This is a genomic window from Candidatus Nitrosacidococcus tergens, assembly GCF_902810445.1.
Classification (GTDB): Bacteria; Pseudomonadota; Gammaproteobacteria; order Nitrosococcales; family Nitrosococcaceae; genus Nitrosacidococcus; species Nitrosacidococcus tergens.
This window is the reverse complement of record NZ_LR778175.1, coordinates 1,711,186-1,811,369: the sequence shown is the minus strand read 5'-3', so window position 1 is coordinate 1,811,369 and position 100,184 is coordinate 1,711,186. Positions and strand designations below refer to the sequence as shown.

103 protein-coding genes and 3 tRNA genes (1 of these 106 running past the window's edge) are annotated in these 100,184 nt (G+C 37.0%); 72 read left to right on the top strand and 34 right to left on the bottom strand.

From position 1 onward, the window contains the following. Nucleotides 1-3: 3 nt before the first annotated feature. The 25 genes from rpmH to gcvT all read left to right on the top strand — a co-directional run bounded on the left by rpmH (nt 4) and on the right by gcvT (nt 27,526). On the top strand, nt 4-138 hold the full coding sequence (rpmH, locus tag NSCAC_RS08760; protein ID WP_197744415.1) for a 50S ribosomal protein L34: 135 nt from the start codon (nt 4-6) through the stop codon (nt 136-138). Nucleotides 139-153: 15 nt separating this feature from the next. Beyond that, a complete protein-coding gene (gene rnpA / locus NSCAC_RS08755) occupies nt 154-513 on the top strand; it encodes a ribonuclease P protein component (protein WP_197744414.1) in 360 nt (119 codons plus the stop codon). Nucleotides 514-535: 22 nt separating this feature from the next. Further along, entirely contained in the window at nt 536-2,182 is a 1,647-nt protein-coding gene (gene yidC / locus NSCAC_RS08750) for a membrane protein insertase YidC (RefSeq protein ID WP_197744413.1), read from the top strand. Next, a complete protein-coding gene (gene mnmE / locus NSCAC_RS08745) occupies nt 2,146-3,522 on the top strand; it encodes a tRNA uridine-5-carboxymethylaminomethyl(34) synthesis GTPase MnmE (protein WP_197744412.1) in 1,377 nt (458 codons plus the stop codon). Before yidC ends, mnmE begins: the two co-directional genes overlap by 37 nt. Nucleotides 3,523-3,557: 35 nt before the next feature. Beyond that, complete coding sequence (gene mnmG / locus NSCAC_RS08740; RefSeq protein WP_197744411.1) at nt 3,558-5,450, top strand: tRNA uridine-5-carboxymethylaminomethyl(34) synthesis enzyme MnmG; 1,893 nt, start codon at nt 3,558-3,560, stop codon at nt 5,448-5,450. Nucleotides 5,451-5,456: 6 nt separating this feature from the next. Next, on the top strand, nt 5,457-6,095 hold the full coding sequence (rsmG, locus tag NSCAC_RS08735; RefSeq protein ID WP_197744410.1) for a 16S rRNA (guanine(527)-N(7))-methyltransferase RsmG: 639 nt from the start codon (nt 5,457-5,459) through the stop codon (nt 6,093-6,095). Between the two features lie 14 nt (nt 6,096-6,109). After that, entirely contained in the window at nt 6,110-6,889 is a 780-nt protein-coding gene (locus NSCAC_RS08730; RefSeq protein ID WP_197744409.1) for a ParA family protein, read from the top strand. Between the two features lie 4 nt (nt 6,890-6,893). Beyond that, nucleotides 6,894-7,763, top strand: coding sequence for a ParB/RepB/Spo0J family partition protein (locus NSCAC_RS08725; protein ID WP_197744408.1), 870 nt, complete (start codon nt 6,894-6,896; stop codon nt 7,761-7,763). 173 nt (nt 7,764-7,936) lie between these two features. After that, on the top strand, nt 7,937-8,317 hold the full coding sequence (locus NSCAC_RS08720) for an ATP synthase subunit I (protein WP_197744407.1): 381 nt from the start codon (nt 7,937-7,939) through the stop codon (nt 8,315-8,317). 59 nt (nt 8,318-8,376) lie between these two features. After that, complete coding sequence (gene atpB / locus NSCAC_RS08715) at nt 8,377-9,174, top strand: F0F1 ATP synthase subunit A (RefSeq protein WP_197744406.1); 798 nt, start codon at nt 8,377-8,379, stop codon at nt 9,172-9,174. A 45-nt stretch (nt 9,175-9,219) separates the two neighbouring features. Continuing rightward, nucleotides 9,220-9,504: a F0F1 ATP synthase subunit C gene (gene atpE / locus NSCAC_RS08710; protein WP_197744405.1), complete on the top strand. Its 285-nt coding sequence runs from the start codon at nt 9,220-9,222 to the stop codon at nt 9,502-9,504. Between the two features lie 55 nt (nt 9,505-9,559). Further along, the gene (locus NSCAC_RS08705; RefSeq protein ID WP_197744404.1) at nt 9,560-10,030 is read left to right on the top strand and encodes a F0F1 ATP synthase subunit B; all 471 of its coding nucleotides are present in this window, start codon (nt 9,560-9,562) and stop codon (nt 10,028-10,030) included. A gap of 15 nt (nt 10,031-10,045) precedes the next feature. Next, nucleotides 10,046-10,591: a F0F1 ATP synthase subunit delta gene (locus tag NSCAC_RS08700; protein WP_197744403.1), complete on the top strand. Its 546-nt coding sequence runs from the start codon at nt 10,046-10,048 to the stop codon at nt 10,589-10,591. A 34-nt stretch (nt 10,592-10,625) separates the two neighbouring features. After that, entirely contained in the window at nt 10,626-12,173 is a 1,548-nt protein-coding gene (gene atpA / locus NSCAC_RS08695) for a F0F1 ATP synthase subunit alpha (protein WP_197744402.1), read from the top strand. Between the two features lie 11 nt (nt 12,174-12,184). Beyond that, the gene (gene atpG / locus NSCAC_RS08690) at nt 12,185-13,051 is read left to right on the top strand and encodes a F0F1 ATP synthase subunit gamma (protein ID WP_197744401.1); all 867 of its coding nucleotides are present in this window, start codon (nt 12,185-12,187) and stop codon (nt 13,049-13,051) included. Between the two features lie 59 nt (nt 13,052-13,110). Continuing rightward, complete coding sequence (gene atpD / locus NSCAC_RS08685; RefSeq protein ID WP_197744400.1) at nt 13,111-14,487, top strand: F0F1 ATP synthase subunit beta; 1,377 nt, start codon at nt 13,111-13,113, stop codon at nt 14,485-14,487. 23 nt (nt 14,488-14,510) lie between these two features. Continuing rightward, nucleotides 14,511-14,933, top strand: a complete 423-nt coding sequence (locus tag NSCAC_RS08680; RefSeq protein ID WP_197744399.1) for a F0F1 ATP synthase subunit epsilon — start codon at nt 14,511-14,513, stop codon at nt 14,931-14,933. A gap of 125 nt (nt 14,934-15,058) precedes the next feature. Further along, entirely contained in the window at nt 15,059-16,429 is a 1,371-nt protein-coding gene (glmU, locus tag NSCAC_RS08675; protein WP_197744398.1) for a bifunctional UDP-N-acetylglucosamine diphosphorylase/glucosamine-1-phosphate N-acetyltransferase GlmU, read from the top strand. A 50-nt stretch (nt 16,430-16,479) separates the two neighbouring features. Further along, nucleotides 16,480-18,312, top strand: coding sequence for a glutamine--fructose-6-phosphate transaminase (isomerizing) (glmS, locus tag NSCAC_RS08670; RefSeq protein ID WP_197744397.1), 1,833 nt, complete (start codon nt 16,480-16,482; stop codon nt 18,310-18,312). Between the two features lie 175 nt (nt 18,313-18,487). Further along, on the top strand, nt 18,488-18,787 hold the full coding sequence (locus NSCAC_RS08975; protein ID WP_456298406.1) for a PDDEXK family nuclease: 300 nt from the start codon (nt 18,488-18,490) through the stop codon (nt 18,785-18,787). A gap of 748 nt (nt 18,788-19,535) precedes the next feature. Next, a complete protein-coding gene (locus NSCAC_RS08850) occupies nt 19,536-19,823 on the top strand; it encodes a hypothetical protein (protein WP_232085930.1) in 288 nt (95 codons plus the stop codon). A 196-nt stretch (nt 19,824-20,019) separates the two neighbouring features. Beyond that, the gene (locus tag NSCAC_RS08845) at nt 20,020-20,709 is read left to right on the top strand and encodes a hypothetical protein (protein WP_232085929.1); all 690 of its coding nucleotides are present in this window, start codon (nt 20,020-20,022) and stop codon (nt 20,707-20,709) included. 221 nt (nt 20,710-20,930) lie between these two features. Continuing rightward, nucleotides 20,931-25,457, top strand: coding sequence for an NACHT domain-containing protein (locus tag NSCAC_RS08655; protein ID WP_197744396.1), 4,527 nt, complete (start codon nt 20,931-20,933; stop codon nt 25,455-25,457). A 503-nt stretch (nt 25,458-25,960) separates the two neighbouring features. Further along, entirely contained in the window at nt 25,961-26,377 is a 417-nt protein-coding gene (locus NSCAC_RS08650; protein ID WP_232085928.1) for an acyl-CoA thioesterase, read from the top strand. Nucleotides 26,378-26,428: 51 nt separating this feature from the next. Further along, entirely contained in the window at nt 26,429-27,526 is a 1,098-nt protein-coding gene (gcvT, locus tag NSCAC_RS08645; RefSeq protein ID WP_197744395.1) for a glycine cleavage system aminomethyltransferase GcvT, read from the top strand. Here the strand turns inward: gcvT and argH are convergent. Then, the gene (gene argH, locus NSCAC_RS08640; protein ID WP_197744394.1) at nt 27,513-28,925 is read right to left on the bottom strand and encodes an argininosuccinate lyase; all 1,413 of its coding nucleotides are present in this window, start codon (nt 28,923-28,925) and stop codon (nt 27,513-27,515) included. The two genes, gcvT and argH, sit on opposite strands and share 14 nt — an antisense overlap. A 194-nt stretch (nt 28,926-29,119) precedes the next feature. On the opposite strand from argH, the gene hemC reads away from it, so the two are divergent. Genes hemC through NSCAC_RS08620 form a run of 4 tightly spaced genes read left to right on the top strand, consistent with a single transcriptional unit; the run spans nt 29,120 to nt 33,559 of the window. Then, the gene (gene hemC / locus NSCAC_RS08635; protein WP_197744393.1) at nt 29,120-30,052 is read left to right on the top strand and encodes a hydroxymethylbilane synthase; all 933 of its coding nucleotides are present in this window, start codon (nt 29,120-29,122) and stop codon (nt 30,050-30,052) included. Then, the gene (locus NSCAC_RS08630) at nt 30,042-30,824 is read left to right on the top strand and encodes a uroporphyrinogen-III synthase (protein WP_197744392.1); all 783 of its coding nucleotides are present in this window, start codon (nt 30,042-30,044) and stop codon (nt 30,822-30,824) included. The genes hemC and NSCAC_RS08630 overlap by 11 nt, the downstream gene beginning before the upstream one ends. 3 nt (nt 30,825-30,827) lie before the next feature. Further along, nucleotides 30,828-32,273, top strand: a complete 1,446-nt coding sequence (locus NSCAC_RS08625; RefSeq protein WP_197744391.1) for a uroporphyrinogen-III C-methyltransferase — start codon at nt 30,828-30,830, stop codon at nt 32,271-32,273. After that, nucleotides 32,270-33,559 carry a heme biosynthesis HemY N-terminal domain-containing protein gene (locus NSCAC_RS08620; RefSeq protein ID WP_197744390.1) on the top strand — a complete coding sequence of 430 codons (1,290 nt, stop codon included), beginning with the start codon at nt 32,270-32,272 and terminating at the stop codon, nt 33,557-33,559. The genes NSCAC_RS08625 and NSCAC_RS08620 overlap by 4 nt, the downstream gene beginning before the upstream one ends. Nucleotides 33,560-33,575: 16 nt before the next feature. Here NSCAC_RS08620 and minE read toward each other — a convergent pair whose 3' ends face one another. The 5 genes from minE to hemA form a co-directional block, all read right to left on the bottom strand. Further along, the gene (gene minE / locus NSCAC_RS08615) at nt 33,576-33,851 is read right to left on the bottom strand and encodes a cell division topological specificity factor MinE (RefSeq protein WP_197744389.1); all 276 of its coding nucleotides are present in this window, start codon (nt 33,849-33,851) and stop codon (nt 33,576-33,578) included. 4 nt (nt 33,852-33,855) lie between these two features. Then, complete coding sequence (gene minD / locus NSCAC_RS08610; RefSeq protein ID WP_197744388.1) at nt 33,856-34,662, bottom strand: septum site-determining protein MinD; 807 nt, start codon at nt 34,660-34,662, stop codon at nt 33,856-33,858. Between the two features lie 28 nt (nt 34,663-34,690). Continuing rightward, nucleotides 34,691-35,413 (bottom strand): septum site-determining protein MinC, encoded by a 723-nt coding sequence (gene minC, locus NSCAC_RS08605; protein WP_197744387.1) that lies wholly within the window; start codon nt 35,411-35,413, stop codon nt 34,691-34,693. A 110-nt stretch (nt 35,414-35,523) separates the two neighbouring features. Beyond that, nucleotides 35,524-36,606 carry a peptide chain release factor 1 gene (gene prfA / locus NSCAC_RS08600; RefSeq protein ID WP_197744386.1) on the bottom strand — a complete coding sequence of 361 codons (1,083 nt, stop codon included), beginning with the start codon at nt 36,604-36,606 and terminating at the stop codon, nt 35,524-35,526. A 24-nt stretch (nt 36,607-36,630) separates the two neighbouring features. After that, a complete protein-coding gene (hemA, locus tag NSCAC_RS08595; protein ID WP_197745370.1) occupies nt 36,631-37,890 on the bottom strand; it encodes a glutamyl-tRNA reductase in 1,260 nt (419 codons plus the stop codon). Nucleotides 37,891-38,036: 146 nt separating this feature from the next. On the opposite strand from hemA, the gene NSCAC_RS08590 reads away from it, so the two are divergent. The 10 genes from NSCAC_RS08590 to NSCAC_RS08545 all read left to right on the top strand — a co-directional run bounded on the left by NSCAC_RS08590 (nt 38,037) and on the right by NSCAC_RS08545 (nt 45,391). Continuing rightward, nucleotides 38,037-39,779: a tetratricopeptide repeat protein gene (locus tag NSCAC_RS08590; protein ID WP_197744385.1), complete on the top strand. Its 1,743-nt coding sequence runs from the start codon at nt 38,037-38,039 to the stop codon at nt 39,777-39,779. Nucleotides 39,780-39,814: 35 nt separating this feature from the next. Further along, entirely contained in the window at nt 39,815-40,393 is a 579-nt protein-coding gene (gene lolB / locus NSCAC_RS08585; protein WP_197744384.1) for a lipoprotein insertase outer membrane protein LolB, read from the top strand. 7 nt (nt 40,394-40,400) lie between these two features. Further along, nucleotides 40,401-41,255 carry a 4-(cytidine 5'-diphospho)-2-C-methyl-D-erythritol kinase gene (gene ispE, locus NSCAC_RS08580; protein ID WP_197744383.1) on the top strand — a complete coding sequence of 285 codons (855 nt, stop codon included), beginning with the start codon at nt 40,401-40,403 and terminating at the stop codon, nt 41,253-41,255. 20 nt (nt 41,256-41,275) lie between these two features. Beyond that, nucleotides 41,276-41,350, top strand: a tRNA-Gln gene (locus NSCAC_RS08575). Between the two features lie 142 nt (nt 41,351-41,492). Then, nucleotides 41,493-42,428 carry a ribose-phosphate pyrophosphokinase gene (locus NSCAC_RS08570; RefSeq protein ID WP_197745369.1) on the top strand — a complete coding sequence of 312 codons (936 nt, stop codon included), beginning with the start codon at nt 41,493-41,495 and terminating at the stop codon, nt 42,426-42,428. A 71-nt stretch (nt 42,429-42,499) separates the two neighbouring features. Beyond that, nucleotides 42,500-43,123 (top strand): 50S ribosomal protein L25/general stress protein Ctc, encoded by a 624-nt coding sequence (locus tag NSCAC_RS08565; RefSeq protein ID WP_197744382.1) that lies wholly within the window; start codon nt 42,500-42,502, stop codon nt 43,121-43,123. 9 nt (nt 43,124-43,132) lie between these two features. Further along, the gene (gene pth / locus NSCAC_RS08560; RefSeq protein WP_197744381.1) at nt 43,133-43,714 is read left to right on the top strand and encodes an aminoacyl-tRNA hydrolase; all 582 of its coding nucleotides are present in this window, start codon (nt 43,133-43,135) and stop codon (nt 43,712-43,714) included. Between the two features lie 28 nt (nt 43,715-43,742). Next, nucleotides 43,743-44,834 carry a redox-regulated ATPase YchF gene (ychF, locus tag NSCAC_RS08555; RefSeq protein WP_197744380.1) on the top strand — a complete coding sequence of 364 codons (1,092 nt, stop codon included), beginning with the start codon at nt 43,743-43,745 and terminating at the stop codon, nt 44,832-44,834. A gap of 42 nt (nt 44,835-44,876) precedes the next feature. Further along, nucleotides 44,877-45,197 (top strand): cupin domain-containing protein, encoded by a 321-nt coding sequence (locus NSCAC_RS08550; RefSeq protein WP_197744379.1) that lies wholly within the window; start codon nt 44,877-44,879, stop codon nt 45,195-45,197. A gap of 117 nt (nt 45,198-45,314) precedes the next feature. Next, nucleotides 45,315-45,391: transfer RNA gene (locus NSCAC_RS08545), tRNA-Met, on the top strand. Nucleotides 45,392-45,438: 47 nt separating this feature from the next. Here NSCAC_RS08545 and NSCAC_RS08540 read toward each other — a convergent pair. The 13 genes from NSCAC_RS08540 to hisB form a co-directional block, all read right to left on the bottom strand. Continuing rightward, nucleotides 45,439-47,145, bottom strand: a complete 1,707-nt coding sequence (locus NSCAC_RS08540; RefSeq protein ID WP_197744378.1) for a cation:proton antiporter — start codon at nt 47,143-47,145, stop codon at nt 45,439-45,441. A gap of 35 nt (nt 47,146-47,180) precedes the next feature. After that, on the bottom strand, nt 47,181-48,563 hold the full coding sequence (locus NSCAC_RS08535) for an amino acid permease (RefSeq protein WP_197744377.1): 1,383 nt from the start codon (nt 48,561-48,563) through the stop codon (nt 47,181-47,183). 42 nt (nt 48,564-48,605) lie between these two features. Then, a complete protein-coding gene (locus NSCAC_RS08530) occupies nt 48,606-50,153 on the bottom strand; it encodes a cation:proton antiporter domain-containing protein (RefSeq protein WP_197744376.1) in 1,548 nt (515 codons plus the stop codon). Between the two features lie 114 nt (nt 50,154-50,267). Then, a complete protein-coding gene (gene tatC / locus NSCAC_RS08525) occupies nt 50,268-51,017 on the bottom strand; it encodes a twin-arginine translocase subunit TatC (protein ID WP_332087674.1) in 750 nt (249 codons plus the stop codon). Then, a complete protein-coding gene (gene tatB / locus NSCAC_RS08520; RefSeq protein ID WP_197744375.1) occupies nt 51,017-51,301 on the bottom strand; it encodes a Sec-independent protein translocase protein TatB in 285 nt (94 codons plus the stop codon). The genes tatC and tatB overlap by 1 nt, the downstream gene beginning before the upstream one ends. Nucleotides 51,302-51,337: 36 nt before the next feature. After that, nucleotides 51,338-51,619, bottom strand: coding sequence for a twin-arginine translocase TatA/TatE family subunit (tatA, locus tag NSCAC_RS08970; protein ID WP_197744374.1), 282 nt, complete (start codon nt 51,617-51,619; stop codon nt 51,338-51,340). Between the two features lie 16 nt (nt 51,620-51,635). Beyond that, a complete protein-coding gene (locus tag NSCAC_RS08510) occupies nt 51,636-51,971 on the bottom strand; it encodes a histidine triad nucleotide-binding protein (protein WP_197744373.1) in 336 nt (111 codons plus the stop codon). Between the two features lie 2 nt (nt 51,972-51,973). Further along, nucleotides 51,974-52,294, bottom strand: a complete 321-nt coding sequence (locus tag NSCAC_RS08505; RefSeq protein ID WP_197744372.1) for a phosphoribosyl-ATP diphosphatase — start codon at nt 52,292-52,294, stop codon at nt 51,974-51,976. After that, nucleotides 52,295-52,684: a phosphoribosyl-AMP cyclohydrolase gene (gene hisI, locus NSCAC_RS08500; protein ID WP_408609558.1), complete on the bottom strand. Its 390-nt coding sequence runs from the start codon at nt 52,682-52,684 to the stop codon at nt 52,295-52,297. Continuing rightward, nucleotides 52,684-53,457 (bottom strand): imidazole glycerol phosphate synthase subunit HisF, encoded by a 774-nt coding sequence (gene hisF / locus NSCAC_RS08495; protein ID WP_197744371.1) that lies wholly within the window; start codon nt 53,455-53,457, stop codon nt 52,684-52,686. Before hisF ends, hisI begins: the two co-directional genes overlap by 1 nt. A gap of 34 nt (nt 53,458-53,491) precedes the next feature. After that, on the bottom strand, nt 53,492-54,223 hold the full coding sequence (gene hisA, locus NSCAC_RS08490; protein WP_197744370.1) for a 1-(5-phosphoribosyl)-5-[(5-phosphoribosylamino)methylideneamino]imidazole-4-carboxamide isomerase: 732 nt from the start codon (nt 54,221-54,223) through the stop codon (nt 53,492-53,494). Between the two features lie 45 nt (nt 54,224-54,268). Further along, nucleotides 54,269-54,904: an imidazole glycerol phosphate synthase subunit HisH gene (gene hisH / locus NSCAC_RS08485; RefSeq protein ID WP_197744369.1), complete on the bottom strand. Its 636-nt coding sequence runs from the start codon at nt 54,902-54,904 to the stop codon at nt 54,269-54,271. 41 nt (nt 54,905-54,945) lie between these two features. Then, nucleotides 54,946-55,539 carry an imidazoleglycerol-phosphate dehydratase HisB gene (gene hisB / locus NSCAC_RS08480; protein WP_197745366.1) on the bottom strand — a complete coding sequence of 198 codons (594 nt, stop codon included), beginning with the start codon at nt 55,537-55,539 and terminating at the stop codon, nt 54,946-54,948. Nucleotides 55,540-55,923: 384 nt separating this feature from the next. Between hisB and NSCAC_RS08475 the strand changes: the two genes are divergently transcribed. The 8 genes from NSCAC_RS08475 to NSCAC_RS08440 all read left to right on the top strand — a co-directional run bounded on the left by NSCAC_RS08475 (nt 55,924) and on the right by NSCAC_RS08440 (nt 61,464). Continuing rightward, nucleotides 55,924-56,253 (top strand): c-type cytochrome, encoded by a 330-nt coding sequence (locus tag NSCAC_RS08475; RefSeq protein WP_197744368.1) that lies wholly within the window; start codon nt 55,924-55,926, stop codon nt 56,251-56,253. A 43-nt stretch (nt 56,254-56,296) separates the two neighbouring features. After that, nucleotides 56,297-56,641, top strand: coding sequence for a c-type cytochrome (locus NSCAC_RS08470; RefSeq protein ID WP_197744367.1), 345 nt, complete (start codon nt 56,297-56,299; stop codon nt 56,639-56,641). Between the two features lie 42 nt (nt 56,642-56,683). Then, the gene (locus tag NSCAC_RS08465) at nt 56,684-57,187 is read left to right on the top strand and encodes a DUF2244 domain-containing protein (RefSeq protein ID WP_197744366.1); all 504 of its coding nucleotides are present in this window, start codon (nt 56,684-56,686) and stop codon (nt 57,185-57,187) included. Between the two features lie 113 nt (nt 57,188-57,300). Further along, nucleotides 57,301-58,146 carry a cytochrome c oxidase subunit II gene (coxB, locus tag NSCAC_RS08460; protein ID WP_197744365.1) on the top strand — a complete coding sequence of 282 codons (846 nt, stop codon included), beginning with the start codon at nt 57,301-57,303 and terminating at the stop codon, nt 58,144-58,146. A 58-nt stretch (nt 58,147-58,204) separates the two neighbouring features. Then, nucleotides 58,205-59,779, top strand: a complete 1,575-nt coding sequence (gene ctaD / locus NSCAC_RS08455) for a cytochrome c oxidase subunit I (RefSeq protein ID WP_197744364.1) — start codon at nt 58,205-58,207, stop codon at nt 59,777-59,779. 14 nt (nt 59,780-59,793) lie between these two features. Next, complete coding sequence (locus tag NSCAC_RS08450) at nt 59,794-59,961, top strand: hypothetical protein (RefSeq protein WP_197744363.1); 168 nt, start codon at nt 59,794-59,796, stop codon at nt 59,959-59,961. Nucleotides 59,962-59,964: 3 nt separating this feature from the next. After that, a complete protein-coding gene (locus NSCAC_RS08445; protein WP_197744362.1) occupies nt 59,965-60,525 on the top strand; it encodes a cytochrome c oxidase assembly protein in 561 nt (186 codons plus the stop codon). Between the two features lie 72 nt (nt 60,526-60,597). Beyond that, entirely contained in the window at nt 60,598-61,464 is an 867-nt protein-coding gene (locus NSCAC_RS08440) for a cytochrome c oxidase subunit 3 (protein ID WP_197744361.1), read from the top strand. Between the two features lie 87 nt (nt 61,465-61,551). On the opposite strand, the gene NSCAC_RS08435 is transcribed toward NSCAC_RS08440, so the two are convergent. After that, the gene (locus tag NSCAC_RS08435) at nt 61,552-61,818 is read right to left on the bottom strand and encodes a DUF2909 domain-containing protein (protein WP_197744360.1); all 267 of its coding nucleotides are present in this window, start codon (nt 61,816-61,818) and stop codon (nt 61,552-61,554) included. Nucleotides 61,819-62,042: 224 nt separating this feature from the next. Here NSCAC_RS08435 and NSCAC_RS08430 point away from each other — a divergent pair, with 224 nt between their 5' ends. The 4 genes from NSCAC_RS08430 to cyoE are packed head-to-tail and all read left to right on the top strand — an operon-like array spanning nt 62,043 to nt 65,368. Continuing rightward, a complete protein-coding gene (locus tag NSCAC_RS08430; protein WP_197744359.1) occupies nt 62,043-62,729 on the top strand; it encodes an SURF1 family protein in 687 nt (228 codons plus the stop codon). 18 nt (nt 62,730-62,747) lie between these two features. Continuing rightward, nucleotides 62,748-63,425: an SCO family protein gene (locus tag NSCAC_RS08425; protein WP_197744358.1), complete on the top strand. Its 678-nt coding sequence runs from the start codon at nt 62,748-62,750 to the stop codon at nt 63,423-63,425. A gap of 12 nt (nt 63,426-63,437) precedes the next feature. Beyond that, entirely contained in the window at nt 63,438-64,472 is a 1,035-nt protein-coding gene (locus tag NSCAC_RS08420) for a COX15/CtaA family protein (RefSeq protein ID WP_197744357.1), read from the top strand. Next, nucleotides 64,469-65,368 carry a heme o synthase gene (gene cyoE, locus NSCAC_RS08415; RefSeq protein ID WP_197744356.1) on the top strand — a complete coding sequence of 300 codons (900 nt, stop codon included), beginning with the start codon at nt 64,469-64,471 and terminating at the stop codon, nt 65,366-65,368. The genes NSCAC_RS08420 and cyoE overlap by 4 nt, the downstream gene beginning before the upstream one ends. A gap of 52 nt (nt 65,369-65,420) precedes the next feature. Here the strand turns inward: cyoE and murJ are convergent, their stop codons facing one another. Next, the gene (murJ, locus tag NSCAC_RS08410; protein WP_197744355.1) at nt 65,421-66,977 is read right to left on the bottom strand and encodes a murein biosynthesis integral membrane protein MurJ; all 1,557 of its coding nucleotides are present in this window, start codon (nt 66,975-66,977) and stop codon (nt 65,421-65,423) included. A gap of 100 nt (nt 66,978-67,077) precedes the next feature. Here murJ and rpsT point away from each other — a divergent pair, with 100 nt between their 5' ends. Next, nucleotides 67,078-67,341: a 30S ribosomal protein S20 gene (gene rpsT, locus NSCAC_RS08405; protein WP_197744354.1), complete on the top strand. Its 264-nt coding sequence runs from the start codon at nt 67,078-67,080 to the stop codon at nt 67,339-67,341. A gap of 24 nt (nt 67,342-67,365) precedes the next feature. Here rpsT and proB read toward each other — a convergent pair whose 3' ends face one another. From proB to rplU, 4 genes are all read right to left on the bottom strand, one after another. Next, nucleotides 67,366-68,490 carry a glutamate 5-kinase gene (gene proB / locus NSCAC_RS08400; RefSeq protein ID WP_197744353.1) on the bottom strand — a complete coding sequence of 375 codons (1,125 nt, stop codon included), beginning with the start codon at nt 68,488-68,490 and terminating at the stop codon, nt 67,366-67,368. A gap of 2 nt (nt 68,491-68,492) precedes the next feature. Next, the gene (cgtA, locus tag NSCAC_RS08395; RefSeq protein WP_197744352.1) at nt 68,493-69,509 is read right to left on the bottom strand and encodes an Obg family GTPase CgtA; all 1,017 of its coding nucleotides are present in this window, start codon (nt 69,507-69,509) and stop codon (nt 68,493-68,495) included. 92 nt (nt 69,510-69,601) lie between these two features. Beyond that, nucleotides 69,602-69,859: a 50S ribosomal protein L27 gene (rpmA, locus tag NSCAC_RS08390; RefSeq protein WP_197744351.1), complete on the bottom strand. Its 258-nt coding sequence runs from the start codon at nt 69,857-69,859 to the stop codon at nt 69,602-69,604. An 18-nt stretch (nt 69,860-69,877) separates the two neighbouring features. After that, nucleotides 69,878-70,192, bottom strand: coding sequence for a 50S ribosomal protein L21 (gene rplU / locus NSCAC_RS08385; RefSeq protein WP_197744350.1), 315 nt, complete (start codon nt 70,190-70,192; stop codon nt 69,878-69,880). A 231-nt stretch (nt 70,193-70,423) separates the two neighbouring features. On the opposite strand from rplU, the gene ispB reads away from it, so the two are divergent. The 4 genes from ispB (at nt 70,424) to NSCAC_RS08365 (ending at nt 75,839) form a co-directional block, all read left to right on the top strand. Further along, a complete protein-coding gene (gene ispB / locus NSCAC_RS08380) occupies nt 70,424-71,392 on the top strand; it encodes an octaprenyl diphosphate synthase (RefSeq protein ID WP_197744349.1) in 969 nt (322 codons plus the stop codon). Between the two features lie 5 nt (nt 71,393-71,397). Continuing rightward, nucleotides 71,398-71,471: transfer RNA gene (locus NSCAC_RS08375), tRNA-Pro, on the top strand. A 220-nt stretch (nt 71,472-71,691) separates the two neighbouring features. Beyond that, the gene (locus NSCAC_RS08370; RefSeq protein ID WP_197744348.1) at nt 71,692-72,786 is read left to right on the top strand and encodes an efflux RND transporter periplasmic adaptor subunit; all 1,095 of its coding nucleotides are present in this window, start codon (nt 71,692-71,694) and stop codon (nt 72,784-72,786) included. Beyond that, nucleotides 72,783-75,839 carry an efflux RND transporter permease subunit gene (locus tag NSCAC_RS08365; protein WP_197744347.1) on the top strand — a complete coding sequence of 1,019 codons (3,057 nt, stop codon included), beginning with the start codon at nt 72,783-72,785 and terminating at the stop codon, nt 75,837-75,839. The genes NSCAC_RS08370 and NSCAC_RS08365 overlap by 4 nt, the downstream gene beginning before the upstream one ends. Before the next feature lie 54 nt (nt 75,840-75,893). On the opposite strand, the gene NSCAC_RS08360 is transcribed toward NSCAC_RS08365, so the two are convergent. Next, nucleotides 75,894-77,150 (bottom strand): NAD(P)/FAD-dependent oxidoreductase, encoded by a 1,257-nt coding sequence (locus NSCAC_RS08360; RefSeq protein ID WP_197744346.1) that lies wholly within the window; start codon nt 77,148-77,150, stop codon nt 75,894-75,896. 256 nt (nt 77,151-77,406) lie between these two features. Between NSCAC_RS08360 and NSCAC_RS08355 the strand changes: the two genes are divergently transcribed. From NSCAC_RS08355 to argB, 5 genes are read left to right on the top strand one after another with little or no spacing between them, the layout of a single operon-like run. Next, entirely contained in the window at nt 77,407-78,063 is a 657-nt protein-coding gene (locus NSCAC_RS08355; protein WP_197744345.1) for a hypothetical protein, read from the top strand. Nucleotides 78,064-78,085: 22 nt separating this feature from the next. Further along, nucleotides 78,086-79,291, top strand: a complete 1,206-nt coding sequence (coaBC, locus tag NSCAC_RS08350) for a bifunctional phosphopantothenoylcysteine decarboxylase/phosphopantothenate--cysteine ligase CoaBC (RefSeq protein WP_197744344.1) — start codon at nt 78,086-78,088, stop codon at nt 79,289-79,291. Next, nucleotides 79,272-79,727, top strand: coding sequence for a dUTP diphosphatase (gene dut, locus NSCAC_RS08345; protein ID WP_332087661.1), 456 nt, complete (start codon nt 79,272-79,274; stop codon nt 79,725-79,727). Before coaBC ends, dut begins: the two co-directional genes overlap by 20 nt. A gap of 47 nt (nt 79,728-79,774) precedes the next feature. After that, nucleotides 79,775-81,181, top strand: coding sequence for a phosphomannomutase/phosphoglucomutase (locus NSCAC_RS08340; RefSeq protein WP_232085926.1), 1,407 nt, complete (start codon nt 79,775-79,777; stop codon nt 81,179-81,181). A 5-nt stretch (nt 81,182-81,186) separates the two neighbouring features. Further along, nucleotides 81,187-82,095, top strand: a complete 909-nt coding sequence (gene argB / locus NSCAC_RS08335) for an acetylglutamate kinase (protein WP_197744343.1) — start codon at nt 81,187-81,189, stop codon at nt 82,093-82,095. Between the two features lie 32 nt (nt 82,096-82,127). Here the strand turns inward: argB and pyrE are convergent, their stop codons facing one another. Next, a complete protein-coding gene (pyrE, locus tag NSCAC_RS08330; RefSeq protein WP_197744342.1) occupies nt 82,128-82,775 on the bottom strand; it encodes an orotate phosphoribosyltransferase in 648 nt (215 codons plus the stop codon). Between the two features lie 19 nt (nt 82,776-82,794). On the opposite strand from pyrE, the gene NSCAC_RS08325 reads away from it, so the two are divergent. Continuing rightward, nucleotides 82,795-84,042, top strand: coding sequence for an AmpG family muropeptide MFS transporter (locus NSCAC_RS08325; RefSeq protein WP_232085925.1), 1,248 nt, complete (start codon nt 82,795-82,797; stop codon nt 84,040-84,042). On the opposite strand, the gene NSCAC_RS08320 is transcribed toward NSCAC_RS08325, so the two are convergent. Genes NSCAC_RS08320 through NSCAC_RS08305 form a run of 4 tightly spaced genes read right to left on the bottom strand, consistent with a single transcriptional unit; the run spans nt 84,031 to nt 86,445 of the window. After that, the gene (locus NSCAC_RS08320) at nt 84,031-84,333 is read right to left on the bottom strand and encodes a DUF167 family protein (RefSeq protein ID WP_197744341.1); all 303 of its coding nucleotides are present in this window, start codon (nt 84,331-84,333) and stop codon (nt 84,031-84,033) included. The genes NSCAC_RS08325 and NSCAC_RS08320 overlap by 12 nt on opposite strands. After that, entirely contained in the window at nt 84,330-84,896 is a 567-nt protein-coding gene (locus NSCAC_RS08315; protein WP_232085924.1) for a YggT family protein, read from the bottom strand. Before NSCAC_RS08315 ends, NSCAC_RS08320 begins: the two co-directional genes overlap by 4 nt. Then, nucleotides 84,886-85,731, bottom strand: coding sequence for a pyrroline-5-carboxylate reductase (gene proC, locus NSCAC_RS08310; RefSeq protein WP_197744340.1), 846 nt, complete (start codon nt 85,729-85,731; stop codon nt 84,886-84,888). The genes NSCAC_RS08315 and proC overlap by 11 nt, the downstream gene beginning before the upstream one ends. Before the next feature lie 18 nt (nt 85,732-85,749). Further along, nucleotides 85,750-86,445 (bottom strand): YggS family pyridoxal phosphate-dependent enzyme, encoded by a 696-nt coding sequence (locus tag NSCAC_RS08305; protein WP_197744339.1) that lies wholly within the window; start codon nt 86,443-86,445, stop codon nt 85,750-85,752. Between the two features lie 102 nt (nt 86,446-86,547). Here NSCAC_RS08305 and NSCAC_RS08300 point away from each other — a divergent pair, with 102 nt between their 5' ends. From NSCAC_RS08300 to NSCAC_RS08290, 3 genes are all read left to right on the top strand, one after another. Further along, nucleotides 86,548-87,585: a type IV pilus twitching motility protein PilT gene (locus NSCAC_RS08300; protein WP_197744338.1), complete on the top strand. Its 1,038-nt coding sequence runs from the start codon at nt 86,548-86,550 to the stop codon at nt 87,583-87,585. A 155-nt stretch (nt 87,586-87,740) separates the two neighbouring features. Beyond that, nucleotides 87,741-88,352: a hypothetical protein gene (locus tag NSCAC_RS08295; protein ID WP_197744337.1), complete on the top strand. Its 612-nt coding sequence runs from the start codon at nt 87,741-87,743 to the stop codon at nt 88,350-88,352. Nucleotides 88,353-88,379: 27 nt separating this feature from the next. Further along, the gene (locus NSCAC_RS08290; RefSeq protein ID WP_197744336.1) at nt 88,380-89,039 is read left to right on the top strand and encodes a hypothetical protein; all 660 of its coding nucleotides are present in this window, start codon (nt 88,380-88,382) and stop codon (nt 89,037-89,039) included. Between the two features lie 4 nt (nt 89,040-89,043). Here the strand turns inward: NSCAC_RS08290 and NSCAC_RS08285 are convergent, their stop codons facing one another. The 3 genes from NSCAC_RS08285 to NSCAC_RS08275 all read right to left on the bottom strand — a co-directional run bounded on the left by NSCAC_RS08285 (nt 89,044) and on the right by NSCAC_RS08275 (nt 93,217). After that, nucleotides 89,044-89,910, bottom strand: coding sequence for a DMT family transporter (locus NSCAC_RS08285; RefSeq protein ID WP_197744335.1), 867 nt, complete (start codon nt 89,908-89,910; stop codon nt 89,044-89,046). Nucleotides 89,911-90,516: 606 nt separating this feature from the next. Beyond that, a complete protein-coding gene (locus NSCAC_RS08280) occupies nt 90,517-90,723 on the bottom strand; it encodes a heavy-metal-associated domain-containing protein (RefSeq protein ID WP_197744334.1) in 207 nt (68 codons plus the stop codon). A 37-nt stretch (nt 90,724-90,760) separates the two neighbouring features. Beyond that, nucleotides 90,761-93,217: a heavy metal translocating P-type ATPase gene (locus NSCAC_RS08275; RefSeq protein ID WP_197744333.1), complete on the bottom strand. Its 2,457-nt coding sequence runs from the start codon at nt 93,215-93,217 to the stop codon at nt 90,761-90,763. Nucleotides 93,218-93,317: 100 nt separating this feature from the next. Between NSCAC_RS08275 and glnE the strand changes: the two genes are divergently transcribed. The 7 genes in view from glnE to ybgC are tightly spaced (at most 50 nt apart) and all read left to right on the top strand, a layout consistent with a single transcriptional unit that may run on beyond the window. Further along, nucleotides 93,318-96,212 (top strand): bifunctional [glutamate--ammonia ligase]-adenylyl-L-tyrosine phosphorylase/[glutamate--ammonia-ligase] adenylyltransferase, encoded by a 2,895-nt coding sequence (glnE, locus tag NSCAC_RS08270; protein ID WP_197745361.1) that lies wholly within the window; start codon nt 93,318-93,320, stop codon nt 96,210-96,212. Nucleotides 96,213-96,262: 50 nt separating this feature from the next. Further along, nucleotides 96,263-97,195 carry a branched-chain amino acid transaminase gene (locus NSCAC_RS08265; RefSeq protein WP_197744332.1) on the top strand — a complete coding sequence of 311 codons (933 nt, stop codon included), beginning with the start codon at nt 96,263-96,265 and terminating at the stop codon, nt 97,193-97,195. Nucleotides 97,196-97,218: 23 nt separating this feature from the next. Further along, a complete protein-coding gene (locus tag NSCAC_RS08260; RefSeq protein WP_197744331.1) occupies nt 97,219-97,962 on the top strand; it encodes a YebC/PmpR family DNA-binding transcriptional regulator in 744 nt (247 codons plus the stop codon). 40 nt (nt 97,963-98,002) lie between these two features. Then, nucleotides 98,003-98,542, top strand: a complete 540-nt coding sequence (ruvC, locus tag NSCAC_RS08255) for a crossover junction endodeoxyribonuclease RuvC (RefSeq protein WP_197744330.1) — start codon at nt 98,003-98,005, stop codon at nt 98,540-98,542. Next, nucleotides 98,539-99,135, top strand: coding sequence for a Holliday junction branch migration protein RuvA (ruvA, locus tag NSCAC_RS08250; RefSeq protein ID WP_197744329.1), 597 nt, complete (start codon nt 98,539-98,541; stop codon nt 99,133-99,135). The genes ruvC and ruvA overlap by 4 nt, the downstream gene beginning before the upstream one ends. Next, the gene (gene ruvB / locus NSCAC_RS08245; protein ID WP_197744328.1) at nt 99,132-100,133 is read left to right on the top strand and encodes a Holliday junction branch migration DNA helicase RuvB; all 1,002 of its coding nucleotides are present in this window, start codon (nt 99,132-99,134) and stop codon (nt 100,131-100,133) included. The genes ruvA and ruvB overlap by 4 nt, the downstream gene beginning before the upstream one ends. 21 nt (nt 100,134-100,154) lie before the next feature. Next, nucleotides 100,155-100,184: the 5' end (the start) of a tol-pal system-associated acyl-CoA thioesterase gene (ybgC, locus tag NSCAC_RS08240; RefSeq protein ID WP_197744327.1), read on the top strand. Its footprint extends 372 nt past the window's final position; the window shows 30 of its 402 coding nt (coding positions 1-30); its start codon is at nt 100,155-100,157; the stop codon falls past the right edge of the window.

The window sequence follows — 100,184 nt, the reverse complement described above, 5'->3', positions numbered from 1 at the left end:
GCTATGAAACGTACTTTTCAGCCTAAGAACATAAAACGCAAACGTAACCATGGTTTTCGTGCTCGAATGAAAACTAAATCTGGAAGAGCAATAATTAATAGACGTCGAGCAAAAGGTAGACATAGACTCTCTGCTTAGATTCTATTAATAGAGATGAAACAACTTAGTTTTACTCGATTAATGCGACTTCATAGGCCAATCGAGTTTAAGCAAGTATTCACTACTGAAAAAAAAGTACAAAGTAAAATATTTACGATATTTTATCGACTAAATGAATTAAGCTATCCCCGTTTGGGGATGGTTATTCCACGTAGGCACCTGTCTCGAGCATTTGATAGAAACCAAATTAAGCGATTAGTTAGAGAAGGGTTTCGGCATCGCCAAAAATGGCTAGATGGATATGATTTAATTATATTATCTAAAAAATGCATTAGTAGGTCTACCTATTCGGAGTTAGCTTCCACCTTGGATTATCAGTGGGAATATCTAATTAAAGATTTTAATATCGAATAAGTTAAGACTGTAAATAAGTTGTATGGAAAATTACCGGTTATTTTTAATCTATGCGCTTTTTCTAGTGCTATTTTTTATGTGGAACGCTTGGCAAACTGATTACGGAGTATCACCTCTTTCATCATTTTCAACAGCGTTAATACCAGATGAAGTAATAGAGACTGCAAAACAAGCAGAAAATAAGGCATCTGCTGTAAATATGCCTTCATCTCATGAACCGGTAACAACTAGCAATTCTGCCATAAATAGTAAATTTGTAGAAGTAATAACTGATCTTCTCAAAGTTAAAATCTCATTATCAGATGCTAATTTATTTGAGGCTCAATTATTAGATTATCCAATCTCTCTAAAAGAGCCAAATGAGCTAGTACATCTACTACATCCTGCAGATCCAGATCTTTTCATCGCCCAATCTGGAGTATATACAGCAGCAGGTACTTCAATTATCCCTAAAGATGCTGAGTTTTCTGTGCCTAGCACGAATTATCATTTAACTGGAGCTCAAGATTCTTTAAGCGTCCCACTTACTTGGAAAGAGAGTGATGACATCATCATCACAAAAACCTATATTTTCAAGAGGGGTAGCTACCAAGTTGATATAGCCCTTAAAGTTGAGAATGGAACTAGTAATTCTTGGGCTGGGCAAGCATATACCCAGTTTAGTCGCACTCCACCAGAATCTGAAGGGTTTTATTCTAATCGATTTTATACAGGTGCTGTATTTTCCACTGAGGATCATGATTATAAAAAAATTACATTTAAAGATTTAGATTCTGATACTTTTGAAAGTCATAGCTTAAACGGATGGGTAGCTATGCTTCAGCATTATTTTGTTGCAGCTTGGATACCTAGAGACGAAGGAAAAAATTACTATTATGGTCGCCACTCTCAAAATAACACTTATATTACTGGTGTAGTTTCCCCACAACAAATGTTAAATAGTGGAGAAAGTGGGATATTTGATTTTACCCTTTTTATTGGGCCCAAAGTTTTAGATCAGCTAGCAGCTGCAGCACCAAAATTACAACTTACTATTGATTATGGAAAGTTAACTGTTATCGCTGAACCTTTATTTTGGCTACTCCACTGGTTTTATAAACATGTGGGGAATTGGGGATGGGCAATAGTATTACTCACTATAGTAATTAAAGCTGCTTTTTTTAAATTATCTCAAACTAGTTATCGCTCGATGGCAAAACTACGTAAACTTCATCCACAGCTTACGGCAATTAAAGAGCGATTCGGTAACGATCGACAGAAAGTAGGTCAAGCGATGATAGAGCTATACAAAAAAGAGAAAGTAAACCCAATGGGAGGGTGCTTTCCTATCTTAGTGCAGATCCCTGTATTTATTGCTCTATATTGGATGCTACAAGAATCAGTTGAGCTGAGGCAAGCTCCTTTTATCCTGTGGATGAATGACCTAACATCAAAAGATCCTTATTATGTTTTACCTCTCATTATGGGGGTAACTATGATTATCCAGCAAAAACTTAGCCCAACTCCTACAGATCCTCTTCAAGCTAAAGTAATGATGCTGATGCCTATTACGTTTACTTTCTTTTTTGCACTATTTCCAGCAGGTTTAGTATTGTATTGGGTAGTCAATAATATCCTTTCTATTACTCAGCAATGGTATATCACACGTCAAATAGAAAAGGAGCATTAAGTGATACTATAGCGGCAATAGCAACACCAGCTGGCCGAGGAGGTATTAGTATTGTTCGTGTTTCAGGATCATTATGCTTTCAAATAGCAAAACAGGTTACTAAACAGAATCTGAAACCACGTTATGCTAATTTTTGTAGCTTCTATAGCCATAATAGAAAAAATATAGATCAAGGAATTGCTCTATATTTTCCAGCACCACAATCCTTCACAGGAGAGGATATATTAGAGTTTCACACTCATGGTTCGCCAGTAGTTACTGATCATCTACTTAATTCTTTGTTTCATTTTGGTGCTCGACTTGCACGTCCTGGAGAATTCAGCGAGCGCGCATTTTTAAATAATAAAATCGATTTATCTCAAGCAGAGGCTATTGCAGATCTTATTGAAAGCACTTCTTTACAAGCAGCCCGTAATGCATTGTCTTCTTTACAAGGAGAATTTTCAAAGAGAATTAACCTGCTAAGAGAGCAATTGATTCAAATAAGATGTTTGGTAGAGTCCTCCATTGATTTTAGTGATGAAGATATTAGTATCGTAGAGCCAAAATCTATCTTAAATAAATTACAAGATATTCAAAATACAATAAAAATAATTTATAGTAGTGCTCAACAGGGTGCTTTACTTCAAGAGGGGATAAAGGTTGCCTTAATTGGTCGTCCTAATGTGGGTAAATCTAGTTTATATAATAAACTAATAGGAAAGGATGCAGCTATTGTTACTAAGATACCCGGTACTACTCGAGATATACTATGCACAGATATTGTTATAGACGGGTTAGCTATATCTCTTGTAGATACTGCAGGACTGCATGAATCTATAGATCTTATTGAGCTAGAAGGAATACGGCGTACTCGAAAAGAATTAGATTATGTAGATCACATATTATTAGTTTCTAGCAACCAAGATGGCTTAACTAAAGAAGAATATGAATTATTTAATGAACTACCTAATGGAATTCAAGTTACGCTAATTTTCAATAAAATAGATTTGGATCTTACGCCAGCTTGTATCGAGCAAAGCAATTTAGGGAAAATAATACGAGTATCCGCTCTTACAGGTGAAGGAATTGATTTATTAATACAGCATCTGAGAGAAACAGCTGGATTTAATATAAAAGAAGAGAGTGAATTTTCTGCGCGTCGCCGCCATTTAAATGCACTACAAAAAACTGAAGCTGCGGTTGAATTGACTAAAGCAGCCCTTACTAAAGGGGAATCTGAAGAAATTATTGCAGAAGAGCTGCGTCAGGCTCAAAATTATTTAGGAGAAATTACCGGAAAATATTATACAGATGATCTATTAGGAGAGATTTTTTCTACTTTTTGTATTGGTAAGTAGTATTTACAGTTATCAAAATAATCCCTGAGTTATTTATGGATAATACATCACAGTATGATGTCATCGTAATTGGCGGTGGGCATGCAGGAACCGAAGCTGCACTAGCGGCAGCTCGACAAGGTGTGCGTACTCTACTGTTAACTCACAATATTGAAACTTTAGGGCAAATGAGCTGCAATCCAGCAATAGGGGGGATTGGTAAAGGCCATCTTACTAAGGAAATTGATGCTTTAGGCGGAGCTATGGCTTTAGCTGCAGATCAAGCAGGGATCCATGTTCGGATTTTAAACGCAAGTAAAGGCCCTGCAGTAAGAGCCACTCGTGCTCAAGCTGATCGTACTTTATATAAGAAAGCAATTCGGAAAATTTTAGAACAACAACCTAATTTATTTATTTTTCAACAGGAAGCTACTGATCTACTAATTAAAGATCATAAAGTTTATGGAGTTAAAACTCTACTAGGATTATTTTTCTATGCACCTGCAGTGATTTTGACAGTAGGTACTTTTTTAGGAGGTAAAATCCATGTTGGATTAACAAATTACCAAGGCGGTAGGGCTGGTGATCCTCCAGCTAATACATTAGCCAATCGCTTAAGAGAATTACCATTTAAAGTGAATCGGCTTAAGACAGGTACACCTCCTAGAATTAATAGTCGTACTATTGATTATAGTAAACTTAAAGAGCAACTAGGTGATAAACCAATCCCTAGATTTTCCTTTTTAAGCCCAGTAAATTGCCATCCAAAACAGGTTTCATGCCATATTACTAGAACAAACTTAAAAACCCATGAAATTATCCTAGCTAATTTAGATCAATCTCCTATTTATAGTGGCAATATTGAGGGCATTGGTCCTCGCTATTGTCCTTCAATTGAGGATAAAGTTATTCGTTTTTCAGATAAAAATTCTCACCAAATTTTTATTGAACCAGAAGGATTAGATACTTTTGAAATTTATCCTAATGGTATCTCTACTAGCCTTCCTTATCATGTGCAGGAGCAGGTAGTTCATTCTATTCAAGGATTTGAGCAAGCACATATCACCCGACCTGGCTATGCCATAGAGTATGATTTTTTTGATCCTAGAGATCTTAAACCAACTTTAGAAACTAAATATATACAGGGGCTATATTTTGCAGGGCAGATTAATGGCACAACAGGGTATGAAGAGGCTGCTGCTCAGGGATTAGTGGCTGGGCTTAATGCAGGGCTTCAAGTACGTGGCGAATCTTCTTGGTACCCTAAGAGAAATGAAGCCTACATAGGAGTAATGATTGATGACTTGATTACTCGTGGCACTATAGAGCCTTATAGAATGTTTACAAGTAGAGCAGAATATCGGCTTCTATTAAGAGAAGATAATGCTGATCTACGTCTAACCCCTAAAGGAAGAGAGTTAAAATTAGTCAATGATACTCGATGGGAGCATTTCAATATAAAATGGGAAACTATTGAAAAAGAAAGACAGTGGCTTACTCAACAGCGAATTCGCCCTCATCAAATTACAGAAAAAGAAGCTATCTTTTTATTTGGCGAATCTATTCACCGGGAATATTCTTTAATGGAATTACTACGTCGCCCTCATGTTACCTACGAAAATCTCATGAATTTAATTGGAAAATTAGTAATGATTGACTCTACTGTCGCTGAACAAATTGGGATTGAAGTAAAGTATGCAGGATATATTGAGCGACAGCAGCAGGAAATTAATCGCCAACTACACTATGAAAATTTATGCTTACCGTTTAATTTAGATTATAGCCAAATAAAAGGGTTTTCTACTGAAGTACAGGAAAAATTCACTCAGATTCGTCCTACTACTTTAGGGCAGGCTGCAAGAATTCCAGGCATTACTCCAGCGGCTATTTCAGCCTTGTTAATTTATTTAAAACGTACAAACTATAACCACCAGCTACTAAATAGTTAACCTAATTTGGCTAAGGATTCTAACTTTACAAATAAAAGATTATTAATAGAATTAGGCATTTATTCTCTTGGTCTAAAATTGAGAGAAAAGCAAATTGATCAACTATTAACTTACTTAGAGTTGTTAAATAAGTGGAATCAACGCTATAATCTCACAGCAATTAAAGAACCTAAAAAAGTAATTTTAAAACACTTATTAGATAGCTTAAGTGTTGTTACTTATTTAAAAAGCCATCGAATCTTGGATGTAGGCAGTGGTGCTGGGTTACCAGGTGTTCCTCTAGCAATAGCTTGTTCTAATGACGAAATTACACTACTTGATAGCTGCACTAAAAAAACAAGGTTTTTGATGCAAGTAGTTATTGAATTAGAATTAATAAATGTTTCTATCGTAAATAAACGAATTGAGCATTATCAACCAAACTATTTATTTGATACTATAATCAGCTGGGCCTTTTCAAATTTAATAGACTTTACTCAATTAGCATCAAGATTACGTGATCCATCGGGGAAATTGCTTGCGATGAAAGGTATTTATCCAAAAGAAGAAATTGAATCGCTGCCTGTAACTTATAAAGTACGAAATATATATCCACTATCTATTCCAGGGCTTGAGGCACAGCGTCATTTAATAGAACTTCAATAGAATGGGAAATTAGTATGGGGCGTATCATAGCAATCACTAATCAGAAGGGAGGGGTTGGAAAGACAACTACAAGTGTTAATTTAGCTGCCTCCCTTGCTGCATCTAAAAGGCGCGTCCTTCTTATAGATATGGATCCTCAAGGAAATGCGACTACTGGAAGTGGAATAGATAAATCCTCCTTAATTGCAACCACCTATCAAGTATTACTTGAGAACAGTGTCATTGAAAATGCAATAATAAACATTGATAAAGCTGGTTATGCTGTATTACCTGCAAATAGTGATTTAACTGCAGCTGAGGTTGAATTACTTTCAGTTACAAATAGAGAGAATAGACTACGGCTAGCGCTTCAAATCATTAATCATGACTATGATGAAATCCTTATAGATTGCCCACCTGCACTCAATATGCTTACTATTAATTCATTAGCCGCTGCCGGTGAAGTAATCATCCCTGTTCAGTGCGAATATTATGCTTTAGAAGGGTTATCTGCCCTATTAGGCACGATTGAAGGAATCAAGCAACACCTTAATCCCAAATTACAAATTGCAGGGTTATTACGTACAATGTTTGATCCAAGAAATAACCTTGCTAATGAAGTATCTAATCAACTTATAACTCACTTTGGAAAGCAAGTATACAATACAATTATTCCACGTAATGTTCGTTTAGCTGAAGCACCTAGCTATGGACAACCAATTATTATGCATGATCGCACCTCTCGTGGAAGTGTTGCTTATTTAATATTGGCAAAGGAAGTGCTGATGCAAGAATCAAAAGATAAATTAATCTAACTGTATGGGTTTAAAAAAAAAAGGTTTAGGTCGTGGATTAGATTCTCTACTAGGCACAATTAATACACCCATCCATATTGGAGAATCTAAACCTAAAGAGGAATTGAGATCTCTATCATTAGAACAGATTCAATGCGGGAAATATCAACCACGGGTTGAGATCTCTTCTGAAGCTCTAGCAGAGTTAGCAGACTCCATTCGTGCTCAGGGTGTTATCCAACCTATTATTGTACGCTCTGAGCAAAATGGTATTTTTGAGCTCATTGCAGGTGAGCGACGGTGGAGAGCTGCTCAGATTGTAGGTCTTAGGGAGATACCTGCTTTAGTTAAAAATGTATCTGATCAAGCCGCTGCTGCAATAGCATTAATTGAGAATATTCAAAGAGAAGATCTTAATGCTATTGAGCAAGCAACTGCTTATCAAAAGTTAATAAACGAATTCAATATGACTCATCAAGAAATTGCACAAGCAGTAGGTTGTTCTCGTGCATCAATTTCTAATTTACTACGCCTTCTTACTCTGAATGGAGAAATCAAATCTCATGTAGAAAAAGGAGATTTAGAGATGGGGCATGCAAGGGCACTACTTTCGTTAGATGATGCTATACAACGTAAAATTGCTAGTAAAATTATTCAAGAAAGGTTATCGGTACGGGATACAGAAAATTTAGTACGACGTATGCAGCAGGAATCTATACCTAAATTTAAGCAAAATTTGTTGAGTGATCCAGATATTCGTAAACTAGAGGAAGAGCTAGCAGAACGCTTAGGTACTATAGTTCAGCTCCAACACCTGTCAGGAGGGAAAGGTAGGATCTTAATTCGCTATCATAGTATGGATGAGCTTGACGGGATTCTTACTCACATAAAGTAAAAAACTTACAAATTATATTTAACAGTAGGTTTTTTTATAAGAATTGTGATAAAATGCAAAGAATTTTTGGAAATTAAATAGGTAGAGCCTATTACTTAAAGGTAGTTAGTACTACCAAGCCTTAGCAAGGATGCACTAATCCCAAGTATGTTAATTTCTCATAAATAAGTTTTATGGGCTATGGAGAAGAAGTGCTCTATGTAGCACTACGAAAGTTGTTAGTAGCTCAGCTATCCCTACTAGTATTAGTAGTATCACTATTTCTAGTAATTAAGGGAATCAGTTATTCATTAGCTGCTGGGTATGGTGGGGTAATTGCCTTAATAAATTCCATAATAATGGCTTGGCGAGTAGAAAAGATGAGTAAGAAGACTAGATCAGAAAATTTTTCTTACCAAGGAAGTGGATCTAGTTTCTTAAGTACGCTTATTTTAATGGGAGTAGGTATGGGATTGTTAAAATTAGATCCATTATCGCTTCTCTTTGGATTTGGTATCACCTACTTAGGATACATTTATTTGGGTTATCAGCTTAATCGTCATATAACTAAATGATATTTATACTTAGTATATTTTTAATATAAAAATTTATATTAAATTAAGGTAGAAAAAAATTGAGTACTGAAAATAATTCCGGTGCGTATATTAGCCACCATCTCGTTAATTTCCAAGTAGGTCAATGTGATGGGTTTTGGTGTTTTAAATTAGATACTATTTTTATCAGTTTATTCTTAGCTGGATTGCTTATTTATGCGGGATATCGTATAGGAAAGACTCTTAGTTTTTCAAAACCAAGCGGTATACAGAATGTGCTTGAAATGGTAGTTGAATTTGTAGATCAACAAGTCAAAGATATTTTTCCAGGGAAAAATCGCCTTATAGGTCCACTTGCACTTACCATTTTTATATGGGTCTTCCTAATGAATGCAATGGACTTATTTCCAGTAGATTTATTTCCAAAACTATTTAGTTTTATTGGTATTCATAATCTAAGGATAGTACCTACTGCAGAGATCGATACCACGTTTGCTTTAGCATTAACTGTGTTTGCGCTTACTATTTTTTACAATATAAAAATTAAAGGCCCTATAGGCTACATTAAGCAGTTTTTATTTCATCCCTTTGGTAAATATTTAATACCTATAAACGTCATTATGACTGCCATTGAAGAAATTGCTAAACCTGTATCTCTAGGGCTACGCTTATTCGGTAATATGTTTGCTGGAGAATTAATTTTTTTATTAATGGCTTTGCTATCTTTAGCAGGATTTGGGGCTGCTTGGCTACCTCAAGTTATCTTAGATACTCTTTGGGCTATTTTCCATATTTTGATTATAACAATTCAAGCATTTATTTTCATGCTGCTTACAATAGTGTATCTAGGGATGGCTCATACTAAAGAAGAGCATTAGAATTTTATATTAAATAGATTTATTATCATTTTGCGGAGATTTTGAATGAATCCAGAGTTACTTGTTTCTATTTATTCATCTACTGCTATTGGCGTAGGTATTATTTTGGCTGCTGCAGGTTTAGGATCAGCAGTTGGGTGGGGATTAATCTGTTCTAAGTATATTGAAGGGATAGCACGCCAACCAGAGATGCGCCCCCAGCTTATGGGTCAAATGTTATTTACTGGGGGTTTAATGGAAGCATTCCCAATGATTATCCTTGGTATGTCTATGTGGTTTATTTTTGCTAACCCGTTTATTAATGCTATTAAGACTGCAGCAGGTGGGTAGTAAAAATTATTTTTGATCATATTAACTTATAACAGGAATAGTAAAGGACGCTATTATGAATGTTACTGCTACCCTTATTGGGCAAATGGTAGCCTTTGGGATTCTTATTTGGTTTGTTAATCATTTTCTTTGGGATCCTTTAACCAATTTAATGGAGGAAAGGAAAAAAAGGATTGCTGATGGTTTAGCTGCTGCTGAGCAAGGTAAACATGCTCAAGAACGGGCAAGAAAAGAATCAGAAGAGATGTTAAACCAAGCGAAGGAAAGTGCGGCAGAAATAATAGCTCTAGCACAAAAACGAGCTCAAGAAATAATTGAGCAAGCTAAAGAAGCTGCTCAAATTGAAGGGGATAGGATTAAGGCATCCGCTGATGCCAGTATCCAACAAGAAGTAAGTCGTGCTCGTGAAAATCTGCGTGGAAAAGTAGTATCACTTGCTACTGCTGGAGCTAGCAGAATTCTTAAGCGAGAAATTGATGAGAAAGCAAATGAGTCCTTATTAAAAGAGTTGATAAGTGAAATCTAAGGTTTTATTAAATTAATGGCTGAAAAAATAACTATTGCTCGACCGTATGCTAATGCTCTATTCGAGCTAGCAAAGGATCAGAGCAGCTATAATGAATGGTCAGGAATGTTAAAAGTGTTTGCGGATCTTGTAAAGGATTCTAAGACACGAGCTTTAATAGGCAGTCCGTTTTATAATACTGCACAAATTATAGATCTTTTTACTGAAATAAAAGATTACCCCATTGATAGTACAGTTAAAAATTTAATTAAAATCTTAGCAGAGAGTGGTAGATTATCTGTACTTCCTGAAATTTCATCATTATTTGATCAAATGAAAGATGAAATGGAAGGAGTATTAGGAGCCGAAGTGGTTTTAGCTAAACCCCTATCAGATTCGAATAAAGATCAACTAGATAACATTGCAGCTGCTCTTGAACGTCGATTAGGGCGTAAAATTACTCTTTCCTATAAAGTTGATGAATCTCTATTGGGTGGTGCAGTTATTCGAGCTGGTGACATGGTTATTGATGGGTCAGCTATTGGTAGGCTTAACCAGTTAGCCGCAGAATTACTTCATTAAGTAATATTTAGACTGAATAAGAGGATTATAATCTATGCAACTGCAACTAAACGCTGCAGAGATTAGCGAGCTTATAAAAAAGCGTATTGAAGGATTTGAGGCAAAAACGGAAGCTCGCACAGAGGGGACGGTTATTAGCCTAACAGATGGTATCGCACGTATTCACGGTCTCACTGATGTAATGTTCGGTGAGATGGTTGAGTTTCCCGGTAATACATATGGTTTAGCTATGAATCTAGAAAGAGATTCAGTAGGTGCTGTAGTATTAGGTGCGTATCAACATATTTCTGAAGGAGATAGAGTAAAGTGTACTGGACGAATTTTAGAAGTTCCAGTAGGTGAAAATCTTTTAGGCAGAGTTGTTAACTCGCTAGGAGTTCCTATTGATGGAAAAGGGACTATTGAAGAAAGAATCACTTTACCTATTGAAAAGGTAGCACCTGGTATCATTGCTCGCCAATCAGTTTCTCAAGCCATGCAAACCGGTCTAAAATCCATTGACTCCATGGTACCTATCGGTCGAGGACAGCGAGAGCTCATTATTGGGGATCGACAAACAGGTAAAACTGCAGTTGCGATTGATGCAATTATCAATCAAAAAGGTACTGGTGTTAAGTGTATTTATGTAGCCATTGGGCAGAAGGCCTCTTCAGTTGCTAGTGTTGTTCGTAAACTTGAAGAGCATGGTGCCCTTGCTCATACTATTGTGGTTTCAGCTAGTGCTTCAGATTCTGCTGCACTACAATTTATCGCACCTTATGCAGGATGCACTATGGGTGAGTACTTTCGAGATAGGGGAGAGGATGCTTTAATTATTTACGATGATCTTACTAAGCAGGCATGGGCTTACCGCCAAATTTCTTTACTGCTTAGGCGTCCGCCAGGTCGTGAAGCATTCCCAGGAGATGTGTTTTACCTTCACTCTCGCTTATTAGAACGTGCTGCACGTGTTAATGCAGAACATATTGAGCAAGTTACAAAAGGAGAAGTAAAAGGTAAAACAGGATCTCTAACTGCATTACCTATTATTGAAACACAAGCAGGCGATGTATCTGCCTTTATTCCAACAAACGTAATCTCTATCACTGATGGTCAAATTTTTTTAGAGACAGATTTATTCAATTCAGGTATTCGACCTGCAATTAATGCAGGTCTCTCAGTATCTCGGGTAGGTGGAGCTGCACAAACAAAAATTATTAAAAAATTAGGCGGAGGTATTCGTTTAAATCTTGCTCAGTATCGTGAGTTAGCAGCTTTTGCACAGTTTGCATCTGATCTTGATGAAACCACAAGAAGTCAGTTAGAGCGTGGGCAAAGAGTAACAGAATTAATGAAGCAATTGCAGTATTCTCCTATGAGTGTAGGTCAGATGGCAGTTTCTTTATATGCAGCTAACGAAGGGTTTTTAGATGATGTTGAATTAGATAAAATTCAAGATTTTGAAGCAGCATTACAAGATTATATGAAGTCTAACTATGGAGATTTTATAAATAAAATCACTGAAACAGGTGATTATAATGATGAAATTTCAGCGGAAATAAAATCTGTTATTGAGAAATTTAAAGCGACAAGTACTTGGTAGCGGAGTAACCTATGCCTAGCGGTAAAGAGATACGTGGTAAGATTTCTAGCGTTAAGAATACACAAAAAATCACTGGTGCAATGGAAATGGTAGCAGCTAGTAAGATGCGCAAGGCTCAAGATCGTATGAAATCATCACGACCTTATGCGGATAAAGTATCTAATGTTATTCATCATTTAGCGCAAGCTCATCCAGAGCACAAGCATCCTTATTTAGTAAACCGAGACCCTAATAAGGGGGTTGGATTTATTATTATCTCCAGCGATCGGGGCTTATGCGGTGGTCTAAATACTAACTTATTTAGACCATTATTACGATCAATGCAGGAATGGGATAAAAAAAGTATACCAATTAGTATGTGTACAATTGGTCAAAAAGCAAGTGTTTTTTTTCGTAGGTTCGGTGGAAAAATTATTGCACAAACAACTCATATTGGAGATAGTCCTAACATTGGGGATTTAATTGGTTCTATTAAAGTAATGCTAGATAGCTATCAAAAGGGGAATATAGATCGCTTATATTTAGTATTTAATAGATTTGTTAATACGATGACACAACAGCCAGTTATAGAGCAATTATTGCCTATTACTACACCTAAGTTTGATGAAAAATTAGATCATCGCTGGGATTATCTTTATGAGCCTGAAGCAAGTCGAGTACTCAACCAATTATTAGTACGATATATAGAGTCTTTAGTTTACCAGGGAGTTGTTGAAAATGTTGCTTGTGAGCAAGCGGCTAGAATGGTTGCTATGAAAGCGGCATCAGATAATGCAGGTAATCTTATTGATGATTTACAGCTTGCTTATAATAAAGCAAGACAAGCAATGATTACACAAGAACTCTCGGAAATTGTGGGTGGCGCTGCTGCTCTTTAGATTTATCTCAAATAAAGTTATTAACGTGTAGATTATTATTTTAAGAGGGAATATAAGTTATGAGCAGTGGAAAAACTGTGCAAGTAATTGGCGCAGTCGTTGATGTGGAGTTTCCACGTGATTCAATTCCAAAAATATATGATGCTTTAACTATTAATGAAGCAGGGTTAACTCTAGAAGTTCAGCAGCAACTTGGTGATGGGGTAGTGCGCACTATTGCTATGGGAAGTTCTGATGGTTTACGCCGAGGAATGGAGGTAACTAATACTAATGCACCAATATCTGTACCTGTTGGTAGTAAGACCTTAGGGAGGATTATGGACGTATTAGGAAAGCCCGTAGACGAAGCTGGTCCTATTGGAGAAGAAACACGGTGGTCAATTCACAGAAAGGCTCCTGCCTATGAGGAATTGGCTCCTGCTACTGAGCTATTAGAAACTGGTATTAAAGTTATTGATCTTATATGTCCTTTTGCAAAGGGGGGTAAAGTAGGACTCTTTGGAGGTGCTGGAGTAGGTAAAACCGTTAACATGATGGAGCTTATCCGCAATATCGCTACTGAGCACTCAGGATATTCAGTGTTTGCAGGGGTAGGAGAACGTACTCGAGAGGGTAATGATTTTTACCACGAGATGAAGGAATCTCAGGTTATAGATAAAGTTTCTCTTGTTTATGGGCAAATGAACGAACCTCCAGGAAATAGATTAAGAGTTGCACTTACTGGTCTTACGATGGCAGAATTTTTTAGAGAAGAAGGACGAGATGTATTGTTATTTGTTGATAATATTTATCGTTACACTCTTGCTGGAACAGAAGTGTCTGCACTGTTAGGCCGTATGCCGTCTGCGGTGGGCTATCAGCCTACTCTTGCTGAAGAAATGGGCGTTTTACAAGAACGTATTACTTCTACCAAGACAGGATCCATCACCTCAATTCAAGCAGTTTATGTGCCTGCAGATGACTTAACCGATCCTTCACCAGCGACTACTTTTGCTCACTTAGATGCTACCGTAGTACTATCTCGCCAGATTGCAGAACTTGGAATCTATCCTGCTGTAGATCCTTTAGATTCTACTAGCCGCCAATTAGATCCACTTATTGTAGGTCAAGAGCACTATCAAGTTGCACGATCGGTACAAGGTAACTTACAGAGATACAAGGAACTAAAGGATATTATTGCTATTTTAGGTATGGATGAACTTTCCGAAGAAGATAAACTTGTTGTTGCAAGAGCACGGAAAATTCAAAGATTCCTCTCTCAGCCTTTCTTTGTAGCTGAAGTGTTTACAGGAAGTCCAGGTAAATACGTACCCCTTAAAGACACTATTCAAGGATTTAAAGGTATTGTTGAGGGTGAATACGATCATTTGCCAGAACAAGCGTTTTATATGGTAGGTACTATCGACGAAGCCGTAGAAAAAGCGAAAAAACTTTAATACTACAGAATAATAGTTAAACTATGTCAATACATATTGATATTGTAAGTGCTGAGCAGGAAATTTTCTCAGGTACTGCGACTATGGTAATTGCCCCTGCAGAAATGGGGGAAGTTGGTATCATGCCGCAGCATACACCTATGCTTACTCGTCTTAAACCTGGTTCTGTAAGAGTTCAAAAGGAAGATGGCAAGGAGGAGTCTTTCTATGTATCAGGAGGATTACTTGAAGTTCAGCCTCATGTTATTACAATATTAGCGGATACTGCTCAAAGAGCAGATGATATTGATGAGGCTGCTGCATTAGAAGCCAAAGAGCGAGCAGAGGATACGCTTAAGAATCAGAAAGACAAAATTGATTATGCTCGAGCACAAGCTGAGTTGGCAGAAGCAATTGCTCAGATTAGAACAATTGAAAATCTTCGCAAAAAACTAGGTCGAAGATAAATCTTTCTATATATTCTTAAAAAAAGGCCACTTAACAGATGGCCTTTTTTTATTCCTGCAATAATACTTTTACTTTTAAAATAACACTACAATAATCTTGTAATAGTATGAAGGAGAAACTATTTATGTCTGTTAGCGTAATTATTCTTGCAGCAGGGCAAGGAAAACGAATGCGATCGCAGTTACCTAAAGTACTGCACAAATTAGCAGGCCAGCCACTGCTTAGTCATATAGTAACAAAAGTACGCCAGCTTACCCCTAAACAAATTATTATTGTTTATGGTCACGGTGGAGCATTAGTTTCTAATGCGATAAAGGCAGACGATATTACTTGGGTTCAGCAAAAAGAACAGCTAGGTACTGGCCATGCAGTACTTCAAGCTCTACCCTATCTTCAAGATAATACAACTACCTTGATTCTTGTTGGGGACGTACCTCTTATAAACACAGTAACGCTGAGGGAGTTACTTTCTACTACAACTAATAATCCATTAGGATTAATAACTGCTAATTTAGATAACCCTACAGGCTTAGGAAGGATTATTCGGAACAGCACTGGGTCAATTTCTGCTATTGTAGAAGAGGCTGATGCTAATTCTGATCAATTGAAAATAAAAGAAATTAACACTGGAATTATAGCAATTCAAACAAAGCATTTAAAAAAAGTCTTACCTCATGTAAAAAATTACAATGCACAAAAAGAGTACTATCTTACTGATATAGTGAGCCATACTATTAATGGCGGGGATACTATCGCCACAGTATTAGCAGCAGATCCGATAGAAGTGATAGGTATTAATGATCGTAAACAATTATCGTATTTAGAGCGTGCCTACCAAATCAGAGAGGCCGATCGTTTAATGGAACAAGGTGTAAGCTTCTGTGATCCAAATCGTTTTGATTTACGAGGTACGATTAAAATTGGGCAAGATGTCTATATTGATGCTAATGTAATTTTGGAGGGAGAAATAACTCTTGGGGATAATGTAATAATTGGACCTAACTGTTATATTCGTGATACGTACATCAGTTCAGGCGTTCAAATATTTGCTAATTGTGTTATAGAAGAAGCTATAATTGATTCCCAATCAAAAATTGGACCATTTGCTCGGATTCGACCTGAATCAAAATTAGGAAAACAAGTACATATCGGGAATTTTGTAGAAATTAAAAAATCCAACATCGCTGATAGATCGAAAATTAATCACTTAAGTTATATTGGTGATACATTGATTGGTAAAAACGTAAATGTGGGTGCAGGTACTATTACCTGTAATTATGATGGTGTGAATAAGTATCAAACTATTATTGAAGATAATGTTTTCATTGGTTCAGATACTCAGCTAATCGCTCCAGTTACTATAGGAGCTGGAGCAACCATTGGTGCGGGTACTACAATAACTAAAGATGCTCCTCCGGATAAATTAACCTTAAGTAGGGTACCACAAAAAACACATTTAACTTGGAAACGCTCTATCAAAAATCCTAATAAATAATAATTGAAAAAACTTTTGATCCAGCTTACTTTATTTTAAAGGAGAGAAACATGTGTGGTATTGTTGGAGCAGTAGCACAAAGAGATGTTGTTCCTATTTTATTAGAAGGCTTACGGCGACTAGAATACCGTGGCTACGATTCAGCAGGGATGGCTGTAGTTGATAGTGAGGCTACCTTACAACGAGTACGGCGAACAGGTAAAGTTGCAAAGCTCGAACAAGGACTTTTAGATACTGGTCTTACAGGATCTATAGGCATTGCTCATACCCGTTGGGCAACCCATGGGAAACCTAGTGAAGCTAATGCCCATCCTCACATTTGTCGTCAAAAAATAGCGATTGTCCATAATGGAATTATTGAAAATTATGAAGAACTAAAAGTTCGGCAACAGGAATTGGGTTTTGAATTTACCTCTCAAACAGATACAGAAGTAATTGTCCATCAGATTTATCACTATTTGGAAAAAGATAGTGATTTATTAATTGCTGTAAAACATACTCTTAAAGATCTCAAAGGGGCTTATTCTTTGGGTGTTATTTCTACCCAAGATCCTAATTATTTGATTGCTGCACGCCAAGGTAGCCCTCTTGTAGTAGGGATTGGTATTGGAGAACATTTTATTGCTTCTGATGTAGCTGCACTACTTCCAGTTACTCAGCGATTTATTTTTTTAGAAGAGGGAGATGTAGTAGAACTTAGTAGAGGACGAATTAGAATCTATGATATTACAGATCAGGTTATTGATCGTCCTATACGGGAAAGTGAATTACAAGTAGATGTGGCAGAAAAAGGGCAATTTCGCCACTATATGCTTAAAGAAATTTTTGAGCAACCCAGAGCTATTTCAGAGACTTTAGAAGGTCGTATTAATGGGCACCAAGTACTAGATGAATCTTTTGGCGTGGATGCTAAAGAGGTACTCAATCAAACTCAATCAGTACTCATTCTTGCTTGTGGTACAAGCTACCATGCCGGTATGACAGCACGTTATTGGTTAGAATCTATTGCTCATATTCCTTGCCAAGTAGAAATTGCTAGTGAATTCCGTTATCGCTCCCCAGTGGTCACACCAAATACTCTAGTGGTTGCTCTCTCTCAATCAGGAGAAACCGCTGATACTATTGCAGCACTTAAAGAAGCAAAAAGACTTGGTTTTCGTTTTAGTTTAAGTATTTGCAATGTACTTGAAAGTTCATTAGTCCGTGAATCAGATTTAGCACTTATGACTCGGGCAGGCCCTGAGATTGGGGTAGCCTCTACTAAAGCGTTTACTGCACAATTAGTAGCTCTCTTATTACTAGTAATTGTGTTAGGTCGTCGACGTCAACTTACATCAGAAAAAGAAGCAAATCTTGTATCTCAGCTCATTGCATTGCCTGCTAACATAGAGCAGGCGTTACAATTGAATTCTGCCATCCAAACCCTCTCTGAGCAATTTGCAGAAATTCGTAATGTACTCTTTTTAGGGCGAGGAGTTCATTACCCTATTGCAATGGAGGGAGCACTAAAGCTTAAAGAAATTTCTTACATTCATGCTGAATCCTATCCAGCAGGAGAATTAAAGCATGGACCGCTTGCCCTAGTAGATACAGACACGCCAGTAATAGCAGTAGCACCTAACGATCAGTTATTAGAAAAGCTAAAATCTAATTTACAGGAAGTTCGAGCACGAGGTGGACAGCTTTATATCTTTGCTGATCATGGTGCACAAGTAAGCCCAGGACCTGGAATGCAGGTTTTAGAAATGTTACCTATTGAAAATGAAACTGCTCCAATTGTTCATACTATTCCTTTACAGTTACTTGCTTATCATGTAGCTATTATTAAGGGTACTGATGTGGATCAACCTCGTAATTTAGCTAAATCAGTTACAGTTGAGTAACTTTATTATAGTAAGAAGCTATGTGTGTGGGCGGACAAAATAGTTGAGAACTGTAACAATAAAGATGAGAACTTTTAGAGGTCCAGTAATGCTGTGAAAAAACATACTGGACTTTCGTTATAGCTAAAGTCTTCATTTTCTGAAGCACAAATTGCCCGTCGCATTAAAGAGGGGCGTGGCCAAGGAAGGGAATGGTAAGGACTATATTCCATGGTTAACAGTACAAGAAATCCTTTCCTCAAGTCAATCAAACCGTATTTGCTTTCATAAAACGGGACGAATTCATCATTTACTGTCTGATTTAGAGCTTGCTATTTTTCTCAGCCTTGAATGGGAAAACAGCATGCTAGATATACGCGAACAGTTTCCTTTATTACCTAGTGACACTAAGCAGATTGCATTGGATAGTGGAATTAAGCATCCTGCTATTCGGGGTGTGGATCAGGTTATGCTCACTGATTTTTTAGTGGACTGACGGTCCTTTCCAGCAGTTTGCTATTCAAGTCAAACCTGCTGAGGCCTTACAGGACAGGACTAGTGCACCCTAGAAAAACTAGAACTAGAGCGACATTATTGGCAGTAAAAGCAAATCCCTTAGTTTATTTTTACTGATAAAGAAATAAATCCCGTTGTAAAAGAAAATATTGAATGGCTTTACTCAGTTAAAGTTGAAAACGCATCGCTATACGATGGCTGCTAATAAAAATAAAGCATCTAGATAGCAGTCTTAAATTATCCAAGAGCAATATCGAGTTGGTCACTAAAGTAAATTTCTAATGGAACTTCGCTTGCTAAAAATTTGCAGAAGCTTCCTTTGATAGCGCTCTGCTTAAGGCGTTACTCCGAGAGTGTAGAAGACTATCAAATTAGACGGATTTGCCAAATCTTTATTACGTTTAAGGAGGAAGATGTTGAGCCTAGCCATTAGCGGCTATTATGAAGTGTGACACTGCCTAAAGAGCGGATAACAGAGGGTGCACAAAGAGCTTTTAGATATGATCTGTAAGGAGGATTGAGTAGTTAAGTTAGCTAGTTTTGATGACGATGTGCAGGTTATACATATTGGTCATTTATTCCGTAACTTGGGCCATAAAGTGTGGTGTGTTTTTGTTTGACTTAATTCAATGCAAGAATAAAATTATTATATATTTAATAGCTTACCTTTTTTAAGCAGAGGCAAAACTCTTAACCGTACAACTCAACAAAGTAATACGTCAGATCGTGTGATTGAGTTTGGGGTATCGGGCCTGCAGCAAGCTAAATTGATAGATTTTCCTAACCTTTCTTCCTTTACTTCCGTACGCAACAAGGATGGCGTGCAGAATTCATTTATCTACGAGGATGAAACATTCTATAGTAAGATTCGTTATCACATTCCCCAATTAGAGCTAGCTCGGTCATTATTTTCAATTAGCCTCTATTTTTGTCGAAGCTGCTTGAGCAGTACAGCTTTACAGCAAGAGTTTGACGTTCAGTATGAGGTGGAGCGAGATCATTTAGATATAACCTAGTTCTTCGTTTCCTAAAGAGGCATTAGAGCAGTCGGCTGTAGAGCAGCTTTTAGTTTGGTTATTTTTAGATAAAGATGTTATGAATTCCTATGAAAGCATTTTTAAGCACTATCAAAAAAGTAGATAAATTACGAAGAATGGTGAGCAGTGGTGCTTTAGTTTTGACCCACCACCCATGCAGGGATGGAAACTCCATGTGAAAGGACGTTTCTCTAATGAAGGTAGGGATTATTTAGTTGAGAAAATAGTTGGTTTAGAAGTCAGTGCGAGGCTTCCTAGAACAACACGGATCACCCATGTATTCTTTCAGGAAAAGAAGGAGGGTGAAGGCAGTACACAACACATAGCAGTCCCGATAGAGTCAGTCGTTGATGATGAGGATCTACAGTTAGATGACGAAGCGACAGCCAATATAGATATAGATACACGGGTGATAGAGACTGATCCGACTTGGGTGAGTTTTAGCAGACCTAGTCAAATTGAGAAATCATATAAGGCAAGGAAAAGTAGCCAAATTATTATAGAAAAAGAAGAAACGGCTACAGGTGGAAATAGTAATTTGTTTAGTACTGATGACGAATCACACTTAGGCGGTGTATTAGCGGCAGCAGATGTAAGCGGAAAGCAAGATGCAACAAATTACAACTATATTTTCGCTAATCACTTTGCGGCCTTTAATGAGTTAATTGTAATTCCAAAAACTAAATTTGGATACCATGTAATTTTTGAAGAAATACTGGTTTTGCCTAAAATTGGGCGTAGTAGACTACATCTGTGTAAAGATGGCTCACCAACTACTAAAGCCTTGACTGGTGTTGATCGAGAAACATGGCAGAGTGATTTTGAAAGAATTCGGTGTGAGGTGGTGAAAGGTTCGTTAAATTAGCGAAATGGCTTATTTGATCAGCTGTATGGGAGAGACGGGCATAGAGGGGTGAATTATCCGAAGAGATTAGGGGAATTGGAAGTGTTGAGAGAGGATATGGAGGGATGGGCTAAGAGAGCTGCCTGGATGAGGAGAGTCGATCAGGATTTACCCAACAATTAATTTAAAACTCAGTTTACTAAGCAAGTAATAAATATTTAGTTATTTAAGGTTCATCATATATGGAAATTGATTTTTCTAAAATTAGAGCACATGAAGGTAGTAAAAACTCAGGCTTTGAAGAGTTGATTTGCCAAATTGCTCACCTTCAAAAACCAGCTTCTGGAAAGCGTTTTGTAAGGAAGGATGGGGCAGGTGGTGATGCTGGCGTTGAGTGCTATTGGATTCTAGAGGATGGTTCTGAAATATGCTGGCAAGCCAAATATTTTTTAGGTGAAATGAACCCCTCCCACTGGCAGCAATTAGACAAATCATTTACTACAGCCTTAGAGAATCATCCCAGATTAACGCATTATGTTGTTTGCTTGCCTTTAGATAAAGCTGATAGCAGAAAGATAGGGAAAGGAGGGAAGCAAGTAGTTTCTGTTGAAGATGAATGGTTAGAGAGAATTGAAAAGTGGGAAGGTCAAGCAAAGACTGTTGGTCGTAAAATAACGTTCTCATATTGGGGTAAGCATGAGATTACTAATTTTCTTACGATTGATGATCCCCTTTACTCTGGCAGAGCTTTGTATTGGTTTAACGAACCATTTCTCGGAATAGAAGTATTCAGAAAGATCGTAAAAAGATCGCAAGATAGCTTGGGAGAGAGGTATACCCCAGAGTTTCATGTTGAACTTCCCATCGCAAAGAGTTTCGATGGTCTGTCTTTAAATCCTTCATGGTGGAATCTTCTTAAAGAGAGGAGAAGAAAGCTCAAAAAAGCTGGTTTAGATGCTGTTTCTTGCTTAAAGAAAGAGGATAAAAATGGAGATATATCGTTAAACGGTGAAAGCATAAATAGCTTAGATGAGCGACTTGATAATCTACTAGATGAGTTTGAGAAAGGGATTGCCTGCAAAGATTTTCATAATCGACTACCAAGCATAAGCAATTTATTAGAGGAGCTATCTAATTTATATGCTGAGATTTATAAGGATGTGTATGATAAAACCGATCGGTTCAAAAAAACAGATAACATTAGAAGTGTTCTATATGGATTATCCAGCGAACTAGACAAATTAGCATTTTTCATAAAACAAAAAAAAGCCATCTCATCCCAGACGAAAGCTTTACTCCTTTATGGTGAAGCTGGAATAGGTAAATCACACCTCCTATGTGACTTAAGCGTACATAGAATCAATGAGAAATTGCCTACATTATTTTTATTGGGGGCTCAGTACCAAGGTGGGAACCCCATCGATTTCATAAAAAAATCATTAGACTTACAAAGCTGTAGAAACTATCAAGTCTTAGGGGCTATAGATGCAGCGGGAGAAGCATCGGATTCGAGAGCACTTATTGTAATAGATGCAATCAACGAAGGCAAACACAAAGAGGACTGGTATAACCAAATAACAGGGTTTTTGTCCGACTTATCACGGTTTCCATATATTGCTGTTCTGTTCAGTTGTCGCAGTACATATCTAAACATTCTTCTAGATAGTGCGAGTGATAGCCTCCTGCCACGTTTAGAGCATTATGGGTTTAGAGGGCATGAGCATAGAGCAGCGGAGAAATTTCTTTCCCTGCAAGGCATATCTAAACCAAGTGCACCAATATTAGCCCCAGAATTTACTAACCCACTGTTTTTGAAAACTTGCTGTAAAGCGCTTAAACAAAAAGAACAAAGCTCATTTCCAAAAGGACTGAATTCTATTACCTCGTTATTTGATTTTTATGTCAAAAGCATTGAAAGCGCTGTGGCAAGAAAGAAGAAATTCAATCCACAAGAAAATATCGTTAAGTCAACACTTATGGATATAGCTTCAAAATTATTACCAGACCATCTTGAAGGGATTCCGATACAATATGCTAGAAAAATGATTAATTCTTTCGACCCGAACCCTTATTCTGGGGATAAGCTTTTTGATATATTAATTGATGAAGGTATTATTTCTGAAGATGTTTCTTACGAAAATAAGGATGGTGTGAATCTCATAATAAGATTTACATATGAACGATTCAGTGATTATTTTATTGCTCTAAAATTGGTAAATCAGATAGAAGACATTGAAGCGGCCTTTTCAGATGGAGGATCTATAGGGAAATTACTCAAAGAACATAGTTACTATCGATTTTCTGGAATATTTGAATCTCTGGCAATTATTATTGCTGAGCGCTTTAATAGGGAATTGGAGGATTTGCTTCCTGATGATATTGAAGTCGAAAAGTGGCAGCTAGATGAGACTTTTCAGAATACTGTTTTATGGAGGAGCCCAAGCTCCTTTTCTGAAAGGACTCTGGATATTTTAAATAATTTAGATGAACATTCCTACAATCATCCAGCACTGGATATTTTGTTGCAACTGTCAACAGAGTCCAAGCATCCATGGAATGCTGAGTTTCTTCATCAAAACCTTGCGAAGAAAGTAATTGCTCAAAGAGACCGCTTTTGGTCTATCCACATAGCGTATGGTGATAGTTCTGAGGAAGATAATGAATACGAGTCCATTGTTAGAACGATTATTGAATGGTCATATTCTGGCGAATTAGAGTCTGTCGAAGAAGAAAGAATTAGGCTCTGCGCTATCACCCTTATTTGGTTTTTGACCACCCCGAACAGGCGAATAAGGGATCGATCTACAAAATCTTTGGTCAGAATTCTTTCATCTTACCCCCATCTGGTTGAAGGTTTATTAAACAAATTTTCGACTATAAATGATACGTACTTAACTGAGAGGATTTATGCTGTTGCGTATGGTGTCGTTTGCAATACTAACAAAGAAGATATTATTAGAGGTATAGCGATCACTACATTTGAATTGATCTTTAGAGATGGTGAACCAATCCCGCACATTCTTCTTAGAGACTATGCACGAGGAATTTTAGAGTACGCCTTTCATATTGGAGTGCTTTCGGAAGAAATAAATACGGAAAAATTCAAGCCTCCTTATAAGAGCAGCCCAGAAATTGATAATCCATCCTCAAAAGAAATAGAGCGCATAATAGGAGATGAATTTCCATCAAGAATAAAAAGTTCTTTAATGGGTTTTCCGGGTGATTTTGGAAACTATACTATGAGCTGTGTTCATAATTGGTCTTCAACACTTATAGCCTTACCAAAGATTGAGAATGGTTTTGAGATCAAGCAGCGATTTGCCCATGAGCTATTAACTGGCGATGTCCAAGAAGGATATTTGGCAAGTCTAGAACAAGCACCAAGAAGTTGCATTTTACCTTCATCAGAAGAGTTATTAAAGGCTCTTGGAGGAGTTGAGTATGATTTCGAAGACTATATGTGCGAATTTGAGGATAAAAGAGAAGAGCAAGAAAAACTTGATAGTAGGATAAACGCACAACTTAATGACGATCAGCAAGAGTGTTATCGTTGGCTTTCTGGGATAAATAATAAGCAGCCTGCTACCTTTAGTAGGAAATGGGCACAAAGATGGGTTTGTAAACGGATCCATGAGTTTGGATGGACAGAGAAGCTATTTGCTGATTTTGAAATGATGTGTTCGCATGGAAGGAGCGGCGGTCCAAGTGGTGGAGAAATGGAGCGTGTTGGCAAAAAATATCAATGGATGGCTTTCCATGAGTTTTTGGCAAGACTTTCTGATAACTACCATTGGATTAATCGAGATTATAGCGATGTTCCCGATGATGATAATTATGAAGGACCTTGGCAAATCAATAAACGTGATATTGATCCTACTATTTGGGCAAGACAATATGGAGAATACCAAACCTATCACAACAAGCAGTGTACTTGGTGGCAACCTTATAGCTTCCCATTCCCAGATAAAAATGATCCTGTGGCCAAGACTAATTTCTTATGGGATGAAGAGATTTTGCCTCAATTCTCAGAGCTACTACAAAGAACAATGCCTGCTGACAATTCTAGATGGCTAGTTTTGCATGGCTTTTGGTCTGAAAATAGGAAGTATTCAGAGGATGATATCCAGAGTCCTTATCTGGATGGATGGTTCAGGATCAACTCTATAATCATTCGCAAAGAAGATTATGATTTATTAGCAAAAGGGGTTGAGGGAAAAACACTTTGTGATCCCAGTATAGTCACTGGATCATCAACCCAACATCAAGGTTTTTTAGGGGAATATCCCTGGCACACAATATATCGCCATCTTTCTGGGTGGAGGGAGCCAGAAGAAGTTCATAGGGGACTGATTGCAGTCCGACACTTTATCCCATTTGCTAAATATGAATGGGAGGACAGTGGTAAAGATTACTCTATTAATAGTTCACTTTACTTTCATGTGCCAGCCAAGGAATTGATTCAGGAGATGGATTTGGCGAGGTTCACGGGGAAACGGGGGCAATGGGAGAGTAAGGGGAAACTTATGTTTTTGGATCCAAGTCTAGAAGAGTACGGTCCTTCATATGGATTAATATGTGCTGAACGGTTACAAAAATGGCTTGATGATAATGATATGGAAATAGTTTGGTTAATCGGTGGGGAAAAACAAATGTTTTCTTCTGGAGTAAGCCAATTTTTTGGTCGTTTAGTTTATAGTGGCTTGTTTAAATATGAAGATGGTAAGCCTATAGGAAATATGTGGTTTGACAGAGAGGAGCCACCAAATTGAGTAAGCAAACGTAGTCTTTGTATTTAGGTTTTTACTATCTAGGAGGGCTAGAGAGAGAGTTAAATGGATAAAAATAGGTTAATCGGAGCAGATATCATAATGAAGTTCATGTTGCCAGGTGTAACAGAGACAGGCTGAGATAGCATGACCCAGATCAAGGAAGAGGTGAAGCTGAGTGATGGTAGGTAAAGTGATTGTCTGTGCTTAAGGGGAATTACCGTTCCAAACTATTTTGTCCGTCCACAAACTTAGTATTACTTGGAGAAAATATCGTACTACTATGTTGATACCAGATTATATCGACCTATGCATTTTGTTATTGAGTTATAGTGTATAATCGTAGGATTAGTAATTAACGGTCAACTTTACATAAGTTTCCGATTTTACTCTTTAGATAGCTCCCGCATGTTCAACACTTCAATAAATTAAGACTTGGTTTATTTCTAGCTTAATTTGTATATCATAAGCACTACTAATAATATAAGTTCAATTACCATTAACGTATGTCTGATACTGTTACTATACAACCACCTACTATGCCTACTGGTAGTGTTTGCGATGTTTCTATCCAAACCATTGCCATGCCTAGAGATGCTAATTGGAATGGAGATATTTTTGGTGGCTGGATCGTCTCCCAAATGGATTTAGCAGGAGCTGCTTGTGCTCGTCGCCGTGCAAAAGGCAGGGTAACTACCGTTGCAATTAACAGCATGGTTTTTTTACACCCTGTACCTGTTGGTTCTATGGTGAGTTGTTATACCTGTTTAATAGGTGAGGGGCAAACTTCTATGAAAATCCATATTGAAGTTTGGATTCAAAATGATCAATTAAAGTATACCAAAGTAACAGAAGGATTATTTATTTTTGTAGCTATTGATGATGAGGGTAAAAAACGTTTATTGCCTCCCTTGGATAGCTAATAAAGATTTTATAAATACCTATACCAATAAATTTAATATCAAGGGTTAATTATGGAAAAGCGTACCGCACTCTATGATTTACATAAGGTCTTAGATGCTCATATTGTAGATTTCGCAGGCTGGGAAATGCCACTGCATTATGGCTCTCAAGTGGCAGAACACCACCAAGTGCGTCGAAAAGCAGGAATATTTGATGTTTCTCATATGGCAATTACGGATCTAAAAGGAGAAAAAGTACGCTCTTTTTTACGCTATTTACTCGCTAATAATATCGATCGTTTAAATACTCCGGGAGCGGCACTTTATAGCTGTATGCTCAATGAGCATGGGGGGGTTATTGACGATATTATTGCTTACTTCATTTCAGAGAAAGAATTCCGCATTGTTTCTAATGCAGGTACTCGAGATAAGGATTTGGCTTGGATTAAATCTCATAGCCAATCCTTTGGAGTATCTGTAATAGAACGGTTAGATCTAGCAATGATTGCTATCCAAGGGCCAGAAGCACGAGATAAGGTGCATGATCAGCTAAACGAGTCTATACAAGAGAGAGTAATAAACTTAAAGCGATTTCATGGAACCTGGGAGGGAGATTTCTTCATAGCCCGTACAGGATACACGGGAGAAGATGGTTATGAATTATTGCTTCCAATAGTAGATGCTCAAAGCTGGTGGCAAAAAATGATAGATCATGGAGTAGCTCCTTGTGGGTTAGGTGCTAGAGACACTCTAAGGTTAGAGGCAGGTATGTGCCTTTATGGAACTGACATGGATGAAAGTACTACCCCTTTTGAATCTGGACTAGGTTGGACTGTAGTGCTAAAACCTACAGATCGAGATTTTATTGGTAGAAAAACATTAGAACAAAAGATAGCTAATACCCAACAAGTAGGCTTACTCCTTTTAGGAAAGGGATTATTACGAAATAGACAGCCTATCACGACTGATTTAGGAGAAGGAATGATTACTAGTGGTGGATTTTCCCCTACTTTAAATCGATCTATTGCCCTTGCTAATGTGCCTATTGGTGCTAGCCACTGTGAAGTAGATATTCGTGGCAAAAAGCTTATTGCTGAGATTGTAAAGCCCCCTTTTGTACGTCAAGGAAAATCTTGCTTTAGTGATGAGTTGTTAGCTAAATCAAATTAAGCAATTGAGGATGGATAGGTTTTAACTTCCTCCTTGCTCGCTCTATTGCAGCCTTTACCTGATTAGGAGCAGTACCTCCTAGATGATCTCTTGCTTGCACAGATCCTTCCAATGTAAGAATCTTGAAAATATCTTGCTCAATACAAGAGCTGAATTTTTGTAACTCCTCTAAACTTAAATTAGATAAATCCTTATTTTGCTCAATTGCTAACGCAACTACTTTCCCTACAATTTCATGTGCATCACGGAAAGATACTCCTTTCCGCACTAAGTAGTCTGCAAGATCAGTGGCAGTAGCATAGCCCTGCATAGCGGCTTGTCGCATTTTATCTGGATGAGTTTTAATAGAAGGAATCATATCAGCAAAAGCCCTTAAACATCCAAGTACAGTATCCACTGTATCGAATAAAGGCTCTTTATCTTCTTGGTTATCTTTATTATAGGCAAGGGGCTGTGCTTTCATTAAGGTAAGTAAACTAACTAAATGCCCGTTGACTCGTCCTGTCTTTCCTCTTACTAATTCTGGTACATCTGGATTTTTCTTCTGTGGCATAATAGAAGAGCCAGTGCAAAACCGATCAGGTAGTTGAATAAAGTTAAATTGGGCAGAAGACCATAAAATTAATTCTTCTGAAAAACGAGATAAATGAGTCATTAACAGTGCACTTGCTGCGGCAAATTCAATTGCAAAATCCCTATCAGAAACTGCATCTAAAGAATTTTCCGCAATAGTTTCGAAACCTAATAATTTTGCAGTATAGGATCTATCGATGGGGAAGGTTGTACCTGCAAGGGCTGCAGATCCTAAAGGCATAGTACTTACCCTACGGCGACAATCAATAAAACGAGCCAAATCTCTTACAAGCATTTCAAACCAAGCCATAAGATGATGACCAAATGTAACGGGCTGGGCTGTTTGTAAATGAGTAAATCCCGGCATAATAGTTTTATATTCTCTCTCAGCCAAAGTAAGTAAAGCAATTTGTAGATTTTGTAGTTGTATACAAAGAGTATCAATTGAATCTCTTAAATATAAACGTATATCTGTAGCAACTTGATCATTTCTTGATCGACCTGTATGAAGCTTTTTACCTACAGATCCTATTCTTTGGATAAGTGCTGCTTCAATATTCATATGCACATCTTCAAGCTGTTCAGACCAAGTAAAATTACCCTGAGTAATATCTTGAGCAATACTTTTTAAGCCTTCTACGATAAGCGTACACTCATCAGCTGAAAGTACACCAACTTTAGCTAGCATACGTGCATGAGCGATGGATCCTTGTATGTCTTGTACATATAAACGATAGTCAAAATTTATAGATGCAGTAAACTTTTCAACGAAAGAATCTGTCGGTTCTGTAAAACGTCCTGACCAAGGTTTACTATAAACAGTCATAGAGGTGTTATATACTCCATTTAAGCTAAAGTTGATAAAAATTTTGCTATGATTTGAGGATATCTGCAGTTTAATTCTATTATAGAGAGTGAATAATTATATTCTTTCTATTTTAGTGGCATATTTATTACTGATTTGAGATAAATGTATCTGCTTTAATCCAAATTAAAACCAATAATAATGATTTTTTCTTTATGATGAAAACTTCTCTTCGCATCGCTACCCGTAAAAGCCAGCTTGCCCTATGGCAAGCAAGACATGTAGCTAACACTTTACAATATCTATATCCTAAATTGCAGGTAGAATTTATTATGATGACTACTCAAGGAGATAAAATTCTTGATTCTCCTTTAGCAAAAATAGGAGGAAAAGGATTATTCGTAAAAGAGCTAGAGCAGGGAATCTTAAATAACGAGGCAGATATTGCCGTTCACTCAATGAAAGATGTGCCCGTGGAATTACCTGATGGACTCCATATTGCTGCTATTTGCCAAAGGGAAGATCCTAGAGATGCTTTTGTCTCTAACCATTGGCAAAAACTAAGCGATCTTCCTCAAGGTGCTAGAGTAGGCACATCCAGTCTACGGCGACAAACTCAAATTTGTGAATACCGGAGTGATTTTCAAATTTTGGACTTAAGAGGTAATGTAAATACTCGTCTGACCAAACTAGATAACAATGAATTTGATGCTATCATTCTAGCTACAGCAGGATTAAAACGTCTTACACTAGAAGAGCGAATTAAGGAAACGCTTACACCTGAAATCAGTCTTCCTGCTATTGGCCAAGGTGCAATTGGCATTGAGTGCCGAAAAGGCGATACAGTAACTGAGCAATTACTTAAATCACTTGAACATGTGCCAACTAGGATTACTGTGATTGCAGAACGTGCATTAAATGAGCGGCTTGCTGGAGGATGCCAAGTTCCTATCGGAGGTTACGCTGAACTTATTGATGATAATCAAGTTTGGTTACGAGCTTTGGTGGGTCGCCCTGATGGTAGTGAAGTTATTCGAGGAGAAATAAAAGGATTATTAACCGAAGCAGAAAATATAGGAACCTCTCTTGCTGAGGATTTATTAAATCGAGGAGCAGATAAAATCTTGGCTGAGATTTATGGTAGCTAGCAGTGATCAGAGACTCGCAGGACAACGTATTTTAGTAACTCGCCCAATGGGACAAGCTGAGAATTTATGCCGGCTTATTGAAAAAGAGGGAGGATGCTCACTGCATTTTCCTATGATTAGGATTATTAAATCGGAAAGTTACCCCGAAGTAAATGAAATTATTCAATCCCTAGATACTTTCCATTGGGCTATATTTGTTAGTGTAAATGCAGTTAAATATGGAATTCCTCTTATTTTAGAACAAAGAAATTTCCCAAAAAACTTAAAAATTGCGGTAGTTGGAAGAGGAACAGCAAAGACATTAGCAGCATTTAATTTGTTTATAAGTCTTTGCCCTAGTACCGGTTATAATAGTGAAGCATTACTTGCTATGGATGAATTTCAAGACATGGTAGGAAAAAAAATTATAATTTTTCGTGGAAATGGGGGAAGAAATTTACTTGCTAAAACATTAGCAGATCGAGGTGCACAAGTAAGTTTTGGAGAAGTTTATCGTAGGTGTTTACCCCTACCTACAGTATTAAAAACTCTTCATCAAACCTTAATAAGTAATCCTGCAGATATCATTGTCACTACTAGCCAAGAGATTTTAGAGAACCTATGTACTGTTGTTGCAACTTCTCTACTAGAAAAGCTCTATACTACCCCCTTAGTAGTTATTGGCATACGGCAAGCTCAAAGAGCAAAAGAGCTAGGATTCACTAAGATCTACCCAGTAGACAAACCTGAAGATAATGCCCTTATTACAGCAATGATTAGATGCAGGGCTTAATTTATGAGTAAAAAAAGAAAAGATCAACACCAACATGAGCCATTCTCAGATCTACACAAAAACAAAGATAGCCTAAAAAACATGTCGCTGGAAGAGAGTAGAGAATCTACTTTAGTAGATTCCACAGAGAAAAGAGAAAAATCCTCTACATCTGAGGTAGGGGATTCGACAGTAAAAAAAGCCACAAAAAAAGTATCTCCTGCAAATTTTTCTCGAGTAAGGTATACACAGCAGCCTGTCGTTAGCAGGGTATCTTCTGGTAGAAAGAATTTTTATTTATGGGTAATACCTTCCCTATTTGGGATTATTATAATTTCGCTAGTTGCAGCAGGCATATTTTATGGTAAATCCCTTATTGAAAGGGAACAACAAGCCAGAGAAATCCTTAGGGAAGAATTTATTCATAAATTTAATAATCAAAATTCTAGCAATGTTATTACTACAGAAACAATAGAAAGCTTGCTTACAAATCAATTAGTGCCCATACAAGAAGCCATTTCAGATTTACAAAACAAGGTACATGAACGAGTTACTCAAATTGGTACTATACAAGCAGAACTGGCCTTACTAAAAGAACAACCTAAAACAGAAGGGGATAATTTTCCCCAAATTCAAGAAAATATCGCATATTTAAAAAATCAAATAAGAGTAATTAATGCTACTTTAGGAGAAGAAAAACGGACATCAACTTCAACAGAAACGTGGAGTGTAATTGAGGCTACTTACTTCTTACGTATAGCAAATGAGCAATTACGCTTAAACTATGATATTAACTCAGCACTGACGGCTTTACAGTTAGCCAAAGAAGCAATTAGCTATAATTCAAGATCTGAATTTTCCCCTATAGAAAATCAACTAGAAAAAGAGATTAATTTACTAAAATCAGTTGCGATACCAGACATTAATCAAATGGCTATGTCTCTTAGTTATCAAATTAAAAAAGTAAATAATCTAGAATTAAAGGGAGATTCTCAAAAAGAGTTATCTCATCAAGGAAAGAATTTGCAAGAAGATAAAAAACAGGATACAGAAGTTAAAAATAAACTTCCTAATTTAGTCCAAATTAAAGAAGCATTGCTAAATATTAGAGGTGAACTTCAGCATTTAGTTATTTTCAACCATCGAGAGAGTGGAGGGAATAACTTATCTAAGTTTATACCAGAGGAGCGCTATCTTATCTATCAAAACTTACAGCTCAAATTGGAAGTGGCTCGTTTAAGTTTAATACAAAGAAATGAAGAGAATTTTCAAGAGGCTATTAAGGAAGCTAAAACATGGTTAGATACTTACTTTCAGGGTACTCAGACTGTAGTTATGCAGGATACACTAGCACAACTTGAGAAAACTGTGATTAAACCACCTTTACCTGACATTTTTCAATCTCTAAAAATGCTCAATGAGTTAATTCGGCGGCAATCTGTTGAAAGTTCTGAGGGAGGTAATCCATGAAAATAATAATTTTTATCTTAATTACACTTATTTTGGGTGTAGGCTTAGGATTACTTACTAAAGATGATCCAGGATACATTACTATCGGCTATGATCAATGGTCTGTTGAAACTACTTTAGTATTAGGTATTGTTACCTTAGCTGCCATTGTCGTAGCTGGATATTTTATTATTCGTGTTTTTGCACATACTTATAATATCCCCAAAAAATTTGGGGAATTACAAAAAAAATACCAAATCTCCCATGCTAATAAATTATTTACCGAGGGGTTAATTGATTTAGAAGAGGGAAATTGGCCTAGAGCCGAACATAGCCTAGTTAAAGAGATAAAACATAGCAGTGCTCCTCTATTTAATTATCTCTCTGCAGCGTCTGCCGCCCAAAATCAAGGAGCCTACGATCGGCGAGATGCTTATCTTAGGCTAGCCAGTGAAACTACTCCTGCAGCTAGCTTTGCGATAGGCCTTGCTCAAGCTGAATTTCAGCTTAATAGTGATCAGTATGGTGATGCACTTACTACTTTAAATCAATTGAGAGGTATTGATCCAAAACACCCTCAACCATTGAAATTATTAAAAAATCTATATTTACAGCAAAAAGATTGGAATCAGCTATTAGGGTTACTGCCTGACTTACAACGCCAAAAGCTAATTAATAAAGAGGAACAAGAATCATTAGAAACTATTGCCTATACTGAGCTACTACTTGTTGCATCTCAGAGAGGAAGCACATACCTTATTGAAGAATGGAGGGCTGTTCCTACTAGCTTACAGCAGAATTCACGAGTTATCACTACTTATGCTTATATGCTTTTAAATCAGGGAAAACAAGATGAAGCAGAACAACTCATTCAAAATTCCTTGAAGAAGAAATGGGCTGATGAACTCATCCATTTATATGGAATAATACAATCTTCTAACAAAGAGTCTCAATTACTATGGGCTGAAACTTGGCTTAACCAGTATGGAGAAAACCCTTGGTTACTTTTAACGCTAGGTCGTTTATCTAAAAATAATCATCTATGGGAGAAAGCAAAACAATACTTAGAGAAAAGTATTTCCTATGCACCTAATGCAGAATCTTATGAGGAGCTTGGAGAAGTATGTAAAGAACTAGGGAAATTAGAGTCCGCTTTAGAGTATTATTGTAAAGGGTTATCAATGGTTATAGATAGTAGTAGTAATGAGATCAAGTTTAGTCATCCTCAAAACCTTAACCAAAACTTGGTAAGTGATAATAGTAATGGAGCCCCCCGATTAATGATAGGCTCCTCTACAACAAATTAATTTAATGTAGATTAATCTAAACTTCTGACTCTGACAACTCCTCGCTTAGATAAACATTTAGAGCAAGTATATCCGTATCTCCATCCTGTTCTATATGGATTTTAACATGCTCATCGTCTACAGTAACATATTTTCTAATTACTTCCAGCATATCTCTTCTTAATTGAGGTAAGTAAGATGGTCCATGTCTATCTACTCGTTCATGAGCAATTACAATCTGCAGGCGTTCTTTTGCAGTAAGAGCAGAGTTTTTGCGATCAGAGTCAGTGCGAAAGAATTTTATCCAATTCATCTTATTATCCAAATAGTCGTTTAAAAAATGGTTTTCTTTCAGAATGAATAAACCTATGAGGAAGATCTTCTCCCAGAAAGCGACACACTACATCCCAATAAGCTTGACCAGCATCTGTAGTCTCATCCATAATCACAGGTATTCCGGCATTAGAGGCTTGAAGCACTGCTTTAGATTCAGGAATAATTCCAAGCATTGGGATTGCAAGGATATCAAGAATATCATCTACACCTAACATATCCCCTTTCTTTACTAACTCAGCACTATAGCGACTTATTATTAAGTGCTCTTTTATAGGCTCTCCTTTGTTCTCTGCCCTCTGAGATTTACTTTGAATAAGACCAAGAATTCGATCAGAATCTCGTACAGAAGAAACTTCAGGATTAGTCACAATCAATGCTTCATCTGCGAAATAAAGTGCTGTGAGTGCACCATGTTCTATACCTGCTGGCGAATCACAAACCACATAATCAAATTCAAGAGTACGTAATTCATTTAAAATTTCTTTGACCCCTTCTCTAGTTAAAGCATCCTTATTTCTAGTTTGAGATGCAGGAAGAATATATAAGCCTTCTATCCGCTTATCTTTGATTAAAGCCTGGTTAAGCTGTGCCTCATGATGAATTACATTAATTAAATCATAGACTACACGTCTTTCGCATCCCATAGTAAGATCTAGATTTCGTAATCCTATATCAAAATCAATTACAGCTGTTTTGTAACCCTGCATTGCAAGACCAGTAGAAAATGCAGCACTGGTAGTTGTTTTACCTACCCCCCCCTTGCCAGAGGTAACAACGATAACTCTCACATTTATTCTCCCTAATCTAAACTATAATCTATAATAATGAAACTATTAGATGTTCTTCCTGTAAATAGATTTGGGTAGACCGACCTCTGAATGTAGACCCAATATCATTTATCAATTTATAATTTCCTGCGACTGCAATTAACTCTGCTTCTAAGCTCTGACAAAATATTCTTGCTTGCCTATCTCCGTGGATACCTGCTAGTGCACGCCCTCGGAGAGATCCATAAATATGAATATTTCCATCTGCTAATAATTCCGATCCGGGACTCGTGTGGGAAAGTACAATTAAATCACATTTTTTAGCATAAATCTGCTGCCCGGAACGTACAGGTTTCGTAATAGTTAGTGCTTTACAAGATAAATCTTCATAGTGAGAAGATTTTATATCTTGATTATTACTATTTCTATCTTCAGGTAAAGTGTATTCAATAGGTTCATCTCTTAGCAATGCTAACCCTATTTCAAGGGCCATTTCCTGATCTCTTTTTTTAGCATTACGTACCCCGATAGGTATTAAACCATATCTAGCTAGCGTGGACTTTAAAGCATCAAAATCTAGTGGAATAGAATTATTTGCTAAATAGCCGAGATCAATGATAATAGGTGTATTTGAAAAAAAACCTGGAACTGCTTTGATCTTAGTAGCAAGATCATGGTTAATTTTTTCTATATTGGTATCTCGTAGCTTCAAAACACTTAAAGCAGATAACTCTCCTTTGAGCTCAAAGGAATCTCTCAAATTGAAAGTCATAAATATAAATGAATATGTAAAATAGCGAACTATAGATTTAGGCTAAAATAATTTTCTACAGTAAAAATTATTAAAAATCAAGGTGCAAAAAATAGATTCTAATATTATTTTTAGTACCCAATATGAGAAAGTTGATCTGTTTGATGTTCTGTAATTAAAGGATCAATAATTATATCTATGTAACCTTCCAAAATTTCATTGAGCTTGTATAGAGTTAAATTAATTCGATGATCAGTAACGCGGCCTTGGGGGAAATTATAGGTTCGAATCCGCTCTGATCGATCGCCACTACCTACTAAATTCCGACGAGTTTGTGCTTCTTCTACTGCAAGTTTAGTTTCTTCCACTGCTTTTATTTTAGCCTGAAGTAAAGACATTGCACGAGCTCTATTCTTATGCTGAGAGCGCTCATCTTGGCACTCTACAACTATTCCAGTAGGAATATGAGTGATTCGAATTGCAGAATCTGTTTTATTCACGTGTTGACCTCCTGCTCCCGAGGCACGGAATGTATCTACACGCAAATCTGCAGAATTGAGTTCAATATCATCAATTTCTTCAGCCTCAGGCATGATAGCAACTGTGCATGCAGATGTGTGAATTCTCCCTTGAGATTCTGTTTGAGGGATTCTCTGGACACGATGAGCCCCAGACTCAAATTTTAAGCGAGAATATACACCACTACCGATAATACGTACAATGATTTCTTTATAACCCCCATGCTCTCCTGAACTATTACTTACAATCTCTGTTTTCCAGCCTTTTTGCTCTGCATAGCGTAAATACATACGTAACAGATCCCCTGTAAATAGAGCAGCCTCATCCCCTCCTGTACCTGCGCGAATTTCTAAGAAAACATTTCTCCCATCATTAATATCCTTAGGGAGTAATAGAATTTGTAATTCTTGATTCAGTTGTTCAATCCTATTTTCTGCAATTGTAATTTCATCCCGAGCGAGATCCTTTAGCTCAGTGTCCTTCTCAGATAGCATTGCTGTAGCTTCTATTAATATATTTTTCGTTTTTTCAAAATCTTGAAAACAATTAATAACTGGCTGGTTTTGTGCATATTCTTGAGATAATTCACGAAATTTATTTTGATCGCCTGCAATTTCAGGATCGGCAAGCAAAACAGAGAGCTCTTGTTGTCGCTCAGATAATATTCTGAGTTTATTTTGAATAGATTCTTTCATAGGTAAATAGCAATAAATTAGATTTTAATCTTGTTGATGAATATCAAATATCTTTATTGCTGCCTCTAAAATAGATTTATCTCCTGTAGCACTCAAAATTTGTATCTGTCGACTAGGAATATGTAAAAATTTATTAGTAATATTATGACTCAGCATAGCAAGCACTTCACTAGGATCTTGGCCATTGGCAATACGCTTTTGTGCTTTTTCTAAAACTTCTCTGCATAACTGCTCTGTTTCTTTACGGATTGCCCGAATAATAGGGGTGGCATTTTGTCCATGCACCCATTCCATAAAATTTTCTACTTGAATATCAATAATCTCCTCAGCTTGTTTTGCTGCTGCTTGGCGAGATTGAAGATTTTCCTGAATAACTTCTTGCAGATCATCTACATTGTAGAGATAAACATCCTGTAATTCTCCTACTTCAGGTTCAATATCCCTCGGCACAGCGATATCCACCATAAATATAGGTCGGTGCTTCCGGATACGTAAAGCACGTTCAATTGCACCTTTTCCTAAAATAGGTAGTTGGCTTGCTGTAGAAGAAATTACAATATCCGCCTTAGGAAGATATTCTGGAATTTGAGCAATTGATATAGCATTACTATTAAACTGATTAGCTAACTGCTGTGCTTTTTCAATACTACGATTAGCAATAATTATTTGCCCGATATGATTTGAAAATAAGTGTCGAGTTGCAAGTTCAATTGTTTCGCCTGCACCAATTAAGAGAGCTGTTTTAGATTCTAAATCCCTAAATATCTGTTTTGCAAGACTAACTGCAGAAAATGCAACTGATATAGGGCTTGCTCCAATCGAAGTATCTGTACGTACTTGCTTTGCTACATGAAAAGTGTGTTGAAACAAGCGACTAAGTAGGCGACCAATTGTGCCTGCCTCAACTGCATGTTGATATGCTGTTTTAATTTGCCCTAATATTTGGGGCTCACCTAGTATCATAGAGTCTAAACCACTAGCCACTCGCAATAGATGGCGTACAGCAGACTTATTTGGGTGAGTATATAGGCAGGGCTTTAAACTTTGGAGTTCCATATGATGGTATTGTCGTAACCACTCAATAGCAGCATTTTCTTTTCCTGAAGTATAGCCACAATAAAGCTCGGTACGATTGCAGGTAGATAAAATCGCTGCTTCATTAATACCGTCATATTTCACAAGTTCTGTAAGTGCTGAGGGTAGCCGATCTGGAGCGAAAGTAAGCTGTTCTCGCACAGCCACCGGTGCAGTTTTATGGTTAACGCCAAAAGCAAGTAATTGCATCATAAAAATGTAAACATCAAAACAAATACTCCGTGTATTTTAGCTCAAAAATCACTAAATTTTCATTAAATTCGGTATAATTGAGCTTATATGTGAGTTGCTTTTTTGAGTTAGAAAATTTTTTGAGGAGTAATGGAGATACTTTAATGAAACAAACTCCTTTCCCACTAGTTTTTCAATTAACTTTATCTTTACTGCTAGTTAGTTGTACCCTATCTAAGACTAACTTAGCTGCTGAAAAAATAGATAAAAATACACTACAGTACACAGAAAAGGAAAATAAGAGTAGCTATTCATATGGTTCTTTAACCCCTAAATTGTTATACCAATTGATTTCTGCCGAAATTGCGGGACAACAGGGGCAAATAGCTTATGCTATGGAAAATTACCTGCTGGCAGCAGAATCTACTCAAGATATTCGTCTTGCTGAAAGAGCAACCCGTATTGCCCTTTTTGCACGAAATATTAGCTATGCTACACGTGCATCTAAGCTTTGGGTACAAATAGATCCTAAAAATGAGGATGCAAGACAAGTATTGATCGCAATGCTCTTGCAACAAGAAAAGTATAATGAAGTTAAGAACCATTTAACACAGCTAGTTATCTATAATACCAAATCAAAGGAAGAAATTTTCTTACAGATTGCTATATTACTCATTAAAGCACCAGATTCAAAAGCAGCTACCTCTCTCATGAGGGGACTAGATGCATTTCAAAGGAAAGATCCAGATGCTCTATATGGGTATGCTTATCTCACATTAGAATTAAATCAGTTTGAAGAATCCTTACAGGCAATTAGTCAGATTAGTAAGCAATTCTCAAATTCAGATAAAATAATAGCAATGGAAGCTAATATTCTTGAGAAACAAGGTAAGGAAGATGAATCTGTTCAGATATTAAGAGCAGCCGTAAAAAATAATAAAAAAGCTTCTTTTTTCTTACGCCTTGCTTATGGGCAGACTCTGATGAGAGTAGGTTCTGATTTAGAAGCTCATAAGATCTTTAATCAATTGGAGAAAGAACAGCCTGAAAATCCAGATGTACTTCTAGGCCAAGGTGCTTTAGCTATAGATCAGCGAGAGTATAAACAAGCGGAAGATTATTTTCGGCAGTTATTAAAGATAGACCCAAGCACTACTCAGGCACGATTTTATCTAGGTAGACTTGCAGAATTACAAAATCGCCCTGAAATTGCTATGAATTGGTACTCTTCTATTACTCAGGGATCTCTCATAATAGATGCTCAAATTCGACAAGCAATTTTGCTTGCTAAGCAGCACTATACAGAAGAAGCACGAAATCATTTACACCTATTAAGCCAAAAATTTCCAGAACAAAAAGTACGGTTTCAGCTTGCAGAAGGAGAAATACTTACTAACGCTGACCGCTATGAGGAGGCACTCTCCTACTATAGCAAAGCTCTAGAAAATCAACCAGAGGAGATTGAGCTACTTTATGCAAGAGCAATGGTTGCAGAAAATCTAAATAAATTAGATATTGTAGAAAATGATCTCCATCATATTTTAACGGCAAGCCCAGATAACGCAGAAGCCCTAAATGCTTTAGGTTATACTTTAGTAGTGCAAACTCATCGATTTAATGAAGCGTTAGAATATGTCTCAAAAGCAATGAAATTAAAGCCTAATAATGCATTTATTCTAGATAGTATGGGATGGATTCATTACCGCTTAGGAGATTATGATAAAGCAGCACATTATTTACTTAAGGCTATAGAGATTCGAAAAGATCCTGAAATTGCTGCCCATCTTGGGGAAGTGTTATGGTCAAAGGGGGATGAGTCTGGTGCTCGCAAAGTTTGGGAGCACGCTCTTGAAGATAACCAAAATAGTAAAGTACTCTTAGAGGTAATGCAGCGTTTTCAAAAATGATATGGAGCAAAATGAGATGCTCAACTATTTTCATAGTGTTGATAATTCTATTTATTACAAGTTGTGCAAGACACCGACCTATACCAGCAGATCCTCAAAAAGTATGGTATGATCATCAGCTTACTCTTCAAAACATAAAAAATTGGGATCTAAAAGGGCGTTTAAGCATCCAAGCTATTAAGGAAAAAAAATCAGGATCAGGCACCCTATATTGGTCTCAGAAAAATGGTATATACGATATTTCTTGGATATTTCCTTTTGGGCAAGGAAAGGTAGTACTTCATGGCGATTGTAATTTAGTCACCTTGCAATTACCAAAAGAAAAACCAGTGACTGCAACTTCTCCTGATCACCTACTTCGATCAAGACTTGGGTGGTCCTTACCTATAGATAGTCTAAATTACTGGGTGTTAGGATTGCCTACTCCTAAATTAGCTACAAAAAAGCTACTTTTGGATTCTTGGGGGTATTTAGAGAATTTGCACCAAGGAAATTGGCATATTCACTATCAAAAGTATAAAAAAATTAAACAGCAATATTTACCTGAAAAGATATTTTTAAATAGCCCACAGCTTAAAGTTCGCTTAGTTATCCAACAGTGGAATTTCAGCTAATTAAATTATGTTTTTCGTCTATCCCGCACCTGCTAAGTTAAATTTATTTCTTCATATTACAGGGCGTAGATCAGATGGTTATCATTTACTCCAAACCGCTTTCCAATTTATCGGCTATTATGACTGGCTTACATTTAAATTATCCCTTAATAGGAATATTGTATATACACCTCTCTCCAATATCCCTAAAGAAAGAGATCTAGTATATAGAGCTGCACAGCTCCTACAAAAAGAAACAGGGTATAGTCAAGGCGTTGAGCTTTCACTTTATAAAAATCTTCCTATGGGGGGAGGACTAGGTGGGGGAAGCTCAGATGCAGCAACTGTATTAGTCGCTTTAAATGATCTATGGAAAACTAACCTTTCTGTAGTAGAACTCAGCGAATTAGGATTGCGTTTGGGTGCTGATGTTCCTATTTTTATTTATGGCCATGCAGCATGGGCTGAAGGTGTAGGAGAAAAGTTAGTATCGATTAATCCCAAAGAAGCTTGGTATCTTGTAGTTATGCCTCCAGTACAAGTTTCTACTGAGGAGATATTTTCAGCTGATGAATTGAAAAGAGATTGTAGATCTATTACTATAGCAGATTATATTGAGGGTAAGGGAGAGAATGTACTTGAGCCAATAGTATGCCGGAAATACCCCATAATAGGAGAGGTGATCTATTGGTTATCTCAGTTTACTTTAACCAGAATGACAGGAACAGGAAGTAGTGTTTTTGGGTTATTTGATACAAAACAAAAGGCACTAGAAGTGTTAAAAAAAATGCCTACTCCCTGGAAAGGAATCATTACAAAGGGGTATAATGAATCTCCATTACAGGACTACCTATCTAAATCTAAGGATAAAATCTTAAAATAGATATTCATTACTATGATTATTGGGGTGTCGCCAAGAGGTAAGGCACGGGGTTTTGATCCCCGCATTCCCAGGTTCGAATCCTGGCACCCCAGCCATTAATTTAACTATTTCAATAACTAAAATATCAATATATTCTCTTAATTTGAAGTAAATTCATTGGCTACATTTGAGAAAAAAATCCATACCTATTCTCAGAGAGATGTAAGCGCTATATCCGAGTCCCTATGCCGGATGCGGATGCTAATTCTAAGTGGAAATGCTCACCCACAGCTTGCTAGAGATATCGCATCTTATCTAGGTCTTCCTCTAACTAAGGTGCTTGTTGGTCAGTTTAGTGATGGGGAAATTATGGTGGAGCTCATGGAGAGTGTACGAGGTAAGGATGTTTTTATTATTCAGCCAACCTGTGCACCTACTAACGATAATTTAATGGAATTATTAATATTAGTAGATGCAGTTCGTCGCTCCTCAGCTAAAAGAATAACTGCAGTCATCCCTTATTTTGGTTATTCTAGGCAAGATCGAAGGCCTAGATCAGCAAGAGTACCGATTAGTGCCAGAGTAGTTGCCAACATGATTACAGTTGCTGGTATTGATAGAGTGCTTATGGTAGATCTTCACTCTGAACAAATCCAAGGCTTTTTTAATCTACCTGTAGATAATGTCTATGCTTCACCAATTTTACTAAGTGATATTTGGAAGCATGAATATCCTAATCTAATGGTAGTTTCTCCAGATGTAGGTGGCGTAGTTAGGGCACGGGCACTTGCAAAGCAGTTGGAAGTAGAATTAGCAATTATTGATAAACGCCGACCTCGTCCTAATCAAGCTAAAATAATGCATATTATTGGAGATGTAAAAAATCGTACCTGTGTACTAGTTGATGATCTTGTTGATACGGCAGGTACTCTATGTGAAGCAGCACGGGCTCTTAAACAAAATGGAGCAGAGCGAGTAATCGCTTATTGTACTCATCCTGTGCTTTCAGGATTGGCAATTCATAATATTGAGCAATCTATGTTAGATGAATTAGTAGTTACAGATACTATTCCTTTGCATAAGGAAGCTTTCAATTGTAAGAAAATTCGCCAGCTTAGTGTTGCTGAAATTTTAGCTGAAACCATATACCGAATAAATACTGAAGAATCTGTGAGTTCCATATTTGTAGAATAGTAGTTTCATTTTAGATCATTAATTATATTAGTAATAGCATATTGACTTGCTAGCAGGAGAGTAATAAAGAAATGGAGAATATATTTCAATTAAGTGCGAATATTCGTAATACACAAGGTAAAGGGGAAAGTCGCCGCCTTCGTCGTGCAGGCAAAGTTCCTGCTGTTCTATATGGTGCTGAAAAACCATCTATTTCACTAGTTTTTGATCATAATGTATTGACTCAACATCTAGAGCATGAGGCATTTTATTCTCATATACTCACGATTGATATAAATGGAAAAAAAGAAAATGTGGTACTTAAAGCTTTACAGAGAGTGCCTCAAAACCCTAATAAATTAGTTCATATAGATTTACTAAGGGTAAGTGCTACCCATAAATTATCTATGCATGTTCCTCTACACTTTATCGGCCATGATACTGCTCCAGCAGTAAAACGAGATGGAGGTATCGTATCTCACCAACTAAATGAAGTAGAAATTAGCTGTTATGCAAAAGATTTACCTGAATATATTCAAGTAGATATCACTGATTTAGAAGTAGGTAAATCATTACATTTAGCTGATTTAAAATTACCTACAGGAGTAGACATTCCATCCCTAAAATTAGGGGAAGATCATAATCAGCCTGTAGTGACCATTCATAAACAAAAAACAGTTGCTAGCGACTCTAATGGAGAAGAGTCTGCTGAGTAATTTTCTGTTATGGGTTTAACCCCCTGGGCACTCATTGGATTAGGTAATCCTGGGGAGAAATATACTTATACTCGTCACAATGTAGGGTTTTGGTGGCTAGATTTTTTGGCAAAAAATCTAGCTACTTATTTTAAAATAGAATCCAAATTTTTTGGAGAATATGCCCATACTAACTGGCATGGACATAATTTGCTATTGCTTAAGCCTACAACTTTTATGAACCATAGTGGGCAAGCAGTATCCACTCTTTTAAATTACTATAAAGTTCCTCTCAACCAATTACTTATCATCCATGATGAGTTGGATTTACCCCCAGGAATAGCCCGCATTAAGCGAGAGGGTGGACATGGTGGGCATAATGGTTTAAGAGATATTATTAATTATCTTAATCAAAGAGCTTTTCTCCGCTTACGCTTAGGTATAGGCCATCCTAAGGTAAAACAAAATGTAGTGAATTATGTATTAAATCCGCCATCATTATTAGATCAACAGGCTATTGAAGGGGCTATAGGCAGGAGTGTAGAAGTTATTCCTACACTCTTAGCTGGAGAGATAGAAAAAGCTATGCACCAATTACATAGCGCTAATTAAAGCAAATTACAAAGGTATTTATCAAGCTATGGGATTTAAATGTGGGATCGTAGGGCTACCTAATGTAGGTAAATCTACCTTATTTAATGCACTCACTCAGGCAGGAATAGATGCTCAAAATTATCCTTTCTGCACTATAGATCCAAATGTAGGTGTAGTACCTGTACCTGACCCAAGACTTAACAGTATCGCTATAATCGTAAACCCTCAACAAATACTTCCTGCTACCATGACCTTTGTGGATATAGCAGGATTAGTGGCTGGTGCTTCTCAAGGTGAAGGGTTAGGGAATCAGTTTCTCGCTCATATTCGAGAAACTGATGCAATCGCTCAGGTAGTACGCTGCTTTGATGATCCTAACATTATCCATGTAGCTGGAAAGATAGATCCCTTAAGAGATATAGAAGTCATTAATACGGAACTTGCTTTAGCAGATTTAGAGACTGTGGAGAAATCTTTAGCTCGAACGATTAAAGTAGCACGATCTCAAGATAAAGAAGCTCTATCTTTAAAGATGACCCTAGAAAAAGTACAAGACTATCTTAACCAAGGAATTCTTATAAGAACACTTAATCTTACCGAGGAAGAACAAAACCAACTTCAACACCTACATTTACTTACTATTAAACCTGCACTCTATATTGCAAATATAGCAGAAGATGGATTGAAAAATAATCCATGGCTAGAACAAGTGCAAAATCTTGCTTCTGCAGAAGGCTCTAAAGTAGTCCCAGTTTGTGCGGCAATAGAAACTGAACTGGCTACATTGGAAGAGGAAGAAAAAATAGAATTTTTGGCTGAATTAGGAATTACAGAACCAGGACTCAATCGGGTAATTCGGGCAGGTTATCAATTACTTGGACTGCAAACTTTCTTTACTGCAGGACCTAAAGAAGTCCGCGCTTGGACAACATTGATGAATGCCACAGCACCCCAATCTGCAGGGGTAATACACACTGATTTTGAAAAAGGGTTTATTCGTGCTGAGGTTATCAGTTATGAAGATTTTATCACTTATCGTGGAGAGCAAGGAACAAAAGAAGCCGGTAAATGGCGACTTGAAGGAAAAGACTACATCGTGCAGGATGGGGATATCATGCATTTTCGCTTTAATGTGTAGTGAATAATAAAACAACTATAAATTAACTATATAGCTAGCTTTTTGAAGCTATCTAATATCTTGGATTCATTGCCAGAAAATTTAGAGAAAGAAGTTTTTGAAACTATTTTATCCTTTCAAAATATTAAGATTGAACGGATTATATCTAAAGGTCATGTTACACCTGATTCTCAATGGTACGATCAAAACGAGCATGAGTGGGTAATAATTATTGAAGGAAAAGCATCCTTAATGCTAGAAGATGGCTCAGAGTATATCTTATCAAAAGGCAGTTATCTTAATATTCCAGCCCACACTAAACATAGAGTTACTTGGACAGACCCGAATAATTTAACTATTTGGTTAGCAATTTTTTATAAATGAGTATTATTTAGCTAGATACCATTTAATTGGTAGATGTTTTTAGCATAAAACTTTTCATGTATAATAGTGCTTTCTGTAATCCAGAAATAAATTGCTTTTTTCTACTTAATCTATTTAGGCTATGTGGCTCAGTTGGTTAGAGCGCGGCACTCATAATGCTGAGGTCGGTGGTTCAAGTCCACCCATAGCCACCATTCTTAATTAAGGCTAGCAGAGTGCTTTACTAGCCTTTTTTATTATTTTATGTGCTTTGGTTTTCTTCTTTCGGTTCGATCTGATTGAGAATATAGTTAATCATACTTGCCGCAAGCTCACTTTCTCCAAAAAACACTTTACCCACACCTTCTTGCTCTAAAAGGTTTAATTCTTCTTCGCTATGAGTACGAATAATAATTTTAATCTGAGGATTTAAGGTGCGAGCAGTGGTAATCATTTTACGTGTACTTAGGATATCTGGGATAGCAATGATAAGCATACCTGCTCGAGCAATATGTGCTTGAATAAGTACTGATGAATCTCCAGCATCACCTGAAACGGAGGGAATCCCCTTTTCTCTTAATTTTTCTACAACCTCTCTATTCTCTTCTACCACTACGTAAGGAGTATTAGTGTGAGCAAGAGCCTCTCCAATACGATGACCTACTCGACCATAACCAATTAAAACTATTTGGTTGGCAAGAAATTTTCTTTCAGTAGACATAGGAAGCTTTGCTAGAGGATCGTCTGGGCGTTCTACAATTCTAGCTAAAGCAGATTTAGAGCGTATCCACATCTGCATAGGCTTAACTGCTCTAAATATTAAGGGATTAACAGCGATAGAAATAAGAGCAGCTGCTAATACTAGGCTTTGAGCATCAGTAGAGAGCAACCCAAGTTGGATACCTACATTAGTTAAAATAAAAGAGAACTCACCAATTTGGGAGAGACTTGCCCAAATAACTAATACAGTATTTAATGGATAGCGAAGGCTGAGTACTATTAATGCAGAAACTAGCGGAGTACCAATCATAATCACCGCAACTACCCCTAATACTTTTAAAGGTTGTTCCATAAGTACTTGAGGATTAAATAGCATTCCTACAGAAACAAAAAACAGTACGGCAAAAGCATCCCTAAGAGGGAGGGATTCTGTAGCTGCTCGGTGACTAAGCTTGGATTCTCTAAGTACCATTCCAGCAAAAAATGCTCCTAATGCAATAGATACTCCGAAGAGCATAGAAGCTCCATAAGTAATACTAATAGCTACCGCAACAACAGAAAGAGTAAATAATTCATGAGATCCAGTTCCTGCTATTTTCCATAGAATCCAAGGAAATAAACGACGACCTACAATAAGCATTAAAGCAATAAATAAAGCAACCTTACCTAAAGTAAGTGCAAGCTCTAAGCCAAGACTAATTTCTGTTTCGCTAGAAGGGGCATTACCTCCTAGCCATCCTGCTAGAGGAGGTAGTAATACAAGAACTAATACAGTAAGTATATCTTGTACGACAAACCAGCCAATAGTAATTTTTCCATTGATAGATCCGAAAAGTCCGTGCATTTCAAGAGATCTTAGTAAAACTACAGTACTGCCTATTGAAATTGATAAACCAAAAGCTATCGAATAACCCCATTCCCATCCCCAAGAGTGAGCTAGAATAGTACCGAGAGTTGTTGATGCGGTAACTTGTAATGCTGCTCCTGGTAAGACAATTTTTCTAACTGAGAGTATATCCTCTAAAGATAGGTGTAATCCTACCCCAAACATCAGCAGCATAATGCCTATTTGGGAGAATTGCTGAGCTATTTCCATATCAACTATAAGCCCAGGAGTAAAGGGACCAATGAGAATACCCGCAAGTAAATAGCCTACAAGTGCAGGGAGCCTAACTTTTGCGGCAATAAATCCTAGTACCAGTGCAGCCCCAAAAGCAGCAGATAAGGTGGTTATTAAGGAATCGCCCATAATTATTTATCTCTATTTTTAAATAAACTTTCTTATTAGTTTACCTTCGTGCAGGCTAATTTGCTATGGCGAAAAGAGTATATGAAATACACAATTAACCCAACTACGATCCAAATTAAAAAACGTACCCAAGTATCTTTACTTAGATGAATCATTAGGTAAACACAGGAAAGAATACCTAATATGGGGACAATAGGACTACATGGAGTTTGAAAGGGACGAGAGAGATTAGGTTGAGTATAGCGAAGCACTGCTACCCCAGCACAAACTACAGAAAAAGCACTTAAAGTACCAATATTCGTCATTTCAACAATTTTATCTAAGGGGGTAAAAGCAGCAATGACTGCCATAACAATTCCAGAGAAAATAATGACTCGTACAGGTGTTTTAGTTTTTTTATTTACTTGGGAAAAAAAAGGAGGAAGCAACCCATCTCGGGATATAGCAAAAAGAATGCGAGTAAGGCCAAAATAAAGTACCAGCATAACTGTAGTTAACCCTGCAATCGCACCAATAGAAACAATACCAGAAGCCCATGTTTTTCCTAGTTGTAATAAGGAATCGGAAACAGGAGAAGGAACATCTAAAGAAGGGTAGGGTACAATACCGGTAAGTAGTGCGGCAACTAGCATATAAAGTAGAGTGCAAATAGCTAGGGATCCTAAAATTCCAATCGGTAAATTTCTTTGCGGATTTTCTGTCTCTTCTGCTGCAGTAGAAACCGCATCAAAACCTATATAGGCAAAAAAGATACTTGCTGCTCCCGTCATTACACCCTGCCAGCCAAAAGGCATAAAAGGAGCCCAGTATTGGGTATTTACATGAAACAATGCTACCCCAATAAAAAGCAGTATAGCTGCAACTTTAACTATTACCATAATAGCATTCAGCTGTGCACTTATTTTAGCACCCCCTGCAAGTAACCCACCTAATAGTAGAATTATCACCATAGCAGGTAAGTTAATTATTCCGCCATGGCTTGGGGCTTTGGTAAAAAGTTCAGGTATCTGAAATCCTAATACAGATAATCCGTTACTAACATAGCCAGACCAACCTACAGATACTGCAGAAATAGCTACTGCATACTCTAAAAGTAGCATCCAACCAATCATCCAAGCTACTATCTCACCTAATCCTGCATAGCTGTATCCATAAGCACTGCCTGCTCCTCCTATAGTAGTTGCGAGTTCAGCATAAGATAGGGCGGTAAATGCGACAGCAATTCCTGCAACGACAAAAGAGAGCATCACTGCAGGTCCTGCATAATTTGCTGCAGCAATGCCTGTTAATACAAAAATACCTGCCCCAATAGTAGCACCAATCCCGAGAAAAATAAGGTCTACTGCGCCTAAGACTCTTTTTAAATCGGTAGTGCTATGAACATCTTCATGAATAGGTTTAGTACGGAATATACGCATTTTCTAATAATTTTAATAAAATGTACTGTACTGTAGTATTTATTACTTATGATGTAATCGCTTTTGCGCCAAAGCACGCTCTGCTAGGCGCTCACCTACATCAGCAAAGGGATGAGAAATTAGATTGATTCCACTATTGTAGAGCTTAGAATCTTCTTCAGGATAGAGACTCATAGCTGCTACTATACCTGAATAGCCATTTTGGCGTAGCTTTTGTGCAAAATGTAGTTTAGTTTTTAGTTCCGGCATTCCTAGAATAATACCAATCATAGGTTTTAGATTCATTTTGCTTAATAAATCTGGATCCTCCGCATCTCCATAATTTACTTGTCGGTTTTGTTTTTGTTGCTGTTGAACTACGAGTAAGTCTGAATCTAATCCTTGCACTCGTTGATGTTTTTGTGCAAAAAAATCATAAGCAGCTGTCCCTGATTGCCCCATACCCACGATAAGCCAGGTGGTTTTTTGGATGCTTGGAGCTTCCCCTTCTGGATGAGGGATTTTACGTTCAAAAGAAACCAACCACTTTTCAAAGTAAGCAAATAACTCATAGGACATCTTATTTAAGGGAGCAGCAATAATTAAAGAAGCAGTCACTAATAATGCTAAAACAGGGAGCCAAGTAGTAGGTAAGATATTATTCTTAACTGCTGCTGCACCTACAATTAAGGTAAATTCACTATAGCTAGATAATACTAGGGTAGTGAGAAAAGTTGTTCTTGCTTTAAGCTGAAAAAATATACCAAGAAAGAAATAAATAATGACTCTAAGAGGTAAAAGTACAGTGAATAAAAGTATCCATTTTCCGTCATGTAACCCAGGCAATCCGCCAAAACCAATTTGTAAAAAAAATCCAACTAAAAAAATTTCTTTTAATCCCCAAAGAGTTTTAGAAAGCTCTTCTGCGTGAGGATGACCTGTCAGTAACATTCCAGCAACTAATGCACCTAATTCACCGCTTAATCCTAAGGACTTAAAAGCTTCACTTCCTCCAAGAGTGATGAGTAACCCATAGAGTAACAATAATTCTTTATGGCCGCTCCAAGTAAGTAGACTCTTAAGAAGCAAGCGTATTATTGGGATACTAATTAAGAATGCTAATGTCCAAGGTGAAAAAGAGCTTCCTTGAATAAAAACTAACATGGTAACAGCCGCTAAATCCTGTAACACTAAAATGCCTATGGCAAGTCGTCCATGGAAAGCGCCGATACTTCCTTTTTCCTCAAGAGTTTTAGCAGCAAACACAGTACTTGAAAAGGAGAGTCCTAGACTGAGCAATATAGCGGCAAATAGAGGTGTTCCTGCTAATAAAAGCAGTAAAATACTACCAACGCTTGAAATAATTAAATAACTAAAACCAACTCCTAATACTTCCCACTGTAATAAACTCCTTATGTTTAGTTTAAGCCCTACGCTAAATAATAGGAGCAGTACACCAATATCAGAAATAGTATGAATCATAGGATTTTCGCCTATATTCCACTCTCCAAGAATGAACCCTCCTACTAAATAACCTACGAGGGGAGGAAGCCCTAAATGGGAGGCAACTAGTCCAAGAATATAAGCAATAGCAATCCAGAAAATTTCCATATTTTATGACTAGTAAGGATAGAAAGTTTTTTACGAGAACTACACTAATAAGTAGCACTTCGTTTTTTAATTAAAAAAATAGCAGAATGAGCTAAAATTTGTTATCTATAATAACTACTCCTCTATTTGTATTTTTTTAGGTACAAAATATTGAGAGAACCATACTCCTACTTCAAATAAAAGCCACATAGGGACCGCTAACAGAGTTTGAGAAAAAACATCTGGGGGAGTAAGTAGCATTCCAATTACAAAAGCAGCTACAATGATATATGGACGCTTCTCTCGTAATCCCTCTACACTACTAATTCCTACCCAAACCAGCAATACTGCAGCAATAGGTACTTCAAAAGCAACACCAAAAGCAAAAAACATAGTTAATACAAAATCTAGATATTTACTAATATCTGTCATCACCGCAATACCTTCTGGAGCCGCCTGAGTAAAGAATCCAAACATCAAAGGAAATACTAAGAAATAAGCAAAAGCGATTCCTAAGAAAAATAGAAAAGTACTTGCAATCAATAGGGGAAGAATAAGTCGACGCTCATTTTTATAAAGCCCAGGTGCTACGAAGGCCCAAATCTGATATAGCAGCATAGGAATAGATAAAGCAAAGGCTATTGCTAAAGTTAATTTTAATGGTGCAAGAAATGGAGCAGTCACTTCCGTAGCAATCATGGAATTGGTTTCAGGTAGGTGTGCCATCAGGGGACGAGCAAGTAATTGGTATAACTCCTTTGAAAAAGGAATAAGAATTAAAGTAATAGTAAGTATCGTAATGATACTACGTAATAGACGAGCTCGTAACTCAATAAGATGAGTAATAAAGGGTAATTCTTCTTGATTAGAATCCTGATGCTGCACTATAAATCATCCGATGATTTCTTGATAGAATGATGAGTATGATCAGAAGAATCTTGATGAGGTTTTTTAAGATCTGGTAAGTCTATGTTTTTCCTTAATGATTGGCGAAGCTCCTCAGCATGAAGCTCTTGTTCCACTTCTTGTTTAACTTGAGATATTAGACCACGTATTTTTTTTAGCCATAAAGCAGTCGTACGTGCTACTGTTGGCATTCTTTCAGGACCAACTACTAGTAAAAGTACTACAAAAATAACAAGAATTTCCCCAAAACCAATATCAAACATAGTAATTATGCAAGTAAATTAGAGGCTACTTGTACTTTAATTATTTTCAGGTTTATCAAAATTTTTATTTTGAACTTGGGAATGAGGAGATTGCTGGGAATCATAAGAGGTCGAATTATCTTCCCGTTTATGATCCATCTCCATTATTTGAGAAGAGGTAGGTGAGGATGGTTTTTCATCTTTCATAGCCTCTCGAAAGTTTTTAACTGCCTCTCCTAAATCACCTCCAATAGTTCGTAATTTCTTTGTACCAAATAATACTAATACGATCACTAAAATAATTAGTAATTGCCATATGCTAATGCCACTTACACCCATTATTATCTCCTAGTAACTATTCAATTGAGCCACCACCTAGTAAATGAATATGTAGGTGATCAATTTCTTGCCCTCCATCTAGACCAGTGTTAATTATGGTACGAAATCCAGTATACAGCCCTTGATTATGGGCTAATGTAGGTAGCAGTAATACCATATGACTAATTAAATGCTGATGTTTTTGTTCTAGCTGTTCTAAACTAGAAATATGAAGACGAGGAATAAGGAGTAAATGCGTTTTTGCACGAGGTTGAATATCCTTAAAAGCAACAACTTGATCATCCTCATATACAAGGTCAGTAGGAATTTCTCTATCAATAATTTTGCAGAAGATACAGTCTGGATCTCTCATAATTATTTGCTTTTTCGATTTTGCTTTTCTTCTAGGCCAGATAAGCCAAAACGCCGTTCTAATTCTTTAAAGACTTCTTCCGGCTGAAGATTACATTGAGTGAGCATAACTAAGCTATGAAACCATAAATCAGCAGTTTCATGAATAATATTTGTTTTTTCCCCGTTCTTAGCTGCTAAAATTGTCTCAATTACTTCCTCACCAAGCTTTTGCAAAATTTTATCTAGCCCGGCTTCATAAAGGCTTGCGATATAGGAGGATTTTGGATCCGCATTTTTACGATCATTTGCTATGGCAGCTAGCTGCTTAAAAATATCGCTCATTTAGTTTTTATAATAAATAGTATTTGGATCCTTCAAAATAGGCGCAGCTACTTTCCAATTTTTATGCTCTAACTGCTTAAAAAAACAATGATACCTCCCCGTATGACAAGCGATACCACCTTTTTGTTCAACTTGGATTAATAATGTATCACTATCACAATCAAGAAAAATGCTCTTAACAATTTGTTCATGTCCTGATTGTTCTCCTTTACGCCATAGGCATGATCGAGATCGAGACCAATACACTACATAGCCAGTGTCTGCTGTTATTTCTAAAGCTTGCCGATTCATCCAAGCAAACATAAGCACTTTACCCGTACTTATTTCTTGAGTAATAACAGGTACTAACCCTTTCTCATTCCATGAAATATCATCTAACCAGCTACTCATTATAACCTTACTTCAATATTATTGGCTGCTAGATGATGCTTTGCTTCTGCAATTGTATACTGACCAAAATGAAAAATACTAGCAGCTAATACTGCATCTGCTTTTCCTTCTAAAATTCCGGCAACTAAATGATCTAAATTACCTACCCCTCCAGAAGCAATCACAGGTATAGAAACAGCCTCACTAATAGCACGAGTAAGCCGTAAATCAAATCCTTCTTTAGTTCCATCTCGATCCATGCTAGTCAGTAAAATTTCACCTGCACCAAATTGAGTCATTTTTACCGCCCACTCTATTGCATCTATCCCAGTTTTTTTACGACCTCCATGAGTGAATATTTCCCATCGATCTGACTCATTTTTAGAAGAAACTCTCATAGCGTCTATAGCAACAACAATACATTGAGTACCAAAACGATCTGCGGCTTCTTTGACCAATTCAGGTCGATGAATCACAGCGGTGTTAATACTTACTTTATCGGCTCCAGCAATAAGCATCCGCCGAATATCATTTAAACTCCGTATTCCTCCCCCTACAGTTAGGGGAATAAATACTCTTTCAGCAATGGCTTCAATGGTATGTACCGTAGTATCTCGGTTATTACTACTTGCAGTAATATCTAGGAAAGTAATTTCATCTGCACCTTGTTCATCATAGCGTTGAGCAATTTCTGCAGGATCGCCTGCATCACGAATATCAACAAAACGAACCCCTTTAACAACACGTCCATTATCCACATCTAAGCAAGGAATAATCCGTTTAGCTAAACCCATATAAATAAACCGACTTCGGTAAAAGAAAAATTTGTCATTTTGACTGCACTAAAGAGAGTGCTTGCGTTAAATTTATTTTTCCCTCATATAAAGCTCGGCCAATAATTGCACCTGAAATTCCTTTCTCCTCATACTGATGTAATTCATTTATATCTTCTAATGAAGAAACTCCCCCAGAGGCAATTACCGGGATACTAATTTTTTCTGCTAATTTACTAGTAGCTTCAGCATTTACCCCATTCATCATGCCATCGCGCTGAATATCTGTGTAGATAATCGCCTCTACGCCATCTTTCTCAAAATGTTGCGCAATATCAATAACACTATGGCGAGAGAGCTTAGACCATCCATCAATAGCAATTCTACCATCTTTGGCATCCAGCCCTAGGATAATATGCCCTGGAAATTCAAGGCAAGCATCAGAAACAAAATGAGGTGCATTAATAGCTTTAGTACCAATAATAACGTAACGAACACCTGCATCTAAATAGGTCTGGATAGTATCTCCATCGCGAATTCCACCGCCCACTTGAATATCAATACCCGGTAGTGCTTGAGTAATATCATAGATAATATCAGCATTAACAGGTTTGCCTGCAAATGCACCATCTAAATCAATAAGGTGTAATCTTGTAGCACCTAATTCCACCCAATGTAGAGCCATAGCAATAGGGTTATTAGAGAAAACTGTGTCCTCTTCCATACGCCCCTGACGTAAACGAACACATTTTCCTCCTTTAAGATCAATAGCAGGTATCAGTAACATTAGTTTTTTATTAGCTCCCGAGGTATATAGTCCTAAAAAATATCTTTAAGTTATACCATTCCATGTTAAAAAATTAGTAAGAAATTGTACTCCCAATTGCTGGCTTTTTTCTGGATGAAATTGAGCTAGAAAGATATTTTTTTGAGCAAAAGCCGATGCAAAAGTTGTAATATAATCCGTAGTACCTGTAATCAGGGATGGTTGCTGGGGTACTATATAATAACTATGGACGAAGTAAAAACGACTATTTTGAGGGATATCCTGCCAAAGAGGATGGTTATATTGTTGATGAACTATGTTCCATCCCATATGAGGGATTTTTAAAGATAATTGGTTAGCATTAAAATGGCATACTTTTCCAGAGAGTATTCCAAAACATGGAGTCCCTTCATTTTCTTCGCTAAATTCAAAAAGTGCTTGCATACCAAGACATACACCTAAAAAGGGTTTATTTGCTGCACACTCTCTTATAGCAGATTCTAGATTTAGATTCCGTAGTTCCTGCATACAATCTCGAATAGCACCTACCCCAGGGAAAACTACTCTCTCTGCTGCTTTTATCACCTGTGGGTTACTAGTAACTTTTATGCTAATTTTTTTCCCTTCTGCCGCCCTTTCTAAAGCTTTTGAAACCGATCTAAGATTACCCATCCCATAATCAATAATTGCAACATAGGGCATATTAAAGTTATCCAAAAAGTAAATGTACTATTTTCGCTATTTTATAGAGATCCTTTAGTAGAGGGGAGTATACTTCCTCGCCGAGGATCTTGCTCCACTGCCATCCTAAGGGCACGACCAAAGGCTTTAAAAATAGTCTCTACAATATGATGGGTATTACGCCCCTGTAAATTATCTATATGTAAAGTTATCGCTGCATGATTTACCAATCCCTGAAAGAACTCCTGAATTAGATCTACATCGAAGTTATTAATATAATGCTGGGAATAGAGTACCCGATAGTGAAGACCGGGGCGTCCTGAAAAATCTAATACTACTCGAGAAAGTGCCTCATCCAATGGAACATAAGCATAGCCATACCGCTGAATGCCAACTTTATCACCAATTGCTTGTTTTAAAGCTTGACCTAAGGTAATACCAATGTCCTCCACACTGTGGTGATAATCAATATGTAGATCTCCAGATGCATTTATATCAAGATCAATCAATCCATGTTGTGCTATTTGATTGAGCATATGATCAAGAAAAGGAATATCAGTCTTAGCAGAAAAATCCCCTTTTCCTAATAAATTCAGGGCAATTTCAATCTGAGTTTCTGATGTTTCTCGGCGAATTTTAACTGATCGATTCAATATAATTTTCCTATATCTATCATAAATAATAACGCTACTCGCTTGCTAGTTTAGCACGTAGGTTAATTCATAAAACCTAGGAATTTTAGGTAATAAAAGTAGTACAGATTATTACCAAATGATGTAAAAATAAGATATTATTTGCAATTACTCAATAATATATAGGGTATTTCTGTTATATTTATTTTTTTAAATATACTTAGTAAGATATATTTTTTATATATGTTTGTTAAGCTAATATAGCTTAATATATATTGAAGGGAAGTTTTAGTTTATTTAGTTTTGTGGGGTTCTCTCTAGCTATTTAAACACTAGAGGGAAGAATTTAGGTATTTTTTTAAAACAAAACCGAAAAATAACACACTAACCAGTAAGTGGGAGTTAATAATGGATAAAAAAAGTTTTCCTATTTTTCTCTTAGGTACTAGCATGGCACTATTATTTAGCATGACAGTACAAGCAGCAGGCGATCCTGTAGTTGGTAGACAAAAGGCAGACCAAAGACAGTGTCAGGGTTGTCATGGTATTGAGGGCTTAAATAATGCTTATCCCACCTATAAAGTACCAAAATTAGGTGGTCAACATGCTGAGTATATTGTTTCTGCACTTCAAGCATATAAATCTGGCGATAGAAAGCATCCGTCAATGCAAGGATCAGCCGGCAGTTTAACTGAACAGGATATGGAAGATATAGCTGCTTTCTTTGAAAAACAATAAAGTAAAGCTAATAATTTAAATAAATATGGTGGAGAACATTATTATGTCGAACCGATGGTTATTTTTCTTATTAATCCCAGTATCTATGGTGCTTGCTTCTGGAACAGCAATGGCAAAACCAAAAGGTGATTCAATAGCAGGAAAGCAAAAATCTGAAGCTTGTGCGGGTTGTCATGGGGTAGATGGTAATAGTGCTGCCCCTAGTTTTCCTAAACTAGCAGGTCAAAACACAGATTACATTGTCCATGCTTTAAGCGCTTATCAGTCTGGTGATAGAAAAAATGACGTGATGGCAGGAATGGCAGCCCCTCTATCTGATCAAGACAAAGCAGATTTAGGCGCTTATTTTGCTAGCCAAAAGGGACTCAACATGCCCTGGGTAAAATAAATTTACATTTAATATTAGTGATTATTTAGAGGGGCTAGCAATATGATTTCCAGAAGCTTTATACCCGATGAAAACAAATATCAATTCACACTACGACCAAACAATTCACTTAGTTGGCGTGGAATGAGAAATGTTATTTTAATCGTTGCAGCAACTCTTAGTACTATATCCATTGGATTTAGCCTTTTAGGTTTATGGCTTATTTTTCCATTTGCAGGATTAGAAATAATTGCTCTAGGCACTGGTTTTTATTTATGTGCTAATCGAGCTCAATATCGTGAAATAATTACCATTGATCAGGATGATATTAAAATCCTTCGAGGCCGTAAAAAACTTGAAGAAATATGGAAATTTCATCGCTATTGGACAAAAATTAGAGTTAATCTCCCTGCTCACGAGTGGTATATGAGTCGGCTTATGATAGGATCCCATGGAAATGAAGTTGAAATTGGCAGCTTTCTTACAGAAGATGAGCGCCAACGATTAGCATATGAGTTAAGAAAGTACTGTAGATCTAGTATTGCCGAATCTATTAAAATCACTTGAAAAATTAATTTAGTGCTTATTGATCTAGATAAGTATATATAAAAGATATATACTCCATATATGTTTTGTTATGAGTATTTTATTATTAAAAGCGATAGCTGGAGGGGAAATGAATGAGCCTGTCTAACAAGAGAAAAAGCTTATTCGCAACCATTGCGGGAAGTATAAGTTTACTTCTGCTCAGTGGGCGCGCAAGTGCTGAATTTGGTTTTAATTTAACAGAAGGTGTAACTCCTATTTCAAAAGAGATTTATGGCCTTCATATGTATATTGGCTGGGTTTGCGTTGCTATTGCCTGCCTTGTTTATGGCCTTATGGCATGGATCGTAGTATTTCACCGTAGATCCAAAAGACCTGTCGCAAGTCAGTTCCATGAACATGCACTTCTTGAAGTTGTATGGACAGTTATACCGTTTGTAATCTTGATTTCTATTGCTATACCTGCAACTAAAGCAATGTTTCGTACATACGATACTAGCGATCCCGACTTAACAGTTAAGGTGACTGGATATCAATGGCGTTGGAAATATGATTACATTGATCATAACTTTGGCTTTATCAGTAGTTTATCTACACCTATAGATCAACTACAAAATAAAACAACTAAAGGCGAAAATTATCTTCTCGAAGTGGATCATCCATTAGTACTTCCAATTAATAAGAAAGTACGTTTTGTAATTACTGCTGATGATGTTATTCACGCTTGGTGGCTTCCTGCTTTTGGCTTTAAGCAAGATGCAATTCCCGGATATATTAATGATGCTTGGGCAGTGATTGAAAAACCCGGTACTTATCGAGGTCAATGCACTGAAATTTGTGGACGAGGCCATGCATTTATGCCTATCGTAGTAGAGGCAAAAACCCAAGAAGAGTTTGATAGATGGGTAACCGATCAAGTTGCTTTATTAGGTAATCCACAAGAAAGTAAAGTTATCGCACAATCAGAGCAAGCTAAGTAATATTAGTTTGTAAAAGAATTTCTATATGTAAGAGATTCAATGTAGGAGAAATTTGAGTATGAGTACAGTAGCACACGGTGATCACGCGCACCATCCCACTGGGATTACGCGCTGGTTATTTACCACAAATCATAAGGATATTGGAACATTATATCTATGGTTTAGTTTTATAATGTTTATAATTGGCGGTACAATGGCCTTAATATTCCGGACTGAGCTTTTTCTACCCGGAATGCAGTTTCTAGATCCTCAGACCTTTAATGAATTAGTGAGTATACACGGTCTAGTTATGATTTTCGGTGCATTAATGCCCGTTCTAACAGGTTTAGCCAACTGGCTTATTCCAATGATGATTGGTGCACCTGATATGGCTCTGCCACGTCTCAATAATTGGAGCTTTTGGCTTTTACCTTTTGGATTTGCATTCTTATTAGGTAGCATGTTTGTTCCAGGTGGTGGACCTGCAGGTGGATGGACTATGTACCCTCCTTTATTCATCCAGGGTGGCATAGGATATGATATGGCGATCTTTGCAGTGCATACTTTAGGGGTTTCTTCCATATTAGGGTCTCTTAATATTATTGCAACCCTCCTTAATATGAGAGCACCTGGTATGACAATGATGAAAATGCCTATGTTTTGCTGGGGGTGGTTTATTACCTCTTTCTTAATCATAGGTATTATGCCAGTAATAGCTGGTGCAGTAACTATGGAACTTACTGATCGCCATTTTGGAACTAGCTTTTTTAATGCCGCTGGTGGTGGTGATCCTATTATGTTCCAACATATCTTCTGGTTCTTTGGTCACCCTGAAGTATATGTTCTTGTATTACCTATTTTCGGTTTAATGTCAGATATTATTCCTACTTTTGCTCGCAAGCCACTTTTTGGTAAACACTCCATGATTTATGCGATTGCAGCAATTGCTTTCCTTTCCTATATCGTATGGGCACACCATATGTTTACGGTAGGAATGCCAATCGCAGGTGAGTTATATTTCATGTATGCCACTATTATGATTTCAGTACCTACTGGAGTTAAAATATTTAACTGGCTAGCCACCATGTGGCGAGGATCTGTGACTTTTGAAGCACCAATGATGTGGGCACTTGCCTTTATTGCCTTATTTGCAGTTGGTGGGTTCACAGGTCTTATGATGGGAGTGTCGTTAACTGACTTCCAATACCAAGATACTTATTTCATCGTTTCTCACTTTCACTGGGTAGTGCTTCCAGTAACAGTATTTGGTGCTTTTGCCGCTTTCTACTATTGGGGTCCAAAATGGACTGGTCATATGTATGATGAGACTCTAGCTAAATGGCATTTCTGGATCACAGTTATTGCAACTAACGTTATTTTCTTACCACAAAACTTTGCTGGTTTAGCAGGTATGCCACGTAGAATTGCAGACTATTCTCCTCAATTTACCGAATGGAATCAAATCTCTACTGTGGGTGCTTATATGTTTGCAACAGGTCAATTACTCTTTTTATACATTGTGCTTAAAACCATCAAAGGTAAAGCAGGGGAAAAATTACCCGATCAAGTTTGGGAAGGTGCTGAAGGTTTAGAATGGACTGTACCAACGCCTGCTCCTTATCATACTTTCGAAACTCCTCCTCATGTGAAATAACAGAGAAATAGTAAATGTCTAATAGCGATAGGCAACAATCTGAGAATAATCAGCAACAGCCTGAGTTTTCTCTGAAACAGCGTCGGGCGAAAGCCCGGCGCACCGGGTGGATAGTAGCTCTATATTCTTTAGGAGTTTACCTTTGGTTTATGTATCAGAATATACATACGGCAATAAAATAAGCCATGAGTAGCTCTGAAAAAAAAGCAAATAAGCACATCTTAAAATTAGCTCTATACGCAATAGCTATGTTTGGATTTGGGTATGCTTTAATACCGCTTTATAATGCTTTTTGCACGATTACAGGCTTAAACGGTAAGCCTGAAAATGTAGCAATTGCAGAAGAAAAAGCTGAAGTAGCAAAAATAGATACAAGTCGTGTAATTACTGTTGAATTTTTAGCTACTGCTAATACTCAGCTTCCTTGGGAATTTAGATCAGAAACAAATAAGATTAAAATTCATCCAGGAGAAACTACAAAAGCTGTTTTTTATGTGCGTAATTTAGATAATCATAAAATTGTCGGTCGTGCCGTACCTAGTATTAGCCCTGGATTAGCAGCAAAACATTTACATAAAACTGAATGTTTTTGCTTTACTGAACAACCGCTTGAAGCGGGTGAGGAGCGAGAAATGCCTGTAGTTTTTTATATTGATTCTAAATTACCAGCGGAATACAGCAATGTGATTTTATCTTATACGTTTTTTAATGTTACCGATAAAAATACTAAAGGCCCTTCGGGTTAAAGATTTTTTTAAGAAATTTTTTGTAATTTAAAATATTTTTTTAGCATTAAATGATACGGGAGGAAATGCTTTATGGCACAAGCTCATGGAGACTATTATTTACCCCAGCCTAGTCATTGGCCTATAGTGGCTTCTACTGGACTCTTTCTTTCACTGGGAAGTGTTGCGGCTTGGGTTAATGATATAGAAATAGGGAAATTTGGCCTATTAGTTGGGCTCGCTATTATATTTTTTGTAATGGCTGGTTGGTTTGGGGAAGTGATTCGCGAAAGCGAATCTGGACTCTATAATGATCAAGTAGATCGCTCCTTTCGTTGGAGCATGATTTTCTTTATCACTACTGAAGTTTTTTTCTTTGCTGCTTTCTTTGGCGCTCTCTTCTATACTCGTGTATTTTCACTAGAGTGGCTCTCTGGAATAGGTGATAAGGGAATGGCTCATGAGTTCTTATGGCCAAACTTCTCTGAAATGTGGCCAAGCAGTGGTCCTGCCCATGTTGGTGGAGAGCTTAACACTATGGAAGCATGGGGTATTCCTGCACTTAATACCCTTATCCTACTTACTAGTGGTGTTACTATTACTTGGGCACATCATGGGTTAAGATCTGAAAATAGAAAACAATTAATTCAAGGATTATTCCTCACCTTTGCATTAGGGTTGACCTTCGTTGGTTGTCAAGCCTATGAATATGGTCACGCTATTACCCATATGAACTTGACTTTAGGTTCTGGGATTTATGGGTCTGTATTTTACATGTTAACGGGATTTCATGGGTTTCATGTAACTGTAGGCTCAATCATGTTGATTACCATATGGGTACGTAGTATCAAAGGGCATTTTACACCCCAGCGCCATTTTGCTTTTGAAGCTGTGGCATGGTACTGGCACTTTGTTGATATTGTTTGGCTTGGCTTATTTATATTTGTATATTGGATATAATAGAAAAAGCTAAGCATATTTATTGATTTACTGATCTCTCTTACCTAAATTTTTAGGTAAGAGAGATTTCTACTATATGCAAGTAAATTATTTTTGATCTGATGAATTTGGGCTATTTATTGATGGATTATTTTCCTGAAAGGAATCTAATGCACTATGCGGAGTAATTAACCCTACGGCTCTTCCAATCATAAGTAAAACAAATATACCTATAGAGAGAGAAATTCGCCAAGTAAGTGCTTTTAACATTTTCTCCGCATCTTTATCGCTTCTCCCTAGCAGAGCAACTAACGCAACGCCCAAAGAATAAATAGTAAAAATTAAAAGTCCAATAATAATTAATTTAAAAATCATAATATACTCCGTAGCAGTTATACAATAAATAGCACTACTGTTAGTCTAATCTTGTAAAGATGTATTTACTATATATTTTATATAATATATATTTATATACTGGTATAAATCTCATTATTTACGGTAAATAATATAATTGAAGTCAATTCCTATAATCTATGCTATTTAAGTTTAAACAAAGGAGTGTAACCCTTAAATTAAGTTTCATACTTTTATTTATGTTCATGATCACTGTACTTAGCTCGTTAGGATTTTGGCAGTTGCGGCGTGCCGATTTAAAACGCTCTATCGAAATAGCCCTTAAAGAAAGGGGTAGTGATGTACCTATGCTTATTGGGAATAATACATTAAATCAAGAAACAGATGAATATAGGAAGATAATCGCAGAAGGGTATTTTGATAATCAGCATACAATGTTGGTAGATAACCAAATTTACCAAGGCCAGGTAGGCTATTATATACTTACGCCATTTCTGTATAAAGAAAATAAAGCAATACTTGTTAACCGAGGGTGGATAGTTGCAAATTCAGATCGCCAAAAATTACCTCCTATAGAATCAGTAGATAGCTCGATTATAACCGTACATGGTACCCTATATCATCCTTTTAAAAAACCTCCTTTCTATCTAGGAAAGGAAGAGGGTTGGGAATCTTCTGGATGGCCAAAATTAATTCAATACATGAATTTAGAGAAGTTAGAGCTAGAATTAGGCTACTCCCTACAACCTCTGATCATTCAATTAGATCCAAACCAGCCTAATGGTTTTGCTCGATCCTGGTCGTCCTTCCTACCAGAAATGGGAGTACAACGACATATTGCCTATGCTATTCAATGGTTTAGCATGGCGTTTATTGCCTTTGGAATATTTATTGCTTTAATTAAACGTGAGATTAATAATCAAAATCAGTAATATGTGAGGAGTTAGAAATTGGAAAACGAGCAAGAATCTAAAATAGATACACTGGTAGATACTAATACTACTGTAAAAAAAGAAGTAAAAACAAAAGAATCTCGCTTAATAATTTTAGCTATTCTTACTATTTCTATATTACCTGTAATTATTTCTTGGTGGATGTACAAAAATTTTCAAGATGGAGAAGTAAAAACAAGCAACTATGGCGAACTTATTATTCCAAGTGTTCCATTAAAAGATGGGTTCTTTATTGATGGGTTATCTAAAAAAGACTTATCTACTGATGATATTTTTAAGGGTATATGGACACTAGTTATTTTTGAACCTGCTGGTTGTGATGATCAGTGTCATAACTTACTAAATAAGGTGCGACAAATACGTTTAGCACTCGGAAATAAATATATGTATCGAGTGCGTCGTTTGTGGATAGCAGATGATATAAATACCTTGCAGCAGCAAAAGGATTGGATTGATAATGAACACCCTGATCTTATAGTTGCTGTTGAGAAAGATCAAGAACATGCATTGATCAAACAATTTATCCTTCCGCATGCTCAGAACCCAGCAGGTGACCAGAGAATTTATATTGTGGATCCTTTAAAAAATATTATGATGAGTTACCCATCGGAAGAAGATTCTAAACATATTCTAAAAGATATTAAACGTTTGTTGATTGTCTCCTATATAGGATAATAAATAAGAATTATGAGTCGTCGTTTTGTAATATTTACTTTTACTGCAAGCTTGCTTGCTTTAGTAATTGTTATTTTAGGAGCTTATGTTCGCATCTCAGATGCAGGGTTGAGTTGCCCGGATTGGCCTGGTTGCTACAATCAACTTACAGTGCCAAGCTCTACAGACCAAATTGATCAAGCTCATGAGCTTTATCCTGATCGCCCTGTAGACACAGGAAAAGCTTGGAAGGAAATGATACATCGCTATTGTGCGGGTATATTAGCAATGCTTATTTTAGGGTGTGCGATAGGCGCTTGGTATAATCGTAGAGATTCTAAACAGATGGTGGCCTTACCCTTACTTCTGCTAGGTGTAGCAGGTTGCCAAGCGGCTTTAGGAATGTGGACGGTAACCCTACTTGTTCAGCCTGCAATAGTTACTCTTCATTTATTGGGTGGTATGACTCTCCTCTCTTTAGCTTGGTGGATCACCCTACGGCAAGGGGAAGCAACTCAGATTATAGTAAGAGAATCTAGCAAGTATTCTCATTCTTTCAGAATATGGGCTCTTGCTGGGCTATTACTTCTAATACTACAACTTGCTCTAGGTGGATGGACAAGTACAAACTATGCTGGATTTTCCTGTAACGATTTTCCTACCTGCCAAGGACAATGGTGGCCTACTATGAATTTTGATGAAGCTTTTACATTCTGGAAGCCGTTAGGGGAAAACTATGAAGGTGGTAAAATTACTCCTGAATCGGCAACAGCTATTCATATTGTCCATAGAATAATTGCTATAGTAACTTTAATATTACTTGTGGCACTTGGTATAAAAGCGATGAAAAACTCTGAAAATCCCATGTTGCATAAAGCTGGGTTAGCACTAGTAGTATTAGCTTTTACTCAAGTAGGATTAGGAATATCTACCGCTATATCTGGAGTATCACCTATTTTAGCAGTAGCTCATAATGGTGTAGCAGCTTTACTTTTACTTAGCGTAATTACATTTAATCATTTACTTCATCCTGTAAAATATCCATTCCGAGGAGATAAAGGATTATGACAACAACTACTTTAATTCGAGGAACCTTAACCAACTGGCGAGAGTATCTTGTACTTTGCAAGCCCCGTATTGTTGCTCTCATTATTTTTACTGCCATAGTAGGCATGTTTTTATCTGTACCAGGAGTGGTACCTTTGCCAATTTTCTTTCTTGGAACAATTGGAATTGGTTTGGGTGCTGCATCCGCAGCTGCGATTAATCATCTAATTGATGAAAAAGCAGATGCGGTAATGGGTCGTACTAAAGCACGCCCCCTGCCTACAGGTAAACTCACTCCTAAACAAGCGCTGATTTTTGCTATATCCCTTGCCATACTATCAATGGCTATCTTGTATTTTTTAATTAACCCTTTAACTGCCTATTTAACTTTCTTTTCTATGATTGGTTATGGGATTATATATACTGCCTTCTTGAAAAGAACAACACCTCAAAATATTGTGCTTGGAGGCGCTGCTGGAGCAATGCCCCCTGTACTAGGTTGGGCAGCAGTAACAGGGGAAATGCATGTTCACGCTTTTATTTTATTTTTAATTATTTTTATGTGGACTCCACCACATTTTTGGGCTTTAGCTTTAGCACGTAGAGAAGAGTATGGGCGAGCAAAATTCCCCATGCTTCCTGTTACTCATGGGGTGGAATATACTAAACAACAAGTAGTTCTTTATACCTTTTTATTGTTTGCCGTTAGTTTACTGCCTTTTTCTAGCCACTTAAGTGGTATGCTCTACTTAGTAGGTGCTGTAGGACTAGGTGGGTATTTTCTATATCTTGCGATTGCTCTATATCGTGATACTAACGATAGGCTAGCAATGAAGATGTTTGGCTATTCCATATTTTATTTAGCTGCATTATTTGCATTCCTATTGGCTGATCACTATATGCCCCATTCCTCCTAATTACTTGAAGATCTACAAATATAAAAAAAGGGATCTAATAGTATCCCTTTTTTTATATATACGAATTATTATATTTATTCATAATTAACATTTTTGGTTTTACTCCTACTAGTAATAAAGAAATAAGATAAATAGCCATAGCTAAGCTAATTAAAATGAGTAAATGCTCTATGCGAGATGTTAAATTCCACTGAATCCAGTCAACTAGCGAAGAATTTTTCCACAGGATAAAAAAAGCCATAAGACTACTTGCGATGGTGATTTGAGCACCTAATAAAAACCATTTTGGTTGAGGAATATAAATACTTCTCCGCTTTAAGTAGATAAGTAATAATGTGGCATTTAGCCAAGCGGAAAGAGATGTTGCTAAAGCAAGGCCTACATGTGCTAAGGGAAACATCAATATTATGTTTAAAATAATATTACTTACCATAGATATAATCCCTATCTTCATAGGTGTTTTAGTATCTTGTCTTGCATAAAAACCAGATGCAAGAATTTTAATAAGAATAAATGGTGCTAAACCAAAGCAATAAGCAATAAGACTATAAACAGTCATAATAACATCATGCTTGCCAAACTCTCCATGATAAAACAAAGTAGTAATAATAGGAGTAGCGAGTAATGCTAATCCTATTGCAGCAGGTATACTGATAAGACAAGCCCAGCGTAGTGCCCAATCGAGAGTATGAGAAAAATCTCTAGGAGAGTCTTTGCTGTATTTTTCCGATAAGGTAGGGAGTATAACTGTACTTAAAGCAATGCCAAAAACTCCTAAAGGAAATTCTACTAGCCTATCTCCATAATAAAGCCAAGAGATGCTTCCTGTTGTTAAAAATGAAGCAAGTATTGTATCTACTAAAAGATTAATCTGAGATACAGAACTACCTATAATTGCAGGAAGCATTAGGGTAAATATTTTTTGGACTCCCGTATCTTTCCATGCGAAATATGGTTTAGGAAGAAATTTTAACTGTCTAAGGAAGGGAATCTGAAATAATAATTGAATAAGTCCTGCAAAAAATACCCCCCAAGCTAAAGCAATTATTGGAGTAGTCAGGGTAGGGGCAATCCATAATGCTGAAATAATAAGTGTAATATTTAAAAATATAGGAGTAATAGCAGGAACACTAAACCGCTTATAGGTATTTAGTATTCCTGCTGCTAGTGCGGTTAGAGAAATAAAAAATAAATAAGGAAAAGTAATTTGCAATAACTTAATTGCTAATTTATATTGATCTAGATCTTTAACAAAACCAGGTGCAAATATTATAACCAATAAGGGAGCACCTACTATTCCTAATCCTGTAACGAATAAAAGTACTATTCCTAAAGTACCTGTAACTCGATCAATCAATGTTTTAGTTTCGATTAGATCTTTACTTACAACATAGGAAGAAAACACTGGCACGAAGGCTTGAGAAAAAGCACCTTCAGCAAATAAACGGCGTAGGAAGTTTGGAATTTTAAATGCTACAAAAAAGGTATCTGCTGCTAATCCAGCACCGAAAGCTTGTGCGATCACCATATCTCGAATAAAACCTAATATGCGAGAAAGAAGGGTGGATCCACCAACAACCGCAGTAGATTTAAGTAATTGAATGCTCATGATTGATTAGTAGATAAAAAAAACCTACCATATTGTCTTTAAATAGTATTTACAAGTATCATTGTAGTTTTAGTTATGAAATTAATAGGAGATATACATTTTGGCTAATACCGCACAAGCACGTAAACGAGCTCGGCAAGCAGAAAAACACCGCAAACATAATTCGAGTCAACGCTCTGAGATGCGTACTTATATTAAAAAGACTTTAAAAGCGATTGTGGCAGGTAATAGAGAACAAGCTATTGTAGCATACAAGATCATGGTACCAACCTTAGATCGTTTAGCTCGTAAAGGCTTAATTCATATTAATAAAGCAGCTCGCTATAAAAGCAGGATAAATACTAAAATCCGTTTAATGGCTTAATACTATTTAGATAAGCTGCAGTATCTAGAGCAATACTAAATTATCCCTATGGATTAACTCTTGTTCGTTAACATATCCTAATATTTGCTCAATATGACTACTTGGATAGCCGAGGATGCAGTTTGTTTCCTCGGCACTATAATTAATAAGTCCACGAGCAATTTCTCTATTTTGCATATCTACACAACTGACTAAATCTCCTCGAGTAAAGTGGCCATTGCATGCAATAACACCTATAGGCAGTAAACTTTTACCAGAGCTACATAATACATTTACTGCACCAGTATCTAATTGTATTTTCCCTTTAGTTTGCAGCTGACCAGCAAGCCACTGTTTTCGAGCAGTAAGAATTCCTGTATTGGGCCATAATAGCGTGCCTATCTTTTCTCCAGAGGTAATTCGTGGAATAACATCCTTCTCTTTTCCAGCAGCAATCACTGTGATTGCCCCAGAGCGTTCGGCTTGTCGAGCTGCTCTTAGTTTTGTAAACATACCCCCACGACCAAGGGTACCTGTCTTAGCACTAGCCATCACATCGAGATTTGGGTTACTAGCTGCTGTTTCTGAAATCAATTCAGCATAAGTATTTTCTCTCGGATCTTCAGTAAACAACCCAGCTTGATCTGTCAAAATAACCAGTACTTCTGCCTCTACTAAGTTAGCTACTAAGGCAGATAGGGTATCATTATCTCCTCTAATCTCTTCAGTTGCAATCGTATCGTTTTCATTAATAATAGGTACAATTTTTAACTGTAGTAGAGTACGCAATGTACTGCGTGCATTTAAATAGCGATTGCGATTTATTAAATCATCATAGGTAAGTAATATTTGTGCAGCCTGTTGTCCATAGCTCTGAAAGTAGGATTCATAAACCTGAACTAATTCCATTTGACCAACTGCAGCAGCTGCTTGTAAATGATGTAATGCACTAGGCCGTTGGTGCCAATTAAGCCTTTGCATTCCAGCGGCGATGGAGCCAGAGGAAACCAATACGATTTGGTAGCCTAAATTTTGTAGTTTAGCAATATCATATGCTAGTATTTGAATATAACTAGTATTTAGTTTACGACTCTCAGTGGTAAGTAAGGAACTTCCTACTTTAATTACCCAACGACGACTAGTGGCTAAACGACTACGATAATCGCTCATTATTAATTTTTAGCTGAAACAGTCTCTAAATATGCCATTATTGCTGCAATAAGTGATTGACAACCCTGCCCCGTGACAGAGGAAATATAATAAACAGGTTTTTGCCAAGAAAGGTGAGTACAAATATTTTTACAGAGATCCCTTAATTCAGCTTCGGAAAGCAAATCTATTTTATTAAACACCAGCCATTGCTCTTGATTTGCTAGTTTAAGGCTAAATTGCTCTAGTTCTTTTGCAATAGTCTGTATGTTAGTAATTAGATCAGCTTGATCGGGGAGAATGTCTACTAAATGAATAAGTAGCCGAGTACGACTAAGGTGTTTAAGAAATTGGATCCCTAACCCTGTCCCTTGAGAGGCACCTTCGATGATACCAGGAATATCTGCAATTACAAAACTTTGATCTAGTCCAACCCTAACTACGCCAAGGTTAGGATAAAGTGTTGTAAAAGGATAGCTTGCAACTTTGGGGTTAGCTGCCGATATTTGGCGAGTAAAAGTAGATTTACCTGCATTAGGTAGTCCCAGTAATCCTACATCAGCTAATAATTTTAGTTCAAGCCTTAAGGAAAGCTCTTCCCCAAGCTCACCCTTAGTAAATTTGCGTGGTGCCCGATTAGTACTACTCTTAAAGTGAGCATTTCCTAATCCATAACGTCCACCTTTAGCTACTAATAGAGTTTGCTTAGATGTGGTAAGATCTCCAAAAAAATCTCCTGTTTCTAATTCCCAAGCTTCAGTACCTACAGGTACTGGAATATAGAGATCTTGTCCATTCTTACCTGATTGAAGCCGACCTCTACCATTTTCACCTCTTTGAGCAATAAAGTGACGGCGATGCCGGAAATCGATTAGGGTATTAATTCTCTCATCAGCAATTAAGTAGGCATTTCCACCTTTGCCGCCATTGCCCCCATCAGGGCCTCCAAAGGGGATAAACTTCTCTCTGCGAAAGCTAAGGCAGCCACTGCCTCCTGCCCCAGCTTGCACCTTAATAATGGCCTCATCTACGAACTTCATTCTATTGAAACCAAATATTAAGAAGTAAAATAGAAAATAGTTAAAAAACTACAGGTATGCTACGAATCGGTTACTTAAATATAAGCTAGATACTACTCTGTAACAATATTAACATAAGTACGGTTACGAGGTCCTTTTACAGCAAATTGTACCTTCCCTGATACTGTTGCAAATAGGGTATGATCCCTTCCTAGCCCTACATTATCTCCAGGATGAAATTTAGTACCTCTTTGCCTTACTAGAATATTTCCAGCAAGTACTTGTTCTCCCCCGTATTTCTTTACACCTAATCGCTTAGATTCTGAATCTCTACCATTTCGGGAACTACCACCCGCTTTCTTATGTGCCATAATTTATTACTCCTATTCTTAGCTAGCAGAAATACTATCAATATGTAATTCAGTAAAATATTGCCGATGCCCCATTTGTTTTTTAGAATGCTTACGACGGCGAAATTTAATAATTTTAACTTTTTTTCCTCGTCCGTGGCTTTTTACTGTAGTATCCACCTTAGCATTTTCGATATAGGGAGTACCGATTTGAGTGTTACCATCAGAAGCTATTAACAATACTTGATCGAGAACAAACTGAGTACCCTCATCAGCATCTATTTTTTCTATTTTAAGGGTATCCCCTTCTTGAACACGATATTGTTTTCCACCACTTTTGATCACTGCATACATAACAGAATGCTTACCTTTTTTTAAAAAACCAATTTTAGAGTCATTCAGGATATTAGAGTTTATGCTATCCTAAGGAACTATTTAATCTTATATGAATAAAAAATAGCCCTAAGGATACTCCAACAAATATAGTCAAGAAACTATAATAAATAATTATAATATGGACAATAGCATAATGCTATTCAACAATAGTGAAATTCTCCTAAATTTTTAGTGAAAAAGTAAGCTCCCTTGAATATACAGCATACATACGATTTAATAGCTGATGATATGCAGTCTGTTAATGGAATGATCCAACAACAATTGCATTCTGAGGTAGTACTTATCAATCAATTAGGGCATTACATTATTAATAGTGGCGGTAAACGGTTACGCCCAATAGTAGTATTACTTAGTGCCCATGCTTTTAATTATAAGGGCATAAATCATATTGATATCGCTACTATTGTTGAGTTTATCCATACTGCTACCTTATTACATGATGATGTAGTAGATTCCTCTCAACTACGAAGGGGGCAAAAAACAGCAAATAACATATGGGGCAGTGAGGCTAGTGTTTTAGTAGGGGATTTTCTCTATTCTCGTGCTTTTGAAATGATGGTTAGTGTGGGTAGTATGCGAGTTATGGAAATTTTAGCCCATACAACAAATACAATTGCAGAAGGAGAGGTCATGCAACTATTAAATTGCCATGATCCAGATACTACAGAAGAACGATATTTAAACGTGATTCGTAGTAAGACTGCAAAATTATTTGAAGCGGCTGTCCAGCTAGGTGCGGTGCTTTGCAGTGCTTCAGATATAGAAGAAAAAGCAATGGCTGCTTATGGTATGCATCTAGGTACTGCATTTCAACTTACTGATGATGTGTTGGATTATAGTGCTTCAAGTGAGGATTTAGGTAAGAATATTGGGGATGACTTGGCAGAGGGTAAACCAACTTTACCGTTAATTTACGCCATGCGCCACGGTTCTGAACTAGAATCCGAAATTATTTTTAATGCGATAAAAGAGGGTGGACTTGGGAATTTGAATCAAGTTATTAAAGCTATTCAAGCCACTGGGGCAATAGACTATACAGCAGAAGCTGCTCGTCTAGAATCGCAGAAAGCTATTCAAGCACTTGAATATATTCCTCACTCACTCTATCGAGAATCCTTATCAGATTTAGCACGGTTTGCTGTTTCTCGCACTTACTAAAAGAACGGGGTGTGGCTCAGTTTGGTAGAGCACTGCCTTCGGGAGGCAGGAGTCGCTGGTTCGAATCCAGTCACCCCGATCAAGTAGTAAATATAGTGCACTTTACTTTCCTAGGTTTCAAAGTTAATTTTTATGTCCTATATTATTTAAGGGACTATTCTTTTTAATTTTTATAGGCTCTAGTTAAAAGCACCGTAGTTGATAACTACAAACTAATTTGACATATATACTAAAAGATTTTCGTAATATGCCTTTAGTATTTTATGCTGCTCAATGCAATAGAGGTAGCCATCTTTCTTATGATAAAACGCTCTATTACTACTCTCTTAGCTCTAGGATTATTATCTAGCTTACTTTTTTTTTCTTGGAAATATTATGAGAAATATAAATCTAGTAAATTAATAACCTCACCTCTAGCCACAGTAGCAATTGATCAGGTGCATATTGATAGTTGGCAACCCATTGCAGAATCAATTGGTAGTTTAGTAGCTATTCAGGGAACGAATGTTACTAACGAAATTGAAGGGCTAATTACAAAAATAAATTTTAAATCTGGACAATGGGTAGAGAAAGGAACTCTTTTAGTACAGCTCAATGATAGTATCGAACGAGCAGATCTAAGAGGATTAATTGCTGCTAATACTCTTGCATCAGTGCAATTAAAACGCAATGCTCAGCTTGTTAAAGGGGATTTAGTTTCCAAATCCGACTATGATATTACTCAAGCACAGCTAGAAAATGATAAGGCAAAGGTGGATTCTAAGCGTGCTTTAATCCAAAAAAAGCACATTACGGCTCCTTTTTCTGGGCTACTTGGCGTACGGCAAATAAACCTCGGAGAGTATTTAACTCCCGGATCTCCTATTGTATTGTTACAAGCCTTAGATCCCATCTATGTAGATTATATGCTTCCAGAGCGTTACTTTTCTTTCCTCTCCGTCAATCAAAAAATTTCAATAAAAGTTAAAAGCTATCCCGATAAAGTTTTTACAGGCCACATTACAGCAATAGATCCTGGTTTCGATCCTCAAACTCGAAATATTAAAATTCGTGCTATTTTTAATAATCCTGATTTATTATTACGCCCAGGGATGTTTGCGGAAGTAAGTACCTTATTACCCGAACAAAAACAAGCACTCATTGTTCCTAAAATAGCGATTGCTTACAATCCCTATGGAGAAATGATCTATGTAGTCGAAAAGCAAGGTAATGACTTTATTGCTCACCAAAGGGCAGTACGGGTGAAAGATGCTTATGGAGATCAGGTGGAAATTGTTAAGGGGTTAGCAGAGGGAGAATATGTGGTTATTGCAGGTCAGTTAAAACTCCATAATGAACAAAAAGTAAGAATCAGTAATAAGAAAATACCTATCTCACAAACCGATGAGCCATGAAATTTACTGATCTCTTTATTCGTCGCCCGGTATTTGCTAGCGTTGTTAATTTGCTTATCCTACTTATTGGGTTGCGATCTTTTACTTTATTAGAACTACGCCAATATCCTGCAACCACTACAACCGTAATTACGGTAACTACAAATTATAAAGGAGCAAGCAGTGAGCTTATGAATAGCTTCATTACTACTCCTTTAGAGCAAGCTATTGCTGAAGCAAAAGGGATTGATTACATCATTGCTACTAGTGATGAGGGAGTTTCAACTATAGAAGTTCATATGGAATTGAATTATGACCCAGGTGCAGCAGTTGCAGAGATTCAAGCCAAAGTAAATAGCCAGCTTAACTTTTTTCCACCAAATACTGATAGCCCACTTATCGATACGAGTACAGGGCGAACAACTGCTCTAATGTATCTATCTTTCTCAAGCGATATAGCATCCTTACATGAAATTACTGATTACATATTACGATCTGTAAAACCTAAAATTCAGGCATTGCCAGGGGTAAGTAAAGTTACCCTTTCTGGAGATAAATCTCCAGCAATGCGGATTTGGCTTAATCCAAAACGAATGGCTGCCTACGGAGTAACTCCAAGCGATGTTAGAGAGGTACTGGAAAGTAATAATTATATTGCTGGTGCTGGCCAAACTAAAGGTGGCTACACTTCTATTAACTTAATTAGTAATACTAATATAAATTATGAGCAGGATTATCGTAACTTAGTAGTATATGGGAAAAATGGTGCTATTGTTCGCTTAAAAGATATTGGCAATCCTAGATTGGGAGAAGAAGACTATAATGCAATTAATTGGCGTAATGGTCAGCCAGGAATTTTTGTGGGTATTGAAGAATCCCCTGGTTCTAACCCACTTGAGGTTGCTAGTAAAGTTCACGCTTTAATTCCAGAAATACAAAAACAGCTACCTCCTGGATTTGAAGGACGTATTGTCTCTGATTATAGCATCTATATGTCAGATTCAATTGATGAGGTATTCCATACCCTTGGGGAAGCAATTATTATTGTACTCATCGTAATTTTTCTATTTTTAGGCTCACTACGAGCCGCTCTGATTCCTTCTGTTGCCGTACCTCTTTCCTTAATAGGATCTGGCTTTTTAATGCTCGCTCTTGGCTTTTCTATTAATTTACTTACTCTACTAGCTATGGTACTTGCTATCGGGTTAGTGGTAGATGATGCCATTATTGTAGTGGAAAATGTTCAACGTCATTTAGAAATGGGTAAATCTCACTTTAAGGCAGCTCTTGATGGTGCTCAAGAATTGGGCTTACCCATTATCGCCATGACTACAACTCTAGTAGCTGTATATGCCCCCATTGGTTTTATGGGAGGATTAGTAGGTACTCTATTTACTGAATTTGCATTTACTGCTGCTTGTGCTGTCATTATTTCTGGAATTGTTGCAATTACTCTCTCACCTATGTTGTCATCTAAGGTGTTAAAAGCGGCTGATCAAAAAGGAAAATTTGAAGTCTTGGTAGAGCATTTACTTACACGGCTAGCTAAATTCTATAGAAATATTCTACACCGTACTTTAAATCATATTCCAATTATCATAGTTTTCGCAGCTTTTATTCTTTTAACTTTATATCCATTATATATGAGCGGGCAAAAAGAACTCGCTCCTGCTGAAGATCAAAGTGTAGTAGAGTTTGAAGCCACTGGTCCAGAGGTAGCAAATGTTGATTACGATAGGGTTTACGCTAAGCAAATTTTTGATATCGCAAAAACCCTGCCAGAATATAGAGAAGTTTATGAGTTAATTGGTATGGCGGGAGCTCTTAATGTAATCAGAGGAGGATTTAAAATGTATCCTCCCGATCAAAGAAAACGCTCTCAAATGGAAGTACGCCCTGATTTACAACGGAGACTACAAGAAGGAATTGCTGCCTATGAAATCTCTGTCTACCATCGCCCAACTTTGCCAGGAGTAGGAGGAGCTCCTATTCAATTTATTGTGGAAACTGATACAGATTTTCTCTCTTTAGATCAAGTTGCTCAAGAATTACTTGAAAGGGCAATGGAGAGTGGAAAATTCTCTTTCCTCCAGAAATCCATTAAATATGAACAGCCTCGGATTTCAATCAATGTGGATCGAGATCTTGCCGGCGATTTAGGGATTACTATGGAAAATATTGGAGAAGACTTAACCACCATGCTTGGAGAACGTTGGGTTAATAGGTTCGATTTAGAGGGTCGTAGTTATAAAGTCATTCCTCAAGTAATTCGTAACTATCGTCTTGATGAACATATGCTGGAGAATTACTATACCCGAACAAAGAATGGGAATTTTATTCCTCTATCTACTTTAGTTTCCCTCGAAAAAACTATAGTGCCTAGTAAAAGAATTCAATTTCAGCAACTCAACGCCTTAACCTTACAAGGTGTTGCCAGCTCTGGAGTCACTATAGGAGATGCACTTTCCTACCTTGAAACTCAAGCTCGAGAAATTTTCCCTCGGGGATTTAGCTGGGATTATGCAGGTGAGTCTCGTCAATATGCCCAGGAAGGAAATGCCTTAGCGATTACTTTTCTATTCGCTTTAATCGTAATCTACCTTGTGCTTGCAGCTCAGTTTGAAAGCTGGAGAGATCCTATTATTGTCCTTATGTCAGTACCTATGTCCATCGCAGGTGCTTTAATATTCCTCGCCTTAGGATTTACCACGGTCAATATCTACACTGAAATGGGATTGATTACTTTAATTGGACTTATTGCAAAAAATGGGATTTTAATTGTTGAGTTTGCTAACCAATTACAGATTCATGAAGGGCTTAAAAAAAGAGAAGCAGTAGAAAAAGCGGCTAGCATTCGACTACGTCCTATTCTAATGACTACCTCCGCTATGATAGTAGGTGTTATCCCTTTGTTAATGGCAAGTGGAGCAGGGGCAGTCAGCAGGTACGGAATCGGTTTAATGATTGCGACTGGTCTAGGAATTGGTACCTTTTTTACCTTATTTATTGTACCTGCAGTTTATGTAATTATTGCAAAAGAACATAAGCAAGAGGAGATGCTTGACATCAAATAAAGCATTTTTAGGAAAGCAGTACTTCCTTGTACTACGATTCCTGCATTTTATTATCTAGCCTTCTTTAGGTTCTTCATAATTGGTATTATGTGCAAAAAACCATTCATAACCCTTAAGCATATAATCCCAATATAAGATAGGAAGTCCTGTCACCTTAATCCACCAATTAAGTAAACGCTCTTTACTAGGCTCTAAAGGCAGTGTAGGGGTAACTTTTCCGCCATAAATAAACTCAGCCATTATTAATTTCCCATAACCTGTAGTCAGCGGGCAAGAAGCATAGCCATCATAGCCTTCCTCTAGATTCCCACCTTGGATAAGGTGCAACAAATTCTTTACGACCACAGGGGCTTGCTTACGAACGGCAGCTGCTGTTTTTGAATTAGGAGTACCTGCAGAATCTCCTAAAGAAAATACATTTTTATACTGAGTATGCTGCATAGAATTTTTATGCACATCTATATAACCTGCCTCATTAGCCAGTGGACTAGACTTTACTGCTTCTGGAGGGCTTTGAGGAGGAGTAACATGGAGTATGTCAAAATCTAAAGTAATTTTTTCTCCGGTGTTATCTCCGCCCACTATTTCAAAAGTCGCTTGTTTGTTTTTTCCATCCACGGCAATTAGATTATGTTGAAATTTAGCATGAATTCCATAGCGAGCCACTACTTTGTCTAACTCTTTTGAGAAGAAAGGTACACCAAACATCACGGGTGCATGAGTACAAAAATAAAGGGTAGATTCGGTTAATGTCTTCTTTTTACGTAAATGATCAGCAGCTAGATAAGCGATTTTCTGTGGTGCGCCTGGGCATTTAAAAGGCATAGGTGGTTGAGTAAAAATAGCGGTTGCTCCTTGATTAAGCCCTTGTATACATTCCCAAGTATATGGAGCATATTCAGGGGAATAGTTACTACACACTCCATTTCTACCAAGAGTTTCTTTTAATCCTTCTACTTTGTCCCAATTTAATTCTAACCCAGGACAGACCACAAGGTAGTCATAGTCTATTAGCTGTCCAGAGGCTAATTTCACTTGATTATTTTGAGGACTAAAACTAGTTACAGAGTCCTGAATCCACTCTATATTAGGAGGAATTAAACTTTCTTCAGAGCGACGAGTTTTTTCTAAAGAATATGCTCCAGCACCTACTAATGTAAAGGCAGGCTGGTAATAATGATTACTGGATGGCTCAATAATAGCAATATCTAATTTTTTGCCTCCTTTTTTTCTTCTAAGGGAAGCTGCTACCGTGATACCTGCAGCACCACCACCAACAATAACGATCTGATGATGTTTTGTATTTGCCATATATACTCCTCATTTTTAAGTAGTTTCTTAAATAAATCTTTACTTAAGTAAAGATTTATTTAAGTGATTTCATACCCAAAATTACCTATATAGAGTATGCCATAGCTAGCTATCTTTGGTATATAATCCATAAAACTCTGTTTTTTATTCTTGAATAATCTATAAAATAACTACTGATTAACAATCTAAATTCTGATTTATTCTAGTTTTATAGGTTGCCCAATTAATTTTTAAAGTTATAAAAAACAAAAGCTAAATGAAATCTTTTCAAATTACTGTCTTAGGTATATTACTTTACTTTGGGTTGCATCCCAACGCCTATGGATTAACCGCGAGTATTTATAGTCAAATACTGACTATGGCAGAATCAGGGGATCTCTCTAGTAGCTGTGTTAATATCGCTGGAGATTATCCTGGATTTAACATTATCTCTAGTGAATACGGCAAGAATCCACAAATTTGCCTAGATAAGAGTAGAGAACATGTCAATGCAATTGAATTTTGGCATGTCACCTTTGTAGCAACCGAATCATCAAGTCAGATTCGTACCATAAATTTTGAACATGAGTTTTTAAATGGTCCTCAAGGATTAATTTTTGGCTCAACCCAGATAAAAGGTTTTTTTGCTACAGAAAATGGAATAGGGATACCTACTAAAAATCAAATTTGGTTTATGGGTATACTCAATCAAGCAAACCATGATGATTTTCTCGCTCAAGAGCTTAATTATACTGTGGATGAAGCATTAGAATCAGCACTATTTAATGAGGAAGCAGAAAGTAAATTCGTGCTTTCCGGATCAAGATCTTTAAGAGGAGTATTAAACTTTATCCTTCTTCATAAGGGGGATAAATTAGTATTGGATCCAGAAACTAGAGTCAGCCTAAATCCTTTTGAGAAGAAAAGAGAATAAAATCAAATTCACTAAAAAATAGTTGGAAATAACTCGAGATAAACGGATTTTAATCGGTATTAGCGGTAGTATTGCAGCTTATAAAGCTGGTGATTTAGTCCGTAAATTACGGGATCTGGGTGCTGAAGTTAGAGTAGTCATGACTGAGACTGCTCAAAAATTTATTGCTCCACTCACTTTTCAAGCCTTGAGTAGTAACCCAGTTCATACTAGCCTCATGGACCCATCGCAAGAATTAGCTATGGGGCATATTGCTTTAGCCAGATGGGCAGATTTAATATTAATTGCCCCAGCTTCTGCAGATATTATTGCTCGAATTGCTCAAGGTCGTGGCAATGATTTACTTACTGCTATCTGTCTAACCACTACAGCTCCACTTGCGGTTGCTCCTAGTATGAATCAGCAAATGTGGCACGCTATAGCAACTCAAGAAAACATCGCTACTTTAACTCGACGAGGCGTAAGAATATGGGGGCCTAACGAAGGAAATCAAGCCTGTGGTGAATGGGGTTTAGGGAGGATGGCAGAGCCTAAGGAACTTATTTATCAAATAACAAAATTATTTATTGAACCCTATCTAGCAGGGTTATCGGTATTAATTACTGCGGGTCCTACTCGAGAGTACTTAGACCCAGTTCGTTTTTTAAGCAATCGGAGTTCTGGAAAAATGGGCTATGCTTTAGCTGAAGCTGCAGAAAGTGCAGGAGCTCAGGTAACGCTAATTAGCGGTTCTACCAGTTTGGATACTCCTTTTAGAGTGCAAAAAATTACAATAGATACTGCGCAACAGATGAGTGAGCAGGTGTTATCACTTATAACTAAGACAGATATTTTTATTAGCTGTGCTGCAGTATCGGATTACCAATCTACCCAAATATTATTACAAAAAATAAAAAAAACAGACAAAAATATAACATTAGAACTAAAGCAAACTATAGATATTCTAAAAACAGTTGGAGAGCAACCTCATAGACCTTTTTTAGTAGGATTTGCAGCTGAAACAGAAAATTATAAAGAAAATGCTAGATCTAAATTCATCGCAAAAAATCTCGATATGATAGTAGTAAATCCAGTTGGGTATCATCAAGGATTTGAAGTAGATACAAATGAATGTACAGTTATGTGGGATAAAGGGGAGATAGACTTTCCTTTATATCCAAAAACAATACTTGCTCAAAAACTTATACAGCAAATAGCTTGGTGCTATCATGAAAAACATCCAAGTTAAAATTTTAGATTCTCGCTTAGGTACTGAAATTCCCCTGCCTCATTACGCAACTTCTGGGGCTGCTGGATTAGATTTACGGGCTTGCATTTCTAATGATTTAGCAATACTACCAAATACCACTGAACTTATTCCAACAGGATTAGCAATACATATTGCAGATCCTACATTAGCTGCTGTACTACTACCTCGCTCTGGATTAGGACATAAACATGGCATTGTTTTAGGTAACTTAGTAGGACTTATTGATAGTGATTATCAAGGAGAGATTCTTATTTCTTGCTGGAATAGAGGATCTGATCCTTTTATTATTACTATAGGTGAACGAATTGCTCAAATGGTATTTGTCCCTATTATTCAAGTTTCATTCAAAACTGTTGAATCATTTACTACTAGCCATCGAGGGGAAGGGGGTTTTGGTCACACAGGAAAATATTAATTATAGTTTTTAACCTATCTTACTCCAATAAAATTGGGAGAAATAAATTGAAAAACCAATTATGTAAAGAAAATAATAATATTCCTACCTCTATTTTTAAAGCCTACGATATTCGTGGTATAGTCAATGAAGATCTTACGCCTGAAATTGTTTATAGCATTGGGCAAGCACTGGGTAGCGAAAGCCAAGAATTTCACCATCAAAAAAATATAGTAGTAGGGCGAGATGGTCGCTTATCTGGTAAAGATCTTTCCCATGCTCTTATCGAAGGATTACAAAATTCAGGTTGCCATATAATAGATATTGGTTTGGTGCCTACCCCTATACTCTATTTTGCCACTTATTTTTTAGAAACTGGGGCAGGTATCATGGTAACAGGTAGCCATAATCCTCCAAATTATAATGGGTTAAAAATGATTTTAGGGGGAAATACACTAGCTCTAGAGGCTATCCAAAGGTTACGTCAGCGAATTGAGAATAAAAATTACCTTTATGGGACAGGAAGTGTAAAAATCCTAGATGTTATACCTTCTTATCTTCAAAAAATTACAGCAGATATAAAGCTCTTTCGGTCTTTAAAAATTATTGTTGACTGTGGTAGTGGTGCTGCGGGAGAAGTTGCTCCTTACTTGTATCGAGCAATGGGTAACGAAGTGATAGAGCTCTATTGCGATATTGATGGTCATTTTCCTCATCATCACCCTGATCCTAGCCAGCCAGAAAATTTAAAAGATCTTATCCGAAAAGTTAAGGAAGAAAAGGCGGATATAGGCTTTGCGTTTGATGGAGATGGAGATCGCTTAGGGGTAGTTGACTCTAAAGGAAACATAATTTGGCCTGATCGCCAACTCATGCTCTATGCTAAGGACGTAGTTTCTCGAAATCCAAAAGCAATTATTCTATATGATGTGAAATGCTCCCGTCACTTAGATCTAATAATTAAGAGTGCTGGGGGTAGCCCTATGATGTATAAAACAGGACACTCTTTAATTAAAGCAAAAATGAAAGAAACAGATGCTTTACTTGCTGGAGAAATGAGCGGTCATATTTTCTTTAAAGAACGATGGTATGGTTTTGATGATGCTTTATATACTGGAGCAAGGTTACTTGAAATTTTAGCTAAAAATACAAAAAATTCTGCTGAAGTATTCGATGAGCTACCCAACGATATTAGTACTCCAGAAATTAGAGTAAATATGGCTGAAGGGACGCATTTCCAATTTATGGAAAAATTACTCCTACAAGCTAAATATCCATCAGATACAAAAATTATTTCTATTGATGGATTACGAGTAGAATTTAAAGATGGCTGGGGTTTAGTTCGTCCATCCAATACTACCCCCTCACTTATTCTCCGTTTTGAAGCAGATAATGCCGTAGCATTAGAGCGAATAAAAAATACTTTTAAAGAATTCATACTACAAGTAGATCCAGAATTAATTTTATCTTTTTAATTTCTATGCAACCCTCCATTACCGATCGTGCATTCAATATAGCTCATGTTTTAACTAAAGCCCTACCTTATATCCAACGTTTTTCAGGAAAAACTATCGTCATTAAATATGGTGGTAATGCAATGGTTGATAACGAGCTAAAAGAGAGTTTTGCTCAAGATATTGTACTGATGAAACTAGTAGGTATTCATCCTATTATTGTTCATGGAGGTGGACCTCAAATTGGGCAACTACTGGCAAAAATGGGTAAGGAAAGTGAGTTTATTCAGGGAATGCGAGTCACTGATAAAGAAACCATGGATGTAGTTGAAATGGTATTAGGAGGGCAAGTTAACAAAGAGATCGTCAATCTCATTAATAAGCGAGAGGGTCGTGCCGTTGGGCTCACTGGTAAAGATGGAGGATTAATTCAAGCTGAAAAACTCCATTTAAAGCCAAATATCTCGGACTCTATATTAGAAAAAAACCCAGAACTTATTGATATGGGTTATGTGGGAAAAGTAAAACAAATTAATACTCAGATCATTTATACGCTTACGCAGGGAAAATTTATTCCTGTTATTGCTCCTGTAGGTGTGGGGGAAGATGGGCATTCTTATAATATTAATGCTGATTTAGTAGCAGGAAAAATTGCTGAATCTCTAGGTGCTGAGAAGTTAATATTATTAACCAACACTCAAGGAGTACTGGATAAATCAGGTGATTTACTTACAGGACTAACTACTACTCAAGTGAATGATTTAATCGCAGATGGTACTATTTCTGGTGGAATGCTTCCCAAAATTCAATGTGCCTTAGAAGCTGTAGCTCATGGAGTAAAATCTGCTCATATTATTGATGGGCGAGTACAACATGCAGTATTGCTGGAATTATTTACCGATGAAGGAATTGGCACTTTTATTAAAAACAAATAACATAGTTATTTATTTTTAATAAATACATACCATTACTCTATACCATACTGATCTCGATACACTTTCACTCGATCTAAATACTGCTCCATAGTAGGTGATTTTGATAAATAAGTAATTAAATGAGTTAAGGAGGCAATACTTATTACTGGAATGCCATATTGAGTGGTAATTTCTTGTGCTGCAGATTGAGTACCTTTTCCTCTTTCTTGCCGATCCAAAGAAATGACTACTCCTGTCAAAATTCCTCCTGCATCTTTTATCAGTGTGACAGATTCTCGTACTGAAGTTCCAGCAGAAATTACATCATCCACAATAAGTACTTTTTGACTATTAAGAGATGCACCAATGATAGTGCCTCCTTCTCCATGATCTTTTGGCTCTTTACGGTTAAATGCATAACCTATATCTTGTTTGAATTTCTCAGATAAAGCTATGGCAGTAGCTGCTACTAGAGGAATTCCTTTATAAGCAGGGCCAAATAAAATATCAAATTCAAGATTTGCCTGAGAAACTCGATGAGCATAGAATCTTCCAAGGTGAGCTAAGTCACTACCGTAACTAAATAATCCACTATTAAAGAAATAGGGGCTAATTCTTCCTGACTTTAAGGTAAATTCTCCAAATCTAAGGATATTTCTTTTAATTGCGAACTCAATAAATTCTTTCTGATAATCTTTCATTTTTTTAAATAAATGTATTTTGAATGTCTATAAACACTTCCGTTTAATTACATACTGGCACACTTTTTTCCAAGCTATTATGTCGACTCCCGTAGTTATTGCTTTTTTTATGGGTTTTGCAAGCGGATTCCCACTGCTACTAACAGGATCAGTACTTCAGGCTTGGATGAAAAAAGAGCATATAGATCTAAGTACGATTGGGTTATTTTCTTTGGTTGGTCTTCCTTATACTTTAAAATTTCTTTGGGCACCTCTATTAGATAGCTATACTCCTAAATATTTAGGTCGTCGCCGAGGTTGGTTATTATGGGCACAAATAGGCGTAATTATTACATTATTTATCTTAAGTTTTACTCATCCTACCCATAGTGCCACTATAGCTAGTGTTGCCTTATTAGTTACTTTTTTTTCAGCACTACAGGATAATGTAATAGATGCTTATCGAAGGGAAAGCCTAGCAGATCATGAGCTAGGTTTAGGATCTGCATTTTATGTCAATGGTTATCGTTTAGGTATGTTGATAACCTCTGCAGGTGGATTAATCCTTGCTGATTATATCACTTTTCCTCAAATATACCGCTTATTTACAGTAATGATGTTTATTGGTGTGATTACTACTTTATTTGCTCCAGAACCCCAAATTCTAACTAGTACTCCTAAAGGGATAATAGAATCTATTACTGCACCATTTAAAGAGTATTTTTCACGGTCCAATGCCTTACTCATCCTATTTTTTATTTTGTTTTATAAGCTTGGAGATAGCATGGCAGGTCATATGACTATTCCTTTTTATCTCTCACTAGGTTATTCCACCTCTGAAATAGGACTTATTGTTAAAGGATTTGGGTTAGGCACTACGATACTTGGTGGAATACTTGGTGGAGTATTGATGTTAAAAGTTACTATTTATCGAGCACTATGGATATTTGGTATTTTACAAGGATTATCTATTTTAGGTTTTTCTCTATTAGCTATCTCCAACCATGATTTATTAGCTCTTATTTTAGCGGTGAGCTTTGAGAATTTTACCTCTGGAATGGGAACCACTGCTTATGCCGCTTTTATGGCCAGTTTAACTCATAAAACATTTACGGCAACTCAATATGCTTTATTTTCAAGCTTTATGGGTATCCCCCGAGTAATTATGACTGCACCTACAGGATTTACTGCTGAATACTTAGGATGGGTATTATTCTTTATTTTTTGTACTTTATGTACCATACCTGGATTATTACTATTACGTAAACTAGAAAAACTAGCAACCTAATTTAGATCTTAGTTCTAAAGGCAGTGTAGTTATTCCTGCAATACGTATCTGTTTATCTCGACTCATTGCTCCAGCAACTATATCAATCCTACTTTTATTTACCTCAAATAACTTTGATAAAAAATTAATTAAATAAAGATTAGCTTTCCCTTCAATAGGAGGAGCAGTTATTTTGATTTTAAGTTGATTTGCATGAATGCCTAAAATTTCATTACGACGTGCATTAGGTTGAAGGCGTATACGTACGATAATTCCATCTTGTACTCGATCAAACCATGAAGATACAATCATATAAAATGAGGAAATAGAGGATCTATAAACATAGATAGTATCTCAAGACCAATTAAAGCAGCGATAGGAGATAAATCTATACCACTAATAAGAGGAATTAAATTTTGTACTGGTCGAAGTATAGGATCAGTAAGATGGTATAGTGGGATAAGTGCAGGGTTATAACTATTTGGCATAATCCAACTTAGAACTGCTCGGAAAATAATTGCCATTTCCAATATCTTAAATCCTATTCCAATAAGATCCCCAATACTTGCCATAAATAGGGTAAATAGGGAAGGGATTCCAAAGGTTAGGCTTGCAATAATAGCCAGCTTCACTAACGCTAAGATAAGTAGTAACGCAATACAAGCAGTATCTATATTACCTACAGGAGGAATATAGCGACGTAAAGGGCGAAGAGCAGGTTGTGTGACTGTAATTAAGAATTGAGCGACAGGATTATGAAAATCGGTGCGTACCCACTGAAGAAATAGGCGTAACATGACTGCTAGAATATAGCAGCTAAATAGTATATCAATAGTGAATATTAAAGGATTTATGAAATAGTGATTAGGCATCATGGATTGCTCCCAATTCTTGGGTTAACTCTTGAGCACGGTGATGAGCAGCTTGTAAAGCTTGAAAAAAAATCTCTCTGAGATTTGCTGTTTCTAAAGAGGAAATAGCACGCTCTGTTGTCCCCTTAGGAGAGGTAACTTGCTGTCGTAAAATAGCAGCACTTTGATCTCGATGATCATTTACCATCTTAGCTGCTCCTAGTGCAGTTTGAAAAGTAAGTATACGAGCACTCTGCGGATCTAATCCTAGCTGGACAGCCGCTTCTTCCATAGCCTCCATCACTAGGAAAAAATAAGCAGGACCACTTCCTGATAGGGCAGTGACAACTTCCATTAAGGTTTCATCTTCTAGCCAAAGTACTAATCCCACCGCATGAAATATAGATTCTGCTAATTTTTTCTGATCTATATTTACGTGTTTATTAGCAAATAAAGCGGTAGCTCCTGTTTGTACTGAAGAAGGAGTGTTAGGCATCGCACGTAAAATAGGAACCGGCTTTTTAAACCAATTGGATAAATCTGTGACTCTAATACCTGCAGCAATACTTAACCATAGAGGATTATTATCTATTAAATGATTTAGTTCTGTAACAACCCCTTTCATCTGTTGTGGTTTTACCGCTAAAACGACTACATCTGTACTTTGTACTCCTTGAGCGTCGTTTGCTGTAATTTGTACGCCAAAATGTTGATGTAGGGAATCTAGTTTTTTTAGATCTAGATCCGTTACCCAAATATTTTTAGGATTAAATCCTGTTTTAATCAGCCCACTAATAAGACTAAATGCCATATTTCCCCCACCAATAAAGGTAAGGGTATAATCGCTTTTTAATTCCATATGTAACTATGTACGATTTTATGTGCTTTTTTGAGAGCGAGATCCAAAAATTGCAGTACCTATTCGAACTAAAGTTGCTCCTTCAGCAATAGCAGCTTCTAAATCATCAGTCATCCCTATAGATAAAGTATCTAACTCAAATCCTATATTGCGTAGCTCGCACCATAGATCATATAAAACTTTAAAAGGTTTTCGCTGCTCTTCAAAATCATGAGTAATGGCAGGTACTGTCATAAGCCCCCGTAAGGAGAGATTAGGTATCAATGCTACTTCTTTTGCTAATTTGATTAAATCCTTTGGAAGAACACCTGATTTTGAGGTTTCATCACTGGTTTTAACTTGTAAACATATACTTAATACATCCAAATCTGATGGTCGTTGATCGCTCAATCTTTGAGCGACTTTCAACCGATCTACACTGTGAACCCAGCTAAAATGACTCGCAATATCTCGAGTTTTATTTGATTGAATAGGACCAATAAAATGCCATTCAAAGTTTTCTTTTTTTAATGCCTCAATTTTAGTGAGGCCTTCTTGTAAGTAGTTTTCCCCAAATACTCGCTGTCCGCAAGAAGCCGCTGTCAGAATTGCCTCTGGGGCGCAGGTTTTTGTAGCAGCTAAAAGAGAAACACTGCCCGGTGCTCGATTAAAGCGTTGCTCTGCTTGAGCAATACGCTCATGAACTTGAGCAAGTTGCTGTGCAATATCTACCATATTTTTTCTTAGTTATTCCTTAGCTATTGTAAACTTTATTTGAAAATTGAGGGTAAATTACCCTATATGATATAAAAAATTCAAATTTTTGCCTCTTATTCTATGGATATTAATACACTACTCGCTTTTACTGTTAAAAATGGAGCCTCTGATTTGCATATTTCATCGGGGCTTCCCCCTATGGTGCGAATGGATGGGGATATTCACCGACTTAATTTACCCGTCTTAGAGCATAAAGAGGTTCATTCCATGCTCTACAATATCATGAATGATAGGCAACGTAAGGAGTATGAAGAAAATCTGGAAACAGACTTCTCTATTAATTTACCTAGCCTTGCTCGTTTCCGTGTTAATGCTTTTACTCAAAATCGGGGAGCTGCTGCAGTACTTCGAACTATTCCTTCTAAAATACCCAGTTTAGAGGAAATTAATGCTCCTGAAAAATTTAAGGAAATTTCAAATCATCCAAGAGGGGTAGTATTAGTAACAGGACCTACTGGGTCAGGAAAATCTACTACTTTAGCTGCTATGATTAATTACAAAAACGAAAATGAGCATGCTCATATTCTTACTATTGAAGATCCCATTGAATTTGTTCATGAGAGCAAAAAATGTCTTATTAATCAGCGAGAAATTCATCGAGATACCCGTGGTTTTAATGAGGCATTAAGATCTGCATTACGTGAAGATCCTGATGTTATTCTTGTTGGAGAAATGCGAGACTTAGAGACTATTCGTTTAGCCCTTACAGCAGCAGAGACAGGACATTTAGTATTTGGTACTCTTCATACTAGCTCTGCAGCTAAAACGATAGATCGTATTATTGATGTTTTTCCAGCAGCAGAAAAAGGTATGGTGCGTTCCATGCTCTCTGAATCATTGCAAGCTGTCATCGCCCAAACCCTTCTTAAGAAAAATGGCGGAGGAAGAGTGGCAGCCCATGAAATTATGATAGGTACCTCAGCTATTCGTAATCTTATTCGAGAGGATAAAATCTCTCAGATATACTCTACAATACAAACTAGCCAAGGGGTAGGCATGCAAACTTTGGATCAATGTCTTACAGATCTTATACGTAAAGATTTAATTACCAAACAAGAAGCTACTAAAAAAGCATTAAGCAAGGATCTTTTTCGATAACTCACCCCTATAGAGAGATAGCACTTAAAATCAATCTAGCTTATTATGGTTGTATATTTTTTAAAAATCTTAAGCGATTAAGCTTATTGATTAATAGAATTATATTTGCTTTATTTATTACGATGAAAAACACACTAAAGCATAGAGATCAAGTAATGAAAAAATTTCTACAACTTATAGTTTTTTTTATATTAGTAGCAAGTGTATATTCCACTCAAACTTGGGCAGAAGGTAATAATCAGTCTCAAGGGGCTGATTATGAAAATTTATCTTGCTTAACAAAAGATAAAAACTATGTGATTCACTTTACCGCATATCAGCCGGCTGCAGCAGAAGAGGGGAAATCAAAATCATCAGCATTTCAACGCTATTGCCAAGATCTTCCTGAAATTGGCACTACTTATATTTCTATTGATCTTTTAGATGAGTACGCAAGAAAAAAGCCGATCATGCTCCGAATTGTAGAAATAGATCAGGAAAAAAAAGAGGGTAAACTCTCAGAGAAAAGAACCCTAATTACAGTACCAGAAAAAACCTATGCTACAGGCCTCATAGAATCACAAACTGTATTTGATGAAAAAGGGATATATGCTGCTATTTTAACCATTGATGGAGAAGATATTTCTATTCCTATGCGTGTAGGGATGAATAAATCCATTTCCCAAGGAAAGCAAATTGGAATAATAGTCATTATATTATTAGTAATCGGTTTAGTTGGTTATTTGTTCTATCGTTCTAAATCTAAAAATAATGGGGTAAAAGTGTAGATCAGAAGTTAATTTAGATAATTTATTATGATGAGATCATTACTATTTTTTTTAATAGCATTTGCTGCTATTTCAGTATTTGCTGATGAAGACTATTTAAAATTACCAGAAGATATTCAATCTGCCATTTCCCCATCAGGGATAGATATTATCTCTGATTCGTTTGACATGGCTAATGATCAAGGTATGTTTCTTTGGAATGCAGATTCTAGAAATTATCTCCATTGTGCTAAGAAAATATCGGCTATAAGAATATTTTGCGAAACAGGCGAGGCAATAGGTAATTTGGGCATACGTGCCCCATTTAATATCTTTGAAGAAAGTGGATTTGGAGCAAAAAGCTGGGCAATAGCCGCAGGAAGCGTCATCCCAGGACTTGGTCATTTGGTGGGCGGAGCACTAGGACTTGGTATGGGTGCTTTTAAAGGATTGGCTGAAGGCGTAGTTTACTCGTATCCTGCACTTATTGAAGGTCCTTCTATTATGGAAGTACCTACAGGAAGAGAGCGATCAAAAAGCGTAGTTACTGAGCAAGTATTAAGCCCATCCTATAAAGCTCATACTGATGAAGAGAAGTATCAAGCTGGAAAAGTACTTTTATCCATTGGAGATGCTTTCTCAGCTAAAGAGCGAGCTATTGCTAGGGCGAAAAATTTAGTGCTTGCAACACAGCAAAGAGGTAGATAACTAATTAATGAATAGGAGCTATTCGGTTAAACGCAACTACAGAAACTACAAGTAGGGCAAAAACAATGGTTATTGTCTCAATCTGCTCTCCTATCAAAAAATAAGAAGCAATGATTGTAATAAATGGTTGCAATAATAAAAGCTGGCTAGTACGCACAACACCGCCTAATACTAACCCTTTATTCCAAAGAAAAAAAGCAAATAGTTGGCTAACTAATGCTAAATAGAAAAAACTACCCCAAACAGTAAATGAAAATTGATTAAGGTGATCAGGTATGTAGTAGATAGCTGGGAGCAATATACAAGGGAAAGAAAGTACCAATGCCCAACAAATTACTTTCCAACCACCTATCTCTTTAGAGAGTATGCCACCTATAGCGTAGCCAGCTCCTGCCAGTAAAGCAGCTGCAAACAAAGCCACATCTCCCCACATAAATTCCCTGAACCCTTTTAATACAGAGAAAATACCTACTAAGCATGCCCCACATATACCTGAAAGCCAAAAAGCAAGGGAAGGCTTTTCGTGAGAAAGCCAAGCACCAATAATAGCAGTAGCTAGAGGTAGAATACCTAAAACCACTCCCCCGTGGGCAGCAGGTACTGATTGCATTGCCCAAGCAGAGAGCAAAGGAAATCCAATGACTACTCCTAAAGCTACTAAAAACAGTTGTCCTATTTGTTTTTTACTAGGAATTGGGGTTTTGCTCACAAATAGTAATAACCCTGCAACTAAAGAGGCTACGACTGCACGTCCTAGCCCGATAAACATAGGGTCAAAATAAACTACTGTAAAACGGGTAACAGGTAGAGTAAATCCAAAAGCAACTACGCCTAAAAAACCAAGAATTAACCCTTTTTGTTCATTGCTCATAGTTATTTAACAACTACTTTCTCAAGTACAGCTACTGCAGTCTCTATACCCTTCCTAGAAATACCTAAATGATCGCTGCTTGAAGTTGAAATTTGTTCGTAGCTCCAATTAAAACTCCATAGGATTTTAGCTGCTCGCTCACTTCAAAGGCAGATAACCCTGTACCTACCTCATTAAAAAAAACAATATTCGTTTCTATTTAAGCCAAATTATGATCTTCGACAAGTTGATCAATGTGATTCTCTAAAGCATGAATTCCAGCTGAGCTAAGATACCTACTTGTCGCATGCTACCTTCTAAGCGTTGTTTCCACCACCAGGCTGTGCTTCAATAAAATCTCGACTTTCCGCAACAAGTATGCCACCAGCTGGGCAGCCTAATTCTTTACTTAAATAAAACTAAGCACTGTCAAAGAGTTGAGTATATTCCTTAATGTCAATACCGCAACCGTTGCATTAAAAATTATTACTCTATCTAAATGAAGAATAAATTAATGATCTTAGGCTATTTTTACAATTTCTTGAATAATAGCTAGCGGCCAGTGCCACTGCCTAAATTAGTAGTTTATTCAACACATTTGAATTACTCACTTTATTTAGTTTAGAACTAGCTCACTACACCCTCGTAATCAAAACCTGATTCTTCTATAGCTTTAGCAACTAAAGTGTCGTTATTAATATCGGTAACTGTTACTTGCTTTTTTTCTAAATCAACAGTTACAGTAGCCTCTGGTAGGGCGTTAATAATGGCATTTTCAACTGATCTAGCACAACCTTGGCAAGTCATACCACCTACTTTATAAATTTTTTCCACTGAAATTCTCCTGGATTATTTAAAATAGTTCATCCCATTATGGATGCCAGCGGCGTAAAAGTAATGAGTTTGATACAACACTCACTGAGGACATGGCCATAGCAGCACCTGCAACCACAGGGCTAAGCATCCCAAAAGCAGCTAAGGGAATCGCAATTACATTATAAGCAAAAGCCCAGAATAAGTTTTGGCGAATTTTCTGATAAGTAGCCCGAGAAACGGATAAAGCGGATGCTACTAAGCTAGGATCTCCTCGCATTAAAGTAATCCCAGCTGTTTCCATCGCCACATCACTACCTGTGCCCATAGCCATACCCACATCTGCAGCGGCTAAAGCAGGAGCATCATTTACTCCATCACCTACCATCACTACATGATGACCTTGGTTTTTAAGAGATTGAATTTGATTGGCTTTATCTTCAGGGAGCACTTCAGCAATGACTTGATCAATTCCTAGCTTATCTGCCACCACTTGTGCTACCCCACGATTATCCCCTGTGAGGATTACGGTAGTAATTCCTTGCTCCTGTAAGGAACTGACTGCTTGTCGAGCAATCTCTTTTATGGGATCAGAGACTGCAATTACTCCCAATAATTGGGAAGAATATTGCGGTAAAGCAACCCACATTAAGGTATGACCTTGATGCTCTAAAGTTTCTCCTTGGGAGGATAAGGGGGATAGATCGATATTATGCTCTTTCATTAAACGGCGATTACCAACTAAAATTGCTCTCTCTTGAATAGTTGCTTGAAAACCTCGCCCAGGTAAATTACGGAAATTTTTCGGCTGAGATAAGACAAGGGTTTGCTCCTCTGCTTTTTTTAATATAGCTTTTGCGAGAGGATGCTCGCTTCCTTGCTGAGCTGATGCTACTAGCTGTAGCAATTCCTCTTTAGTATCCGATAAAGGATAAACTTCAGTAACACTCGGCTGACCTTCAGTTAAAGTTCCTGTTTTATCAAATACTACTGTATTGCTATTTTGGGCACTTTCTAACGCTATTGCATCTCGAATTAAAATGCCATGACGAGCAGCTACCCCTGTACCTACCATTAGGGCAGTAGGGGTTGCTAACCCTAAAGCGCACGGGCAGGCAATGACAAGCACAGAAATAGCAGATCTAAATGCTATTTCCACCGATCCATCTATAAACCACCAGCTTAGGAAAGTTATGAATGCAACAGTCACCACTGCAGGTATAAAAACATGAGTCACTTTATCTACTAGCTTCTGTACTGGAGCTTTACTTGCCTGGGCATCTTCTACTAAGTGAATAATTCGAGCTAAGGTGGATTCAGATCCTACAGTAGTGGCACGAATTTTTAGTAATCCTTCTCCATTAATAGATCCTCCAGTCACGATTTCTCCCTGTTCCCGGAGTATAGGTAAACTCTCTCCTGTAATCAAAGATTCGTCAAGTTGGCTACTTCCTTCTAAAATAATACCATCAACTGGTACTCGCTCCCCGGGTCGAATCAATACGACCATATCAGTCATTACTTGATCCACCGGCATTTCAATGAAATTTCCATCTTGCTCTACTCGTGCTTGATCAGGGCGAAGTGCCATTAAAGAGCGTATGGCAGAGGCAGCACTTCGTTTTGCTTTGCCTTCTAGCCACTTTCCTAATAAAATTAGGGTAATGAGCATAGCAGAGGCTTCAAAGTATAAATGCCCTTCACCGGTAGAAGATAGCATATTCCAGACACTCAATCCCCAAGCAGCGCTAGTACCCAGCACTACTAACACATCCATATTTCCCATTCCACCTCGAAGGGATTGATAAGCACCTATATAAAATCGACTACCTATCCAAAATTGAATAGGGGTGGCAAGCAAAAATTGAGCAAAAGCAGGTAAATCTGCATGGATGCCAAAAGGCATAAATAGCATAGGTAGAGATAAAGGTAAGGTCAGTAAAGCAGAAATCCATAGTCGCCTTAATTCCTGCCGTTCATGAATTTTTATTCTTTCTTTTTCTTGTACTTCTCTTTCTGCAAAGCTGGATAGTGGTTCAGCAGTAAATCCTGCTTTTTCAATAGCAGAGATAATTTGGGTATTACTTAAAGTTCCCTCTGAGATTTTAACTACCACTCGTTCAGTTGCAAGATTTACCGTAACTTCATGAACTTCAAGCAGTTGCTTTAATACTTTTTCTAGACGTACGGTACAGGCAGTACAAGTCATACCACTCACTTGAAATTCTAAATTCTCTGTTGGTACAGAAAAACCTGCTTGGGTAATAATATGATAAATTTCGTCTTTAGAGATAGATTTAGGATCAAGAATAAGTCGTGCCTGTTCTAAGGCTAAATTGACTTGTGCATTTACTATGCTGGGAGCCTTATTAAGTACTCGCTCTAAGCGAGTTGCACAGCTTGCACAGGTCATTCCTTGGATAGGTAAAGTAAAGATATTATTTTCTTTATCTATACCTGCTTTATCATCCTTGAGCAAGGACTCATTAATTGTATTAGTTACTACCTTAACCATATATGAATGCTCCTTAATAGATATAGAAATTCCTCTTAATACTTATCATCCTACCACCTTAATTTCTAAAGGAAGCTTAAATTTTCTATAGCAAAATATGATAGCTTGGCAAAAATACATTCATAAATTACCTTCTCTTCTTCAGAATCGAGTTCAAAATCATCTCGCTTGTTTCCAACAAGCACTAGGCAGCAATACAGGCTTAGATTTTGATCAACATATTGAGAAAACTCTTTGTTTTGTATGGGCAATAAGTGATTATGTAGCAAGAAGCTGTACTCACCAACCTAACCTACTATTTGATTTACAAGATAGTGGAGATTTATTCCGATCTTATGAATCAAATACGTATTCCAATACGCTAGAACAACTATTATCGAATATTAGCTATGAATCAGAATTAATAGCTATATTACGGTACTTTCGTCGCCGAGAAATGGTACGGATTATTTGGCGCGATCTTACCCATTGGGCAGAAATTGAAGAGACATTCATTGATCTTTCAAAGCTTGCAGAGACTTGTTTAAATAGTGCTTTAGATTATTTACAATCTTGGCAAACTCAACAAATGGGTATCCCCTATGGTAGCTCCTCTAACAACCCTCAAAAAATAATAGTACTTGCTATGGGTAAACTAGGAGGAGAAGAGTTAAACCTATCCTCAGACATCGATCTTATTTTTGTTTATCCTGAATCAGGAGAAACACAAGGTGGAAAAAAGAGCATAAGTAATGAGGAGTATTTCACTCGATTAGCTCGATCTCTAATTCGTGTTCTTTCTTCCTTAACGCCTGAAGGGTTTGTATTTCGCGTAGATACCCGCCTACGACCTGATGGAGACTCGGGCCCTTTAGTATCTAGTTTTGATGCGATAAAAAATTACTATCAATACCAAGGCAGGGATTGGGAACGCTATGCTATGGTGAAGATGAGAGCAGTGGTAGGTGATCAGTATACAAAAAACTATCTAACAAATATTTTACATAACTTTACTTATTACCCGCACTCAGAACCGAATGTAATTCTCTCTTTAAAAGAGATGAAATCTCTAATCAACAGAGAATTACAACAAAAAAAAGATGAAGCTAATATTAAGCTGGGGGTAGGAGGAATTCGTGAGATTGAATTTATTGTTCAGTCTTTCCAGCTAATTTACGGGGGGGAAGATCCTAATTTACAGGAGCAAAATATTTTTTTTATCCTGAACTACTTAATTAAAAAAGACTACCTTCCTAGTTATATAGGTGATGAATTACGGAGTGCCTATGTATTTTTACGCCAAGTTGAAAATCGTATCCAAGCCTATCGAGATGAGCAAACCCATACGCTTCCTACTAATTTAGAGAATCAAATACGTTTAAGTTTTGCGATGGGGTATGAAGATTGGGAACACTTTTCAATTGAACTTAATCACCATCGGAATAAGATTCAAAGATATTTCGAGGAATTATTTACCGCATCTAGCTATATATACTATAAAACCCATCCAAAGGAACAATTAGAGCAAGATCAATCTACATACCATATCGATGGCTCTACAAATATTGCCTTAAATCCAATAGATTATCTATGCCCTACAAAAATAGCAGAAACATTAAAACAACTAGAACAATCTTGGTCAATTCGTGCGCTTAGTAAGAGAAGTCAAGCACAGTTAAAGCAGTTGATTCTTCGGCTGTTGGAGATAATTAATCATATTGAAAAGCCAGAACAGGGGTTACAACGAATTGTGACTTTACTGGAGGCTATTGCAAAGCAACCTATTTATTTTGATTTATTATTGAAACACCCAGAAATTCTATCCCAACTAGCCAATTTGTGCACAGCTAGTCCATTTATTGCCCGTCAACTTACTCACTACCCTGTACTATTAGCTGAGCTAGCAAACCCAAATACACTTTATCAAGTACCTAGTTTTCATCAATTAGCTAAAAATTTAGAACAACTGTTATCGACTTCTACCTCAGAAGATTTAGATCAAAAAATGGATGTGCTACGTCATTTTCGCCATCGGGAAGCCTTAAGAGCAGCAGTTGCTGATATTACAGGGGCTTTACCACTTATGCGCATTGGAGATTATTTGACTTATCTGGCTGAAGTTATTGTAAAAAAATCCTTAGAATTAAGCTGGCAATACTTAGTAAATCAATATGGGTATCCTTGTAATATTGATATAAATAGCCCAGTGGAGAACTGCAGTTTTATTGTAATTGGTTATGGAAAATTAGGAGGCTATGAGCTTGGATATAGCTCTGATCTAGATTTAGTTTTTCTCTATAATACATTTACTGATGAATTAGCAAATAGAGAGCAGAAAACAATACATCCTACTATTTTTTATAGTCGTTTAGGACAACACCTTATCCAGATATTACAAACCTTAACACCTTTAGGGAAGTTATATGATATTGATATGCGTCTTCGACCTGGGGGTACTTCTGGACTCTTAGTAAATAGTTTTGAATTTTATAAAGACTATCAATACAATCAGGCATGGATTTGGGAACATCAAGCTTTAGTTCGGGCTCGATTTATTGCTGGAGATAAACAACTTGCTACTAGTTTTGCACTGCTACGGAATAAAATTCTTTCACGCCAACGGAATCTAGAAGAATTACAAACTGAAATATGTAGTATGCGTAGCAAAATGCAGAGTGAGTTAGATCGGAGTCAATCTGATTTATTTGATCTAAAGCAAGGTAGAGGAGGAATTGCCGATATAGAGTTTATTGCTCAATATGGGGTACTTGCTTGGTCTCATAAGCATCCAAGCTTACTTAAATATCCAGATAATATCCGTATCATCGAAGAACTTGCTCAAATAGGATTAATTTCTTTAGAAGATAGTCAAAAACTTACAAATTCTTATCGCACTTACCGTGCAGCAGCAAATCGCCTTAGCCTTCAAGAACAAGATGATTTAATTGAAAGTAAGTACTTTGATAGAGAGCGTAATGAGATTCAAGCACTGTGGGCTAAGCTACTCACAGCTTAGGTATTTCTAGGGTAGAATAAACGGTAAATAATTAAAGGGAGAATAAGTTAATGAATACTATGGATGACAGAGATGGTGTCATCTGGCTAGATGGTAATTTAGTGCCTTGGCGAGAGGCTAAGGTTCATGTACTTACTCATACTTTGCACTATGGTATGGGGGTTTTTGAAGGGGTACGAGCCTATCAAACTCAGTCAGGAACCGCAATCTTTCGTTTACAAGACCATACAGATCGTTTATTTCGTTCTGCACATATTTTAAATATACCTATTCCCTACGATAAAGAAACCCTTAATCAAGCTCAATGCTTAGTAGTAGAGAAGAATAATCTAGATACAGCTTATATCCGCCCTATGTGCTTTTATGGTTCTGAAGGAATGGGATTACGAGCTGATAACTTAAAAGTTCATGTAATGGTTGCTGCATGGTCTTGGGGTTCCTACTTGGGAGCTGAGAATATGGAAAAAGGGATTAAAGTAAAAACTTCTTCCTATGCTCGTCACTATGTAAATAGCATGATGTGCAAAGCTAAAGCAAATGGAAATTATTTAAACTCTATGCTTGCCTTACAGGAAGCACTCTCTGTAGGTTGTGACGAAGCGCTACTGCTGGATACTGATGGATATGTGGCTGAAGGTAGTGGTGAGAATATATTTATCATCCGTGACAATATCATTTATACCCCTGATCTAACTTCTGCATTAGATGGTATTACTCGAGATACTGTTTTTCATCTTGCTCAAGAATTGGGTATTTCTATTCGAGAAAAACGGATTACTCGGGATGAAATTTATGTAGCTGATGAAGCATTTTTTACTGGAACTGCAGCAGAAATTACTCCTATTAGGGAGTTAGATGGTAGATCCATTGGATTAGGCTCCAGAGGACTTATCACGCAACGATTACAGACTCTATATTTTGATCAAGTTTATGGTCGAAGAGATTTTCATTCAGAATGGCTTACACCTATAATTAACAATTAACAGATACAAATAAGATCTTAAATATGGCTGGACATAGTAAGTGGGCAAATATTCAACACCGTAAAGGAGCTCAAGATGCTAAACGAGGAAAAATTTTTACTAAATTAATTAGGGAAATTACCGTAGCTGCTCGAATGGAAGGGGGAGATCCGACAAGCAGCCCTAGATTACGTGCTGCCATAGATAAAGCTTTTGCAGCTAATATGCCAAAAGATAAGGTAGAGCGAGCTATTCAACGGGGTGCAGGGGATATAGAAGGCGTATCTTACGAAGAGATACGCTATGAAGGCTATGGTCCTTGTGGCGTAGCCATTATGGTAGATTGTATGACGGACAATAGAAATCGTACTGTTGGTGAAGTACGCCATGTGTTTAGTAAGAGAGGTGGGAACTTAGGCACAGAAGGTTCAGTTGCTTATTTATTTGAAAAGAAAGGAATAGTGAGCTATTCAGCTGACTGTAATGAAAATAAAATTATGGATATAGCCATTGAAGTAGGTGCTGAAGATGTGGTTATAAATGAGGATGGTTCTATCGATGTTTTTACTCAACCAGAGGGGTGGGAAGCTATAAAAAATAAGTTTGAAGCAACAGGATTAAAGCCAGATCAAGCAGAAATTATTCATCATGCTTCTACAACTGTTGATTTAGGAGTAGAAGATGCAGAAAAAATGATGGCATTGATTGAAGCATTAGAGGATTTAGATGATGTACAACAAGTACACAGTAATGCAAATTTCCCGCAAGAAGTACTAACCTCTACTTAGTACTTAGTTTAGCTTTGAGATAAAACTTTGCTTAGGGTTCATGACTAGAATTCTTGGTATTGATCCAGGATCTCGCATTACGGGCTATGGACTTATAGAAGCTGAAGGTAATGAAGTACATTATATTAAAGTAGGAAATATTAAGACCAGCACAAATAGTTCCTTCACTGATCGATTAGGCATTATTTTCCGTGAAATAAGTCTTATTATTGAGGAGTATTGCCCACATGAGGTAGCTATAGAGCAAGTTTTTATGCATCGCAATCCTGATTCTGCTATAAAGTTAGGGCAAGCTCGAGGTGCAGCTATCTGTGCGGCAACAAATAAGCTATTGCCTATTTTTGAATATTCACCTACCCAAATTAAACAAGCTGTCGTGGGTCATGGTCATGCTACTAAATCTCAAGTACAGTATATGATTCGGCTACTGCTTAAACTTACCCTAACACCTACAGCAGATGAAGCAGATGCGCTCGCTTGTGCCTTTTGCCATAGTCATACAGCATTTACATTTTCTGAAATTGCTTATAGCCAGAAAATAATAAAACGAGAACGAGGTAGAGGGCGTTATTATCGATGATCAGCCGTTTACATGGTATTTTATTGGAAAGGAAAATTCCTTTTTTATTATTAGATGTTCATGGAGTAGGTTATGAAGTAGAGGTACCTGTCTCCATATTTGCTTCCCTTCCGGATACTGGATCAGAGGTCACACTTCATACTCATCTTGTGGTTAGAGAAAATGCTTACTTACTTTATGGATTTATTAATCAAAAAGAACTCTCTCTATTTCGTCATTTAATTAAAGTGAATAGCGTCGGTGCTAAACTCGCTCTTGCTATTTTATCTGGCATAGATGCAGCTACCTTCATTCAATGTATTCATGAAAAAGATATTACCCGTCTTATTAAATTACCTGGTATCGGTAAAAAAACAGCTGAGCGACTTATTTTAGAAATGAGTGATAAGTTGAGTAGTTCAGTTGAAGGAAGTAATTTAATTTACAGCACACAAGGTAATGTAAACTCAGTTATCACTGATGCAGTACAAGCATTGATAAATTTAGGGTATAAGCCAAAAGAATCCTTCGAAATTATTCGCCAAATTGATACTGCAGAATTAACTACACCAGAAATTATTCGCCAGGCATTACAAATTATTGGAAGGTCATGATTTTAGACCAGAGTATCCTTTCTCCTAAAAGGATAGATAAAGAAAGTTCTACTGATACTATACGTCCTACAAGGCTAGCAGATTATATTGGACAACCCAAAGTACGGCAACAAATGGATATTTTTATTTCTGCAACTCGTACACGAGGAGAAGCTTTAGATCATGTACTTATTTTTGGACCACCGGGACTAGGTAAGACTACTCTATCCCATATTATTGCCCATGAGCTTGGTGTTAATTTAAGACAAACTTCTGGACCCGTATTAGAGCGACCAGGAGATCTAGCTGCACTGTTAACTAACTTGGAGCCTAGAGATGTACTTTTTATTGATGAAATTCATCGATTAAATTCTGTAGTAGAAGAAGTACTTTATCCAGCTATGGAAGATGGGCAAATTGATATTATGATTGGAGAAGGTCCAGCCGCTCGATCGATTAAACTAGATTTAGTTCCTTTTACTTTAGTTGGGGCAACAACAAGAGCAGGGTTACTGACCTCCCCACTTCGGGATAGATTCGGTATTATTCAACACTTGGAGTTTTATGCCCTTGAGGATTTAGTGTTAATTATTGAACGTGCTGCACGTATATTAAATATCAGTTTAGATAAAAATGGTGCTTTAGAGATAGGCAATCGTGCACGAGGAACACCTAGGATTGCAAACCGGTTACTAAGAAGAGTACGAGATTATGCTGATATTAAGAATAATGGTCAAATTAGCCGGCAAATAGTGCAAGAGGCTTTAGATTTATTAGATGTGGATACTCACGGTCTTAATACCATAGATCGTAAATTATTACTTACCATGATTGAAAAATTTCATGGTGGCCCGGTAGGGGTAGATAATTTAGCTACTGCCCTTGGCGAGGATCGCGGATTACTAGAGGATGTGGTAGAACCATTTTTAATTCAACAAGGGTTCTTAATGCGCACTCCTAGAGGACGTGTTGCTACTTCGAGTGCTTATCTCCATTTTGGGTTAAATCCAATAGGATAGTTTTTAGAACTATTTTAATTGATGAGCGAATCCATACTAAATATTCGTGTT

Bases quoted from the DNA above. Each gene is read 5' to 3' on its own strand.
- coxB (WP_197744365.1), top strand. From the start codon at position 57,301: ATGAGCCTGTCTAACAAGAGAAAAAGCTTATTCGCAACCATTGCGGGA.
- hisI (WP_408609558.1), bottom strand. From the start codon at position 52,684: ATGAGTAGCTGGTTAGATGATATTTCATGGAATGAGAAAGGGTTAGTA.
- NSCAC_RS08365 (WP_197744347.1), top strand. From the start codon at position 72,783: ATGAAATTTACTGATCTCTTTATTCGTCGCCCGGTATTTGCTAGCGTT.
- murJ (WP_197744355.1), bottom strand. From the start codon at position 66,977: ATGAGCATTCAATTACTTAAATCTACTGCGGTTGTTGGTGGATCCACC.
- dut (WP_332087661.1), top strand. From the start codon at position 79,272: ATGAAAAACATCCAAGTTAAAATTTTAGATTCTCGCTTAGGTACTGAA.
- NSCAC_RS08360 (WP_197744346.1), bottom strand. From the start codon at position 77,150: ATGGCAAATACAAAACATCATCAGATCGTTATTGTTGGTGGTGGTGCT.
- NSCAC_RS08290 (WP_197744336.1), top strand. From the start codon at position 88,380: ATGATGAGATCATTACTATTTTTTTTAATAGCATTTGCTGCTATTTCA.
- rpmH (WP_197744415.1), top strand. From the start codon at position 4: ATGAAACGTACTTTTCAGCCTAAGAACATAAAACGCAAACGTAACCAT.
- NSCAC_RS08730 (WP_197744409.1), top strand. From the start codon at position 6,110: ATGGGGCGTATCATAGCAATCACTAATCAGAAGGGAGGGGTTGGAAAG.
- cgtA (WP_197744352.1), bottom strand. From the start codon at position 69,509: ATGAAGTTCGTAGATGAGGCCATTATTAAGGTGCAAGCTGGGGCAGGA.
- NSCAC_RS08300 (WP_197744338.1), top strand. From the start codon at position 86,548: ATGGATATTAATACACTACTCGCTTTTACTGTTAAAAATGGAGCCTCT.
- NSCAC_RS08505 (WP_197744372.1), bottom strand. From the start codon at position 52,294: ATGAGCGATATTTTTAAGCAGCTAGCTGCCATAGCAAATGATCGTAAA.
- NSCAC_RS08625 (WP_197744391.1), top strand. From the start codon at position 30,828: ATGAGTAAAAAAAGAAAAGATCAACACCAACATGAGCCATTCTCAGAT.
- yidC (WP_197744413.1), top strand. From the start codon at position 536: ATGGAAAATTACCGGTTATTTTTAATCTATGCGCTTTTTCTAGTGCTA.
- NSCAC_RS08355 (WP_197744345.1), top strand. From the start codon at position 77,407: ATGAAATCTTTTCAAATTACTGTCTTAGGTATATTACTTTACTTTGGG.
- NSCAC_RS08535 (WP_197744377.1), bottom strand. From the start codon at position 48,563: ATGCGTATATTCCGTACTAAACCTATTCATGAAGATGTTCATAGCACT.
- atpD (WP_197744400.1), top strand. From the start codon at position 13,111: ATGAGCAGTGGAAAAACTGTGCAAGTAATTGGCGCAGTCGTTGATGTG.
- glmS (WP_197744397.1), top strand. From the start codon at position 16,480: ATGTGTGGTATTGTTGGAGCAGTAGCACAAAGAGATGTTGTTCCTATT.
- NSCAC_RS08440 (WP_197744361.1), top strand. From the start codon at position 60,598: ATGGCACAAGCTCATGGAGACTATTATTTACCCCAGCCTAGTCATTGG.
- hemA (WP_197745370.1), bottom strand. From the start codon at position 37,890: ATGCAATTACTTGCTTTTGGCGTTAACCATAAAACTGCACCGGTGGCT.
- atpG (WP_197744401.1), top strand. From the start codon at position 12,185: ATGCCTAGCGGTAAAGAGATACGTGGTAAGATTTCTAGCGTTAAGAAT.
- proC (WP_197744340.1), bottom strand. From the start codon at position 85,731: ATGGAATTAAAAAGCGATTATACCCTTACCTTTATTGGTGGGGGAAAT.
- NSCAC_RS08630 (WP_197744392.1), top strand. From the start codon at position 30,042: ATGGTAGCTAGCAGTGATCAGAGACTCGCAGGACAACGTATTTTAGTA.
- NSCAC_RS08510 (WP_197744373.1), bottom strand. From the start codon at position 51,971: ATGAGAGATCCAGACTGTATCTTCTGCAAAATTATTGATAGAGAAATT.
- glmU (WP_197744398.1), top strand. From the start codon at position 15,059: ATGTCTGTTAGCGTAATTATTCTTGCAGCAGGGCAAGGAAAACGAATG.
- rnpA (WP_197744414.1), top strand. From the start codon at position 154: ATGAAACAACTTAGTTTTACTCGATTAATGCGACTTCATAGGCCAATC.
- tatB (WP_197744375.1), bottom strand. From the start codon at position 51,301: ATGTTTGATATTGGTTTTGGGGAAATTCTTGTTATTTTTGTAGTACTT.
- NSCAC_RS08295 (WP_197744337.1), top strand. From the start codon at position 87,741: ATGAAAAAATTTCTACAACTTATAGTTTTTTTTATATTAGTAGCAAGT.
- ctaD (WP_197744364.1), top strand. From the start codon at position 58,205: ATGAGTACAGTAGCACACGGTGATCACGCGCACCATCCCACTGGGATT.
- ruvC (WP_197744330.1), top strand. From the start codon at position 98,003: ATGACTAGAATTCTTGGTATTGATCCAGGATCTCGCATTACGGGCTAT.
- ychF (WP_197744380.1), top strand. From the start codon at position 43,743: ATGGGATTTAAATGTGGGATCGTAGGGCTACCTAATGTAGGTAAATCT.
- NSCAC_RS08725 (WP_197744408.1), top strand. From the start codon at position 6,894: ATGGGTTTAAAAAAAAAAGGTTTAGGTCGTGGATTAGATTCTCTACTA.
- NSCAC_RS08700 (WP_197744403.1), top strand. From the start codon at position 10,046: ATGGCTGAAAAAATAACTATTGCTCGACCGTATGCTAATGCTCTATTC.
- NSCAC_RS08465 (WP_197744366.1), top strand. From the start codon at position 56,684: ATGATTTCCAGAAGCTTTATACCCGATGAAAACAAATATCAATTCACA.
- mnmG (WP_197744411.1), top strand. From the start codon at position 3,558: ATGGATAATACATCACAGTATGATGTCATCGTAATTGGCGGTGGGCAT.
- hisF (WP_197744371.1), bottom strand. From the start codon at position 53,457: ATGGGTTTAGCTAAACGGATTATTCCTTGCTTAGATGTGGATAATGGA.
- mnmE (WP_197744412.1), top strand. From the start codon at position 2,146: ATGGTATATCACACGTCAAATAGAAAAGGAGCATTAAGTGATACTATA.
- pyrE (WP_197744342.1), bottom strand. From the start codon at position 82,775: ATGAAAGATTATCAGAAAGAATTTATTGAGTTCGCAATTAAAAGAAAT.
- NSCAC_RS08450 (WP_197744363.1), top strand. From the start codon at position 59,794: ATGTCTAATAGCGATAGGCAACAATCTGAGAATAATCAGCAACAGCCT.
- rpmA (WP_197744351.1), bottom strand. From the start codon at position 69,859: ATGGCACATAAGAAAGCGGGTGGTAGTTCCCGAAATGGTAGAGATTCA.
- argH (WP_197744394.1), bottom strand. From the start codon at position 28,925: ATGACTGTTTATAGTAAACCTTGGTCAGGACGTTTTACAGAACCGACA.
- NSCAC_RS08305 (WP_197744339.1), bottom strand. From the start codon at position 86,445: ATGGTAGATATTGCACAGCAACTTGCTCAAGTTCATGAGCGTATTGCT.
- NSCAC_RS08320 (WP_197744341.1), bottom strand. From the start codon at position 84,333: ATGATTGTATCTTCATGGTTTGATCGAGTACAAGATGGAATTATCGTA.
- ruvB (WP_197744328.1), top strand. From the start codon at position 99,132: ATGATTTTAGACCAGAGTATCCTTTCTCCTAAAAGGATAGATAAAGAA.
- proB (WP_197744353.1), bottom strand. From the start codon at position 68,490: ATGAGCGATTATCGTAGTCGTTTAGCCACTAGTCGTCGTTGGGTAATT.
- NSCAC_RS08720 (WP_197744407.1), top strand. From the start codon at position 7,937: ATGGGCTATGGAGAAGAAGTGCTCTATGTAGCACTACGAAAGTTGTTA.
- NSCAC_RS08470 (WP_197744367.1), top strand. From the start codon at position 56,297: ATGTCGAACCGATGGTTATTTTTCTTATTAATCCCAGTATCTATGGTG.
- NSCAC_RS08650 (WP_232085928.1), top strand. From the start codon at position 25,961: ATGTCTGATACTGTTACTATACAACCACCTACTATGCCTACTGGTAGT.
- hisH (WP_197744369.1), bottom strand. From the start codon at position 54,904: ATGCCCTATGTTGCAATTATTGATTATGGGATGGGTAATCTTAGATCG.
- ruvA (WP_197744329.1), top strand. From the start codon at position 98,539: ATGATCAGCCGTTTACATGGTATTTTATTGGAAAGGAAAATTCCTTTT.
- atpE (WP_197744405.1), top strand. From the start codon at position 9,220: ATGAATCCAGAGTTACTTGTTTCTATTTATTCATCTACTGCTATTGGC.
- NSCAC_RS08435 (WP_197744360.1), bottom strand. From the start codon at position 61,818: ATGATTTTTAAATTAATTATTATTGGACTTTTAATTTTTACTATTTAT.
- NSCAC_RS08260 (WP_197744331.1), top strand. From the start codon at position 97,219: ATGGCTGGACATAGTAAGTGGGCAAATATTCAACACCGTAAAGGAGCT.
- NSCAC_RS08445 (WP_197744362.1), top strand. From the start codon at position 59,965: ATGAGTAGCTCTGAAAAAAAAGCAAATAAGCACATCTTAAAATTAGCT.
- NSCAC_RS08590 (WP_197744385.1), top strand. From the start codon at position 38,037: ATGAAACAAACTCCTTTCCCACTAGTTTTTCAATTAACTTTATCTTTA.
- NSCAC_RS08530 (WP_197744376.1), bottom strand. From the start codon at position 50,153: ATGGAAATTTTCTGGATTGCTATTGCTTATATTCTTGGACTAGTTGCC.
- NSCAC_RS08620 (WP_197744390.1), top strand. From the start codon at position 32,270: ATGAAAATAATAATTTTTATCTTAATTACACTTATTTTGGGTGTAGGC.
- NSCAC_RS08540 (WP_197744378.1), bottom strand. From the start codon at position 47,145: ATGGGCGATTCCTTAATAACCACCTTATCTGCTGCTTTTGGGGCTGCA.
- prfA (WP_197744386.1), bottom strand. From the start codon at position 36,606: ATGAAAGAATCTATTCAAAATAAACTCAGAATATTATCTGAGCGACAA.
- NSCAC_RS08430 (WP_197744359.1), top strand. From the start codon at position 62,043: ATGATCACTGTACTTAGCTCGTTAGGATTTTGGCAGTTGCGGCGTGCC.
- argB (WP_197744343.1), top strand. From the start codon at position 81,187: ATGCAACCCTCCATTACCGATCGTGCATTCAATATAGCTCATGTTTTA.
- NSCAC_RS08680 (WP_197744399.1), top strand. From the start codon at position 14,511: ATGTCAATACATATTGATATTGTAAGTGCTGAGCAGGAAATTTTCTCA.
- cyoE (WP_197744356.1), top strand. From the start codon at position 64,469: ATGACAACAACTACTTTAATTCGAGGAACCTTAACCAACTGGCGAGAG.
- NSCAC_RS08285 (WP_197744335.1), bottom strand. From the start codon at position 89,910: ATGAGCAATGAACAAAAAGGGTTAATTCTTGGTTTTTTAGGCGTAGTT.
- NSCAC_RS08265 (WP_197744332.1), top strand. From the start codon at position 96,263: ATGAATACTATGGATGACAGAGATGGTGTCATCTGGCTAGATGGTAAT.
- NSCAC_RS08655 (WP_197744396.1), top strand. From the start codon at position 20,931: ATGGAAATTGATTTTTCTAAAATTAGAGCACATGAAGGTAGTAAAAAC.
- NSCAC_RS08475 (WP_197744368.1), top strand. From the start codon at position 55,924: ATGGATAAAAAAAGTTTTCCTATTTTTCTCTTAGGTACTAGCATGGCA.
- hemC (WP_197744393.1), top strand. From the start codon at position 29,120: ATGATGAAAACTTCTCTTCGCATCGCTACCCGTAAAAGCCAGCTTGCC.
- ispE (WP_197744383.1), top strand. From the start codon at position 40,401: ATGTTTTTCGTCTATCCCGCACCTGCTAAGTTAAATTTATTTCTTCAT.
- NSCAC_RS08420 (WP_197744357.1), top strand. From the start codon at position 63,438: ATGAGTCGTCGTTTTGTAATATTTACTTTTACTGCAAGCTTGCTTGCT.
- hisA (WP_197744370.1), bottom strand. From the start codon at position 54,223: ATGTTACTGATACCTGCTATTGATCTTAAAGGAGGAAAATGTGTTCGT.
- NSCAC_RS08275 (WP_197744333.1), bottom strand. From the start codon at position 93,217: ATGGTTAAGGTAGTAACTAATACAATTAATGAGTCCTTGCTCAAGGAT.
- NSCAC_RS08370 (WP_197744348.1), top strand. From the start codon at position 71,692: ATGATAAAACGCTCTATTACTACTCTCTTAGCTCTAGGATTATTATCT.
- pth (WP_197744381.1), top strand. From the start codon at position 43,133: ATGGGTTTAACCCCCTGGGCACTCATTGGATTAGGTAATCCTGGGGAG.
- NSCAC_RS08705 (WP_197744404.1), top strand. From the start codon at position 9,560: ATGAATGTTACTGCTACCCTTATTGGGCAAATGGTAGCCTTTGGGATT.
- gcvT (WP_197744395.1), top strand. From the start codon at position 26,429: ATGGAAAAGCGTACCGCACTCTATGATTTACATAAGGTCTTAGATGCT.
- NSCAC_RS08315 (WP_232085924.1), bottom strand. From the start codon at position 84,896: ATGATGCCTAATCACTATTTCATAAATCCTTTAATATTCACTATTGAT.
- NSCAC_RS08570 (WP_197745369.1), top strand. From the start codon at position 41,493: ATGCTAATTCTAAGTGGAAATGCTCACCCACAGCTTGCTAGAGATATC.
- minC (WP_197744387.1), bottom strand. From the start codon at position 35,413: ATGACTTTCAATTTGAGAGATTCCTTTGAGCTCAAAGGAGAGTTATCT.
- NSCAC_RS08565 (WP_197744382.1), top strand. From the start codon at position 42,500: ATGGAGAATATATTTCAATTAAGTGCGAATATTCGTAATACACAAGGT.
- minE (WP_197744389.1), bottom strand. From the start codon at position 33,851: ATGAATTGGATAAAATTCTTTCGCACTGACTCTGATCGCAAAAACTCT.
- atpA (WP_197744402.1), top strand. From the start codon at position 10,626: ATGCAACTGCAACTAAACGCTGCAGAGATTAGCGAGCTTATAAAAAAG.
- rplU (WP_197744350.1), bottom strand. From the start codon at position 70,192: ATGTATGCAGTGATCAAAAGTGGTGGAAAACAATATCGTGTTCAAGAA.
- tatA (WP_197744374.1), bottom strand. From the start codon at position 51,619: ATGGGTGTAAGTGGCATTAGCATATGGCAATTACTAATTATTTTAGTG.